The sequence below is a fragment of the Providencia sp. PROV073 genome, assembly GCF_033688125.1.
GTDB lineage: Bacteria > Pseudomonadota > Gammaproteobacteria > Enterobacterales > Enterobacteriaceae > Providencia > Providencia hangzhouensis.
The window spans coordinates 4210014-4325356 of record NZ_CP096353.1; the positions used below are offsets into that span (position 1 = coordinate 4210014).

Genomic DNA, 115343 nt, shown 5'->3' on the forward strand with positions numbered 1-115343 from the left:
GTATTATTTTCGCCAATACAAAACACCGTTGTGATGATATTTGGGCGCATTTAGCTGCCGATGGTCATCGTGTAGGTTTGTTGACCGGCGATGTCGCACAAAAAAAACGACTGCGTATATTAGAGCAATTCACACAAGGCCATTTAGATATTTTAGTAGCAACTGATGTTGCAGCTCGTGGTTTACATATTCCATCAGTTACTCATGTATTTAATTACGACTTACCTGATGACTGTGAAGATTACGTACACCGTATTGGTCGTACTGGTCGTGCTGGTGAAAGTGGAAACTCAATTAGCTTAGCCTGTGAAGAATATTCACTTAACCTCCCTGCTATTGAAGAATATATTCAACACTCAATCCCTGTTAGTAAGTATAACAGTGATGCATTATTGAGCAATTTACCGGCACCAAAACGCCGTCATCGCCCACGTCCTGGAGGCCAGCGCCGTAATTCAAATTCGCAGCGTCGCCACAATGGCCCACGTAACAACCATAAACGTCCAGGCTGAGTAAAAACGATATGCTGAAATCTTCTTCTCTTTATGCCGCCATCGATTTAGGCTCAAACAGTTTTCATATGCTAGTCGTACGTGAAACCGCTGGTAGCATTCAGGTGATCTCTAGGGTTAAACGCAAAGTTCGTCTTGCTGCAGGGTTAGATAACAATAACCTGCTTTCTAAGCAAGCAATGGAGCGAGGCTGGCAATGTTTACGCCTGTTTTCGGAACACTTACAAGATATTCCGAATACACAAATTCGTGTTGTCGCGACTGCGACTTTGCGTTTAGCTAAAAATGCCGATGTTTTCATCGAAAAAGCCAGTCAAATTTTAGGAAACCCTGTAAAAGTTATTCAAGGGGAAGAAGAAGCTCGCTTAATTTATCAAGGTGTTGCTCATACAACTGGTGGGCCAGATCAACGCTTAGTGGTTGATATTGGTGGGGGAAGTACTGAACTTGTTACAGGTACTGGCGCAAAAGCGGAGCAACTCTATAGTCTTGAAATGGGTTGTGTGACTTGGCTTGAACGCTACTTTGGCGATAGAAGTTTAACCGAAGAAAACTTCTCAGCGGCTCAAGCCGCTGCACATAATGTCATCGCCCCTATTGCAGAGTCACTCAAGACACATGGGTGGAAAATATGTGTTGGAGCATCCGGTACTGTACAAGCCATTCAGGAAATCATGATTGCCCAAGGCATGGATGAACTGATCACCCTTTCTAAGTTACAACAGCTTAAGCGCAAAGCCATTCAATGCCAAAAACTTGAAGAGCTTGAAATTGACGGCTTAACCTTCGAACGTGCCCTTGTTTTTCCAAGCGGCTTGTCTATTTTGATTGCTATCTTTGAAGCATTAGACATTGATAACATGACACTTGCTGGCGGAGCACTTCGTGAAGGGCTTGTCTATGGTATGTTACAGCTTCCTATTGAGCAGGATATTCGCGCTCGTACCGTTCGCAATATTCAACGGCGCTTCCAAGTCGATATCGAACAAGCTGGCCGAGTCCGTCAACTTGCAGAATATTTTTATTTACAAGTCGCGAAAGATTGGGGCTTAGATACACGCTGTCGTGATTTACTATCGAGTGCATGCGCCTTACATGAAATCGGCTTGAGTGTCGATTTCCGTAAAGGCCCCGAGCACGCGAGCTACCTCATAACACACCTTGATTTACCAGGCTTCACTCCAGCTCAAAAACGGTTACTTGCTGCATTATTGAAAAATCAGCAAGGCCCTGTCGATTTAACACCATTAAGCCAACAAAATGCGCTACCCATACAGCATGCATATGATTTATGTCGTTTACTCCGCCTCGCCATTATTTTTGCGAGCCGCAGACGGGATGATACCTTGCCTGCACTAAGACTTAATGTGAATGCACAGAGGTTAACCATTACACTGCCTTATCGTTGGTTATCTGATCACCCTCTACGAGCGGAAAATTTACAGCAAGAAGTTCAATGGCAGGGCTATGTGAATTGGGTTTTAGAGTTGGAAGAACGTAATAGTTCAAATTGATAATATATTCCACACTAGACCTACTCTAGTGTGGAAATTCAATTAGTTGTGGTTACTCACTTTTTTTATTTAGCCCTAAACGCGCTTTAATATCGGCTAAAGCTGATTGCCCTTTCTGCATACGCTCCTGCGCACTAACCACTTTACGCTGTTGCTCCCATTGTAAATCATCTTGTGGCAATTCAAGGAGAAAACGGCTTAATTCGGGACGGATCAATTCACCATATTGACGACGCTCACGACAATGAGAAAAGAATAACTCTCTTTGCGCTCTTGTGATCCCTACATAAGCTAAACGGCGTTCTTCATCAATATTATTTTCATCAATACTGCTTTGATGTGGCAGCAGCCCTTCTTCCATACCGACCAAAAAAACATAAGGAAATTCAAGGCCTTTAGACGCATGCAACGTCATGAGTTGAACTTGGTCTGATTCTTCATCATCCTCACCACGCTCCATCATATCGCGCAGCGTAAAGCGTGTAACCACTTGGCTCAATGTCATTGGGTCATTGAGATCATCACCTTCCACCATTTCACTCATCCATGTGAACAATTGGTTGACGTTTTTCATTCGCATTTCAGCAGCTTTAGTACTGGTCGACGTTTCATATAACCAGCTTTCATAATCCATTTCGCGCAGTAAATCACGCACCGCAATTAAAGGTTCACGTTCCGACGTTCGAACAATACTGTCCATCCAATGAGTGAAACGCTGTAATGCTTCTAATCCTTTGCCTTTTAAAATTTGTTCAAGCCCTAGATCAAAGCTGGCCTGATATAAGCTTTTCCCACGCTGGTTTGCCCATTCCCCAAGTTTTTGGATAGTTTTAGGACCAATTTCTCGACGTGGAGTATTTACTATGCGTAAAAAAGCACTGTCATCTTCAGGGTTAGTTAATACTCGCAAATAGGCTAATAAGTCTTTAATTTCAGGGCGGGAGAAAAACGAAGTCCCCCCCGAAATGCGATACGGAATACGATTTTGCATCAACATTTTTTCAAAAATACGCGATTGATGGTTACCGCGATACAAAATGGCGTAATCTTTATATTCCGTCTTATTAATAAAATGGTGTGCAATAAGCTCCCCAATCACTCTTTCGGCTTCATGGTCTTCATTGTTTGCCGTAAGAACCCGAAGTGGCGCTCCATATCCCAATTCAGAAAATAATTTTTTTTCAAATATATGAGGGTTATTGGCAATTAAAATATTTGCAGCCTTTAAAATTCGTTCAGATGAACGGTAATTTTGCTCAAGCTTAATGACATTTAACTTAGGGAAGTCCTGATTCAATAAAACCAAGTTTTGTGGCCTTGCGCCACGCCATGAATAGATTGACTGGTCGTCATCACCCACAACCGTAAACCTTGCTCGCTGCCCCACAAGCAATTTAACCAACTGATATTGGCTCGTATTGGTATCTTGATATTCATCCACCAGCAAGTAGCGAATTTTTTGCTGCCAGCGTTCACGAACTTCTTCATTTTGATATAACAACATGGTAGGTTTGCTGATTAAGTCATCAAAATCCAACACATTGCAACTTTTCAGATGAAGTTCATAGCGGCGATAACACTCGGCAAAATGATGCTCTTTCTCACTCCGTGCTTGGCCTATAACTTGTTGTGGCGAGATAAGATCATTTTTCCAATTAGAGATCGCTGAGATCAATTGTTTGAGTAAGTCTTTATCTTCTTCTAGCAAGTCAAAAGTGAGTTCTTTCAACAATGCCATCTGGTCTTGGTCGTCAAATAGCGAAAAGTTGGCTTTAATACCCAGCGCTTTATATTCACGCTTAATAATTTCCAAGCCTAATGTATGGAAGGTGGATATGATCAAACCACGCGCTTCTTTTTTACCCAAGGTTTGTGCCACGCGCTCTTTCATTTCCCGCGCCGCTTTATTGGTGAAAGTCACCGCTGCAATTTGCCGAGGCTGATAACCGCATTGGCGAATTAAATGCGCAATTTTATTGGTAATAACACGTGTTTTGCCTGACCCAGCCCCCGCCAATACAAGGCACGGGCCATCGACAAATTCAACTGCCTGCTGTTGGCTAGGATTCAATCGCATGGCTTCTCTACATCACTCAGTTATTCAAAAAGGAATTCGCTACAGATTGTAGCAGAAACCGACCCAACTCTTGAGCAACGATCTTCTCTATTTATAAAAAACAAAAAACCACATCATCCATCCGAATAATGTGGTTTTGTTCTTTTTCTTTTATAACATCAATGCATTTTTCTAAACTATTGCAAGAGAAAACATGGTGATTATCCAAAGCATTTCGCGTTCTAGGTAGGAAGCAAATAAGATTATCCCAAGGAGCATACTAAAGTATGTGACTTGGGTAATCTTAAGAAGCTGACACCCCTAGAGCGTGAAAGGGGAAGGATAATGAGTTAGCCGACCGCAATCTTCTTCATATCCGTCATATAACCACGTAACGTCTTACCGATTTTCTCGATAGGATGGTTACGGATAGCTTCGTTGATATCACGTAACTGTGCATTATCAGTGCCATTATCGGCAACTGGTTTCGCTAAATCCCCTGCTTGTAACTTCGTCATGAAATCCTTCAGCATTGGCACAACTGCGAATGAGAACAGATAGTTACCATATTCTGCAGTATCAGAGATAACCACGTTCATTTCATATAAACGTTTACGAGCAATGGTGTTCGCAATCAGTGGTAATTCATGCAGTGATTCATAGTAAGCCGATTCTTCTAAGATACCCGCTTCTAACATCGTATCGAACGCTAATTCAACACCCGCTTTAACCATAGCAACTAACAAAACACCGTGGTCGAAGTACTCTTGTTCTGCGATTTTCCCTTCATATTCAGGGTAATTTTCAAATGCTGTTTTGCCTGTCTCTTCACGCCATGTCAGCAAGTTTTTATCATCATTTGCCCAGTCTGCCATCATGGTTGCAGAAAATTCACCTGAAATGATGTCATCCATATGTTTTTGGAACAATGGCGCCATAATGGTTTTCAGTTGCTCAGATAACGCATAAGCACGTACTTTCGCAGGGTTAGACAAACGGTCCATCATCAGCGTGATACCGCCCTGTTTCAGCGCTTCAGTGATAGTTTCCCAACCAAACTGAATTAATTTTCCTGCGTAGCCTGGCTCAACACCGTCTGCAACCATTTTGTCGTAACTCAGTAATGCACCCGCTTGCAGCATTCCACACAGAATAGTTTGCTCGCCCATCAGGTCAGACTTAACTTCTGCAACAAATGAGGATTCCAGAACACCTGCACGGTGGCCACCAGTCGCTGCTGCCCACGCTTTGGCAATCGCCATACCCTCACCTTTCGGGTCATTTTCTGGGTGTACTGCAATCAGCGTTGGAACACCAAAACCACGCTTGTATTCTTCACGAACTTCAGTACCTGGGCATTTTGGCGCTACCATCACAACAGTAATATCTTTACGAATTTCTTCGCCAACTTCAACAATGTTGAAGCCATGTGAATAACCCAGTGCTGCACCTTGTTTCATCATAGGCTGAACAGCACGAACAACGGTTGAGTGCTGCTTGTCTGGCGTTAAGTTAATAACCAAATCAGCGGTAGGGATCAGTTCTTCATAAGTACCAACTTTGAAACCATTTTCTGTCGCTTTGCGCCATGAAGCACGTTTCTCTGCAATTGCTTCATCACGTAATGCATAAGCAATATCTAAACCTGAATCACGCATATTCAGGCCTTGGTTTAAACCTTGCGCTCCACAACCGACGATGACGATTTTTTTACCTTTCAGAAAACCTGCTTCATCTGCAAACTCTTCGCGCTGCATAAAGCGGCACTTGCCTAACTGAGCTAACTGCTCACGCAAATTCAATGTGTTAAAATAATTCGCCATTGTCATACTCCATTGTTCTGTTGTGTTCGTTATGTCAGGCAGTCTGCCTGTCGCTCATTTTTGAGCGTTTATGGATTTACTATATGCGATGTTTCGCATTGCTTAAATTGATATATTAACAATACAATGTTGCAATATCTGCAACGCCATTAATTATGTTAATTAGAGGGCAAAATGGACATTCGCGATCTCAAGCTTTTTTTGCATTTAGCACAAAGTTGCCACTTCGGGCGCACATCTAAAGCGATGCATGTCAGCCCTTCCACGTTGTCTCGACAAATACAACGTCTCGAAGAACAGCTTGGTCACCCACTATTTGTGCGAGATAACCGCTCAGTTAAATTGACCCAAGCAGGGGAACACCTTAAGCAATTTGCCCAACAAACATTATTGCAATATCAACAACTGCAACATGCTCTCAACCAGCAAAGTCCATCGCTCAGTGGGGAACTACATCTTTTTTGCTCAGTTACAGCAGCTTATAGTCATTTACCCGAAGTTTTAGATAAATTCCGTGCGCTACACCCATTAGTGGAAATTAAACTCACGACAGGGGACGCAGCGGATGCTGTCGAAAAAGTGGAAACTCATGAAGCTGATCTTGGCATCGCTGGGAAACCCGAGCGCTTACCTGATAACGTCCGTTTTGCAAAAATCGGCGAAATCCCTCTCGTTTTGATTGCGCCATCACTACCCTGTGCTGTACGAAGCATGGTAACAGAAGCGGAACCTGATTGGTCTACCGTCCCCTTTATCCTGCCTGAGCACGGCCCATCTCGTAAACGTATCGAACTCTGGTTCCGTCGCCATAATATCAATAACCCTGTCATTTATGCGACGGTATCAGGCCATGAGGCAATTGTGTCAATGGTGGCTTTGGGATGCGGTATTGCCTTGATTCCTAGTGTGGTCGTTGATAACAGCCCAGAACCCGTACGCAGCCGTATTTCACAGCTCGATAATATTTCAATGGTAGAACCTTTTGAACTCGGCGTTTGCCTATTAAGCAAACGCCTGAGTGAACCATTAATTAAAGCGTTTTGGGAATTACTCCCAGACAACTCAATCTAAGGTTCTTTGGCTATCTTGCGGCGCTAAGAAAAAACGGAAAGACGGGTTTCCTGTTTCATCATGATATTCATAACCTAACGCATCAAGATGCCTATCAAAACGTACTTCTGGCCCAGCCAGTTCAAACGCCGCCAGCACTCGCCCATAATCTGTACCATGGCTGCGATAATGAAATAACGTAATATTCCAATGAGTCCCAAGTGTCTCTAAGAATCTCAGTAATGCACCTGGAGACTCTGGAAATTCAAAGCTATACAATCTTTCATCTAATGGCTTTGATGGGCGACCACCAATCATATAACGCACATGAAGTTTTGCCATTTCATCATCTGATAAATCATCGACTTCATAGCCGTTACTTCTAAGTTCTTGGATAATCTCCGAGCGCTCGCCATCACGGCCACTTAAACGCACCCCAACAAAAATACAAGCACGGTCAGGATCGGCATCCGTATATCGATAGTTAAACTCCGTAATGGCTCGATGGCCTAGTAACTGGCAAAAACGTAAGAAACTCCCTTTTTGCTCAGGAATGGTCACTGCCAGCAAAGCTTCTCGTTGTTCACCAATTTCACAGCGCTCAGAAACATAACGCAGCCCGTGGAAATTCATATTCGCACCGGACAAAATATGTGCTAAACGTTCGCCTTTGATGTTGTGCTGCTGTACATATTTTTTCAATCCAGCCAATGCCAAAGCGCCTGAAGGCTCTGCTATCGCGCGAACATCTTCAAAAATATCTTTCAATGCTGCACAAATGGAATCACTATCAACAGTGATAACATCATCAACATATTGCTGGCACAATCTGAAGGTTTCATCGCCAATACGTTTGACTGCCACACCTTCTGCGAACAAGCCAACACGCGGTAAATCAACAGGGTGCCCAGCCTCCAATGCCGCTTTTAGACAGGCGGCATCTTCAGACTCCACACCAATAATTTTAATCTCTGGCATTAACTGCTTAATAATCACAGCGACGCCCGCAATTAACCCACCGCCACCTACTGGGATAAAAATTCGGTCTAAATGAACATCTTGTTGCAATAGTTCCAGTGCTATCGTAGCTTGGCCTGCAATGACTGAAGGGTGATCAAAAGGTGGAACGAAGGTGTAGCCATCCTCTTCTGCCATTGTAATGGCTTTCGCTTTCGCTTCATCAAAATTAGCGCCATGTAAAATAGCTTCGCCACCGAAGCTTCGTACTGCATCCACTTTGATATCTGCTGTTGCGACTGGCATGACGATTTTTGCTTTCACACCCACACGGTTTGCCGATAATGCAACGCCTTGAGCGTGGTTCCCTGCAGAAGCGGTCACCACACCTTTGCTTTTTTGCTCTTCGGTTAAACTCGCAATCATGGCGTAAGCACCACGGAGCTTAAAGCTATGTACAGGCTGCCTATCTTCGCGCTTTACTAAAATGGTATTGCCCAAGCGTGAAGATATTTTATCCATCTGTTGAAGAGGCGTTACTTGTGCAGCTTCATAAACCGGCGCACTTAGCGCCGCTTTTAAGTAATCGGCTCCGGTTGGGGCAGCCGGTAATGGTTTTGCTGCAGCCACAATTAGCCCCCTAATTTCGACTTGTCACGAACAGCACCTTTGTCTGCGCTCGTCGCCAAAGAAGCGTAAGCACGCAGAGCAAAAGAAACCTCACGCTGACGATTACGCGGGGTGTAAGCTTTATCGCCTCGAGCTAATTCAGCTTCACGGCGTTGATTCAATTCGCTTTCACTCACATCCAGCACCATCGTTCTTTTTGGAATATCAATATCAATAATATCGCCATCTTGAACTAATGCTAATAAGCCACCACTCGCTGCTTCTGGCGAAATATGACCGATAGAAAGGCCAGAACTACCACCCGAAAAACGGCCATCCGTTATTAATGCGCAGCTTTTCCCTAATCCCATTGATTTGAGGTATGAAGTTGGATAAAGCATTTCTTGCATGCCTGGACCACCTTTTGGCCCTTCATAGCGAATAACAACCACATCTCCTTCAACGACTTTGCCACCCAGAATGGCTTCTACTGCGTCATCTTGGCTTTCAAACACTTTGGCTGGGCCACGGAATGTTAAACTGCCTTCATCAACTCCAGCGGTTTTAACAATACAGCCATCTTCTGCAATATTTCCAGACAGAACAGCCAGCCCTCCATCCAAACTATACGCATGCTCAATACTACGGATACACCCATTCTCACGGTCAGTATCCAATGATGGCCAGCGGCAATTCTGTGAAAAGGCTTTTGTCGTACGGATCCCAGCAGGGCCTGCGGAAAACATTGATTTAACAGACTCGTCCTTCGTTAACATCACATCATATTGCGCTAATGTTTCTTGGAAGCTTAGCCCTAAAATATTAGTTACGTTTTCTTGCAACAAACCTGCACGGCTCAGTTCACCTAAAATACCAATAACACCACCAGCACGGTGAACATCTTCCATATGGTATTTTTGTGTACTCGGTGCAACCTTACACAAATGCGGAACTTTACGTGATAAACGGTCGATATCATCCATGGTGAAATCAATTTCGGCTTCCTGAGCCGCCGCAAGCAAATGCAGAACTGTGTTAGTTGAACCACCCATCGCAATATCCAACGTCATCGCATTTTCAAATGCAGATTTATTGGCGATATTGCGTGGTAACGCACTTTCATCATCTTGTTCGTAATAGCGTTTAGTTAATTCAACAATGCGCTTACCTGCATTGATAAATAAAGTTTCGCGGTCTGCATGAGTCGCTAATAATGAGCCATTTCCTGGTTGAGATAACCCCAGTGCCTCAGTTAAGCAGTTCATTGAGTTTGCAGTAAACATTCCTGAGCAAGAGCCACACGTTGGGCATGCTGAACGTTCTATTTGCTCGCTATCTGCATCGCTCACATTTGGGTTCGCCCCTTGGATCATGGCATCAACCAAATCGAGCTTGATAATTTGGTCTGAAAGCTTAGTTTTACCCGCTTCCATTGGGCCACCCGAAACAAAAATAACCGGAATGTTGAGGCGCAATGACGCCATTAACATGCCTGGCGTGATTTTATCGCAGTTTGAAATACACACCATGGCATCCGCACAGTGTGCGTTTACCATATATTCAACCGAGTCTGCAATTAATTCACGAGAAGGTAAGGAATACAGCATTCCGCCATGTCCCATGGCAATCCCATCGTCAACTGCGATTGTATTAAACTCTTTCGCAACACCACCTGCATTTTCAATTTGCTCTGCAACTAATTTGCCTAAATCACGTAAATGTACGTGGCCTGGAACAAACTGTGTGAATGAGTTAACAACAGCAATAATGGGCTTTCCAAAATCAGCATCGGTCATGCCTGTTGCACGCCATAATGCACGAGCCCCAGCCATATTACGACCATGAGTTGTTGTTGCTGAACGGTACTTAGGCATATCTTTAACTCCCGTGTTTAAAACAGGCGGGGAACGTCCGCCTGTAACATCTATTTCAATTTAATTATTAAGGGTTTACTGGATCTAACCAGCCCCATTTATCTTCTGTTGTGCCATCAAATAAGCCAAAGAATGCTTGCTGAATTTGCTTGGTTACTGGGCCACAACGACCAATGCCGACTTGGATACCATCAACGCTACGTACTGGCGTAATTTCGGCAGCTGTGCCTGTCATAAAGACTTCATCAGCAAGATAAAGAGATTCGCGTGATAGTGTTTGCTCACGAACTTCAATACCCAAATCTTTTGCTAACGTTAAAATTGCATCACGTGTAATACCTGGTAATGCAGAGGATGTGAACGGAGGTGTATGCAGGATGCCGTCTTTCACCTCAAAAATATTTTCCCCTGCACCTTCTGATAAATACCCATGAACATCTAATGCAATACCTTCTTGGTAACCATGACGACGAGCTTCGCTACCAACTAGCAAAGAAGATAAATAATTACCTCCTGCTTTCGCCCCTGTAGGGATAGTATTTGGCGCCACACGGTTCCAAGAAGACACCATCGCATCAATACCTTGGTCTAACGCTTCTTCACCTAAATACGCCCCCCATGGGAACGCCGCTAAAATAACATCGGTTTTGTAACCGTCTGGTGGGTTAACGCCCATACCAACATCACCAATAAACACTAATGGACGAATATACGCACTGACTAAGTTATTTTTACGCAAAGTTGCACGGCAAGCTTCCATTAACTCTTCAACGCTATAGCTGACAGGCATACGGTAAATTTTCGCTGAATCATGCAAACGTTGCATATGCTCACGGTGGCGGAAGACCACAGGACCTTTATGTGAGTCATAACAACGGACGCCTTCAAACACCGATGTACCATAGTGCAGAGCATGAGACATAACATGAACCTTTGCATCAGCCCATGGCGTCATTTCACCGTTAAACCAAATAAAGTCAGCTTTCTTAGTCATTTGTATATTCCTTACATTGCACTTTGTGTGCGTAATAGTCGTGATTCTTGTTGTAGTACTTCAACTTCTGTAATGTCTGAAAGCTTAGTTAACTGTGCACAAAGCTGAGTTAATGGCCTTTGACTACTTACAGTGAGTTCAATATTAACATTGTCGCCGTCTGTTGATTGCCCCATATTCATGGAATTAATACGAAATCCACGATGGCGAGTGACCCTTAATATACGCTCTAAAACCTCAGGACGGAAACGGGCCAATATCGAGATTTGATGTTGCATCATAATGGTTTCTCCATCATTTTTTCATTACTAGCCCCAGGTGGAACCAACGGCCAGACATTTTCTAGTTCATTAATTGATACCTGTAATAAATAGGCACCTTCGCTATTCAGCAATTCATCTAATGCAGCATTAACTTCTGACTTATCAGTAATTCGTTGGCCTTTGATACCAAACGCACTGGCTAATGCCACAAAATCAGGGTTATCCGTCAAAATCGTTTCACTATAACGCTGCTCAAAAAACAGTTCCTGCCATTGGCGAACCATGCCTAAGCGTTGGTTATCGATCAAAAGGATTTTTACAGGAAGTTGCTTACGTTTGATGGTTCCCAACTCTTGGACATTCATCATAAATGACCCATCCCCAGATACACAGACTACAGTATCCTCAGGCCTAGCAACCTGTGCACCAATTGCCGCAGGGATACCAAACCCCATGGTGCCAAGCCCACTAGAGGTTAAGAAATTTTCAGGGCCATCAACGGTGATATGCTGTGCTGACCACATTTGGTGTTGCCCTACATCGGTGGTCACAACCGTATTTGGTTTCATTTTATCCGACAGCTGTTTCAATAACAGTGGCGCATAAATAGGTTCACCAGGATGGTCATAACGCCAACCAAACTCTTTTTTAAGTTGCTGAACTTCCTGCTGCCAAGGTTCAATTGATTTTTTAAGCATTAATTCAGGGAGTAATACTTTTGCATCACCATGTAGCGCAACATGTGTTTGACGTAATTTGTCTAATTCTACGTGGTCTATATCGATATGAATCACTTTGGCGTTCGGTGCAAAAGTATTTAACTTACCTGTTACCCTATCATCAAAACGAGCACCAACAGCGATGAGCAAGTCACAGCGTTGCACTGAAATATTGGCTGCTTTAGTACCATGCATACCTAACATGCCTAAATAGTTTTCATCTAAAGGGCTCACGGCACCAAGCCCTTTTAACGTTGCAACTGAAGGAACACCTGTAAACTCAATAAATTCACGTAATTCTTTAACGGCACCAGACATTCCAACACCGCCACCAACGTACAACATAGGCTTTTCTGATTGTTCTAATAGCATTCTTGCCTGTTGTATTTCAGATAAAGGTGAAGTGACTTCTTGCTCTACCGGCATTAAAAATGGAGACAACTCAGCTCGTTGTAGCTGAATATCTTTCGGAATATCAATCAGTACAGGACCAGGACGCCCACTATTTGCGATTGCGAAAGCCTCAGCAAGAATGCGAGGTAAGTCCTCGATATCTTCAACCAAAAAACTGTGCTTAGTACAAGCTAAGGACAACCCTAAAACATCGATTTCTTGAAAGGCATCGGTTCCAATAAACTCAGAAGCAACCTGCCCAGTAATGGCGACAACAGGAACGGAATCTAACAATGCATCAGCCAATCCCGTGATAACATTTGTTGCGCCAGGACCCGATGTTGCGATACATACCCCTGTTTTCCCTGTTGAACGTGCATATCCAATCGCAGCAATTACAGCCCCTTGCTCATGTCGACACAACAAATGCTCAACTCCGCCATCATACAATGCGTCATAAACTGGCATAATTGCGCCACCAGGATACCCAAATACGGTATCAACTCCCTGTGTTCGCAATGCTTGAACTAACCATTGTGCTCCGTTCATGCTTTATCTCCTGTCCGTCTACTTTATCTATTTGTATTTGTTATGTTTTATTTAGTGTGTTTGCATTCATCAACATTTATGTCAAAAAAAACCCCGCGCCTTTCGGTGCGGGGTTCTCGTGAGATCTGGCTGTTATTTTAGCCTTCGTCGTCCAAGTGCAGCCCCGCACGGTGGGATAATAATCACCACCACGCTAATAATAATTAGGCTAACTGCTTGGATAAATGCGTTCATGAGTTTTACTTTTTCAATATTCTTAATTATCTATTATTTAGAGTTATCATTTTAAAATCGTTTTGACAACTTTTATTTAATTTATTTATTTTCAAAACATTAAATTATTTAAAAATCATATCGTTATCAACAAATTAGCATTATAAACTGCCTAAACTACCGTTTCTCAGTAAAATTCAATAGAATACATAGCATAATCAGCTACATCATCCGCACCAGCCATTCAATACCATTAAGATTCACGCCAAAAAACTAATTACTTTTTCTTATGAATATCCAAGTTCAGTATAGCTTCCACTCTTTATAAAATTAACGCAATCACTGTTATAACAAGTCCTCGAAGCTACTCGACGCAAATTGAAACAGCCTAGTAACTAAGCAATTAAATTATCGAGCAGCTTCGCAAATATGTTATCAACTCAAGATAAACAAACCTAATTTCAGCAGAATATTACTCTGTAAAAAATATTGGAGGGCTTATGACATTAGCAATTGTTTACACTAGAGCATCAATTGGGTTAGAAGCACCTCTTGTTACTGTTGAGGCACATATTAGTAATGGGCTTCCAGGTTTAACACTTGTTGGGCTACCAGAAACAGCAGTAAAAGAAGCAAGAGATAGAGTTCGAAGCGCTCTACTAAATAGCGGGTTTGAATATCCAGCTAAAAAAATGACGGTTAATTTAGCCCCAGCAGATTTACCAAAAGAAAGTGGTCGGTATGACCTTGCCATCGCTATTGCCATACTCGCATCATCAGGGCAAATCCCCCACGATCCATTAAAACAATATGAATTTTTAGGCGAACTTGCTTTGTCTGGCGATGTTCGCTATGTCAACAGTGCTATCCCAGCGGCCCAATCAGCATTAAAACAACAGCGCTCTTTAATACTATCAACGGAGAACCAACACCAACTAGGCCTACTTCCAGATAATAGCGTTTATTTCACGACATCCTTATTAGAGCTCTGCCATTTTTTACATAACAAACACACATTAGTTTGTAATCAACAAGTTCATCAAGCATCTATCCCAACCAAGCAAGAAGGTGATATCAACGATATTATTGGTCAAGAACATGGGAAACGGGCATTAGAAATCTGTGCTGCAGGTGGACACAATTTACTCTTGTTAGGTCCTCCGGGGACAGGAAAAACTATGCTAGCAAGCCGTCTAATGACTTTACTCCCCCCATTAACCTCTCAAGAAGCCTTAGAAGTTGCTTCACTACATAGTTTAAGTGAAAACACAAAAGAAGACATGAATTGGCCAATAAGGCCTTTTAGAGCACCCCACCATAGTGCATCAATTGCCGCTTTAATTGGCGGTGGCTCTCTTCCCAAACCTGGTGAGATCTCACTTGCACACCATGGTGTTTTATTTTTAGATGAATTACCCGAATTTAGCCGCTCGGTATTAGATTCTTTACGAGAACCTCTAGAATCTAGAAAAATTAGCATTTCTCGAGCAAAAGCAAAAGTTTGCTATCCTGCGAGTTTCCAGCTAATTGCGGCCCTAAATCCTAGCCCAACAGGCCATTACCAAGGAGAAATGAGCCGCTCAGCTCCTACTCGCATACTACGTTATCTTTCACGCATATCAGGGCCTTTTATTGACCGATTTGATCTTTCAATAGAGATTCCATTGTTACCTCTCGGTTCATTAAGTAATCAAACTAACCAAGGTGAAACAAGTGAACAGGTTAGACAAAGAGTCATCGAAGCCAGAAATAGGCAACTTAGGCGAGCTGGAAAAATTAATAGTTTACTAACACCAAGAGAAACCACACAATTTTGCCTGCTAACAACAAAAGATGCGTTATTCTTAGAACATGCATTAAATAAGCTAGGTCTTTCCATTCGAGCTTGGCACAGAATTTTAAGGGTTGCTAGAACAATCGCCGACCTTAATGCCGCAGAAACTATTGAACGTTCAGATTTATTAGAAGCTTTGGGGTATCGAGCAATGGATAAGTTATTGCTTCATTTGCAAAAACAAGTAAGCTGAGAAGAGTGGACAGATAAGTACTTATTATCCCGTAGAAATAAAGGGACCGAAGTCCCTCTTATCATACGATGATAATATTAATCATCTGTATCAGTGTAGTCTTCCGATGGGTCTATCTGCGGTTTACCGCCAGATAAAGTATGGAAGCGTTTTGGACGGTTAATACGGCTAGAATATTTTGTCCAAACTTTTTCTTCTGGGGTAGCTGGTTCACGTTCACCACGGCATACAGCGACGAAAAGTTTTTCTTCTTCTGTCTGAGGTGCACGCTTACCTGTATCAAGCTCATTAAAAGCTTGGCCGAGACGTTCTAGCAACTGAGCTTCTTTAATGGTGAAATCACCATGACGAGAAAAGCCACGTGGGTAATGTTTGTTATCAAAAAAACGATTAGTCGTGATGAAGCTATCTGCCATCTGACACACTCCTAACTTATTACAGTCAAACTCTATATGGCGCGGAGTATTAGACAGCATTGACAATCTGTAAAACAAAACATTTAAATCACCACGACAAAAATAATTGGAGATGCATGTGGACAGCGAGTTATTGAGAACTTTTTTAGAGGTCAGTAAAACTAGGCACTTTGGTCGAGCTGCAGAATCACTCTATTTAACGCAATCAGCGGTTAGCTTCCGTATTAGGCAACTAGAAACACAATTAGGTACAAGCCTATTTACGCGGCATAGAAACAATATCCGGTTAACAGCTGCAGGAGAAAGGCTTGTTCCATATGCTGAATCGTTAATGAATACCTGGCTGCAAGCTAAAAAAGAAATATCTCATGCCTCACAACACACAGAGCTTTCTATTGGTGCAACAGCTTCACTCTGGGAAGGTTATCTAACTGACTGGGTAGAAGAACTTTATAATCAACATGATGAACTGCGGCTCGAAGCTAGGGTTTCAACGCGCCAGTCTCTTGTTAAGCAACTACATTCTAGAGAATTAGACTTATTAATCGCAACTGAACCGCCTAAAATGGATGAGTTTGAAAGTACAATCATCGGTACGATTGACTTACAACTCATGGCTTCCCAAAAAAATATTGCACTCACAAAATATAATTTTATAAGGCTTGAATGGGGTGCTGACTTCCATCCCAAAAATGAACCTTCATTAACTCAAGATGACACACCTGTTATGATCACTACCTCAGCCCATATTACCCGCCAATTACTTCCTGTATCGCTTTCAGCGGCATTTTTACCTGCTCATTGGGTATATCAATATCCAGGCTTAAAAACGCTCTCAGAAACCTCAATAAACAAACCTTTGTATGCAGTTTGGCTCCAGAAAAATGATCAGCAAGCTCTTATCAATCAACTGATTAAAACTCCAATAAAAAATGCACAGTTAAGTGAATAAAAATAGGAAGGTGAGTAAAGATTTCACTCACCTTCCTATGATCCCATAAATAAACTATAGATCTCTGCAAAATAATCTTAATTGATACTTCATTTTATTTTTTAATCAGATATATCAATAACAGATAACTGACCAATATTCATACAGAAATACAATGACATTTTGCTTCTTCAGCAAGGTAATTTGTGATCTTAATAAAAATTAAACCACCAACTTTATATATATGCTCATTTTTCTAACTTAAATATTGAACACAACAAAATATCATTCAACCTGTGAATACTATTGAGAAGTATAAAGTCGTAAGTAACAACTCACTGATGATGCGAAAAATAAATATAAAATGATGAAAATAAAAAGTAGCTGGGAGAACGTAACGTCACAGTGTATTTAAATAGTGAATACGATTAAGAGATACAAAACAGTGGGATGGTTAATGGGATAAAATAAATTGAAAATTAGCAGAAGGGGAAAATAACTTTATATTTATAGTCACACGAATAAAGAAAAACCCGATTAAGCTAATCGGGTTATCAATAGATACTTCTTTTATTATTACTTAATTGGTAACTGGCAGGGGCGGAGAGACTCGAACTCCCAACACCCGGTTTTGGAGACCGGTGCTCTACCAATTGAACTACGCCCCTAAATTAAGTGGCGGAACGGACGGGACTCGAACCCGCGACCCCCTGCGTGACAGGCAGGTATTCTAACCAACTGAACTACCGCTCCACTTATTCTTTTGCCTTTCGGCTGTTTACTGCTTATTGAGCAATAAACCTTTAATTAATGTCTGGCAGTTCCCTACTCTCACATGGGGAGACCCCACACTACCATCGGCGCTACGGCGTTTCACTGCTGAGTTCGGCATGGGGTCAGGTGGGACCACCGCGCTATTGCCGCCAGACAAATTCTGTTTTGTTCCCGTTTGCGCTTATTACTCTTCGCAAACCAGAACCTCAATCTCAAACAAGCTGCGTGTCCTTCACCTTGCGGCTTCTCACGTTCTCTGAAAAACAACTCTATCTCTCTAAAACACCTTCGGTGTTGTCAGGTTAAGCCTCACGGTTCATTAGTATTGGTTAGCTCAACATATCGCTATGCTTACACACCCAACCTATCAACGTCTTAGTCTTAAACGTTCCTTTAGGACCCTTAAAGGGTCAGGGAAGACTCATCTCAAGGCAAGTTTCCCGCTTAGATGCTTTCAGCGGTTATCTCTTCCGCACTTAGCTACCGGGCAATGCCATTGGCATGACAACCCGAACACCAGTGGTGCGTCCACTCCGGTCCTCTCGTACTAGGAGCAGCCCCTTTCAATCTTCCAACGCCCACGGCAGATAGGGACCGAACTGTCTCACGACGTTCTAAACCCAGCTCGCGTACCACTTTAAACGGCGAACAGCCGTACCCTTGGGACCTACTTCAGCCCCAGGATGTGATGAGCCGACATCGAGGTGCCAAACACCGCCGTCGATATGAACTCTTGGGCGGTATCAGCCTGTTATCCCCGGAGTACCTTTTATCCGTTGAGCGATGGCCCTTCCATTCAGAACCACCGGATCACTAAGACCTACTTTCGTACCTGCTCGAGCCGTCACTCTCGCAGTCAAGCTGGCTTATGCCTTTGCACTAACCGCATGATGTCCGACCATGCTTAGCCAACCTTCGTGCTCCTCCGTTACTCTTTGGGAGGAGACCGCCCCAGTCAAACTACCCACCAGACACTGTCCGCACCCCAGATAATGGAGCAACGTTAGAACATCAAACATTAAAGGGTGGTATTTCAAGGTTGGCTCCACGCAGACTGGCGTCCACGCTTCGAAGCCTCCCACCTATCCTACACATCAAGGCTCAATGTTCAGTGTCAAGCTATAGTAAAGGTTCACGGGGTCTTTCCGTCTTGCCGCGGGTACACTGCATCTTCACAGCGAGTTCAATTTCACTGAGTCTCGGGTGGAGACAGCCTGGCCATCATTACGCCATTCGTGCAGGTCGGAACTTACCCGACAAGGAATTTCGCTACCTTAGGACCGTTATAGTTACGGCCGCCGTTTACTGGGGCTTCGATCAAGAGCTTCTCCTTACGGATAACCCCATCAATTAACCTTCCAGCACCGGGCAGGCGTCACACCGTATACGTCCACTTTCGTGTTTGCACAGTGCTGTGTTTTTAATAAACAGTTGCAGCCAGCTGGTATCTGCGACTGGCTTCAGCTCCATGAGTAAATCACTTCACCTAATGCCAGCGTGCCTTCTCCCGAAGTTACGGCACCATTTTGCCTAGTTCCTTCACCCGAGTTCTCTCAAGCGCCTGAGTATTCTCTACCTGACCACCTGTGTCGGTTTGGGGTACGATTAATGATAATCTAGAGCTTAGAGGCTTTTCCTGGAAGCGGGGCATGAGCTACTTCATCACCGTAGTGACTCGTCGTCGGACCTCAGCATGTAGTGAACCGGATTTGCCTAATTCACCTGCCTACATCCTTAAACCGGGACAACCGTCGCCCGGATAGCCTAGCCTTCTCCGTCCCCCCATCGCAATTATCACCAGTACGGGAATATTAACCCGTTTCCCATCGACTACGCATTTCTGCCTCGCCTTAGGGGTCGACTCACCCTGCCCCGATTAACGTTGGACAGGAACCCTTGGTCTTCCGGCGTGCGGGTTTTTCACCCGCATTATCGTTACTTATGTCAGCATTCGCACTTCTGATACCTCCAGCATGCCTCACAGCACACCTTCACAGGCTTACAGAACGCTCCCCTACCCAACAATATTTACATATCGCTGCCGCAGCTTCGGTGCATAGTTTAGCCCCGTTACATCTTCCGCGCAGGCCGACTCGACCAGTGAGCTATTACGCTTTCTTTAAATGATGGCTGCTTCTAAGCCAACATCCTGGCTGTCTGAGCCTTCCCACTTCGTTTCCCACTTAACTATGACTTTGGGACCTTAGCTGGCGGTCTGGGTTGTTTCCCTCTTCACGACGAACGTTAGCACCCGCCGTGTGTCTCCCGTGATAACATTCTTCGGTATTCGTAGTTTGCATCGAGTTGGTAAGTCGGGATGACCCCCTAGTCGAAACAGTGCTCTACCCCCGAAGATGAGTTCACGAGGCGCTACCTAAATAGCTTTCGGGGAGAACCAGCTATCTCCCGGTTTGATTGGCCTTTCACCCCCAGCCACAAGTCATCCGCTAATTTTTCAACATTAGTCGGTTCGGTCCTCCAGTTAGTGTTACCCAACCTTCAACCTGCCCATGGCTAGATCACCGGGTTTCGGGTCTATACCCTGCAACTTATTCGCCCAGTTAAGACTCGGTTTCCCTACGGCTCCCCTATACGGTTAACCTTGCTACAGAATATAAGTCGCTGACCCATTATACAAAAGGTACGCAGTCACCCCATCCTCAAATGTCCCGCTTGGCTTTGCGGCCAATCTTGCCCGATTTTTTAACTTCCGCTGCTCATGGACTTCGATGTCCACTGCGCTGCGGCTTGAAAAAATCGACCAACCTTGTTGGCAAATCCTGCGCTGTTATTGTGATGGTTTTACACCCTCACTCAATTGCCGAGGCACTTGAGTGATGGGGCTCCCACTGCTTGTACGTACACGGTTTCAGGTTCTATTTCACTCCCCTCGCCGGGGTTCTTTTCGCCTTTCCCTCACGGTACTGGTTCACTATCGGTCAATCAGGAGTATTTAGCCTTGGAGGATGGTCCCCCCATATTCAGACAGGATAACACGTGTCCCGCCCTACTCGTCGAGTTCACAACACTAACACCTTCGGATACGGGGCTATCACCCTTTACTGCCGGACTTTCCAGACCGTTCTCCTGATGCTAATGCTGATTAAGACTCTGGGCTGCTCCCCGTTCGCTCGCCGCTACTAGGGGAATCTCGGTTGATTTCTTTTCCTCGGGGTACTGAGATGTTTCAGTTCCCCCGGTTCGCTTCGTTTGACTATGTATTCATCAAACGATAGTGCAACGGATTGCACTGGGTTTCCCCATTCGGAAATCGTCGGTTGTAACGGTTCATATCACCTTACCGACGCTTATCGCAGATTAGCACGTCCTTCATCGCCTCTGATTGCCTAGGCATCCACCGTGTACGCTTAGTCGCTTAACCTCACAACCCGAAGGTGTCTTCTGACAACGAGTGACTGCACGTCATGATTTCTTCGTTGGGCAGTGCGCGCAATGCTCACGTACCTAAGTACGCTGCGCTTGCTGTGCGCTGGCCGCCTCGAACTCATTTCGTTCGTCGACTCGATGCTTCAGAGAAGCACATTCAAGTTGAGATTTTTGAGAGACTCTCACATTGTTTAAGCGATAAACAATGTGCGTTGTTTTCAATTTTCAGCTTGTTCCAGATTGTTAAAGAGCATAATTGTTAAACCAACTACAATATAATTGGCTTAATCATTATTGGGGACATCGTCTTTCACTCGATATCGGCGCAATTGGCGTCCCCTAGGGGATTCGAACCCCTGTTACCGCCGTGAAAGGGCGGTGTCCTAGGCCTCTAGACGAAGGGGACACGAAAATTCAATTGCAAAACACCGTTTTGCTATTTTCGTGTAAGTCTTATCCTCTCGAATAAGTCTCCCACGTAAAGCCATTGCTCTACTTTCTATCAGACAATCTGTGTGAGCACTTCACAAAAACACTTCAATGGTAAGGAGGTGATCCAACCGCAGGTTCCCCTACGGTTACCTTGTTACGACTTCACCCCAGTCATGAATCACAAAGTGGTAAGCGCCCTCCCGAAGGTTAAGCTACCTACTTCTTTTGCAACCCACTCCCATGGTGTGACGGGCGGTGTGTACAAGGCCCGGGAACGTATTCACCGTAGCATTCTGATCTACGATTACTAGCGATTCCGACTTCATGGAGTCGAGTTGCAGACTCCAATCCGGACTACGACGTACTTTATGAGTTCCGCTTGCTCTCGCGAGGTCGCTTCTCTTTGTATACGCCATTGTAGCACGTGTGTAGCCCTACTCGTAAGGGCCATGATGACTTGACGTCATCCCCACCTTCCTCCGGTTTATCACCGGCAGTCTCCTTTGAGTTCCCGACCGAATCGCTGGCAACAAAGGATAAGGGTTGCGCTCGTTGCGGGACTTAACCCAACATTTCACAACACGAGCTGACGACAGCCATGCAGCACCTGTCTCAGAGTTCCCGAAGGCACTAAAGCATCTCTGCTAAATTCTCTGGATGTCAAGAGTAGGTAAGGTTCTTCGCGTTGCATCGAATTAAACCACATGCTCCACCGCTTGTGCGGGCCCCCGTCAATTCATTTGAGTTTTAACCTTGCGGCCGTACTCCCCAGGCGGTCGATTTAACGCGTTAGCTCCGAAAGCCACTCCTCTAGGGAACAACCTTCAAATCGACATCGTTTACAGCGTGGACTACCAGGGTATCTAATCCTGTTTGCTCCCCACGCTTTCGCACCTGAGCGTCAGTCTTTGTCCAGGGGGCCGCCTTCGCCACCGGTATTCCTCCACATCTCTACGCATTTCACCGCTACACATGGAATTCTACCCCCCTCTACAAGACTCTAGCTGACCAGTCTTAGATGCCATTCCCAGGTTAAGCCCGGGGATTTCACATCTAACTTAATCAACCGCCTGCGTGCGCTTTACGCCCAGTAATTCCGATTAACGCTTGCACCCTCCGTATTACCGCGGCTGCTGGCACGGAGTTAGCCGGTGCTTCTTCTGTCGGTAACGTCAATCGTTGTTGATATTAGCAACAACGCCTTCCTCCCGACTGAAAGTACTTTACAACCCTAGGGCCTTCTTCATACACGCGGCATGGCTGCATCAGGCTTGCGCCCATTGTGCAATATTCCCCACTGCTGCCTCCCGTAGGAGTCTGGGCCGTGTCTCAGTCCCAGTGTGGCTGATCATCCTCTCAGACCAGCTAGGGATCGTCGCCTAGGTGAGCCATTACCTCACCTACTAGCTAATCCCATATGGGTTCATCCGATAGCGCAAGGACCGAAGTTCCCCTGCTTTGCTCCTGAGAGATTATGCGGTATTAGCTACCGTTTCCAGTAGTTATCCCCCTCTATCGGGCAGATCCCCATACATTACTCACCCGTCCGCCGCTCGTCAGCGAGAAGCAAGCTTCTCCTGTTACCGCTCGACTTGCATGTGTTAGGCCTGCCGCCAGCGTTCAATCTGAGCCATGATCAAACTCTTCAATTAAAAGTAGCTTGATGCTCAAAGAATGTCTTACTGACCGTAACGTTCTTTTGTTCGGCTAACTTTGTCGGCTTCGCATCGCTTCCCCTCGCCGTACCTAAGTACTGCCTCGGGTTATCTCTGCTTGCCTTCGCGTTACCCTTCCAAAATAAGCGTTACTACCTTATTTCATATATATGAATTAACGTGTTAGTCACTCTTCAAGACTTAAAATCAAATATTTTTTTGATAGTGTCCTGTGAGTGCCCACACAGATTGACTGATAAATTGTTAAAGAGCGTTGCGACTAAATCTTTCGATTTTCGGACTTGATTCCGTGAATCAGGTCGTTGTCGCGAGGTGTCGTATAATACGTTTTTTATTTAGAAAGTCAAGCGTTTATTTTCAACTTTTTTCTTTCTCACCTCTGTTATCACTGGGTTATGAAGTTTTCTTCTAACCGGTTTATCGTGACAACGGATGCGCATTATAGGGAGCCTTCAGAATTACACAACCTTTTTTTTTAAAAAAAAACTCTGTTTGCGGATAAAATAGCCACCTTGTGCTTTTTCACCGCATAACGGTTATAAAAGAAACGACTTCATGCCTATAATTCTAGCTTTAGCAACCTACTGGCTCATAAATTCATAATGAACTAATGGGTTATTTAACAGCTATCTTTTATTTCTTTTTATGGTTATCACTATGAACACACTTTTACGTCCTTATTTAGGTATTTACCCTTCTATTAATGCACGCGTTTTCATTGACCCATCTTCTGTTGTAATTGGAGATGTTCGCATAGCTGATGATGTCAGTATTTGGCCTCTTTCTGTTTTGCGTGGTGATGTTAACTATATTTCTATTGGTGCACGCACCAATATTCAAGATGGCTCAGTTCTACATGTCACACATAAATCCGCAAGTAACCCTGAGGGGAACCCGTTAATTATTGGAGAAGATGTCACCATTGGTCATAAAGTTATGTTACATGGTTGCACTATAGGAAATAGAGTGCTAGTTGGAATGGGTTCAATTGTTATTGATGGGGCTATAGTAGAAGATGACGTTATTCTTGGGGCTAACAGTTTAGTAACTCAAGGAAAAAGACTCGAATCCGGTTACTTATATACAGGGAGCCCAGCAAAAGCCATCCGAAAATTGACTGATGCTGAGTTAAGCCATTTACGTTATTCAGCGAATAACTATGTCGAATGGAAAAATAACTATTTAGCATCTGATAATATGTAAAGCCCATCGTCATCATCGAGGCCTTGTTCAATCAAGGCTTCAAACTCTTCTTCTATATCCCATCGATACTGCTGAAATAAACTCAAAGGTGTTTCTTTTTTACCATAACGTTGAAATAACAATGACTGAGGAATTGCACATTCCGCAAGCATTCCGCTGATCAACACAGGAAAGCGTACTTGCTTGGATAGCGCATCCCACTCTTCTCTATCAGGGAATTGAATTTGCTGATTCACCCTTTCAATTCCTTATATAAGGCAGATAGAACAGGTGTAATTTCAGGAAGAATGCCATGCCATAGTTTAAAAGAAAACGCGGCTTGCCCTACTAGCATACCTAGGCCATCGGCTATTTTAGTCACTTGATGTTGAGTCGCAAACTCAAGGAAGGGCGTTAATGATGATTGATAAAACATGTCATAGCATGCAACTTGATCGCTAAACACATTTGGATTGATTGCAGGAACCTCTCCACTTACACCAGATGAAGTCGCATTGATAATCAGATCAAAATCAGCAGATACGATCTGTGAGATCTCTTTCCCGCACATTTTACCTAGTGCTGAAAATTCATTAACTAATAATTCAACCTTAGAAAAGGTTCTATTTGTCAAAGTGATATCACAGCCATATTCTAAAAGTGGCAATAATGCTCCACGTGTCGCACCACCAGCACCAATCATTAATATTCGGCTATTTGGATGAACAAACTTTAAACGTTGTAAATCTAACAAAAGCCCCATTCCATCGGTGTTGTCGCCCAACAATCGATTATCATCAAGCTTCATCACCGTATTAACAGCGCCACAAACTTGAGCTCTTGCAGTTAATTCAGAAACAGCCTGAAAAGCACGCTCCTTAAATGGCAAAGTAATGTTTGCGCCCTTTCCACCCTGAGAAAAAAAACCTATTAGACTTTGTTCGAATCCCTCGATTGGTGCTAGGACTTTTTCATATTCAAGGCTAACCCCTGTTTGCTCTGCAAACATTTTATGTATAACAGGTGATTTACTGTGTTGAATTGGATTACCAAAAACCGCAAACATTTCCATCAATATTATCCTTTACGATATAATTGCCCTGTTTTTGCATCTCTTATTTCAGATGGGTTTTGACGACCACCGACCATTCCATCAAGAACAGGAATACTCCCGTTGAACTGTGCAATAACATCTTCAGTTGTCCTACAAGGCTCTAACCCACTTAAATTAGCACTTGTAGATACCAAAGGTTTGCCATAATGACGGCATAATTTTTTTACTAATTCATGGTCTGTAACTCTCACTGCGATAGTATCAAACCGACCTGTCAACCATTTTGGAGTCGTTACTTTTGCCGGGATCACCCATGTTACTGGCCCCGGCCATGTTGCAAACATCGCTTGCTTTTGTTCTTCTGTTAGTTGCTCATCATCTATATAGTCTTTTAATTGCTCGTAGCTATCAGCGATAAGGATTAATCCTTTTTCCCAAGGGCGTTGCTTTAACTCTAATAACTTATATACCGCTGTTTCACTATCAGGGTCACAACCTAAACCAAATACGGCTTCTGTTGGATAGGCAATAACCTCCTCATGTTGTAATGAACTAATAATACTTTCAATTGCAGGTGTAGATATATTTGACATAGTTTTAACTCATTATTCTTCTTGTTGTTTACCGCAGCGTTTGCTGGCACAAAATAATCTTACTCCCTGTCCCCCCCTTTTTTCCATAAGTAATGGATACTCACAATACTTACATTTACCATTAATAGGCTTATTATTTAATATAAACTGACAGTTAGGGTAATTGTCGCAAGCATAAAAAGTCTTACCATAACGCGATTTTCTCTGTAATAAATTCCCTTTTTGGCATTGCGGACAAGAAATTTTAGTTTCATCCGGTTTATCAATTAGCTCAATATGTTCACATTCAGGATAATTACTACAACCAATAAACATGCCAAATCGGCCTTGCTTAAGCACTAGGTCGTGACTACATTTAGGACAATGTTGACCTTCTAATACTTTAATTATATGACTTTCCACCGTAGGTCTTAGCGGTCTCATATAATGACATTGTGGATAACTTGAACAACCTAAAAAAGGCCCATGTGAACTATTGCGGATAACAAGCAAAGAATCGCATTCTGGACAATGTTCATTTTTTTCTGTATCGAAGGGCAGTTGTTTAGACATGTTTTTCTCTACTGTTGCTTTTAACTAAGTTACTCTGGTATACCCACCAGCCCCCGAGCTAACTACCCCATTAATTTCCATCTCAGTTAATATGGTAATAATTTGAGTAACTGGAATTTGGGTTTGTTCTGCAATGACATCTACTGGTGTCGCTTGGTACCCAACCATACCTAAAATTTTATTTTCTACCACATTAAACTCAAGTGGTGCCTGTTCTATAGGTAATTCGGTTTGTATCCAATTTAACCCATCACCTATATGCTGTAAAACATCCTCAGGTTCAGCTAATAGATAAGCTCCCTGCTGTAATAACCAATGGTTGCCATGAAATGCAGAGTTACCTAATGGAGCAGGCAATGTAAATAAGTCGCGGTTTTGCTCTAATGCATACCTAGCGGTTATCAGTGAGCCACTTTTCATCCCTGCTTCGATTACAATAACTGCTTTACTTAACCCACTAATAATACGGTTTCTCTTGGGAAATTGTTTAGGTAATGGTGGTGCATCAGGCCAATATTCTGAAATCAAAGCACCATAATTTTTGATTTTTTCAGCCAATTCAGTATGTTGACGTGGATAAATATTCGCTAACCCGCTACCTAAAACCGCAATTGTTTCACCTCGATTATCAAGGGCAGCCTTATGGCTTATACCGTCGATACCTAATGCAAGCCCACTGGTGATGGTTATACCATGATGGACAAAGCTCTTCACAAATAGGTTAGTCCATATTCTGCCGTATTCACTTGCTCTACGACTTCCAACTACAGCAATTTGTGGCGTTACCAATAATTCACTTTTTCCCACGACAAATAATAAAAGAGGAGGACGGTAAATTTGCTTTAATAAAAAAGGGTAATGGGAATCACAGAAAGTAATCATTTGATGATGTTTATTTGAAAGCCATGCCTGTACTTTCTCAAGCCGGTGCATAGAGACATTCATAAACTGTAATTGCTGTATTTCATTCAAACCATGATGGTGTAAAGTCTGATAGCTAATTTTATTTAGTTGTTTTAGCTCATTAATTATTCTTACTGCATTCAGAGGTAATAACCTTTTAACCTGTGACATTCTTAACCAAATTTCTTGGATATTCATTATTGTCATCCTGACTCATCAACAAATAGGTTCTTCAGTGAACAAATCATAACCAATACTGTCAATATGAATGAGAAATGTCTAGAATAGTCATTAATTCCCATTCACATTTTGGAAACTGCTCGAAAAATTTATGTCAGTCTTAAACGTATTACATTACCCAGACGAACGCTTACGCACAATTGCTAAGCCAGTAGACAAAGTTGATGCTTCTATACAGCGTATCGTTGATGATATGTTCGATACCATGTATGAAGAAGAAGGTATTGGCCTTGCAGCAACACAAGTTGATATCCACCAGAGAATCATCGTTATTGATGTGTCTGAAACTCGTGATGATCGCTTAGTTCTTATTAACCCTGAATTACTAGATAAATCAGGGGAAACGGGGATCGAAGAAGGTTGCTTGTCTATTCCAGAACAACATGGCTTCGTCCCTCGTGCTGAGCAGGTAAAAGTTCGCGCGCTAAACTATAACGGAGAGTCTTTTGAACTGGAGGTTGATGGTTTATTAGCTATCTGTATCCAACATGAGATGGACCACCTTGTTGGTAAACTATTCGTTGACTATTTATCGCCTTTAAAACGTCAGCGCATCCGCCAGAAAGTTGAAAAGTTAGACAGACTAAGAGCAAAAGAAGCCAAAAATAGCTAATTCGCTACATATAAATAGGGAAATTAACGTGTCAGAGCCATTAAAAATTATTTTTGCGGGTACCCCCGATTTTGCGGCCAAACATTTAGCTGCTCTCTTAGATACTAGACACCAAATCGTTGGCGTCCTCACTCGCCATGATAAACCTGCGGGAAGAGGTAAAAAGTTAACTCCGAGCCCTGTCAAGGTTCTCGCTGAAGAACACCAAATCCCTGTTTTTCAACCAGTATCTCTTAAAGATAGCGAAAACCAGCAGTGGATAAAAAACCAAAATGCAGACTTAATGATAGTTGTTGCCTATGGCCTGATTCTACCGCAAGCCGTTCTCGATATTCCTCGCTTAGGTTGCTTGAATGTTCACGGCTCTTTGTTACCTCGCTGGAGAGGAGCGGCACCAATTCAACGTTCTATTTGGGCTGGTGATACTGAAACGGGTGTGACTATTATGCAAATGGATGCAGGTTTAGATACTGGAGACATGCTTTACAAAGCAATTTGTCCAATTAACCCTAGTGATACAAGCGCCTCGTTATATGACAAGTTAGCAATAATCGGCCCAGAAGCATTAATTCATACTGTTGAAATGCTATCCTCAGGCCAATGCACAGCTGAAAAACAAGATGATTCATTAGCAAATTACGCTGAAAAATTATCAAAAGAAGAAGCTCGCATTAATTGGCAAGATGATGCTGTACATATTGAGCGCTGTATTCGTGCTTTCAATCCTTGGCCAATGAGTTATTTCATGGTTGAAGAACAACTCATTAAAGTTTGGCAAGCTGAAGCACTCGAAGAAGCACATGATAAGCAACCAGGAACAATTATTAGCGCTGACAAAAAAGGTATATGCATTGCCACAGGAAATGGCATACTAAATATTACTCAGCTACAACCGCCTGGCAAAAAAGCAATGAGTGCACAAGATATCCTAAACTCTCGTCGCGAATGGTTTACCCCAGAGCAAGTTCTAGCATAACGAACTTGTAAACTGCCTGATACCTTCAGGCAGTTTTATTTCAGTCACTAATGAATTCATCCTCACCATATGAAAAACACATATAATTTGCGTAGTATCGCGGCAACAGCAATTTTCCAAGTCCTTGATAACGGCCAATCATTAAGCACTGTACTGCCTGACTTACAACGCAATATCAATGATAAAGATAAAGCTTTATTACAAGAAATTTGCTTTGGCGTTTTACGTTATTTACCTAAACTTGAATGGTTTATTAGCCAGCTAATGGAAAAACCATTAACGGGTAAACAAAGAACCCTACATTACTTAATTATGGTAGGCATCTACCAGCTACTTTATACTCGTATACCGCCTCATGCTGCATTAGCAGAAACAGTAGATGGCGCAGTTGCACTGAAAAAGCCCCAATTAAAAGGGCTTATTAATGGCGTATTACGTTCATTTCAGCGCCAACAAGTACAATTAGAAGAAAGAATTGCTAACAACACTAGCCAATATTTACATCCAAGCTGGTTATTAAAACGCCTACAAACTGCCTATCCAGAGGATTGGCAATCTATTATTGAAGCAAATAACCAACGCCCACCTATGTGGTTAAGAGTAAACTCTCAACATCACACTGCTGCACAATATCTCAACTTACTAGAACAATCTGAGATAACCGCACATTTGCACCCCTCACATCCAAATGCTATTCGGTTAGATGAACCCACCGCAGTATCTCGTCTTCCGGGCTTTGAAGATGGCTGGTCAACAGTACAAGATGTCTCAGCTCAAGGCTGCGCTGAATTGCTAGAACCTCAAAATGGGGAAAGTATTTTAGATTTATGTGCAGCACCAGGTGGAAAAACAACCCATATTTTAGAATTAGCCCCTAGAGCGAATGTTATTGCTGTAGATATCGATGAATATCGCCTTAAAAGAGTGAAAGAAAATCTAATTCGTCTTAAGCAACATGCTGTTGTTATACAAGGAGACGGCACACAGCCTGAAAAATGGGCGAAAGATCAGCAATTTGACCGTATTTTACTTGATGCACCTTGCTCCGCTACAGGCGTTATTAGGCGTCATCCTGATATTAAATGGCTACGCCGTGATTCGGATATAAATGAATTGGCGCAACTACAAGCTCAAATTCTCGAAGCTATCTGGCCTTATTTAAAACCGGGCGGTACTCTACTTTATGCCACATGCTCAATTATGCCCGAAGAAAATGGAAAGCAAATACAAAATTTCCTATCTAAACATAATGACGCCAGTCTAAATGATGGAACCGATGCTGGGTTACAAGTATTACCAAGTACTAATGGTGGTGATGGTTTCTTTTATGCACGCTTAGTCAAAAAAGTGTAGTAAATTGTAGCCAGCTCTCTGATATAGGAAGATGTAATGAAGATCATTATTCTAGGTGCTGGGCAAGTTGGCGGAACGCTTGCTGAAAATTTAGTTGATGAGAACAATGATATTACCGTCGTTGATACCGATGCTGATCGGTTACGTCAATTACAGGATCAATTCGATCTTCGAGTGGTAAATGGTCATGGCTCTCACCCTAGAGTGCTTCGAGATGCAGGCGCAGAAGATGCGGATATGTTAGTAGCCGTTACCAATTCAGATGAAACTAACATGATTGCTTGCCAAATTGCATATAGCCTATTTAATACCCCAAATAAAATAGCGCGTATCAGGGCGACAGAATATATCCGTGAAGCTGACAAATTGTTTCTGCCTGAACAAATCCCGATTGACTACTTAATATCGCCAGAACAATTAGTTATCGACTATATCTATAAATTAATTCAATACCCTGGCGCCCTTCAGGTTGTAAACTTTGCAGAAGGCAAAGTTAGCATAGTTGCTGTAAAAGCTTATTATGGCGGCTCACTCGTTGGTAATGCACTATCGAGCTTACGCGAACACATGCCACATATTGATACTCGTGTTGTCGCTATTTTCCGTCAAGATAGACCTATTCGCCCTCAAGGCTCAACAATTATTGAAGCGGGTGATGAGGTTTTTTTTGTTGCTTCAACACAACATATCCGAGCCGTAATGAGCGAGCTGCAAAGACTAGAAAAGCCATACAAACGTTTGATGATAGTCGGTGGTGGTAACGTCGGAGCCGGTCTAGCAAGGCGACTAGAAAAAGATTACAGCGTGAAACTTATTGAGCGAAACCAGAAGCGTGCAACAGAACTTGCTGAGTTACTGCATGATACCATTGTATTTTATGGCGATGCATCCGACCAAGAACTACTCACAGAAGAACATATTGAGCAAATGGATGTTTTTATTGCCCTAACAAATGATGATGAAGCTAATATTATGTCTGCTATGTTAGCAAAAAAAATGGGGGCTAAAAAAGCAATGGTTCTTATACAACGCTCTGCATACGTTGAACTCGTTCAAGGTGGGGTGATTGATATTGCGATTTCACCTCAACAGGCAACTATTTCTGCTTTATTAAGCCATGTTAGAAAAGCGGATATAGTCAATGTTTCATCTTTAAGAAGAGGCGTTGCGGAAGCTATTGAGGCAATTGCACACGGTGATGAAAATACGTCAAAAGTTGTTGGCAAAAAAATATCTGAAATTAAACTTCCTCCTGGAACTATTATTGGTGCAATTGTTCGTGAAGAAGAAGTCATTATAGCTAGTGATTACCATATAATTGAACAAGGTGACCATGTCATTATGTTTATTACAGATAAAAAGTATGTACCCGAAGTTGAAAAATTATTTCAACCAAGTCCATTCTTTTTATAAAAATAAAAATAGTAAATATTTGTAGCTTAATAATTTTAGCGACTATAATTTGTTAACCTAATACATGTTTTGTTTCAATTGAGTTATTTATTAAGGGGTCGTCTAATGAGCTTTTTAAAAGATTTCCGCGAATTTGCTATGAAGGGCAATGTAGTGGATATGGCAGTTGGTATTATTATTGGTGCTGCATTTGGTAAAATTGTATCTTCATTAGTTGCTGATGTCATTATGCCTCCGCTAGGTTTACTAATCGGAGGTGTTGATTTCAAATCATTCAGCGTAGTATTAAAAGAAGCACAAGGTGATTTACCAGCAGTAGTACTAAATTATGGTATGTTTATACAAACCGTTTTTGACTTCGTTATTGTTGCGTTCGCTATCTTTATGGCAATTAAGGTCATGAATAAAGTTCGCCGTGAAAAAGAAGCCGCACCAGCAGAGCCAGCCCCACCATCTAAAGAAGAAGTTCTGTTATCAGAAATTCGTGATCTTTTAAAAGAACAAAATAAAAATTAACTAAAAGGCCAGTGGTAATAAGTAAATAAACCTATTACCGCTGGCCTCCCAGTTAACTGACTTCTTATTTTTTTCTTTTCTTGTGTAACTGCCTTTTCCTTTTTTATTTTTTTCAACTCTTTGGCGAAATAGTGGGTCATGTAGTAATGCTTCAATCGCATTATCTTTAATCTCACCACGTTTATGTTGATATTTACTCATGATATACCCTCATATAATTAGCAGATTGTATAATTAATAAACTTTAGATGCACCTTTTTCTAATATTTCCATAATGGAGCAATAGGTTGTCGCATGTTCTTCTCCACAACATGCTGAACTTAACATCTTAAGCGAATCGCGCATAATAATAAGCTCTTGTATCTTTTTTTCAACTTCAAGTAATCTGAGATCAACAATCTGTTTAGATTCTTGGCAGGTATGATGTTCAGGATCCACTCGTATTGAAAGTAGTTCAGTGATAGCTTCTAAAGTAAAACCTAACTGTTTTGCATAACGAATAAAACGCAGTCGCTGTAGGTCTTGTTCCGTAAATAACCGATACCCGCCTTCTGTTCTTTCTTTATGTCCCATCAAACCTTGTTTTTCATAAAAACGAATCGTATCAGGCGTCACATCTGCTAGCCTAGCAAGTTCACCTATCTTATACATGCTCATAATACTTACCTGTAAATATGGGTTAACCACGAAAAAATCAAGGGAATAAATTTATTTGAAGAAGTAAGAATAGCAGGTACAAAAAAACCGGGCAAATATACCCGGTTTTCTTGAAAGCGACAGCAGATTACTCTGCAGCTGCTTCTTGAGACTCAACAGCACGGTCAACAAGCTCGATGTAAGCCATCGGAGCGTTGTCACCTGTGCGGTAGCCACACTTAAGAATACGAGTGTAACCACCTGCACGAGCTGCGAAACGAGGTCCCAGTTCATTAAATAATTTTGCAACGATCTCGTTATCACGAGTACGTGCGAATGCCAGACGACGATTAGCTACGCTGTCGGTCTTGGCAAGAGTAATCAGCGGCTCAACGACGCGACGCAGTTCTTTCGCTTTAGGCAGAGTCGTCTTGATGATTTCATGACGAACTAAAGAACCTGCCATGTTACGGAACATAGCTTGGCGGTGGCTGCTGTTGCGGTTCAATTGACGACCACTCTTACGATGGCGCATGACCTTATCCTTCTCAGTAAAACCTTAACCTGTGATCTTAATCATCAGCAATACTTGCTGGTGGCCAATTTTCTAAGCGCATGCCCAGAGAAAGACCACGAGATGCCAAGACGTCCTTAATTTCAGTAAGAGATTTCTTACCAAGATTCGGAGTTTTAAGCAACTCAACTTCTGTACGCTGTACCAGATCACCGATGTAGTGGATAGCTTCTGCTTTGAGGCAGTTAGCAGAGCGGACAGTCAATTCCAGATCGTCAACTGGGCGCAATAAGATAGGATCGAATTCTGGTTTTTCTTCTTTAACTTCAGGCTGACGTACATCACGTAAGTCAACAAAAGCTTCAAGTTGTTCAGCCAGAATGGTTGCCGCACGGCGAATCGCCTCTTCAGGATCGATTGTACCGTTAGTTTCCATTTCAATAACTAACTTATCCAAGTCTGTACGTTGCTCAACACGAGCTGCTTCAACATTGTAGGCAATACGCTCTACTGGGCTGTAGCAAGCATCGACTAACAAACGACCGATTGGGCGCTCATCTTCTTCCGAATGAACTCGGGCAGAAGCCGGCACATAACCACGACCACGCTGTACTTTAATTCGCATATTAATAGATGCGCTTTCGTCAGTCAGGTGGCAGATGATGTGCTGTGGCTTGACGATTTCGACATCACCATCATGGATGATGTCGGCTGCAGTCACAGGGCCAATGCCAGATTTATTCAAGGTTAAAATAACTTCATCTTTCCCCTGAACTTTTACCGCCAGCCCTTTCAGGTTGAGGAGAATCTCCAGGATATCTTCCTGTACACCTTCTTTGGTGCTGTACTCATGCAGTACACCATCAATCTCAACCTCTGTCACCGCACAACCCGGCATAGACGAAAGCAGAATACGGCGCAGTGCGTTACCAAGAGTATGGCCAAAGCCACGCTCTAAAGGCTCAAGGGTCACCTTAGCGTGCGTCGAACTCACTTGCTCGATATCTACCAGGCGCGGTTTTAGAAACTCTGTCACAGAACCCTGCATTGTGTCCTCTCTTTGGTGCTAAGCTTTACTTGGAGTAAAGCTCGACGATCAGGTGTTCGTTAATGTCCGCAGACAAGTCAGTACGTTCAGGAATACGTTTGAACACACCTTCCATTTTAGCAGCATCAACTTCCAGCCAAGTTGGCTTCTCACGCTGTTCAGCCAGCTCTAAAGCAGCCTTAATACGAGACTGTTTTTTAGCTTTCTCACGAACGCTGATAACGTCATTCGGGGAAACCTGATAAGAAGCGATATTAACTACACGGCCATTTACCATGATAGCTTTATGGCTAACCATTTGACGTGCTTCTGCGCGAGTTGCGCCAAAGCCCATACGGTAAACGACGTTATCAAGACGACCTTCCAGCAAAGTCAGCAGGTTTTCACCTGTGTTGCCTTTCAGACGTGTTGCTTCTTTGTAATAGTTACGGAATTGACGTTCCAGAACACCGTAGATACGACGAACTTTTTGTTTTTCACGTAACTGGACGCCATAGTCAGACAGACGCGGTTTACGCGCACCGTGCTGGCCTGGAGCCTGTTCTAATTTACACTTGGTGTCAATCGCGCGAACACCAGACTTCAGGAAGAGGTCTGTTCCTTCGCGACGGCTCAGCTTGAGCTTAGGACCCAAATATCTAGCCATTTTCTTTCTCCAACAGTCCTAAAAAAAACGAAACGTATTAAACGCGACGTTTTTTCGGTGGGCGACAACCGTTATGAGGGATAGGAGTCACATCAGTAATATTAGTGATGCGGAAACCAGCGGCGTTCAGAGCACGAATTGTTGATTCGCGACCCGGACCCGGTCCCTTAACCATAACTTCCAGGTTCTTGATACCGTATTCTTTCACGGCTTCTGCGCAACGCTCTGCTGCAACCTGAGCTGCAAACGGAGTGGATTTGCGAGAACCACGGAAACCGGAACCACCGGCAGTTGCCCAACCCAATGCGTTACCTTGACGGTCTGTAATAGTAACGATTGTGTTGTTGAAAGAAGCATGGATATGAGCCACACCGTCTGAGACTTGTTTTCTTACACGCTTACGTGCACGAATTGGTGCTTTTGCCATTATTCAATACCCCGACTTATTTCTTGATCGGCTTACGCGGACCCTTACGGGTACGAGCGTTAGTCTTAGTACGCTGTCCGCGCACAGGAAGACCACGACGATGACGTAAACCACGGTAACATCCAAGGTCCATCAGACGCTTGATGCTCAGGGTAATTTCACGACGTAAGTCACCTTCTACAACGTATTTAGCAACTTCGTCACGCAGCTTGTCGATTTGTTCTTCAGACAGCTCACTGATCTTAACATTTTCAGCAATACCAGTTGCTTCACAGATAGCCTGTGAACGAGTTTTGCCGATACCGAAAATCGATGTTAAAGCGATTACAGTATGTTTATGATCAGGAATGTTAATGCCTGCTATACGGGCCACTATGCACTCCTAAGTTAAAATATACATTACTGTGCTGAAAAGCCCGTTTTCAGGATACTCAAACAATAATGTATCTTAGATAAAAAAGATTGGCTGGCTAATTTAGCCAGCTCAACCCAACTTTGCAAGAAAAAAATGCTTTTTCTTAACCTTGACGTTGTTTATGTCTTGGTTCAACACTACAAATTACACGAACGCTACCATTGCGACGAATAATTTTGCAGTTACGGCATAATTTCTTGACGGAAGCACGAACTTTCATTTTTACTCTCCGTAACTTCTAAGCAAACCATAATCACACTAAATGATTACTTACCTTTCAGGTTTGCTTTCTTCAATGCAGACTCATACTGACTTGACATCATCAGAGTTTGCACTTGAGCCATAAAGTCCATGATAACGACAACCACGATTAAGAGGGAAGTACCACCAAAATAGAAAGGTACTTTCATTGCGTCACGCATGAACTCCGGGATTAGGCAGATGAAGGTAATATATAATGCGCCAACTAATGTTAAGCGAGTCATTACCTTATCAATGTACTTGGCCGTTTGCTCTCCCGGACGAATTCCTGGTACAAATGCACCGGACTTCTTCAGGTTATCTGCTGTTTCTCTCGGGTTGAAAACCAACGCCGTATAGAAGAAACAGAAGAAGATGATCGCAGATGCATAAAGTAACACATATAACGGTTGACCAGGCTGTAAATACATAGAAATTGTAGTCAGCCAGTCCCAGCCAGTTCCATCACCAAACCAAGAAGCTATTGTACCCGGGAATAGTATGATACTGGAAGCAAAAATTGCAGGAATTACACCCGCCATATTCACTTTTAACGGTAAATGTGTACTTTGTGCTGCGTAAACACGGCGGCCTTGCTGACGTTTAGCGTAATTAACGACGATACGACGTTGACCACGTTCCATAAACACAACAAAGAATGTAACCGCGAATACTAACACCGCAACCAACAGCAACAGGAGGAAGTGCAGATCGCCTTGCCGAGCTTGCTCGATGGTATGGCCAATAGCCGGCGGTAATCCCGCAACAATACCAGCAAAGATAATGATAGAAATACCGTTACCGATACCTCTTTCAGTTATCTGCTCACCTAACCACATAAGGAACATAGTCCCCGTGACCAAGCTAACAACAGCCGTAAAGTAGAACGGGAGACCCGGATCAATAACTAACCCTTGCATCCCTGGCATATTCGGTAGACCCATTGCAATACCAATAGATTGGAATATTGCTAATACCAGAGTACCCCAACGAGTATATTGGCTTATCTTCCGACGACCTGCTTCTCCTTCCTTCTTAATCTCTGCTAACCGTGGATTAACCACTGATAATAATTGGATGATAATCGATGCCGAAATATACGGCATGATACCCAAAGCAAAGATAGAAGCACGGCTAAGAGCACCACCAGAGAACATGTTAAACATTTCAATGATGGTGCCTTGTTGCTGTTCGAGCAATTTGGCAAGCACAGTGGCATCAATACCAGGGATTGGAATAAAAGAACCAATTCGGAAAACAATTAGCGCACCAATTACAAACAAAAGTCTGCGTTTAAGTTCGCCAGCTCCACCCTTGGCACTTTGAAAATCTAATCCTGGTTGTTTAGCCATCTGTCACTTATTCCTCAATTTTACCGCCGGCAGCTTCGATTGCAGCGCGAGCACCTTTAGTAACACGAAGGCCACGTACAGTAACTGCACGGTTCACTTCGCCAGACAGAATAACTTTCGCATATTCAATCTGGATGCCAACAACGTTCGCGGCTTTCAGTGCGTTCAGATCAATAACATCGCCTTCAACAGCAGCAAAATCAGACAGACGAATCTCTGCAGTGATCATTGCTTTGCGTGAAGTGAAGCCGAATTTCGGCAGACGACGGTATAAAGGCATCTGGCCGCCTTCGAAACCACGACGTACGCCACCGCCAGAACGAGATTTCTGACCTTTGTGACCACGGCCGCCGGTTTTACCGAGACCAGAACCGATACCACGACCTACGCGTTTAGGCGCGTGCTTGGCACCTTCAGCCGGAGACAGAGTATTTAAACGCATCTCTTACTCCTCAACTTTAACCATGTAGGAAACCAAGTTGACCATACCACGTACAGCAGGAGTATCCTCGCGCTCTACTGTATGACCAATGCGACGCAGACCTAAACCGACCAGTGTTGCCTTATGCTTAGGCAGACGACCGATTGAACTGCGAACTTGTGTAATTTTAATAGTCTTAGCCATAGCCGATTACCCCAGAATTTCTTCGACGGATTTTCCACGCTTAGCTGCGACCATTTCTGGAGACTTCATGCTGTCTAAAGCATCCAGTGTTGCACGAACCACGTTGATTGGGTTAGTGGAACCATAGGTTTTAGCCAGTACGTTGCGAACTCCAGCTACTTCTAAAACAGCACGCATTGCACCGCCGGCAATGATACCGGTACCTTCGTGAGCAGGTTGCATAAACACACGAGAACCAGTGTGTGTACCTTTCACAGGGTGGAACAATGTGCCGTTGTTTAGAGCAACGGTTTTCATACTGCGACGGGCTTTTTCCATCGCTTTCTGGATTGCTGCCGGAACTTCGCGCGCTTTGCCGTAGCCAAAACCAACGCGACCGTTACCATCACCAACTACAGTCAGTGCGGTAAAGCTGAAAATACGGCCACCTTTAACGGTTTTTGCTACGCGGTTTACCGCGATCAGCTTTTCCTGCAGTTCGCCAGCTTGTTTTTCGATGTGAGCCATCTTACACCTCTACCTTAGAACTGAAGGCCAGCTTCACGGGCAGCATCTGCCAGTGCCTGGACTCTACCATGATATTGGAAACCAGAACGGTCAAAAGCAACAACAGTGATGCCTTTTTCCAGTGCGCGTTCAGCAATTAATTTACCAACTACTGCTGCTGCATCTTTGTTTCCAGTGAATTTCACTTGCTCATTGATAGCTTTTTCTGTAGTAGAAGCTGCAACCAATGTTTCAGAACCGTTCGGTGCGATAACCTGCGCATAAATATGGCGTGGAGTACGATGTACCACCAGGCGAGTCGCACCCAACTCTTGGATCTTACGGCGTGCGCGGGTCGCACGACGGATACGAGCTGCTTTCTTATCCATAGTGTTACCTTACTTCTTCTTAGCCTCTTTGGTACGCACGATTTCATCGGCGTAACGAACACCTTTACCTTTGTAAGGTTCAGGACGACGGTAAGCACGCAGTTCTGCTGCAACTTGACCAATCACTTGCTTATCCGCACCTTTCAGTACGATTTCAGTTTGTGTTGGACATTCAGCAGTAATGCCTGCTGGCAGTGCGTGTTCAACCGGATGCGAGAAACCTAAAGACAAGCTTACTGCATTGCCTTTGATTGCTGCACGGTAACCAACACCGACCAGTTGAAGCTTTTTAGTGAAGCCTTCGGTAACACCAACAACCATTGCATTACACAGTGAACGAGTAGTACCCGCTTGTGCCCATGCATCATCAAAACCTTCGCGTGGTGCGAAAGTCAGTTGATTGTCTTCGCTTTTAACTTCAACTGCATTATGGATAGTACGAGTAAGCTCGCCGTTTTTACCCTTAATCGAAATAACCTGACCGTTGAGTTTTACCTCTACGCCGGCAGGAATGACGACGGGTGCTTTTGCCACACGAGACATTCTTTCCTCCCGAATTAAGCTACGTAGCAGAGAATCTCGCCACCAAGACCAGCTTGGCGAGCTGCACGATCAGTCATGACACCTTTAGAGGTAGAAACAACAGCGATACCTAAACCAGCCATAACTTGTGGCAGCTCATCTTTTTTCTTATAGATGCGCAGACTTGGGCGGCTTACACGCTGAATGCTTTCTACAACAGCCTTACCTTGGAAATAACGTAAAGTCAGTTCCAGTTCTGGCTTGATGTCGCCTTCAATTTTAAAATCTTCAATATAACCTTCTTCCTTCAGCACTTTGGCAATTGCCACTTTCAGCTTGGAGGAAGGCATGGTGACCGCAACTTTGTTCGCGGCCTGACCGTTACGGATACGGGTCAGCATATCCGCGATGGGATCTTGCATGCTCATCTGTCTTTACTCCCGTGATTCAAATGGAATTACCAACTTGCCTTTTTAAGGCCCGGGATTTCACCGCGCATAGCGGCTTCACGGACTTTAATACGGCTCAGACCAAACTTCCGCAGGAAACCGTGCGGACGCCCTGTTTGACGGCAGCGGTTACGCTGACGAGAAGGACTTGAATCACGTGGCAGTGTTTGCAGCTTGAGAACAGCGTCCCAGCGATCTTCATCAGATGCTTTAACATCAGAGATGATAGCTTTCAGTTCTACGCGTTTTGCGAAGAATTTCTCAGCTAATTTAGCACGTTTAACATCACGCGCTTTCATAGATTTCTTAGCCATGAGTACCCTGCCTTACTTGCGGAACGGGAAGTTGAACGCTGCTAACAGTGCGCGACCTTCGTCATCTGATTTCGCAGTAGTGGTGATAGTAATATCTAAACCACGTACGCGATCCACTTTATCGTAATCGATTTCAGGGAAGATGATTTGTTCACGAACACCCATGCTGTAGTTACCGCGACCATCGAAAGACTTAGCGGACAAGCCACGGAAGTCACGAATACGTGGTACAGCAATAGAAATCAGACGCTCAAGGAACTCCCACATGCGTTCGCCACGCAGGGTTACTTTACAGCCGATTGGATAGCCCTGACGGATTTTGAAGCCTGCAACAGATTTGCGTGCTTTGGTGATCAAAGGTTTTTGACCTGAGATCGCTGTTAAATCAGCTGCTGCATTATCCAGCAGTTTTTTATCAGCAATCGCTTCACCAACACCCATATTCAGGGTGATCTTCTCGACCCGAGGGACTTGCATGACAGAAGTGTAGCTAAACTCGGTCATGAGTTTATTAACTACTTCGTCTTTATAGTAATCATGCAGTTTCGCCATCGTATACTCCAAAAATTACTTGATAGTTTCACTGTTAGATTTGAAGAAACGGACTTTTTTGCCGTCTTCGAATCTAAAGCCTACACGGTCAGCCTTACCAGTTGCCGCGTTAAAGATTGCAACGTTAGAAACTTGAATAGCCGCTTCTTTTTCAACGATGCCACCTGGTTGGTTCAGAGCCGGTACAGGCTTCTGATGTTTTTTAACCAGATTGATACCTTCAACGATAACTTTACTAGAAGAAATAACCTGCTTTACTTTACCGCGCTTACCTTTGTCTTTCCCAGTTAGCACGATAACTTCGTCATCACGACGGATTTTCGCTGCCATAGTTCGCTCCTTAGAGTACTTCAGGTGCCAGAGAGATAATTTTCATAAACTTCTCGTTACGAAGTTCACGAGTTACCGGCCCAAAAATACGCGTACCGATTACTTGCTCACTGTTATTATTTAATAACACACAAGCATTACCATCGAAGCGAATGACAGAACCGTCAGGGCGACGTACACCCTTCTTGGTGCGCACCACTACCGCTTTCAGGACATCACCCTTTTTAACTTTACCGCGTGGAATTGCTTCTTTAACAGTAATTTTAATGATGTCGCCTACATGTGCATAGCGACGGTGCGAGCCACCTAGAACCTTGATACACATTACGCGACGTGCACCGGAGTTGTCGGCCACGTTCAGCATAGTCTGTTCTTGGATCATTTTAGTGCTCCGCTAAATGTCAACTACTACTGAGCCACCTCATTATGAAGAGGCCGTTCAAATATACCCATACTACGAGGGCGCGGCATTATAACACCACATCATCGTGTTGGACAGAAAAAAATAAACGGCTCAATCAAAAAGAGCCGTTTATTCATCAAGAAAAGTTATTCTATTACAGAACAGCTTTTTCTACAACGCGAACTAAGGCCCAAGACTTAGTCTTAGACAGTGGACGAGTTTGGCGGATTTCTACCACGTCACCAATTCCACATTCATTGTTCTCGTCATGTACGTGCAATTTAGTCGTACGACGGATGAATTTACCATACAGAGGGTGTTTCACCATACGTTCGATAGCAACAACAATAGATTTCTCCATTTTATCGCTAACTACACGACCTTGCAGAGTACGGATTTTATCGCTCATTACGCACCTGCCTTCTCAGTCAGTAAAGTCTTCACACGTGCGATATCGCGACGCACTTGTTTCAACAGATGAGACTGTTGCAGCTGACCGCTTGCAGCCTGCATACGTAAATTAAATTGTTCACGTAACAGGTTCAAAAGTTCAGCATTCAGCTCTTCAACGCTTTTTTCGCGCAGCTCTTGTGCTTTCATTACATCACCGTCTTAGTTACAAAGGTGGTTTTGATAGGCAGTTTCGCTGCTGCCAGAGAGAATGCCTCACGAGCCAGCTCTTCAGGCACACCGTCCATTTCGTACAGTACTTTACCAGGCTGAATTAAGGCAACCCAATATTCTACGTTACCTTTACCTTTACCCATACGAACTTCGAGTGGTTTCTCAGTGATTGGTTTGTCTGGGAACACACGGATCCAGATTTTACCTTGACGCTTAATAGCACGGGTCATAGCACGACGTGCCGCTTCGATCTGACGTGCAGTCAGACGACCACGGCCAACAGCTTTAAGACCGAAAGTGCCGAAGCTAACATCCGTACCTTGCGCTAGACCACGGTTGCGGCCTTTGTGCACCTTACGGAATTTTGTACGCTTTGGTTGTAACATCAGCGACTCTCCTTACTTGCGGCCTTTACGCTGCTGCTTTTTAGGTTGAGCAGCTGGTTTCTCAGCTTGTTCAACAGCAGCCATACCACCCAGAATCTCACCTTTGAAGATCCATACCTTAACGCCGAGAACACCATAAGTGGTGTGCGCTTCTGAAGTGTTGTAATCGATATCAGCACGTAATGTGTGCAGTGGCACACGGCCTTCACGATACCACTCGGTACGAGCGATTTCAGCACCGCCTAAACGGCCACTGACTTCAACTTTAATACCTTTAGCGCCCAGACGCATTGCGTTCTGTACCGCACGCTTCATAGCACGACGGAACATAACACGACGTTCCAGCTGTGAAGAAATGCTGTCAGCAACTAATTTAGCGTCTAGTTCTGGTTTACGAACTTCGGCGATATTGATTTGCGCAGGAACACCAGCGATATCCGCTACTGTTTTACGCAGTTTTTCAACGTCTTCACCTTTCTTACCGATAACGATACCTGGGCGAGCAGTGTGAATAGTCACACGGATGCTTTTCGCAGGACGTTCGATAACGATGCGAGAGATTGACGCTTTTGCCAATTCTTTATTCAAGTACTGGCGTACTTTGTAATCGCTGTCTAGGTTGTCAGCGAATTCATTGGTGTTCGCATACCAAGTAGAGTTCCAAGGTTTGACAATACCCAGGCGAATACCATTAGGATGTACTTTCTGACCCATTGCTAGTCTCCAGAGTCTCAGCGATCGGACACAACCACAGTAATGTGGCTGGTGCGCTTAAGAATACGATCTGCACGGCCTTTCGCACGCGGCATGATGCGTTTCATGGTTGGACCTTCGTCTACGAAAATTTTCGCAACTTTCAGGTCATCAATGTCAGCGCCATCGTTTTGCTCTGCGTTAGCAATTGCAGATTCAAGTACTTTCTTCACTAAACCAGCAGCTTTCTTGTTGGTGTAGGTCAGAATTTCCAGAGCTTGCGACACTTTCTTACCGCGAATCAGGTCGGCAACTAAGCGAACCTTCTGGGCAGAAGAACGAGCGTGGCGATGCATAGCTAAAGTTTCCATCTCTTCCTCCTATCCTTAACGTTTCTTAGCTTTCTTATCTGCCGCGTGGCCGCGATAAGTGCGAGTCGGTGCGAATTCACCCAGTTTGTGACCAACCATTTCGTCGGTTACAAAAACTGGAACATGCTGACGACCATTATGGACAGCGATGGTCAATCCGATCATATTAGGAAAGATCGTTGAACGACGGGACCAAGTCTTAAGAGGCTTCTTGTCTCCGCTTTCCACCGCTTTCTCTACCTTCTTCAGCAAGTGCAGGTCAATAAAAGGACCTTTCTTGAGAGAACGTGGCATGGTTTATCCTCTAATTATTTTTTAGAACGATGACGTACGATGAATTGATCAGTACGCTTGTTACTACGAGTTTTCTTACCTTTGGTTTGAACGCCCCATGGTGTTACTGGGTGTTTACCAAAGTTACGGCCTTCACCACCACCATGTGGATGGTCTACTGGGTTCATCGCAGTACCGCGAACGGTAGGACGAACACCACGCCAGCGGCTAGCACCAGCTTTACCGAGAACACGTAACATATGTTCAGCGTTACCAACTTCACCAAGAGTTGCACGGCAATCAGCTAAAACTTTACGCATTTCACCAGAACGCAGACGTAATGTGACATAAGCACCATCACGAGCAACGATTTGAGCGTAAGTACCTGCTGAACGCGCTAACTGTCCACCTTTACCTGGTTTCAGTTCGATGTTATGAACTGTAGAACCAACAGGGATGTTGCGCATCGGCAGTGCGTTACCAGCTTTGATTGCTGAATCAACACCAGATTGAATCTGGTCGCCAGCTTTCAGGCCTTTTGGTGCAAGAATATAACGACGTTCACCGTCTTTATATAGAACCAGTGCAATGTTCGCAGAACGATTTGGATCATATTCCAAACGCTCAACAACTGCAGGAACACCGTCTTTGTTGCGTTTGAAGTCAACTAAACGATAATGCTGCTTATGGCCACCACCGATATGACGGGTAGTGATACGGCCATTGTTGTTACGACCACCGGATTTGCTGTTTTTTTCTAACAGCGGAGCATAAGGTTTACCCTTATGCAGCTCAGGGTTAACCACTTTAACTACGTGGCGACGGCCCGGAGACGTAGGTTTACATTTAACAACTGCCATTGTTCTTTACTCCTCCGACTTACTCAGCACCGCTAATGAAGTCCAAATTTTGGCCTTCTTTCAGCGTGACGTAAGCTTTTTTCCAGTCGCTACGACGACCGAAACGCTGACCGTGGCGTTTAGTTTTGCCTTTAACCAGCAAAGTGTTAACACCTTCAACTTCAACTTCAAACAGTTTCTGTACAGCAGCTTTGATTTCTGCTTTAGTCGCGTCTTTCGCAACTTTGAGAACGATGGTATTGCTTTTTTCCATCGCTGTAGAAGCTTTTTCAGATACATGCGGCGCGCGCAGTACTTTTAGCAGACGTTCTTCACGGATCATGCCAGCATCTCCTCAACTTGCTTCACAGCATCAGCAGTCATAACCACTTTGTCGAAGGCGATCAGGCTAACCGGGTCAATACCTGCTGCATCACGAACGTCAACCTTATACAGGTTACGCGCTGCTAAAAACAGATTTTCATCTAATTCAGCAGTGATGATCAGAACATCTTCCAGAGCCATATCTTTCAGTTTCTGTGCCAGCAACTTAGTTTTAGGTGCTTCAACAGAGAACTTCTCGACAACGATCAGACGATCTTGACGTACCAACTCAGAGAGGATGCTTTTTAAAGCACCACGGTACATCTTCTTATTAACTTTTTGACTGTGGTCCTGTGGTTTAGCTGCGAAGCTAACACCACCAGAGCGCCAAATTGGGCTCTTTACTGAACCAGAACGTGCACGGCCAGTACCTTTTTGACGCCATGGTTTTTTACCTGAACCAGAAACTTCAGCACGAGTTTTCTGAGCACGAGTACCTTGACGAGCACCAGCTGCATACGCAACAACTACTTGGTGAACAAGCGCTTCATTGAAATCACGCCCGAAGGTAGTTTCGGAAACAGTCAGCGCGCTTTGCGCGTCTTTCATTACCAATTCCATTCCTATCTCCTCGACGTTAAGCCTTGACAGCCGGTTTTACGATCAGGTTGCTACCAGTTGCTCCTGGAACAGCACCTTTGACCAGCAGCAGGTTGCGCTCAGCGTCAACACGTACTACATCTAGGCTTTGAACAGTTACACGCTCATTACCCAGTTGGCCTGCCATTTTCTTGCCTTTAAACACTTTGCCCGGAGTCTGGTTTTGACCGATAGAACCCGGAACACGGTGAGACAAGGAGTTACCGTGAGTAGCATCTTGAGTACGGAAATTCCAGCGCTTAACTGTGCCGGCAAAACCTTTACCTTTAGATGTACCAGTAACGTCGACTTTTTTAACGTCAGCGAAAATTTCAACGCTAATGCTTTGACCTACTGTGTATTCTGCACTGTCTTCAATGCGGAATTCACGCAGGATACGGCCAGCTTCGACGCCAGCTTTAGCGAAATGACCTGCTTCAGGCTTAGTTACACGATTAGCTTTTTTGCTACCGGTAGTAACCTGAATTGCATTATAACCGTCAGTTTCTGCAGTTTTAACCTGAGTAACACGGTTATTTTCAATTTCGATAACAGTTACAGGTATAGAAACGCCATCTTCAGTGAAGATACGAGTCATACCGACTTTCTTACCGACTAAACCTTTCATTGTTTCAACCTCTCAATCGTTCGACGACCTGATTAACCCAGGCTGATCTGCACGTCAACGCCGGCAGCCAGGTCCAGACGCATCAGAGCATCAACGGTCTTTTCGGTTGGCTCAACGATGTCAACCAGACGCTTGTGAGTGCGAATTTCGTACTGATCACGCGCATCTTTGTTAACGTGCGGAGAAATCAGAACGGTAAAACGCTCTTTACGTGTCGGCAGCGGGATAGGACCACGAACTTGCGCACCAGTGCGCTTAGCAGTCTCTACGATTTCCGCAGTTGATTGATCGATTAAACGATGATCAAAAGCTTTCAGGCGGATACGGATTCTTTGGTTCTGCATGAGACCAGAGCTCCAACTATTTTATAAACGTAAATGATTACTCCTCGTACCCATTTCGATTGATGGGAGAGTGTAATCGTTCTTGATGTAACTTCCAAATCGGAAGTATTGTCTAAATGAGCAACAAATTGTTAACTCAATACTGATATTTCAGTCCTAAAATATAGGGCTTACTCATCAGTAAGCCCGCGCATTATACGTAAATTATAGGGAAACGCAAGCAATCGAGGAAAATATGTGCGAATTTTCTAGGGGAGTAATGGAAAAAACCTCAACCATGGAATACACAGTGGTTGAGGTTAGTTATTAACTTAATAAAACAACAGTACGGAATAAGACTTTATTCTTCTTTAACTTGTGCTTGAAGATAGTTTTGAATTCCCAAACGATTAATCAGCTCTAGTTGAGTTTCTATCCAATCAATATGATTTTCTTCATCAGCTAAAATTTCAATCATCAGGTCTCGACTTACGTAGTCATGAACCGAATCTGCATACTTAATAGCTTCCTTTAGATTTTTTGCCCCATCGATTTCAAGCTGTAAATCTGACTTCAGCATTTCTTCAACATCTTCACCAATATTCAATTTGCCAAGATCTTGTAAGTTAGGAATACCTTCGAGGAAAAGAATTCGCTCTATATATTTATCTGCGTGCTTCATTTCATCAATTGATTCGTGATATTCCATCTCATTGAGACGTGTAAGCCCCCAATTTTTAAACATGCGTGCATGCAAAAAATATTGGTTAATTGCAACTAACTCATTGCCCAGTAGTTTATTTAGGTGGGCTATCATTTTTTTATCGCCTTTCATTTCTACCCTCCATCGCTTCCAGTCTTTTAAGTGTAGTACTGAAATTGATGTTAGTGTGATTTTTACACAATGTATTTAAACAAAAGGTGATAAATATGGTGGGAATAATTTGACTGGTATTAAATACTATGCGACTTCAGTTGCGCACGCATCCTCAAAAATCATTTGCTCTTCATATAAAATTGCCTTCGTCTGTCGAATACATTTTCCACATTCTAAGCCTACAGGCAGAATTTGTCGTAGACCCTTTAGTGAGGTCACTTGATACTTTCTTGCGGCATTTCTGATCTGTTTATCAGTAATGGCTTCACAAAGGCAGATGTACATGATGCTTACCTGTATAAATCACATACAGATAGTTTAAATAAAAATGATTTGCATTTCAATTATCATTACTAATGATTTACAAAGATCATTTACCACTGAGCGATTAATTACACAAGCAAGTGAAATCAAAAGAAAAAATAACTTTTAATATGAATGATTCGGCTAATATATAGCAACGTAATGCTGCAATTTTATGTAGTCAAAATTTTGCTTATAACAACAAAAGGGCACCTAAATAAGGTGCCCTTTTTTAAAACTAGATAAAGCTATGTATTATGCAATAATTTTTGCAACAACACCCGCACCTACAGTACGGCCACCTTCACGGATTGCGAAACGTAAACCGTCGTCCATCGCGATTGGGTGGATCAGGGTAACGATCATGTTGATGTTATCACCTGGCATTACCATCTCTACGCCTTCTGGCAGTTCGATAGTACCTGTTACGTCAGTTGTACGGAAGTAGAACTGTGGACGGTAACCTTTGAAGAATGGAGTATGACGACCACCTTCATCTTTGCTCAGAATATAAACTTCTGATTCAAATTTAGTGTGTGGCTTGATTGAACCTGGTTTCGCCAGTACTTGACCACGTTGAATTTCTTCACGCTTAGTACCACGCAGCAGAACACCAACGTTCTCACCTGCACGACCTTCGTCTAACAGTTTACGGAACATTTCAACGCCAGTACAAGTTGTTTTAACCGTGTCTTGAATACCAACGATTTCAACTTCTTCACCAACTTTGATGATACCACGCTCAACACGGCCTGTTACTACTGTACCACGACCTGAGATTGAGAATACGTCTTCGATTGGCAGCAGGAATGGCTTGTCAATTGCACGCTCTGGCTCTGGAATGTAAGTATCCAGGTGGCCTGCTAATTCAACAATTTTCGCTTCCCACTCTGGGTTGCCTTCCAGCGCTTTCAGTGCTGAACCACGAACAACTGGAGTGTCGTCGCCTGGGAAATCGTATTGAGACAGAAGTTCACGAACTTCCATTTCGACTAATTCTAACAGCTCTTCGTCGTCTACCATGTCACATTTGTTCAGGAAAACGATGATGTAAGGAACACCAACCTGACGACCTAACAGGATGTGCTCACGAGTTTGTGGCATTGGGCCATCAGTCGCAGCAACAACCAGAATTGCACCGTCCATCTGAGCAGCACCAGTGATCATGTTTTTAACATAGTCGGCGTGTCCTGGGCAGTCTACGTGCGCGTAGTGGCGAGTTGGAGTATCGTATTCTACGTGTGAAGTAGAGATGGTGATACCACGCGCTTTTTCTTCTGGTGCGTTATCGATTTGGTCGAATGCGCGAGCAGAACCGCCGTAAGTTTTAGCCAGAACAGTAGTGATAGCTGCTGTCAGAGTAGTTTTACCGTGGTCAACGTGGCCGATAGTACCAACGTTAACGTGCGGTTTTGAACGTTCAAATTTTTCTTTAGACATTAGATTGTCCCTCTAAGACACGGAATCGGTGGTTAAACCACATCAACCAAGCAAGAATTATTTCGCTTGTTTTTTTCAGGAGACAAATCAGGGAGATAAGTGAGAACATAAAGGAAGTGGTGCTGATAGGCAGATTCGAACTGCCGACCTCACCCTTACCAAGGGTGTGCTCTACCAACTGAGCCATATCAGCACATCTTGGAGCGGGCAGCGGGAATCGAACCCGCATCATCAGCTTGGAAGGCTGAGGTAATAGCCATTATACGATGCCCGCAATGAACTCGGCTACCTGAGTTATCAGCTGTTAAACTGTTCCTCAAAATTTTCTCTTAAGAAAATTTCTTGGAGATGGTGGTGGGAGAAGGATTCGAACCTTCGAAGTCTGTGACGGCAGATTTACAGTCTGCTCCCTTTGGCCGCTTGGGTATCCCACCTATCCAAATTTTTAATGGTGCCGGCACCAAGAGTCGAACTCGGGACCTACTGATTACAAGTCAGTTGCTCTACCAACTGAGCTATGCCGGCATCAAGTGCTGCGCATTCTAGGTAGAGTCGGCGCAGGTTGCAACAAAAAAATTAACTTTTTTGTTTGTTCGCTCACATTTTGTTCGCTTTTCGCATTTTTGTTGATTTTTTAACTGTTTTAAGCTTAAAACATCAACAGCAGCTGTTAACTATAGTCCATTATCATTTGGTCAGTAAAGGGAGAAAAAGGCTTAAAATTTTTAAAATCATTATTTTTTATTCGATATCACAGTTTTACCCTCTTATTCTTAGGTGTTTTTTTCATCACTCAGTATCATTTTTTCTGCCTGCATCAAAAAAAACTGATAAAAAATAGAAAAAAACCTACGCCTCCCCACTTTCCCTCGCTATGATGCTAGCAAATTTTATGGATACGGGTGTTTAGGCAACCTGTCCAACCTGCATAAAATAGGCAGATGTTGGTTTATGAAAAAGAAAGAAAATTTTATTACTACGCCATACTTAGAGTTTGATAGAGAACACTGGGCAACTTTACGTGATTCAGTACCGCTTACATTAACATCGAGTGAACTTCTAGAGTTAAAAGGGATTAACGAAGAACTCTCTATGGAAGATGTTATAGAAATTTATCTACCTTTATCGCGTTTACTGAATTTTTATATTAGTTCCAACTTACGTCGTCAGGCTGTTCTAGAACAATTCCTTGGAACTAATGGCGCAAAAGTGCCTTATATTATTGGTATAGCAGGTAGTGTGGCCGTTGGTAAAAGTACAACAGCACGTTTACTGCAAGCACTACTCACTCGTTGGCCTGAACACCGTAAAGTTGACCTGATCACAACTGATGGTTTTTTACATCCTAATCAAGTATTAAAAGATAGGAATATCATGAAGAAAAAAGGTTTTCCGCAATCTTATGATATGCGAAAACTAGTCAACTTCGTGTCACAAATAAAATCAGGTGCACGTAATGTTAAGGCTCCGGTTTATTCGCATTTAACGTATGACATTGTCCCTGATGAAGAACAGGTAATTGATCAACCTGATATTTTAATACTCGAAGGGCTGAATGTCTTACAAAGTGATATGGATTATCCACAAGACCCCCATCATGTATTTGTATCTGACTTTGTTGATTTCTCCATTTATGTTGATGCTGCACCTGAATTATTAAAGCAATGGTATATCGGTCGGTTCCTTAAATTTAGGCAAGGTGCATTCTCAGATCCTGATTCTTACTTCCATAGTTATTCTAAACTTAGGGAAGAAGAGGCAATTAATATTGCTAGCTCTATTTGGGATGAAATTAATGGGCTAAACCTTGAAGAAAATATATTACCAACAAAGGAAAGAGCCAGTTTAATTATGACTAAAGGTGAGAATCATTCTATTCAGAGTGTTAGATTAAGAAAGTGATTATTTATATTGGCCGGTTTCTCTCCGGCCAGTAATATATTATTCATTTGGTCTTAAGGATATTTCACCACCAATATAGGAAATTATTTCGCCATTATCCTTCTGTAGCAATAATGCACCTTGCTCATTAATCCCACGTTCAATTCCCGTTATTATTTCGTTGCCAATCAATAACTTAACATTTCTATTTAAAAAATTATCTAACTCAATCCATCTTTCTAAAAATGGTTTTAGCCCTTCTTTTTCAAATAAAACCAATGAATTCCTCAAAGCTTGAATTATATTTGCTGATAATTCATTTCTCTCTATATTTTCAAATTCGTCAGATAGAGAGGACCAGGCTTGAGTTATGTTTTCGCTACTGTCAGAATTTTCTTTATTCATGCCAATATTAATACCAATACCGATAATAATATGAGCTGCATCCCCTGTTTTACCCGTTAATTCAACCAAAATTCCTGCAAGCTTTTTATCATTCATATATAGGTCATTAGGCCATTTGACTTTGACTTTATTACCAATTAATTTATTTAACGTTTCAGCGACAACAATACCAACAACTAAGCTTAACCCTATTGCCGCCGCAGGACCTTGGTCTAATTTCCAGTACATGGATAAGTAAAGGTTACATCCAAATGGTGATATCCATTGCCTTCCTCTTCTGCCTCGCCCAGCACTTTGATACTCAGCAAGACACGTATCCCCTGACTGTAATTCAGTAATTCTCTCCAACATGTACTGATTAGTAGAATCAATAACAGGTTCAACTATAATATTTACGTCATCAACTCGCTGTTTTATTGTATCTTCGTTAAGTAGGTTAATAGGATAAGGTAGCTTATACCCTTTACCGGTTACCGTTTGTACATTCAGTCCCCACGAACGTAGCGTTTTTATATGCTTATTGATCGCTGCGCGGGTCATCCCTAGTTTATCTCCTAGCTGTTCTCCTGAATGCACTTGCGCATCGGCCAAGATATTTATGAGATCTAGTGGGGTGTTTCTTTCTTTCATTGAATACATTCCATTGCGTTGATTTCGCCATTTTTACCAATAAACCTGACCTCTGGTTCTAAATGTATACCAAAATGCTCTAAAACCTTTTGACTCACATATTTTGCTAGATTGACAATGTCTTGCCCTGTCGCTCGGTTTTTATTGATTAAAACCAATGCTTGCTGCTTATGTACCGCAGCACCACCGATTTCATGTCCTTTCAGACCACATTGGTCGATAAGCCACCCTGCTGCTAGCTTTACGCGTCCATCTTCTTGGTTATATTGAGGACAATTAGGATAAGCTATTTTTATGGCTTGTGCTTTTTCTGCTGAAATAATAGGATTTTTAAAGAAACTCCCTGCATTACCTGTTATTGCCGGATCAGGTAATTTACTTCTACGCGTTTGGCATACAGAGTTAAATACTTGTTCTGGTGTTACTGTATTGGGGTCAAGCTGAGCAAGGTCACCATATATAAGCTTAGGCGTCCATTCTTTAGCAAGTTTTAACCCAACACTGATAATGACATAGCCATATTGATATTCATGCTTAAAAATGCTATCACGGTAGCCAAACTGACACTCTGCAGCTGTTAGCCGTGTTACTTTACCTGTATCTAGAGAAAGTACATCAACATACTGACATATATCTTTTAGCTCTAAACCATAAGCACCAATATTTTGAATGGGCGCAGAACCTACACAACCTGGGATCAACGCTAAATTTTCCGCACCACAAACACCTTCACTCAATAACGTTTCAAGTAATTGATGCCAATTTTCACCTGCTTGAGCATGAACATACCAATAGCTGATATCTTCTGTTATTTGTACACCCTTTAGCTGATTGATGATTACTACACCTGCAAAGTCTTCAACAAATAGAACATTGCTTCCCCCTCCTAATAATAATACTGGGAGTTGCTGATTTTTAGCCTCGCTCCATTGCTGGAGTAGAGATTCTTGGTTATCCACAAAAACAATTGATAGTGCTTTTGCTTGAATGCCAAAGCTATTAAATGATTTAAGTTCAGACGTTAGGTTCATTACAGCCTTCAGTACAAATAAAACAAAGATAAGATAAGTCTATCAGGCTGGATTAAGAGTGAATAGCAGGATTAAGAAAATAAGATAATTAGTGAAAATTACTCTATTAGTAGAATGCAAAAAGCCACCCAATGGGTGGCCTCTTTATATTTAAAACCTAGCAGTTCCCTACTCTCACATGGGGAGACCCCACACTACCATCGGCGCTACGGCGTTTCACTACTGAGTTCGGCATGGGGTCAGGTGGGACCACCGCGCTATTGCCGCTAGGTAAATTCTTTTTAAATGCCGATTATATGGTGCTGATACCCAGATTCGAACTGGGGACCTCACCCTTACCAAGGGTGTGCTCTACCAACTGAGCCATATCAGCAATATGGTGCGGTCAGTTAGTACTGACACAACCTTAAAATTTAATGTCTGGCAGTTCCCTACTCTCACATGGGGAGACCCCACACTACCATCGGCGCTACGGCGTTTCACTGCTGAGTTCGGCATGGGGTCAGGTGGGACCACCGCGCTATTGCCGCCAGACAAATTCTGTTTTGTTCCCGTTTAGTTTTTTCTTCACTAAACCAGAACCTCAATCTCAAACAAGCTGCGTGTCCTTCACCCTTCGGCTTCTCACGTTCTCTGAAAAACAACTCTATCTCTCTAAAACACCTTCGGTGTTGTCAGGTTAAGCCTCACGGTTCATTAGTATTGGTTAGCTCAACGTATCGCTACGCTTACACACCCAACCTATCAACGTCTTAGTCTTAAACGTTCCTTTAGGACCCTTAAAGAGTCAGGGAAGACTCATCTCAAGGCAAGTTTCCCGCTTAGATGCTTTCAGCGGTTATCTCTTCCGCACTTAGCTACCGGGCAATGCCATTGGCATGACAACCCGAACACCAGTGGTGCGTCCACTCCGGTCCTCTCGTACTAGGAGCAGCCCCTTTCAATCTTCCAACGCCCACGGCAGATAGGGACCGAACTGTCTCACGACGTTCTAAACCCAGCTCGCGTACCACTTTAAACGGCGAACAGCCGTACCCTTGGGACCTACTTCAGCCCCAGGATGTGATGAGCCGACATCGAGGTGCCAAACACCGCCGTCGATATGAACTCTTGGGCGGTATCAGCCTGTTATCCCCGGAGTACCTTTTATCCGTTGAGCGATGGCCCTTCCATTCAGAACCACCGGATCACTAAGACCTACTTTCGTACCTGCTCGAGCCGTCACTCTCGCAGTCAAGCTGGCTTATGCCTTTGCACTAACCGCATGATGTCCGACCATGCTTAGCCAACCTTCGTGCTCCTCCGTTACTCTTTGGGAGGAGACCGCCCCAGTCAAACTACCCACCAGACACTGTCCGCACCCCAGATAATGGGGCAACGTTAGAACATCAAACATTAAAGGGTGGTATTTCAAGGTTGGCTCCACGCAGACTGGCGTCCACGCTTCAAAGCCTCCCACCTATCCTACACATCAAGGCTCAATGTTCAGTGTCAAGCTATAGTAAAGGTTCACGGGGTCTTTCCGTCTTGCCGCGGGTACACTGCATCTTCACAGCGAGTTCAATTTCACTGAGTCTCGGGTGGAGACAGCCTGGCCATCATTACGCCATTCGTGCAGGTCGGAACTTACCCGACAAGGAATTTCGCTACCTTAGGACCGTTATAGTTACGGCCGCCGTTTACTGGGGCTTCGATCAAGAGCTTCTCCTTACGGATAACCCCATCAATTAACCTTCCAGCACCGGGCAGGCGTCACACCGTATACGTCCACTTTCGTGTTTGCACAGTGCTGTGTTTTTAATAAACAGTTGCAGCCAGCTGGTATCTGCGACTGGCTTCAGCTCCATGAGTAAATCACTTCACCTAATGCCAGCGTGCCTTCTCCCGAAGTTACGGCACCATTTTGCCTAGTTCCTTCACCCGAGTTCTCTCAAGCGCCTGAGTATTCTCTACCTGACCACCTGTGTCGGTTTGGGGTACGATTAATGATAATCTAGAGCTTAGAGGCTTTTCCTGGAAGCGGGGCATGAGCTACTTCATCACCGTAGTGACTCGTCGTCGGACCTCAGCATATAGTGAACCGGATTTGCCTAATTCACCTGCCTACATCCTTAAACCGGGACAACCGTCGCCCGGATAGCCTAGCCTTCTCCGTCCCCCCATCGCAATTATCACCAGTACGGGAATATTAACCCGTTTCCCATCGACTACGCATTTCTGCCTCGCCTTAGGGGTCGACTCACCCTGCCCCGATTAACGTTGGACAGGAACCCTTGGTCTTCCGGCGTGCGGGTTTTTCACCCGCATTATCGTTACTTATGTCAGCATTCGCACTTCTGATACCTCCAGCATGCCTCACAGCACACCTTCACAGGCTTACAGAACGCTCCCCTACCCAACAATATTTACATATCGCTGCCGCAGCTTCGGTGCATAGTTTAGCCCCGTTACATCTTCCGCGCAGGCCGACTCGACCAGTGAGCTATTACGCTTTCTTTAAATGATGGCTGCTTCTAAGCCAACATCCTGGCTGTCTGAGCCTTCCCACTTCGTTTCCCACTTAACTATGACTTTGGGACCTTAGCTGGCGGTCTGGGTTGTTTCCCTCTTCACGACGAACGTTAGCACCCGCCGTGTGTCTCCCGTGATAACATTCTTCGGTATTCGTAGTTTGCATCGAGTTGGTAAGTCGGGATGACCCCCTAGTCGAAACAGTGCTCTACCCCCGAAGATGAGTTCACGAGGCGCTACCTAAATAGCTTTCGGGGAGAACCAGCTATCTCCCGGTTTGATTGGCCTTTCACCCCCAGCCACAAGTCATCCGCTAATTTTTCAACATTAGTCGGTTCGGTCCTCCAGTTAGTGTTACCCAACCTTCAACCTGCCCATGGCTAGATCACCGGGTTTCGGGTCTATACCCTGCAACTTATTCGCCCAGTTAAGACTCGGTTTCCCTACGGCTCCCCTATACGGTTAACCTTGCTACAGAATATAAGTCGCTGACCCATTATACAAAAGGTACGCAGTCACCCCATCCTCAAATGTCCCGCTTGGCTTTGCGGCCAATCTTGCCCGATTTTTTAACTTCCGCTGCTCATGGACTTCGATGTCCACTGCGCTGCGGCTTGAAAAAATCGACCAACCTTGTTGGCAAATCCTGCGCTGTTATTGTGATGGTTTTACACCCTCACTCAATTGCCGAGGCACTTGAGTGATGGGGCTCCCACTGCTTGTACGTACACGGTTTCAGGTTCTATTTCACTCCCCTCGCCGGGGTTCTTTTCGCCTTTCCCTCACGGTACTGGTTCACTATCGGTCAATCAGGAGTATTTAGCCTTGGAGGATGGTCCCCCCATATTCAGACAGGATAACACGTGTCCCGCCCTACTCGTCGAGTTCACAACACTAACACCTTCGGATACGGGGCTATCACCCTTTACTGCCGGACTTTCCAGACCGTTCTCCTGATGCTAATGCTGATTAAGACTCTGGGCTGCTCCCCGTTCGCTCGCCGCTACTAGGGGAATCTCGGTTGATTTCTTTTCCTCGGGGTACTGAGATGTTTCAGTTCCCCCGGTTCGCTTCGTTTGACTATGTATTCATCAAACGATAGTGCAACGGATTGCACTGGGTTTCCCCATTCGGAAATCGTCGGTTGTAACGGTTCATATCACCTTACCGACGCTTATCGCAGATTAGCACGTCCTTCATCGCCTCTGATTGCCTAGGCATCCACCGTGTACGCTTAGTCGCTTAACCTCACAACCCGAAGGTGTCTTCTGACAACGAGTGACTGCACGTCATGATTTCTTCGTTGGGCAGTGCGCGCAATGCTCACGTACCTAAGTACGCTGCGCTTGCTGTGCGCTGGCCGCCTCGAACTCATTTCGTTCGTCGACTCGATGCTTCAGAGAAGCACATTCAAGTTGAGATTTTTGAGAGACTCTCACATTGTTTAAGCGATAAACAATGTGCGTTGTTTTCAATTTTCAGCTTGTTCCAGATTGTTAAAGAGCATAATTGTTAAACCAACTACAATATAATTGGCTTAATCATTATTGGGGACATCGTCTTTCACTCGATATCGGCGCAATTGGCGTCCCCTAGGGGATTCGAACCCCTGTTACCGCCGTGAAAGGGCGGTGTCCTAGGCCTCTAGACGAAGGGGACACGAAAATTCAATTGCAAAACACCGTTTTGCTATTTTCGTGTAAGTCTTATCCTCTCGAATAAGTCTCCCACGTAAAGCCATTGCTCTACTTTCTATCAGACAATCTGTGTGAGCACTTCACAAAAACACTTCAATGGTAAGGAGGTGATCCAACCGCAGGTTCCCCTACGGTTACCTTGTTACGACTTCACCCCAGTCATGAATCACAAAGTGGTAAGCGCCCTCCCGAAGGTTAAGCTACCTACTTCTTTTGCAACCCACTCCCATGGTGTGACGGGCGGTGTGTACAAGGCCCGGGAACGTATTCACCGTAGCATTCTGATCTACGATTACTAGCGATTCCGACTTCATGGAGTCGAGTTGCAGACTCCAATCCGGACTACGACGTACTTTATGAGTTCCGCTTGCTCTCGCGAGGTCGCTTCTCTTTGTATACGCCATTGTAGCACGTGTGTAGCCCTACTCGTAAGGGCCATGATGACTTGACGTCATCCCCACCTTCCTCCGGTTTATCACCGGCAGTCTCCTTTGAGTTCCCGACCGAATCGCTGGCAACAAAGGATAAGGGTTGCGCTCGTTGCGGGACTTAACCCAACATTTCACAACACGAGCTGACGACAGCCATGCAGCACCTGTCTCAGAGTTCCCGAAGGCACCAAAGCATCTCTGCTAAGTTCTCTGGATGTCAAGAGTAGGTAAGGTTCTTCGCGTTGCATCGAATTAAACCACATGCTCCACCGCTTGTGCGGGCCCCCGTCAATTCATTTGAGTTTTAACCTTGCGGCCGTACTCCCCAGGCGGTCGATTTAACGCGTTAGCTCCGAAAGCCACTCCTCTAGGGAACAACCTTCAAATCGACATCGTTTACAGCGTGGACTACCAGGGTATCTAATCCTGTTTGCTCCCCACGCTTTCGCACCTGAGCGTCAGTCTTTGTCCAGGGGGCCGCCTTCGCCACCGGTATTCCTCCACATCTCTACGCATTTCACCGCTACACATGGAATTCTACCCCCCTCTACAAGACTCTAGCTGACCAGTCTTAGATGCCATTCCCAGGTTAAGCCCGGGGATTTCACATCTAACTTAATCAACCGCCTGCGTGCGCTTTACGCCCAGTAATTCCGATTAACGCTTGCACCCTCCGTATTACCGCGGCTGCTGGCACGGAGTTAGCCGGTGCTTCTTCTGTCGGTAACGTCAATCGCTGATGATATTAGCATCAACGCCTTCCTCCCGACTGAAAGTACTTTACAACCCTAGGGCCTTCTTCATACACGCGGCATGGCTGCATCAGGCTTGCGCCCATTGTGCAATATTCCCCACTGCTGCCTCCCGTAGGAGTCTGGGCCGTGTCTCAGTCCCAGTGTGGCTGATCATCCTCTCAGACCAGCTAGGGATCGTCGCCTTGGTGAGCCATTACCTCACCAACTAGCTAATCCCATATGGGTTCATCCGATAGCGCAAGGACCGAAGTTCCCCTGCTTTGCTCCTGAGAGATTATGCGGTATTAGCTACCGTTTCCAGTAGTTATCCCCCTCTATCGGGCAGATCCCCATACATTACTCACCCGTCCGCCGCTCGTCAGCGAGAAGCAAGCTTCTCCTGTTACCGCTCGACTTGCATGTGTTAGGCCTGCCGCCAGCGTTCAATCTGAGCCATGATCAAACTCTTCAATTAAAAGTAGCTTGATGCTCAAAGAATGTCTTACTGACCGTAACGTTCTTTTGTTCGGCTAACTTTGTCGGCTTCGCATCGCTTCCCCTCGCCGTACCTAAGTACTGCCTCGGGTTATCTCTGCTTGCCTTCGCGTTATCCTTCCAAAATAAGCGTTACTACCTTATTTCATATATATGAATTAACGTGTTAGTCACTCTTCAAGACTTAAAATCAAATATTTTTTTGATAGTGTCCTGTGAGTGCCCACACAGATTGTCTGATAAATTGTTAAAGAGCGCTGCAGCTTTTCTTTATGAAAACCAACCTTTCGGTCGTTGCTGCGAGGAGGCGTATATTACGTTTTCCTCCGTGAGAGTCAAGCAATTTTTTGCTTTTTCTTTTTCAGAATCTCTCGCTGCCGTTTCAGTGTTCATCGCGCTTTGCGTTGTCTTGTTCCCGGTCAGTGGATGCGCATTATAGGGAGTCAGAAAAATCTGGCAACCCCTTTTTTCATATTTTTTTCTGTTCGCTCAGCTTTCCACCAAATTTGACTTAGATAGCTAGTTTTTCCAGCGTTTTGAGCCCTTCAGCTTCGAGAACTGGCTGTAATCCTTTTGCGTTGTCATCCATTAATAAGCAATATGCGAAGTTTTCTTCCTCTGAATTGGCGATTTCTTCTTGATTATTAATGAGCCAAACGGTTCTTCTGGCGATTGCAGAACCTGAATCAATGAATCGAGTTCCATTTGGTAGCACTTTTTCGAGTTCTTCCATTAATAGAGGAAAATGCGTGCAACCCAAAATAACAGTATCGGGCGGCTCTGGCATTCGAATCCATGGCCTGACAGTTTGAGCAACTTCATCTAATGGTAAAGTTTCCCCATGTAACTTTCTTTCTGCAAGTTGAACTAATTCCGCAGAACCGAGAGAAATCACTTTGCAGTCTGTTGCAAACCGTTCGATCAGCTCTTTGGTGTATTCGCGGTTTACAGTGCCTTTCGTCGCCAATAAACCAACTACGCCATTACGCGTTAACTTGGTTGCGGGTTTAATGGCTGGAACAACCCCAACAACTGGGAACGTAAAATGTGCTCTCAAATTAGGAAGGCTGACCGTACTTGCGGTATTGCACGCAATAATCGCAATGGTTAAAGGATGTTTTGCAGCTATTGCATTTACGATTTGATAGACCCTATCAATAATGAACTCTTCGCTTTTTTCACCATAAGGGAAGGCTTCATTGTCGAATGCATAGATATAGTGAGCATTCGGGATCATTTTTTTGACTTCACGATAAACAGATAACCCGCCCACTCCAGAGTCAAACACTAGAATGGTCGGGCGAACAGATAGGTTGTTATCAGAAGTTGTAGCTTCCTGTAAGGAAATATTCTCTTCCAGCGGTGCGATAACCATACGCGGTCTCATAGTCTTTATCGAACATATTAGCTATTTTACCACGAATTGTGAGATGTGAAGTGATTGGATATGCAGCGGTGAGATCCCAGATGCTAACGCCGCCGACTTTAGTGCGTTGATAAGTTTCATTGGTATCATAACGACTGCCTATATATTGGTAAGTCAACCCCATATCTACAGCAGCAATGTTCCAATCTAGCTGGTATTTGACTTGTTGTTTTGCTCTACGATTAAGCACTTTATTTGTTTTTTCATTTCTTGGGTCTAGATACTGTAACGTGAGTTGATGGCTAAATAGGCCTGTTTGTAATTCTCCATTCCACTCGACTCCTTTAATCTTTGCCTTGCCAATATTGTTATAAGAACTAGTTTGCGTCACTGGATCCGAAGTGAAATCAATCAGATTAGTTATCTCGTTTTCATACCCAGTTAATTGCCAAAACAATAACCCTGTTTCGCCTTCTAAACCAATTTCCCACTGCTTACTTTCTTCTGGTTTTAAATTTGGATTTCCTTTGATGTTCCAAGCAACATTATCCGTATAAAGCTGACCTAAGTTAGGGGCTTTATACGCTGTAGCATAAGAGCCGATTAACTTATATCCATCATAAAATTCCCAGCTTAAACCTGATTGCCATGTCGTGTGCCAGTTAAATTCAGAATGGTGATCTGAACGTACTGCCCCTTCCGCATTGACAGAGTCGATGAGTGCATATTGTCCTGTAAGATAAATACCTGTGTTATTGACGGTTTCTTTTTTACTTGTCATCGTATAACCACCGGGCTCAATGCTTTGACGTTGATAATCAACCCCAGCACTGATATTTCCTTTTTCTAATCTATAGCTATTACCCCATTGAAAGTTGTATTGGTCTGATTCATCAATTACAGAACCGCTACCATACCGCCCATTGTGATAGTTGTAGTTGTAATCTTTCATATGGCTATAGCTCCCAAGCAAACTTGTAGAGTACTTACCATTCGCATATTTCAACCCAGACTCATATGTTCTGCTGTATAGCTTACGAGTGTCTGCTGGCGTACCGTCATAACTCGTACGATTGTCGTAACCATAAGCGCGTGCATAAGCAGAAAGAGCGGAAGAGAATTGATGCTCAACACCTAACCATAATGTTTTATTCAAAAAACCATCTTTATCGGGTTGAGGGCCCCCGCCTGTATTTCCTCTGGCTTCAACATCAAACCCTTTTGTATGAGTATAAGCACCCGCTGCCGTTACCGTTGTATTCTCACCAATTTTTTGCTGAGTCGAACCGTTATAGTTTTGATAACTGTGTGAGCCAATGCCTGCATTTAAAGTAGTGCCATCGTTATCACGACGAGTAATAATATTCACCACACCACCAACAGCATCAGAACCATAAACCGCTGAGCGTGCTCCGCGAATATACTCAATGCGCTGTACCAGAGAAATTGGGATTTGGCTCATATCAGATGAACCTGAAATGCCCGCCTGATTCAAACGAACGCCATCAATTAGAACTAAAACATGACGAGATTCTGTTCCTCTAATAAAAAGAGAGCTTTGTTGCCCCATTCCGCCACTTTGAGAAATATCCACACCCGGCAAACGCCTTAATACATCTATTACGGTATTGGATTGCCAATGGTCGATATCTTCACGAGTGACCACCGTCACTGGCGCTAATATAGAAGAAATAGGTTGTTCAAAGCGGTTAGCAGACACAACCACTTGGTCCGTTTGATTATTTGCACTTGCCAAAGAAGAAGTAGCGCACAGTACTGCCAGCGCAGCGGCCGATAGCGGCAGCAACTTTTTATTATTCATTATGGTTACACTCGGAAAATCAATTTAATTAACATTCCGCGAGGTTGAATATAAGATTCGCGCGAATATTCAACGAAGCGATTAGAAGTGTGGCAGGTATCGGACTTTTACCGTTGCGCGTCAGTCTTGGATTCACACCAAATTCCCTAAACCACAGCCTATTATCGTAAGTTGAATAGTAGTGAGTGTCTATGGATGGATAATGAAAACTGGACATCTTCGCCGCATTCCCTACAATTTCGCTCCTGATACGAATTTATTACTGCTTTATGGAGCCAAACATGCCAAACACCTTGCATACTGAAGACTACGAACAACAGCTCGTAGAAAAAACGGATCGTTTAAAGGCGATGATGGCTCCTTTTAACGCCCCTGAACCTGAAATATTTTCATCTCCAACATCCCATTATCGGATGCGCGCTGAATTTCGTATTTGGCATGAAGGTGATGATCTGTTTCATATTATGTTCAATAAAGAAACGAAAGAGCGTATTCGTATTGACCAATTTCCTGTTGCCAGCCAATTGATCAATGACATGATGGCGGCGTTATTACCGTTAATTAAGCAAAATGAATTACTGCGCCATAAATTATTTCAAATTGACTATTTATCAACACTAAGTAATAAGCTGATTGTTTCGCTGCTTTACCATAAAAAATTAGGTGAAGAATGGATTGATGAAGCAAAAGCGTTAAAAGCCGCTTTAGTTGAACAAGGCTTTGATGTGCAATTGATTGGCCGAGCGTCAAAAACAAAAATTATGTTAGATAATGATTATGTTGATGAAGTCTTACCTGTAATGGGTAAAAATATGGTTTATCGCCAAGTCGAAAATAGCTTCACGCAACCTAATGCACAGGTCAATATCAAAATGTTGGAGTGGGCAATTGAGTCAACGCAGAATTCGACGGGTGATTTATTGGAACTGTACTGCGGAAATGGAAATTTCTCTTTAGCATTAGCGCAAAACTTCGAACGCGTATTAGCGACTGAAATTGCAAAGCCCTCAGTGGCCGCTGCTCAATATAATATTGAAGCCAATAATATTGAAAATGTACAAATTATTCGTATGTCCGCAGAGGATTTTACCCAAGCCATGCAAGGTGCCCGTGAATTTAGGCGCTTGGAAGGTATTTCTTTAGCCGATTACCAATGCAATACTATATTCGTTGACCCGCCTCGCAGTGGTTTAGATGCAGAAACAGTGAAACTAGTTCAGGGTTATGAGCATATCCTATATATTTCATGTAACCCAGAAACGCTATGCGATAACTTAGCTGAGCTGACTAAAACCCATAAAATAGAGAAATTAGCCTTATTCGACCAGTTCCCTTATACCCACCATATGGAAAGTGGGGTATTACTGAGCCGCTATTAATTTACTAAAAAACAAAAACGCCGCAGTGATGTGAACTGCGGCGCCTTACTATTAGAAAAATCGTATAAACTTAATTTTCAACTTCTTGTTCAAGTGCTAGCTCCGCTTTTTCTTTCTTACGTGCTTTCCAGCTTGAGTACATCCACAATGCGATAATGACAATAAATGTTGCGGGAATAAAATTAGAGCCTATTTCAGGATTTTGCACACGTAAAATCGCGGCATAGCCAAAAAGCCCAATAAAAAAACTACCTGCAACAAATTTTGGCAGCCCCATAGGCATCGCTTGATGCAAATAGCGCTGATGTAAACAATACACTGCCAATATCAGGGTTAAAATTGGGAAAAATGAAAAATCGACCAGCGAGTTAAACAACGTTGAAAAGGTTCCATGGGTTGCAAGGCCAATCACAAAGGCTAGCAATAATGTGCTTCTTTCATAACTTTTTTGATCCGTCATTGATTCTCCTTATTATTTAGTCAGGTCTGGGTCAGTTTGATTTTGTTTTTCCTGTTCCCGGCGGTACCAGTAATAGGCGCCTTTCGCTATCATTCTTAACTGTAATACCAGCCGTTCTTCGAGATTTCTGCGTTTTTCTTCATCGATATCTAGCGCCTCTGCACCTGCGCTAAAGACAATCGTTACCATGGCCTCTGCTTGCATTTCAGTAAAATGGCGAGGCATACGGCTTTCAAGTTCAAGATAATCGGCCAATTCCGCAATAAAATGCTGAATTTCCCGAGCGACTGCCGCACGAAACTCAGCAGATGTTCCTGAACGCTCCCGCAATAATAACCTAAAGGCGTTAGGGTTATTACCAATAAACTCCATAAAAGTTGAGACTGATGTACGGATCACACTCCCGCCTTTTGCAATACGCTGCCTTGCTTGGCGCATTAGCTGGCGTAACATCAAGCCGCTTTCGTCGACCATCGTCAGCCCGAGTTCATCAACATCCTTGAAATGACGGTAAAATGAAGTCGGTGCAATCCCAGCTTCACGCGCAACTTCTCGCAAACTAAGGCTAGTAAAACTCCGTTCAGCGCTTAATTGGCTAAATGCGGCTTCGACGAGTGAACGCCGAGTTTTTTCTTTTTGTTTTGCTCTAACGCCAATTGTGTTACTCACGGTGATCCTAGTTTCTTATCATGAAAGGTAAATGTAATAAGCCTTACTCTTCGCCTAGCATACCTGAAAATAGTTAAACTGTTTTGGAGAAAAAGCGACTATCACTACAATTTACTCATTTTCAGAATTTAACTTAGCCTTTTTCAATTAGTTTTTTAACACTGATATACTACCAACCTTTTATTAAACAATACGTCAGCAAATCCTTGGGAGCATGCATAAATATGTGACTAGGGTAAGCGAGTGTAGCCAACGCTGTATCAATTTGAAAAACGACGAGGAAATTAGGTGAAATAACCAACTAATGATAACATCTTGTTGTCATTTTGTTTTAGAGCAGGTCTTACCTCATGCAACTTACCCATTTTGATGCAATAGTCATTGGTTCCGGTCCTGGTGGTGAAGGCGCCGCCATGGGGCTAGTGAAACAAGGAAAAAACGTTGCTGTTATAGAACGTTATAATAATGTCGGCGGAGGCTGTACCCACTGGGGAACCATTCCCTCAAAAGCCCTCCGTCATGCTGTTAGCCGTATTATCGAATTCAACCAAAACCCTCTTTATAGTGATAACTCCCGTAGCTTAAGCTCCTCTTTCTCTGAAATTCTTCGTCATGCTGAAACGGTAATTAGCCAACAAACACGCATGCGCCAAGGTTTTTATGAGCGTAATGGTTGCCAAATGTTTTCGGGTGAAGCCACCTTTATCGATGAGCAACATATCAGTGTCCGTTACGCAGATGGTAGTTGTGACGTTTTAAGTGCGGATAAAATCGTGATTGCCACAGGTTCTCGTCCATACTGTCCGTCCGATGTTGATTTCAATCATTCTCGAATTTATAACAGTGATACGATCCTCAACCTAACTCACGAACCTCGCCATGTCATTATTTATGGTGCTGGTGTTATCGGCTGTGAATATGCATCTATTTTCCGTGGATTAGGGGTTAAAGTTGATTTAATCAACACGCGCGATCATCTATTGGCCTTTCTTGACCAAGAAATGTCAGATGCCTTGTCGTATCATTTTTGGAATAGTGGCGTTGTTATTCGCCATAATGAAGAATATGAAAAAATCGAAGGGGTCGAAGACGGTGTTATTGTTCACCTGAAGTCGGGTAAAAAAGTCAAAGCAGACTGTTTACTGTATGCGAATGGTAGAACGGGTAACACGGATAGCTTAGGTCTCGCTAATGTCGGGATTGAGGCTGATGGCCGCGGTTTAGTTAAAGTCAATAAAGCATATCGCACCACTAATGAACATATCTATGCTGTTGGTGATGTCATCGGCTACCCAAGCTTAGCCTCTGCGGCCTACGACCAAGGACGAATTGCGGCCCGAGCCATTGGTGGTAGTTTAGGTGATGCTCATTTAGTAGAAGATATTCCAACAGGGATTTATACCATTCCTGAAATTAGTTCAGTTGGTAAAACAGAGCAAGAATTGACCGCAATGAAAGTGCCTTATGAAGTCGGTCGGGCACAATTTAAACATTTAGCACGTGCACAAATCGCAGGTATGAATGTCGGTAGTTTGAAAATATTATTCCATAGAGAAACATTACAGATACTAGGTATTCACTGTTTTGGTGAAAGAGCGGCTGAAATTATCCATATCGGCCAAGCTATCATGGAACAAAAAGGTGAAGGTAATACTATAGAATATTTCGTGAATACAACCTTCAATTACCCAACAATGGCGGAAGCTTTCCGTGTTGCGGCTTTAAATGGTTTAAATCGACTATTTTAATTATTTTGTGATTTATGGTTGCCAATAACCTGGCAACCATCATCAATTAAAAAATAATATTGGCGGCTTAACCTTAAACTCTATTTTTATAATAGTTATCCATTGAGTTATAGATGGTCTCAGCTAATTGTTCATAGCGCCCACGTAACGGTGAACCCGGGCGATAAACTAATACAATTGTACGTTTCGGCTCAGGCTCAATACAATTTAAATAACATACCCCATCACGACAAACTTCATTTGGTACCGATAAATCAGGTAAAAGTGTAATTCCACTCCCTGCGGCCACCATATTTCTTAACGTTTCTAAGCTCGTTGCCCTGAAGTGTGTGTCTTCCTTCGCGCCCGCTTGGAAGCAGAAGCCCATCGCTTGGTCACGTAAACAGTGGCCATCTTCTAACATTAATAGCTTTTCACCTGACAACTCACTCATTTCAATCGTATCACGATCATGCCATGGGTGACTCTCATAAATAGCCAGTTTCATCGGTTCTTCGAATAACGGAACAACAATAAAAGGTTCCGTTTCTTTAACTTCCGCTAAAATAGCGCAATCTAATTTACCGCTGTCTAACTGAGCTAATAATTGCTGAGTTTGCGCTTCATGCAAATAGATTTCTAATTTCGGATGAGCTTGGTGCAATTGCGGAATAATATGAGGTAATAGATATGGCGCAACCGTTGGGATTAAACCAATATGTAATGGGCCCGACATGCTTTCCCCTTGGAGGGCGGCCATTTCTTGTAATACTTTAATTTCACGCAAAATAGTACGGGCTTGTTCAACCAATAATAAACCTTGTTGAGTGAAAAGAACTTTGCGGCTGGTTCTTTCTAACAACATAACGCCAAGTTCTTCTTCTAATTTACGAATTTGGCCACTAAGAGTAGGTTGGCTAACATGACAAGAATCCGCGGCACGTCTAAAATGTTTATGTTCGGCGAGTGCGACAAGGTACTCTAAATCTCGAATATTCATATTTCTTTTCCTTTCGTGAATTCTCTGTCAAACCAAAGATAGATAATACCAATCACTATATCGATATTGTTTTGTTTTATCTATTGATAAATTGAAAAATAGGGAGAAAACCTCATTTTCTGTACAAAACCCGCAATAAAATGAAATAAAATGTAATATTTAGAAACAAAATGTGTCATTATTTACCCTCCTGTTATTTACAAAGAAAGCACAACACCAGAAAAACATTAAGTTTTACTTATCATACTTAAAACAGTATTAAATATAAGTGTAAACTCTACTTAAGATCGATATTAAAGTAAAAATCCAATTGACCAACCTCAAAAACATTTCAAGCTAGTACATGGATGCGATCTTAAAAAAAGAAGAAGTAATTTTTTTAAATTTGCATTAATTTATTATTTTAGTTTTATAATTTCATGAGTGAAAATAACGTCATGTATAAAGTCCTTTAAAATCTTACACATAATTACACACACTTTTATTGTGGATAAACTCAAAATAACACCCTATATTTATTATAAGAAAAAAAAGCATAGAACAGCATCAATTCAAATTAATAGTTTTATATAGTCACCTAACTTCTGCAATATCCTCATCAATGATGATAATACGGAGGGCTAAATACTATGAACACTATTATCAGCTTTACCTTCCCCATAAATGATCTAAATAGCAAACAAAGTTATTACAGAAAACCACAAGCATGCCGATATAAGATATGCATGTATATGATGAGCAGTGATACAAGCATAAGTTTGAAAACTGCACATACCAATAAAAATCCTCTAGGGGGTATAACAACATAAATAGGTAATTCAAAATACTGATGAATACCAATATGAATGAGGTAATAAAAATGAAGAGTAAAAGCATCAAATACCAATTCAAGTATCGAAAACATAATTTAGAGCAATACTGAAACGTTTTCATTAATAATAAGGTGGTATTAACCAATATTATTTTGGAAACAAAGAACATCACTCTCCAAAGGTTTAAAAAAGAAATCACAATGCCTTATTTCTGAAACATTTTGTCATATTCATTTTCACTTTCAATTAAACTTTGTAAATTTGTATTTAAAAACAAATTAAAAATCTCAATATAACAGCCATTTTTTATATCTAAAAATGAATATATTCAAGGCGGCTTTAAAAAACGCCACAATAGATTAAACCACCCAAAAGGGGGGTTTTGATGCAAACACAGAACATTAAACACTAACAAGCCAAATTTAACGGAATATTGTAAATATAAATCATTAAAAAATGACCCTAGAGATATATTAAAGCAGGTCATTTAGAATTATATTTTAATACATTTTTAGCTTTTAGATTTACACCTTTTTAGAGTTTTTCATTTTATAATTCTTCCCATAGCAAGATATATGAAAACTTAAACAAACCGAATTACAGAAATTTGAAATTAGGAGCAAACATTATGACTATTAAAAAGATCACTTCAGTATTAACTTTAACTTTCGCTTTAGCTGCAACATCATTCTTTACTACGAATGTACAAGCTGAAGGAAATCAAACAACCATTACTTTTAAAGCCATGATTGTCTCTCCACCATGTACCTATGACATTAATCAAAACAACACAACTTTGAATTGTTTTAATAATGAAAAAAACAAAATGGAATCTAGCCCAATTAATTTTTCCAAAGAGAAAAAATCACCAGAATGGAAAGAATTAAATGGAAGCACGAGTATTTACCAATTCAATTGGACTAATAAAGAAAAAGGATATGCATTATTATCCGTGCAACACGCTTAATTAGAAAATAACCCGATTTTAAAAACACATTACATAAACAACTGATTTAAAACGAATTAAGTTGTAGGGCTCTATTATGCAAAAATCAATAACAGAAAGAGTATTTAATCGTTCATTAACAGCTTTAATATTAGTTTTAGCATTCAGTACATTCAATACCTATGCGAACCAAAGCCCAGAATCAGGCACTATTAGCTTCAATGGCGCAGTGGTTCACCCAACTTGTACGAATGCTGTCTCTGATACACATATTAAATTGAGTTGCTTGAATAATACTGAGTCTACAATGACAAATATTGGGCTAAATAATATTACTCAAGGAAAAGATTGGAACGTTATTAATGATGGTCGAAATGAATACTCATACAATTGGATCAATGAGGAGAAGCAATTAAGAATGTTAACCATTAAATATATTTAAAAACAAACGCGTTATGGGAATTGGGGTAGTCATGCTACCCCCCATTTTTATCTTCTATAACCGATCACAGTTCTAATCGTTTTTTTGCTTCTACAATAGCATTTGCCACTTGTTTCTGAGATACCCCGCCTTTTGCTAACCGCTTATCTAAACAAGATTGTAGTGATAAAACTTCATAGACATCCAACTGAATAGTGCTACTGAATTTTTGCAAATCACTTAAAGCCATTTCCTCTAAAGCTTTACCTTGCCCAATTGCGGCAACAACGGCCTCACCCACAATATGATGCGCTTCACGGAATGGAACACCTTTAGCAACCAGATAATCAGCGAGTTCGGTTGCATTCGCATAACCTTGCTTTGCGGCATCTTCACAACGACCACGACGAATTTGAATACCATCAAGAACCAACGCAGCCATGTGCATGCAATCTAACCAAGTATCTAATGCATCAAATAGCCCTTCTTTGTCTTCTTGCATATCTTTGTTGTAAGCAAGAGGGAGCCCTTTTAGGGTCATCATCATACCTGTCAATGCACCTTGGACACGCCCACATTTTCCACGGATCAATTCCAATGCATCAGGGTTTTTCTTTTGCGGCATGAGTGATGAACCCGATGTCACTTTGTCTGATAGCTCAACAAAGCCAGCTTCTCCGCTATTAAAGAAAATTAAATCTTCAGCAAAGCGGGATAAATGAACCATACCGATACTTGCGTTCGATAATAGTTCAAGAACGTGGTCTCTATCTGATACTGTATCCAAGCTATTACGCGTTGCAGAAGCAAAACCTAACCAAGAGGCAAGCTGCTCACGGTCGATATCATAAGCCGTTCCTGCTAATGCCCCACACCCTAATGGGCTGACATCTAAACGTTTTAAGGTATCTTTTAAACGGCTTTCGTCACGCGCTAGCATTTCGCTATAGGCTAAACACCAGTGGGCAAATGTCACCGGTTGGGCACGTTGTAAATGGGTATAACCTGGCATTACTGCATCTTGGTTATTTTCTGCGGTGATGACCAACGCTTTTTGTAATTCGGTTACCGCTTCAAGTAGCAACGCAACTTGGTCTTTACACCACAATTTTAAATCTGTTGCCACTTGGTCATTACGGCTACGACCGGTATGTAATTTTTTCCCTAAATCACCAACTTTATCAATCAGCTTACCTTCAACCCAGCTATGAATATCTTCTGCGTCACTTTGCAGGATAATTTCAGGGTTATCTTGCACTTCTTTCAGTAAGGAGTTTAGCGCTTGTTCTAAAGTTTGTTGTTCGCTATCAGACAATACACCAACTGTTACTAGTGATTTTGACCATGCGACTGAGCCGATAATATCTTGTTGCGCCAGGCGATAATCGAAACGCAATGAATCATTAAACTGTTTGAACCGTTGATCCGCTTGCTGACTAAAACGTCCACCCCAAAGTGCCATAACTAATCCCTACCTGATTGATAAAATAAGTTTTTAACCCCGACAGCAGTCTTGGCTGCCGGGAGACTACTATTTGATTTATTTCGCTTTGTTTTGTTCTTTCAGCGCACGGATACGTGAAGACAGCGAGTAAAGACGAATAAACCCACCTGCATGACTGTGGTCATAAACTTCATCTTCACCAAATGTGGCAAATTCTTCAGAATACAGGCTCTTATCCGCTTTTTTCTGAATCGCAGTCACTTGCCCTTTATATAATTTCAGAACAACTTCCCCTGTCACATCTTGTGCTAATGATTCAGCAGCCGCTTGCAGCGAGTGACGTAGTGGTGCGAACCAACGGCCATCATAAACCACATATGACATTTCTAAGCCGAGTTGCTCACGCCATTTGTAGCTGTCACGGTCAAGAACCAGTTGTTCAATACCACGTAATGCCGCCATCATAATGGTGCCTCCCGGGGTTTCATAGCAACCACGAGATTTCATACCCACTAAACGGTTTTCAACGATATCAATACGGCCCACTCCATGTTTTGCACCTAAAGTATTTAATGCTTCTAAACAGCCAAGTGGAGACAATGCTTGACCATTTACCGAAACGACTTCACCGTGTTTGACACCAACGGTAACTAATTCAGCTTCATCTGGTGCATCTTGCGGATCGACAGTCCATACCCAACAATCTTGGTTTGCAGCATTCCATGTGCTTTCTAAAACACCACCTTCCGTAGAAATGTGCCATGCGTTTTCATCACGGCTGTAGATTTTTTCAAGGCTAGCTGTTGTTGGAATATTACGCTCTTTCAGATAATCGAGCAGCGCTTCACGGGAACGTAAGTCCCACTCACGCCATGGTGCAACCACTTGTAACTGTGGTGCTAATGCCGTATAGGTGCTTTCGAAACGCACTTGGTCATTACCTTTACCTGTTGCGCCATGGGCAACAGCATCTGCACCCACTTTTAAGGCAATTTCAACTTGCGCTTTAGCAATGATTGGACGAGCCATTGACGTACCTAATAAATAGCTACCTTCATATAGCGCCCCCGTTTTCAATACAGGGTAAATATATTCTTTGATGAACTCTTCACGTAAATCGACGACATAGCACTCGGATGCACCTGATTGTAGAGCTTTTTTCTCTACGCCTACTAAATCTTCACGGTCTTGCCCCACATCCGCAACGAAGGCCACGACTTCGCAATCGTCATAGTTTTCTTTTAGCCATGGAATAATTGCTGATGTATCCAGGCCACCTGAATATGCTAATACAATCTTTTTAATGCCCTTTTTCATAACGTACCTATCCGCTCAATTAATATAGTTATTCCATGGCTCATTTATGATGCCAAGATCCGTGTTCCGATTGCTGTTCCATTAAACAGCTCGGGAAGTTGTTCTGCATGACGCCAACTTGCGATATCAACAGAGCGTTGTAAGGCTGCCGCAGCGTCTAACGCCGCATTGACCTTCACAATCATTCCATCGGTAATAATTCCCTGCTCAATGAGCTTTTGCGCTTTTTGCGTCGTCATTTCGTCAATTTTTTGGCCTTTACCATCCAAAATACCGCTCACATCAGACAGTAAAACCAAATCTGCGTTTAAGGCTTGGGCGATAGCGGTTGCAGCTTGGTCCGCATTTACATTCATCAACTCACCTTCTGGTGTGATACCTATAGAGCTGATAATGGGTAAATAGCCCGCACCCAGCAATAATTTCAATAAGTTCGCATCGCCAGGTTTGGCATCACCGACGTGACCTAATTCTTCGTTTAATTGAGTCACTGTGGCACTTTGCCCATCACCGAGAGAAAGCCCTATGGCTGGAAGTTGATACTTCGTTGCCCATGCCAGTAATGTTTTATTCGCCGTACCCGCTAATGCCCCTGTAATGATATCGATTTGGTCTGCTGGCGTGACTCGTAACCCTTGCTTTTTAACAACAGGTAATTGCAGTTTTTGCATCAATTCATCAACTAAACAGCCACCGCCATGTACAATCACCAACTCACGTTGATGTGCTTGCCGATAGGTTTGAATCGCTGTAAATAATTTTTCAAGTGCCTCGACGCTATCAAGTAACACTCCGCCCAATTTAATCACTAAGGGTTGCATGGGGTTAATCCTTCTTAAAATAAAGACTGAGTTTCAGCAAAACCAAAACGAATATTCATGCACTGAACGGCTTGTGCTGCCGCACCTTTGAGTAGGTTATCTTCTGTACCTACTAAAATCAGGTGTTCACCATTCAATACATAGCCAATATCACAAAACGGTGTCCCCACTACCGATTTCAATGCAGGAACGCCTTTTTCATATAACCGCACTAACGGTTTATTTTGATAAGCATCTTTAAACGTTTGTGTGATTTTTTCTGCCGAAACACCCGCTTTTACTTTGCACGTAATCGTTGCAAGGATGCCTCGAGAGAAATTGCCTAAATGTGGTGTGAAAATAACCTCTCTTCCCAAGTGAGTCGCAATTTCTGGCTGATGGCGATGAGTAAAGATGCCATAAGGTTGCAAACTCACTTCACAAAAGCTGTTAGTCATCGAGGCTTTACGGCCTGCTCCAGAGACTCCGCTGGTGGCATTAATCACTGGCCACATAGCTTCATCTAGCAAATTGCCTTCAATCAATGGTTTAAGTGCTAATTGGGAAACCGTTGGGTAACACCCTGGTACTGCGATCAGTTGCGCTTGACGAATTTTATCGGCCTGCCATTCTGCTAAACCGTAAACTGCTTGCATTAGCCATTCAGTATTTGTATGTTCAAAGCCATAGTATTGCGTATAGAACGCAGGATCTTGAACACGATAAGCACCCGATAAGTCGAACACAACGCAGCCCGCTTCAAGAAACTGAGGGGCTATGTCGTGGCTTACTTCATGTGCAGTGGCAAGAAAAACAACATCAATACCTTCCGCTGCTTCTGCGACATCGGTTAATGGCAGAACGGGAAGGTCTATGATGCCTTTATACTGAGGATGTAAATCAGAAAAACGTTTATTTGCATCCGCACTTTGCTTCGATACCATCAATCCTTGAAGATTAACTTCAGGATGGCGTTGCAAATAACCGGCTAATTCTGCTCCAGTATAGCCACTGGCCCCGATAATGAGTGTGTTCAACATATGCTTTCTACCTTGTACTCGTGACCCAAACAGTTTAATGTGTATTTTTATTCAAATAAAGTGCATGAATATTGATACTATTATGGATAAAGGCTGTCAACAGTGAATATTAAATTACCTGCATTTATTGAGATTTATCGTCAATTAATTGCGACTCCATCGATTAGTGCGACTGATTCTCATTTGGACCAGAGCAATAAAGCCCTAGTGGAACTTCTCGGTGGGTGGCTGGAGACGTTAGGTTTTTCGGTCAACATTCAACCTGTGCCGGAAACGCGAGATAAATATAATTTGCTTGCATCTATTGGTGAAGGAAATGGTGGGATGATGCTATGCGGCCATACCGATACCGTGCCCTTTGATGATGGACGTTGGAGTAAAAACCCGTTTGAGCTAACAGAGCATGACGGCAAGTTATATGGGCTCGGAACCGCAGATATGAAAGGCTTTTTTGCTTTTATTGTTGATGCGTTACGCGATATGGATTTAACTCAGCTCAAACGCCCACTGCATATATTGGCCACTGCGGATGAAGAAACATCGATGGCTGGCGCACGTTATTTTGCAGCCAGTACCGCGCTAAGACCGGATTTTGCGATTATTGGTGAGCCGACGTCGTTACAACCGATTCGTGCGCACAAAGGACATTTATCAAATGCTATCCGCATTACTGGGCAATCGGGGCATTCTAGTGACCCAGAACGTGGGGTCAATGCCATTGAATTAATGCATGAGTCTATTTCCCATTTGATGGACTTACGAAATACGTTAAAAGAACGATTTAACAACCCTGCATTTGTCATTCCCTACCCGACGATGAACTTTGGTCATATTCATGGCGGTGATGCAGCCAACCGAATTTGTGGTTGTTGTGAATTACACATGGACATTCGCCCACTCCCCGGCCTGACTTTGCAGGACTTAGATGAACTACTCAATGAAGCTCTTGAGCCTGTTAGTGCCCGTTGGCCAGGTCGCTTGGCGATCGAGCCCATGCATCCGCCGATCCCTGGCTATGAATGCCCAACGGACCACAAGATGGTGGCAGTAATTGAACAGTTGTTGGGGCAAAAAGCGGATACCGTGAATTACTGTACTGAAGCGCCGTTTATCCAAGAGCTCTGCCCGACGTTGGTTCTTGGCCCTGGTTCTATTGAGCAAGCACATCAGCCTGATGAATTTATCGATATGCGCTTTATTGAACCTACTCGCCAATTAATTAGCCAAATGGTTGAGCACTTCTGTTTCACTGAGTAAATCTGACTAGCCATCGATTTAAGCGCGACACTGAACAGGGTCGCGTTTTTTATCATGAATTATTTTCCTGTTGCCTTTGAAAAAACCTCAGCGTCATAATTTAATTTAAGTATTGACTATTGGTACCGATCTGGTAATTTCTATTTGGACGTCTAAACGTATAGACGCACAAATGGATATAATAACGTACAAAAAATAGTTAGTTTGCAAATTGCGAGGTTACAGGGTATGAGTTTTTTTCACGCAAATCAGCGCGAAGCGCTAAATCAAAACTTAGCTGAGTTAGATGGCCAAATTAATGTTTCATTTGAGTTTTTCCCACCTCGCAGTGAAGAGATGGAGCAGACACTATGGAAATCTATTGATAGGCTCAAAAACCTGAAACCTCAATTTGTCTCTGTGACTTATGGTGCGAATTCCGGCGAACGCGACAGAACGCACAGTATCATCAAAGATATTAAGGATAAAACCGGTTTAATTGCAGCCCCTCACCTAACGTGTATTGATGCAAGCCCTGATGAACTGAAAGCCATTGCTCGTGACTATTGGAATAATGGTATTCGCCATATTGTTGCATTGCGTGGTGATTTACCTGACAACAGCCGTAAACCAGATATGTATGCTGTTGATCTAGTCGAGCTGTTAAAAAGTGAAGCGGATTTTGATATTTCTGTTGCGGCCTACCCTGAAGTTCACCCTGAAGCCAAAAGCGCTCAAGCCGATTTAATTAGTTTAAAAAAGAAGATTGATGCGGGAGCTAACCGTGCAATCACTCAGTTTTTCTTTGATGTTGAGAGCTATTTACGTTTTCGTGACCGCTGCGTCGCGACAGGTATTGATGTGGAAATCGTGCCGGGGATTTTACCCGTCTCTAACTTTCGTCAACTCGAGCGCTTTGCCAAACTGACTAACGTACGCATTCCTGCATGGATGAGTAAAATGTACGAAGGGTTAGATGACGACCCTGAGAGCCGTAACCTTGTCGGCGCATCAATCGCCATGGATATGGTCAAAATTCTTAGCCGTGAAGGCGTGAAAGATTTTCATTTTTACACGCTGAACCGCTCTGAGCTCACCTATGCTATCTGCCATACTTTGGGAGTTAGGCCTTAATTTAGTCGGATGAGGCGAATATTTTGCCTCATCCCTTTGCTATTTTCTTCTATACTTATAAATATCTTCTATTTCTCCAGAAAAAAATATCAAATAGCTAGAACTAGTTATTTCTTGTTTAAAAAAGAACCAGTGTCTTTAAGGTAAATATATTAACGTGATATCTAAACTAGTTAGATTCGCGAACTACTTTTCCACAATATAACTCATGCTATTATTTTCTTTATATTCAAATTCATTTTGCCACAATAATTATATTTAACGGTTAACGGTATAAATTAACTTTAAACATTATGAAAATCAGGGTTTAAATAAAAGTTACATAACTTAACATTATTGAAATATTAGTTTTTTATGAACATTTATTTATTTCCACTACATTTTTCGCCCATATAAAATCAAATAAAAACAACTAAAAAGCTAAATACATAGAAATAAAAACCATAAAAATGTAACAATTTAGTTAAATTGAGTGGTTTTTAGCATCATTTTATGAACACAATCAGCTATTGAGAAAAATTATCTATAACCAAAATAACCATAAACCATCATTCACTCTACTGTTACTTTCTAATTATGACGGTTTTCATTAAATTATCTTTTTTATTTGAACACTTTTGAATTTTTAAAAAGACGGCGTATATTTAATATTGAGCTCAAGATTAATAGTATTTAATTACCACATGGTCATTGAGGAATTAAAACATGAGTAATAATGCATTAAATTCAAAACACAGTGGAATGGATGATGTCTACGCATCATTAGAATTATCCAAATCATTACCAAAAACCAAGTTTCCATTGAAAGAACAAGCACCACGTAATGTATTTAGTGCAGTACGCGATGAATTAATGCTAGATGGGAATTCACGCCAAAACTTAGCAACATTTTGCCAGACATGGGTGGATGATGAAATTCGTGATTTGATGGATTTGTCTATCGACAAAAACATGATAGATAAAGACGAATATCCACAAACAGCAGAAATTGAAAACCGCTGCGTACATATGTTAGCGGACTTATGGAATTCACCGGATGCAGAAAATACCCTTGGTTGCTCAACCATCGGGTCCTCAGAGGCTGCAATGCTTGGTGGGCTAGCGCTAAAATGGCAATGGCGCAAAAAACAAGCCGCTAAAGGAAAACCGACCGATAAACCTAATTTAATTTGTGGCCCAGTTCAAATCTGTTGGCACAAATTTGCTCGTTATTTCGATGTTGAACTCCGAGAGATCCCTCTTGAAGGTGACCGCCTCATCATGACACCGGAAGAGGTGCTCAAACGTGTCGATGAAAATACTATTGGTGTCGTACCGACCCTTGGAGTGACATTTACCTGCCAATATGAGCCCGTAAAAGCTGTACACGATGCGCTCGATAAACTACAAAAAGAAACTGGACTGGATATTCCTATCCATGTGGATGGTGCTAGTGGCGGCTTCTTAGCTCCATTTTGTGCACCAGATTTAGAATGGGATTTCCGCTTACCACGTGTAAAATCCATTAATGCATCAGGCCATAAATTTGGTTTGGCGCCATTAGGCGCTGGCTGGGTTATTTGGCGTGAAGCCAAAGACCTTCCAGAAGAATTGATTTTTAATGTGAATTATTTAGGCGGTAATATGCCAACATTCGCACTGAATTTCTCTCGCCCTGGCGGTCAAATCATTGCTCAATATTATAATTTCTTGAGACTGGGTCGCGAAGGCTATGCAAAAATCCACAACGCTTGCTATGCAACTGCACAATACCTCAGCCGCGAAATTGAAAAATTAGGGCCATTTGAAATGATTTTTGATGGTGATAGCCAAACTGGTATCCCTGCATTAGCATGGAAACTGAAAGAAGGCACCGCCACCAGCAAATATTCCCTCTATGACATCGCAGACAAACTGCGTAGCCGTGGCTGGCAAGTTCCTGCTTACTCCATGCCAGCAAACCGTGAAGACCTTGTTATTCAACGTATTCTAGTGCGTCATGGGGTTAGTTTAGATTTAGCCGCATTACTCATTGATGACTTCAAACGCACCTTAGAGTATTTCGATAAGCACCCCGTCAATAAACCGCTAACAGAAGAAGAAGGCGGCGGCTTTAATCACAGTTAATTCTTTTATTCATGATTGTGTTGTTAACGAGCCAAAGAGCCTTAGGTTCTTTGGCTCCTACTGAGATCCGCCCTGAAAAGGCAGATTGTTTATCGATTTGAGGAGAACTCGTATGGCAACAACGACAGCTCCAGCCGCAAAGCAACTGACACTACTTGGCTTTTTTGCCATCACTGCATCAATGGTGATGGCCGTTTATGAATATCCAACATTTGCAACATCTGGCTTTAGCCTCGTATTTTTCCTGCTATTAGGAGGATTATTGTGGTTTATTCCTGTCGCATTGTGTGCCGCAGAAATGGCAACCGTAGAAGGTTGGGAGGAAGGTGGTGTATTTGCATGGGTTTCTAATACATTAGGCGAACGTTGGGGATTTGCCGCCATTTCATTTGGTTATTTACAAATTGCGATTGGCTTTATTCCTATGCTGTATTTCGTATTAGGGGCACTGTCTTATATTTTGAATTGGCCAGAACTTAATACAGACCCAATCACCAAAACGATAGGGGCACTTGTTATTCTCTGGGTATTGGCTTTCACACAATTTGGCGGAACTAAATATACTGCCACGATTGCGAAAGTCGGTTTTTTCGCAGGCATCTTGCTTCCAGCGCTAATTTTGGTCTTTCTAGCGATCAGCTATTTAGCCAGCGGCTCTCCATTGGCCATTGAAATTAGTACTGAAACCTTTATTCCTGATTTCACCAAAATTGGCACACTCGTGGTATTTGTCGCCTTTATTTTGAGCTATATGGGTGTTGAAGCTTCAGCAACTCACGTTAATGAAATGAAAAACCCCGGTCGAGATTACCCCGCAGCGATGTTTTTACTCATGATAGCGGCAATTTGTTTAAGCTCAATTGGTGGGTTATCGGTAGCAGCGGTGATCCCAAACAGTGAAATTAATTTATCTGCTGGTGTGGTACAAACATTCAATGTGCTTGTCACACACTTTAATTCATCCCTTGAATGGGCAGTGAGAATTATTGCGGCACTATTATTGCTTGGCGTGCTGGCTGAGATTGCTTCTTGGATTGTGGGGCCATCCCGCGGGATGTATGTCGCGGCACAGAAAGGTATTCTGCCGCAAGGCTTTGCCAAGGTGAATAAAAATGGCGTACCGGTAACACTGGTGATTTCGCAGTTGTTGATCACAACAGTAGCGATTATCGTCCTCACCAATACTGGGGGCGGTGGTAATATGTCATTCCTTATTGCTCTAGCCTTAACGGTAGTTATCTATTTATGTAGCTATTTCATGCTATTTTTAGGTTATATGCAGTTAGTTTGCAAACAACCAGAGAAAAAACGTGTCTTCAATATACCGGGAGGTAAAGGCATTAAACTTCTCATTGCGTTAGTCGGCCTAATTGTTTCTATCTTAGCCTTTGTGATTTCATTCTTCCCACCGAGTTCTTTACCGAATGGTGCGAGCAATACCACCTATGTGACGTTACTTGCGGTTAGCTTTGTGATTATTTTCTTACTGCCTTTTGTAATTTATGCTTTCCATAACAAACAAGGTAAGAAAACTAATGTCTCTATGGTGCATATCAAAACGCATAATGCGCCAGCTAACCATTTCTTTATTCACCCTCGAGCTCGTTCTGCGTATCACTTGATTCATCATGATAAACCAGACGATGGTTCATCCAACTCGTAATAACTCGTAAAAATAATGAGGGCTACCATTTGGTAGCCCTCATATTATTCAAGTACTTTAAAAATCAACAAACTAACCCGTATTACGCATGCCTGCTGCCACACCAGCAATCGTCACCATCAAGGCTTGCTCGACACGTGGGTCGGGCTGCTCTTGTTGGCGGGAGCGGTGTAAAAGCTCTGCTTGTAAGACATTTAATGGGTCAGTATAAACATTACGTAATGCGATGGATTCCGCTATCCAAGGTAAATCCGCCATTAGCGCTTCATCTTTTGAAACCGCCAACACGCTTTTAATATCTTCAGATAACTGGTCACGCAGTTTTTGCCCTAATGGCCATAAGCGCTCTTCCACCAAGCGGTGGTCGTAATATTCCGCCAGCCATAAATCTGCTTTTGCATAAACCATTTCTAACATCGCAATACGCGTATTAAAGAATGGCCACTGCTGCCACATTTCATCAAGAATGGCTTGTTTGCCTTCTTTCTCAATGACATGTTTTAGCGCCGCTCCTGCCCCTAACCATGCGGGTAACATTAAGCGGTTTTGCGTCCATGCAAAAATCCATGGGATCGCACGCAAAGTTTCCACACCACCAGTTGGGCGGCGTTTTGCAGGACGCGACCCAAGCGGTAATTTACCTAGCTCTAGCTCCGGTGTTGCGGCACGGAAATAAGGCACAAAATCCGGTTGTTCACGTACATAATCACGGTACATCGCACAAGACACATCAGATAGCGAATCCATCACGGACTTCCACTCATCTTTTGGCTCTGGTGGCGGTAAAAGGTTCGCTTCTAATATCGCACTGGCGTATAACGCAAGGCTACTAATGGTAACTTGCGGCAAACCGAATTTAAAACGGATCATCTCGCCTTGCTCGGTTACCCGCAACCCTCCTTTTAAACTACCCGGCGGTTGAGAAAGTAATGCAGAATGTGCAGGCGCACCACCGCGTCCAATTGTGCCGCCACGCCCATGGAATAATGTCAGTGTGACACCTTCTTTCTCACACAATTTAATCAGTGCATCTTGCGCGCGATACTGTGCCCATGAAGCCGCCATTACCCCTGCATCTTTAGCAGAATCCGAGTAACCAATCATCACCATTTGGCGATCATCGATAAGGTTGCGATACCACTCAATGCTTAACAGCTTGGTCATCACACTTTCTGCGTTATTTAAATCTTCCAGTGTTTCGAATAGTGGCGCGACCGGTAAGCGAACCGACGCCCCATTCTCTTTTAGCAGCAATTTAACCGCTAACACGTCTGACGGGACTTTCGCCATTGAAATAACATAAGCCGCAACAGAATCATTTTTGGCTTTCGCAATCACTCGACAAGTTTCAAACACTTCCTGTGTTTCTGCACTCGGCTGCCAATCTTGCGGGATAAGTGGGCGTAAAGATTGTAGCTCTGCCAACAAAAACTGTTGTTTTTCCTCTTCTGACCACTGCGAGTAATCACCCAACCCTAAATACTGAGTCAGCTCTGCAATGGCTTCAGTGTGACGAGTACTTTCTTGGCGCACATCAATACGTACCAGTTGCAAACCAAAGCTACGAATACGGCGCAGAGTATCCAACAACTGACCATTGGCAATAATTTTCATATTGCAGGCAATTAATGATTGGTAGCATGCGTATAGCGGGTCCCATAATTGGGCGTTATCCACCAATAAGTCTGCCGGTGGTAAAACTTGCTCGCCTTTTACACGGCGCTCTAAGTACTCTAGCGTCGAAAATAGTTGGCTACGTAAATTTTTCGCGATTTGGCGATAAGGCTCGTCAACGTCATCCCCCCCAGCTAGCGCACGCAGCTCTGGGGTCGCTTCCGTCATCGAAAGTTCTGAAACCAATACTTGAATATCTTTGAGGAATAAGTCTGCCGCTTTCCAGCGACTCAGCAATAGAACTTGGCGAGTCACATCCGCAGTTACGTTCGGGTTACCATCACGGTCTCCACCCATCCATGAGGTAAAACGAATAGGATTGGCTTCAACCGGTAATACTGCCCCAATAGAGTCCTCAAGTTGTTCGTTAAATTCACGTAAGAAAGCAGGAACCCCTTCCCACAATGAATTTTCCACAACAGCAAAACCCCATTTAGCTTCATCAATGGGTGTTGGACGAATTTTACGAATTTCATCGGTATGCCATGATTGAGCCACCAATTGACGCAAGCGGCGCATGATATTATTGCGTTCATAATCCGCAATGTCATCATGGTCGAGTTGTGACAAACAGTTGTTTACCTCAACTAATTTATGGATCAACGTACGGCGAGCAATTTCCGTTGGGTGAGCCGTTAAAACCAGCTCAATTGAAAGCTGTTCAACTGCTTTTTGGATATCACCATCAGTGAAGTTTTTGCCTTTTAATCGGCTAAACAGATTTTTCAATGCTACTGGGTTACTTGCCGCTTCGCCGTGAGGCGAAATACTGTGGTATTGCTCAGCGACGTTTGTCAGGTTTAAGAATTGGTTAAATGCCCTTGCAACGGGTAGCAATTCATCATTAGAAAGATTTTGTAATGTCATCAGCAGTTTTTGCCGCTGAACTTCATTACCTGCACGAGAAGATTTGGAAAGCTTACGAATGGACTCAACTTTGTCGAGTATGTCCTCACCTAAGGCTTCCTTGATGGTATCGCCGAGTAGCTTACCCAGCATACTGACATTACTGCGCATTGCGGAATATTGCTGATTCATGAGACTCCTGACCTTGTGCTTCTGGCAGAATGCATTCCCGCACGGTTCACGGTTAACAGACTGCTACCTGTTTCCTGTAACAAAATTTCAGTCGGCTGCGTTAGAGTTGTCGTTTTGTGATGCAGGCCGCTAAATTTACCCTTCAGTGTATATTCATATCAGAAAAAAATGACTTTGGGGGATTTTTCTGAAATTTAATTACAGCCTTATTTTTATTAATTTTTCTTATTTAAGTATTGTTTCAGCGCAATATATCGTCGATTCAGCACTTTTAAGACATGAATAATGTTTAAGAATTAAATCATCAGAATAAAAAACAGAAAATGAAGGGATAAATTAAAAATCTTCATGATGCATTAGTGCCCTCAATACCGAAGAGAACACCAATGCACTGAATAAATGATTATAAAAGTTGAGAGAGTCGGTTCAGATCCGATTGAATAGCACCCGCAGTCACATCGCGCCCCGCTCCAGGCCCACGGATCACTAATGGGTTATCTCGATACCAACGGCTTTCAATAGCAAACACATTGTCACCCGGTAATAATGAGGCCAGTGGATGTTCCGGCTTCACCGCTTCCACTCCCACTTTTGCTTTGCCTTTTACCGCATCAAACCGTGCGACATAACGTAGCACTAACCCAAGTTCTTGCGCTGCTTCTAAGCGCTGCTGCATTTGCTCGTTAATAACCGCACTGTTTTCAAAAAACGCGTCCAAAGAACCTGCCTGTGCTTGTTTTGGCACTAAAGACTCAACTCTTACATCATCCGGCTCGATGTCATAACCCGCTTCACGGGCTAAAATAATTAATTTGCGCATAACATCTTGCCCCGACAGGTCAATACGTGGGTCTGGTTCAGTTAACCCTTGCTGCCAAGCTTGCTCTACTAGCTCACTAAATGGGATGGAGCCGTCAAACTGTAAAAATAGCCATGATAGCGTTCCAGAAAAAATACCACTGATAGTCAGGATAGAGTCACCGCTTTCTTTTAAATCACGTACTGTATAGTTAATCGGTAGCCCTGCCCCTACCGTCGCGTTATATAACCAGTGACGACCTGTTTTTGCGAACGCATCGCGAATTTGACGATATTGTGCCGTTTGCGCCGCCCCCGCAATTTTATTTGCACTAATCACATGAAAACCATAACTGGCAAAATCTACATAGTCATCTGCCAACGTTTCACTGGCTGTGACGTCTAACACCACTAAATCATCATAAGGGTGGGAACGCATCCATAAAAATAGGTTATCGTCCTCATGCTCTACGGCTTCATCATCAAAGAAAGCTAGTGCACGACTTGGGTCAATCCCTTGGTAATTCAGTAAGCTACGGCGGCTGTCTACTACGCCAGCTAGGACGAAATCAAAGTCACTACGTGCAGAAATTTTGTGTTGCTCCGCGGCAAAAAGTTCTAACCAACGCGCGCCAATATTCCCTTTACCAAATAACACTAAACCGATGCGTTTTTCTGCGCGGAATAAGCTTTGGTGCATCCCTTTAATTAGATGTTCCGTTTGGTTAGAACGCAAAACAGCAACTAAACTGATATCGTCCTCTGAATGCCAAATAAATTCAACAGGTTGCCCTTTTAATTCCTCATAAAAGCGGTGGCTATGTAACGGTTTTTTACACACTCCCGCACCGACTAATGCAACCAGAGAAAAACCTTCACGTAATGATAATGACCCCGGTAAACCGGCTTCTTCAAGGGTATTTAAGGCACTTTCGACAATCTCGGAGGTATAGCACAATTGCAGTAAAGAACGGTCATGATGAATACCGCGAGCCAAAGGGCGCAATTGAGCACGTTTAAGTAATAAATCCACATCTTTGCAGATTTGTTTAAAATCACGCCCCGCGGCGATACGCAATTCAATCAGACACACATCATCATGACTAGTCACGATTTTCGCACCAGCCCCTGATGCAAGCACCCGTTCAATTTTTGTTGAACCCTGTTCGGGTTGATAGCTACACCTTAATTGCAAATCAATGTTGCTCACAGAAACAGGCTGTAAAGTCCGTGTATGTAAAACGGGAGCCGCTAAACGCGCTAATTCACTCGCTTCATCAAGACGTAACAAAGGCAGCAAACACGCATCTTTCACTTTGCGAGGATCCGCGCTATATACCCCAGCGACATCACTCCAAATCGTCACTTTAGCAGCATCCGCCAACGCACCAACTTGTGTTGCAGAATAATCACTGCCATTGCGCCCGAGTAATACGGTTTCACCTTGCTGATTCCGTGAAATAAACCCTGTTACCACAATACGACGGTTAGGTAATTGCGTTAGCTGTTGCTGTAACAAATACCGTGACTGTATTTCATCAACTTGTGGCTGTGCCGCACGTTCCGCACGTAGAAATAAACGTGCATCGAGCCATGCACTTGCCATATCGGCTTGGACAAGCACTTCTGCCATCAAGCGAGCTGACCAAATTTCACCGTGCCCGACCACTTCTGCATAAATCGCATCATTTATGGGTTGATCCAGCAATGCACTTAAACGCTCTAAATCGTGAATAAATAACTGGCTTAGCTCTGCAGCCTTTTGTTCAGGTAAAAGAGATTCAATTAAATCAAGTTGATAGCGGCGTAATGATTGCTGAGCTTGATGAGCCGAAATACGATCACTTTGGCTTAACTTTAACCAGTTAATCAACTGATTTGTTGTACTACCCGCGGCAGAAACCACCATTAAATCACCGGGTTGGCTATAGTTGGCCATAATTGTTGCAACGCGTTGATAGCACTTCGCATCGGCTAAACTACTGCCCCCAAACTTATGTAACTGGCGGTGGCAAGGAGCCACCTCAACCGCTGTTAGTACACTCATCAAAAAACTCCGCTAACGTTGTGCCGCAACCTGAAATGCGTGATCTAAGTCTGTGATTAAGTCCTGAGGATCTTCAATCCCCACTGAAATTCTTAGCAAGCTATCTGTGATCCCCGCTTGCGCACGGGCTTCTGCTGACATACCTGCATGTGTCATTGTAGCCGTATGGGAAATCAATGTTTCCACACCACCTAATGACTCCGCTAGTGTAAACAGGCTGAGTGAACGAAGAAAATGGCGAAGTTGTGGCTCATCACCTGCAAATTCAAAACTCAGCATCGCGCCAAAGCCTTTTTGCTGTTTCACTGCTATTTCGTGCCCGGGGTGATCTTCTAATGCAGGATAATACAATTTTTTTACTAAAGGCTGTGATTTAAGATATTTTACGATCTCTTGTGCATTTTGCTGTTGCTGTAATACACGTGGAGATAATGTCCGAATACCTCTCAATAGTAGATAGCTATCAAAAGCGCCCCCAGTAACACCAATATTATTTGCCCACCAAGCAAGCTCTGTTACCCACTTTTCTTCTTTCGCAACCACCACTCCTGCAACAATATCAGAATGGCCATTCAAGTATTTAGTGCATGAATGCACCACAAAATCTGCACCTAGCGAAAGAGGCTGCTGCAAAATTGGGCTTAAAAAAGTATTATCTACAACGACTAATGCACCTACATCATGAGCCAACTGTGCAATATGCTGTATATCAAAAATTCTTAATAGTGGGTTGCTGGGTGTTTCGATTAACACTAATTTGGGCTTTTTCGCTAATGCAGCCTGCAATGCAGATTCATCACTTTGGTCGACAAATTGCACCTGATAAGCCCCACGCTGGCTTTGGCTATTAAATAACCGATAGCTTCCGCCGTAACAGTCATGTGGCGCAACGAGTAAATCCCCCGGTTGCAAAAAAACTGTACATAACAGGTGAAGCGCAGACATCCCACTGTTAGTCATTACCGAACCACTACCACCCTCAAGTTGTGCCAATGTTTTTTGCACAATATCACGCCCTGGATTTCCACGACGTGAATAATCATGAGCTCTCGGTTCATTAAAGTCAGTAAAATTATAGGTACTGGATAAATAAATGGGAGGCACGACGCAACCAAATTGTTGGTCTTCATTTAATCCATTATGAATTGCGATGGTTGACGGCTTGTAAGTCATAAACGCTTCTCCTGAACAGTGATAGGCTAAATCATACCCACCGGATGTTTAGACGTCAACATATCTAGACGTCTAAACCTCTTTACGTTTATATCTAGTAATGGAATAATCAGCCCTAATAATTATGTGTAAATTGATAGTCAATCGCATAAGTGAACTTAACTCGTTAATTTTATATAATATCTTGTGATAAAATAAGTTAAGTCACGTCTAACATATATGCAGACGTTCTCGATTTAGGGCTTAGATTAAGTTTCTATTAAAAAGAATATGCATATTATTTTTTATTATTATTGAAAATATCCAAGGTAACCCATGGCTGAATGGAATGGTGAGTATGTCAGTCCGTATGCTGAACATGGCAAAAAGAGTGAGCAAGTAAAAAAAATTACAGTATCTATCCCTTTGAAGGTACTAAAAATTTTAACTGACGAACGTACTCGTCGTCAGATTAATAACTTGCGACACGCGACAAATAGTGAGCTCCTGTGTGAAGCTTTTTTACATGCATTCACAGGCCAACCACTGCCAAATGATGAAGATTTACGTAAAGAGCGTAATGACGAGATCCCTGAAGCCGCAAAAGAAATTATGCGCGAATTAGGTATCGACCCTGAAACGTGGGAATACTAGCCCCAATTAGTCACCATTACGTATCTCAAAACTTTAACTACGTCGCACGCCTTGCGACGTAGTGCCTTTCCTTATGTTTTATTCAAGATAGCTATAACGATGATGGCGACGCGCTCAAGTCTAAAGTGAAAGTACGAATAATGATATTATGTTCGCCGTGCTTTACCGCTTCTAATTTCTTCATTTAGACATAAAAACACTTATTTTAGGCATTAAAAAAGGGAAACTCAGTTTCCCTTTTTTTTCGCATTCACAAGTTCGATTATTTTTTAGAACCTGGGATGCTGAAACGTTGGTTGAAGCGATCAACACGACCACCAGTCGCAACATCACGCTGTTTACCAGTATAGAACGGGTGGCAGTTACCACAAACGTCCAGGTTCAGCGAGTGACCAGCAGTTGAATTAATTTTCATTACATTACCGCAAGAACAAGTTGCAGTAACTTCTTCGTATTTAGGGTGAATACCTTTTTTCATGGGAGAACCTCTATTAAGGCCGTGTCGCCATTCCAGCCCTAACGCCGGACACCACACGTCGTGTTGATTGAATTTAATATATTGGTAAAAATAGATACCAAAGGCGGCGGATCATACAGAAATTCTGTTTATCACGCAATGAAAACCGAGTAAATTTTGTGGTACTCTAGTCAACAATCGCTCGCATTATCGCATAAAAAATAGACGGAAACCCAGATATGATCGTCGTTCAGGTGGCTTTACCTGTCCCTTTAAACCGCACATTTGATTATCGCCTTCCTGATAACATGCCACTACCAGTGATTGGCAGCCGTGTTATGGTGCCATTTGGCAAGCGCCAAGCCTTGGGTATTGTGGTAAAGCACAGCGATAAAAGCGAATTTGCTGAAGATAAATTAAAAGCCATCGAACTGGTTCTCGACCACCAAACGCTTTTCCCTGACGATATTTGGCAGCTCTTACTGTGGTCTTCCCAATACTATCATTACCCAATAGGTGAAGTGCTCTTCCACGCATTACCCACACTATTGCGCCAAGGTAAACCTGCGGAATTTACCCCTATTTGGCAATGGCAAGTGACGGATGAAGGCTTAGCCGTTGATCTTAATGAGCTAAAACGCTCCCCAAAGCAGCAGCAGGCCCTCGCGCTTTTACGCCGTAGACCCGTTTATCGCCATCAAGTAAGTGAGCTTGAAATCAGTGAAAGTGCTCTGCAAGCACTGAAAAAGAAAGCTTATATTGAGTTACATCCCGTTCAACCGACTAGCGAAAAGTGGCAACCAAGCTTTACAGTTTGTGGGGAAAGGTTGCGGCTTAATAGTGAGCAAGCGACCGCTGTCGGTGCTATACGTGCTGAAGATGACCAATTTTCGCCATGGCTGCTCGCAGGGATCACAGGATCCGGTAAGACGGAAGTGTACCTGAGTGTATTGGAAAATGTCCTTGCCCAAGGTAAACAAGCTTTAGTTTTGGTGCCTGAAATTGGCTTAACCCCACAAACGATTAGCCGTTTTCGCGAGCGCTTCAATGCGCCTGTTGATGTGTTGCACTCAGGCTTGAACGATAGCGAACGCTTAGCGGTTTGGTTACGCACTAAGCAAGGACAAAACGCCATTATTATTGGCACTCGCTCAGCGCTGTTCACCCCTTTTGCCCGCCTTGGCATTATTATTATTGATGAAGAACATGACAGCTCATATAAACAGCAAGATGGCTGGCGTTATCATGCACGTGACTTAGCTGTTTTCCGCGCTAAAAAGAACAATATTCCCATTGTGATGGGTACTGCGACGCCATCACTAGAAACCTTATTCAATGTACAGCAGCATAAGTATCGGCAATTAAATCTCACTATTCGTGCAGGTAATGCACGCCCTGCGGCTCAGCACCTTATTGATTTAAAAGGCCAGCCGTTAAAATTTGGCCTTTCTCACTTATTAATTCAACACATTAAAGAACACCTTGCACAAAACAACCAAGTCATTCTATTTTTAAATCGTCGTGGTTATTCCCCTGCATTAATTTGCCATGAATGTGGCTGGATTGCAGAGTGCCAGCGCTGTGACCACTATTACACCTTGCACCAAAATTTCCATCAATTACGCTGCCACCATTGTGATAGCCAGCGCCCGGTTCCTCGTCAGTGCCCACAATGTGGTTCAACTCATTTAGTGCCTGTTGGAATGGGAACGGAGCAACTTGAGGAAGGGATTTGTGAACTGTTCCCTGATACCCCCGTTACCCGTATTGACCGTGATACCACGAGCCGTAAAGGGGAACTGGAACAGCATTTAAACCAAGTACATGAAGGGGGAGCTAGAATTCTTATTGGCACACAGATGTTAGCCAAGGGCCACCATTTCCCTGATGTCACCTTAGTCGCCTTATTAGATGTCGACGGGGCTTTATTCTCGAGTGATTTTCGTGCAGCCGAACGGTTTGCTCAATTATACGTGCAAGTTTCTGGTCGAGCAGGACGAGCTGGTAAACAAGGTGAAGTGTTCTTGCAAACCCACCATCCCGAACACCCATTGTTGCTCACGCTTCTTGAAAAGGGTTATCACGCATTTACCCAAGAAGCAATGGAAGAACGGCAAATCGCAATGTTACCACCTTACACCAGTCATATATTGATCCGTTCAGAAGACCACAATAACCAAGATTCGCGCCAATTTTTGCAAAATGTACGGCAATATATTAGTGAACATCCACAAAGTGATGCCAAAATGTGGATTTTAGGCCCCTCGCCGTCGATTCAAGCCAAACGTGGCGGGCGATTCCGCTGGCAATTGCTATTGCAACACCCTTCGCGGCTTTATTTACAACAATTTATGGCGAAACTGTTGCCAGAAATTATTCAACAGCCAGAAAGTCGCAAAGTAAAATGGAACATCGATGTGGACCCGACCGATTGTTAACTCATTATCAATGCTAAAGGATTCATTTTATCTAACCATTTAACTTTATAGGCCATACCAGTATTGTCTTTGCAGCATGTTGATAAATTTGAATTATTTGCCATATAATTCTAAACGACCAAATTGAGTATTTTTCATACACATTGAGTTTCATTTATCTTTTTGCCCTTAGAATTATTTTCAAAATTTGCGAAGTAGCTCTAAAAAATGACGCAAGTCACATTTTTTATGCAAACTAGGTAACAGATATTCTTGAGAAACCAATTAGAATAACCACTAATAATGACGTACTTGCGCCATTCAAAAAAAGCAAACGATTAAATCAATCTAAGGAAGGCGTTGTGGAAAGTAAAAAACACAATAACACGGCAACGATGAAAGATGTTGCTAGTGCCGCGGGCGTTTCGACAGCGACGGTGTCTAGAACACTTATGAACCCGGAAAAAGTTTCTTTGCAAACACGCCAAAAAGTCGAACAAGCGGTGATGGATGTTGGCTATTATCCTCATAACCTTGCTAGAAGCTATAAGCGCAATGAATCAAAGACTATTCTTGTACTCGTTCCTAATATTCGCGACCCTTTCTTTAGTGATGTCGTGTGCGGCATTGAAGAAATTGCCGCTCAAGAAGGCTATTTTGTTTTGATTGGGGACTGTAAACACCAAGAAAAACAAGAAAATGCTTTTATTAATCTCATTATTACCAAACAAATTGATGGCATGGTCTTACTGGGTTCCAATATTCCATTCGATATCTCAACCGAAGAGCAAAAAAACCTCCCTCCAATTGTGATGGCCAATGAGTTCGCACCTGAGCTAAAACTGCCTACCGTACATATCGATAACCTCACCGCCGCATTTAACGCAACACATTACCTACAAAAACAAGGCCATAAACTGATCGCTTGTATTGCAGGCCCTGACCATATGCCTTTAAGCCAATATCGTTTAGAAGGTTATAAAAAAGCCATGTTACGCACAGGTGAAAAACTGCGTGAAAATTATATTATTCGTGGTGATTTTACCCATGAGGGTGGCGCTGAAGCAGTGAAAACATTGATGTCACTTCCTGAACCACCGACAGCTATCTTTTGCCATAGTGATATCATGGCAATTGGTGCGATGTGGCAAGCGAAAAAAATGGGCTTAAAGCTCCCTGATGACCTTTCTTTTGTTGGTTTCGATAACTTAGAGCAAGCAAAATACACCTTGCCAGCCCTAACGACTATCAACCAACCTCGAGCTGAAATTGGCCATCATGCGATGCAATTACTGCTCGAGCAGATTCATGGGCACAATGTTAATCCAGGCTCACGTCTCCTAGATTCTGATTTAATCATTAGAGAGAGCACAAAAGCGCCTAAAAGCTAGTCAAAGTTGCTCAGGTTAAGTAACATGTTAACCCAAATGATGACTAACAATTGATAACTAGTGAATTAATAGCGTGGCACAAAAAGATTATGTAGCTCGAGGGCGCTCATCCGCCCGTAAAAAAAGCAAAGGTAAATCAAAGAAAGCACAAGGACTACCAATGACAACATTGGTTGTTGCTGTCACGATTGTCGTGCTATTTGTTGGCGGCCTGTTTTATATCACTCAAAATAAAAAGGACACACCACAACCTCAGGTAGCCACTCCCACAACACCGGGTAGTACGCTTCCACCAAAGCCTGAAGAACGTTGGCGTTATATTAAGGAACTCGAACGTCGTGGTGTGGATATGCCAAATATTCAACAGCCGAGCACGGGGAATAATATTGTGCGCCCATCAGATTTAACACCTGAACAGCGCCAGCTATTAGAGCAAATTGATTCTGACAGACGCCAGCCTGTCACTAACTTGCAAGAAATACCTGCAAACGGTAAACCAGTACCGCGTTCACAAGTGCTCATCAATGAGCCTGCTCAACCTATCGAGCCAGTACAACGTAAACCGGCGGCCAATATCCCTCCAAAACTTGAGGCTCAACCAACCGCGCCTGCAACTCAACCACAAACGGCACCAAGCACTAAACCGACAAACAGCTTGCAAAATATGGTTGTTCAATGTGGTTCATTCCGTACAGCAGAACAAGCCGAGTCTGTACAAGCTACTTTGGCATTCTCAGGTATTGAAAGCCGTGTAAGCGCAGGTGGAGGTTGGCACCGTATCGTTTTAGGACCTTATTCCAAGTCCACTGCCGAAAAAATGCGTGACCGTGCAGCAGGTGCAGGTGTTTCCGGTTGTATTCTTCGTGCTTCTGGGGGTTGAAAAATTCCTCCTTCCCCCCCATGTACTGTTTTAATGTACTCATGAGCGGTACTTTGTGTCTTCAACCTAGTTCAAGTGATAGTTAATTAGACAACTATCACTTGAATTTAATCTTTTGAAAATCACATTCAACCGCATTCTTTTTTGTAATAAAACCAGGGGCTAACTCATGACAACAATCGTAAGTGTTCGCCGTAATGGCCAGGTCGTAATTGGTGGTGATGGACAGGCGACGATGGGTAATACCGTCATGAAAGGCAATGTCCGCAAAGTTCGCCGTTTATACAACGACAAAGTCATTGCCGGATTTGCCGGTGGCACCGCAGACGCATTCACATTATTTGAACTGTTTGAGCGCAAACTCGAACTGCATCAAGGCCATTTAACGAAAGCGGCCGTTGAACTTGCTAAAGATTGGCGTACCGACCGCATGCTTCGTAAATTAGAAGCCTTGTTAGCTGTCGCTGATGAACACACTTCACTGATCATTACGGGTAATGGTGATGTGGTTCAACCGGAAAACGACTTAATTGCGATTGGCTCCGGTGGCCCATATGCACAATCAGCCGCACGTGCTTTGTTAGAAAATACAGACTTAAGTGCTAAAGAAATCGCTGAAAAAGCGCTCGCTATTGCAGGTGATATCTGTATTTACACCAACCATAATGTCAACTTTGAAGAAATTTCTTCAAAATCATAAGGATTGCTAGTATGTCCGAAATGACTCCACGCGAGATTGTCAGCGAACTCGACAATCATATTATTGGCCAAAATAAAGCCAAACGTTCTGTTGCGATTGCTCTGCGTAACCGCTGGCGCCGTATGCAGTTAAACGAAGTATTACGACACGAAGTCACCCCAAAAAATATTTTGATGATTGGGCCAACAGGGGTAGGTAAAACTGAAATTGCCCGTCGCCTTGCAAAATTAGCCAATGCGCCATTTATCAAAGTTGAAGCGACCAAATTTACTGAAGTCGGCTATGTTGGTAAAGAAGTTGACTCGATTATTCGCGATTTAACTGACTCTGCCGTTAAAATGGTGCGTTTACAGTCTATCGAAAAAAATCGCTATCGCGCCGAAGAAATGGCTGAAGAACGTATTTTAGACGTTCTTATCCCACCAGCAAAAAATAACTGGGGGCAATCTGAACCAACGGATGAGCATTCTCCAGCCCGCCAAGCATTCCGTAAAAAATTACGTGAAGGCCAATTAGACGATAAAGAAATTGAAATCGAAGTCGCTGCATCCCCTATGGGTGTTGAAATTATGGCACCTCCAGGCATGGAAGAGATGACTAACCAGTTACAATCCATGTTCCAAAACCTAGCAGGCCAAAAACAGAAACCTCGTAAGATGAAAATCAAAGAGGCATTCAAACTGCTAGTTGAAGAAGAAGCGGCTAAATTAGTCAACCCTGAAGAGCTAAAAGAACAAGCGATTGAAGCGGTTGAACAGAATGGTATCGTCTTCATCGATGAGTTCGACAAAATTTGTAAACGCGGTGGCCAAAGTTCGGGGCCAGATGTATCCCGTGAAGGGGTTCAACGTGATTTACTGCCATTAATCGAAGGCTGTACCATTTCCACTAAGCACGGCATGGTCAAAACTGACCATATTCTGTTTATTGCTTCAGGTGCATTCCAAGTTTCGAGCCCATCAGACTTAATCCCTGAACTCCAAGGCCGCTTGCCAATTCGCGTTGAGCTACAAGCTCTGACAACTGAAGATTTTGTGCGTATTTTGACTGAGCCAAATGCCTCATTAACTGAACAGTATAAAGCGCTGATGGCAACAGAAGGCGTGAATATTGAATTCACGACTGACGGTATTCGTAAAATTGCAGAATCAGCATGGCAAGTGAATGAGTCAACCGAAAATATTGGTGCTCGTCGCTTACACACAGTGCTTGAACGCTTAATGGAAGATATTTCTTTCGATGCCAGTGACCGTAACGGGCAAACTATCCAAATCGATGCAGACTATGTCAGACAGCACTTAGATGAGCTGGTGGCAGATGAAGACTTGAGTAGATTTATTTTATAATCTTATTAATTATCTGGTTTTCATGTATCCTTAATATACATCGACTAAAGTGCAGCTTTTATCGCTGCACTTTTTTCTATGAAATATTCTGCCCATTGCATTGAAAATACTCAGGTATCTCTCTATATGATGGGTTATTAAATTATTAAGATCACATCTCTAAAGAGTTTGAATTATAGGTAACTGCATGCAGTCGACATCCTCAACAATAAGTCGTAAACAAGCTTGGATTGAAAGTCTCCGCCCTAAAACCCTACCATTAGGGGTGATTGCGATTGTGACAGGCTCTGCACTCGCTTATTTAACTAATAATTTTAAATGGCCTGTCGCTTTATTAGCACTTATCACAGCGGGTTTATTACAGATTTTATCTAACCTTGCGAATGACTATGGTGATGCGGTCAAAGGCTCTGATACGGCTGAACGCATTGGTCCATTACGTGGCATGCAAAAAGGCGTTATCACGCAAGCGGATATGAAAAAGGCGCTCAAGCTAAATATTACAGCGGCCTGCCTTTCCGGATTACTGTTAATTATTGTCGCATGTGAAAAACCCGAGGATGCCATTGGTTTTGTCGCATTAGGGCTTATTGCTATCGTCGCTGCTATTACCTATACCGTGGGCAAAAAACCGTATGGCTACCTGGGGTTAGGGGATATTTCTGTTTTAATCTTCTTTGGCTGGCTAAGTGTTATTGGGACTTATTATTTACAAGCAAATAGTTTTAATATCATCACTGTCCTACCCGCAACGGCTTGTGGGTTGCTCTCTGTCGCAGTATTGAATATCAATAATATGCGTGATATCGAAAATGATATTAAAGCAGGTAAAAATACCTTAGCGGTACGCTTAGGTCCCCAAGGGGCTCGAATTTATCACACCATTATTATTGTTGCGGCTATTTTATGTTTGGCCTTTTTTAATCTAATTTATTTACACGGCTGGAGCGGTTGGCTATTTTTACTCGCCGTACCAATGCTAATGAACCATTTACGCCGTGTTCTCAGCGACCCAACCCCCGAAGGTATGCGCCCTCTATTGGAAAATATGGTGAAAGCTGCACTCGTGACCAACGTTTTATTTTCCATCGGCGTCGTAATGAGCAAATAATATTCACTATTTGTCGTTTTTTTGACTTTTTCCGCCTATTTTTAGGCGGGTAACTTTGCCAAGTACGGTTCAAAAGGGATATACTGGTTGCCTCTTGCAGCAAAAAAGACCTAACTCCTATGAAATATGATACTTCCGAACTCTGCGATATTTACCAAGAAAGCGTCAACGTGGTAGAACCCCTTTTCTCCAATTTTGGTGGACGTACTTCATTTGGCGGTCAAATCATTACAGTTAAGTGTTTTGAAGATAACGGCCTAGTGTATGATTTGCTGGAAGAGGATGGTACAGGGCGTATCCTACTCGTTGATGGGGGCGGTTCTGTCCGTAAGGCACTTATTGATGCTGAAATTGCAAGGTTAGCTGTTGATAACCACTGGGAAGGAATTGTGGTTTACGGTGCGGTTCGTCAGGTAGATACCCTGATGGAACTCGACCTCGGTATTCAAGCTATTGCTGCGATGCCGGCAGGTTGCCCAGATGAAGGCATCGGTGAAAGTGATATTCGTGTTAATTTCGGCGGTGTGACTTTCTTTTCAGGTGATTACCTTTATGCCGATAACACCGGTATTATCCTTTCTGAAGAGCCATTAACACCTTATGAGAACAACGGTTTTGTCGAAGATGACAATATCGACGCATAATCCGTTAAAAATTCTATAAATAAGGGCTGCAATAATTTGCAGCCCTTATTTTTATACTCTACTACGCGAGGTATGACGAAAGTTTCTCTAAACCCTACAATGCGAGATATAACAAAGATTTCTCTAAATAATTCGTGTTGTAGGTAGGCGGCAAAGTCGATAAGACCCTAGGAGCATACATGAGTATGTGACTAGGGCGAAGAGACGAAGCCAACACCCCTACAACGCGAAGTATGACGAGAAATTACACTTCTTCCATCTTACCGAGTAAAGTCCGTAAACGCTCCTGCCAAGCTTGCTGCTCTTGTTTTAACTGTTCATTTTCACGCACCAGTGAATCCGTGCCTGATTTTGCTGTTTCAAGCTCTTGGCTTAACGCACCATTTTTATCTTTTAATTCATCGATTTCCATTTGTAACAGTGTGATTGTATCAATCGCTTGTTGCACTTTGGATTCTAGTTTCTCAAATACTTCAAATGACATAATTCTGGTCTCCCTTATCAGCTTTTACACGATTGTAAGTAGCATGATCCTCTGTGTCCAGTTCCTTCCTTCTGAATCGTAATAACCTTCATTAAAAAACACTGGTCAGATCACATCACAAAGGTCGAATCCATCACTATTTTTGATTGTTTTGTTTCGCTTTAGTGATGTAACACACACTTTTCAATTTCGATATTTCTCGTTTATGTTCTTTAACGATAAATTTACAGTTAATGATTTTCGATTAGAAAATCTTAACTTAAAAAAACATTACAATATTTTTCATTTTCGTAGGATAGAAACATATGAGCCAAATGACGACTACATCACTCACGGGTCAGTGCATCTCAGAGTTTTTAGGGACTGCGCTACTGGTCTTTTTTGGTCTAGGTTGTGTTGCTGCCGTTAGAATAGCGGGCGCACAACTAGGCTTGTGGGAAATTAGTATTATATGGGGCTTTGGCGTTGCTTTAGCCGTTTACCTAACCGCTGGCACCTCGGGTGCCCATCTAAACCCAGCCGTTACTCTCGCACTATGGCTATTCGCGTGTTTTGATAAGCGCAAAGTTGTTCCTTATATCATCGCACAGATGCTAGGTGGCTTCTTTGCTGCCGCATTAGTTTACTCAATGTATTCCCCTGTATTTTTCGATTACGATCAAGTTCATCACATCATTAGAGGCTCACAAGAAAGCTTATTTACTGCGGGTGTTTTCTCAACCTACCCAGCACCACAAATTAGTGTTCCTCATGCATTCTTTATTGAGGTCATTATTGCGGCCATTCTTGTTTGCTTAATACTCGCGCTAACCGATGATGGCAATGGTGTCCCACGTGGCCCACTTGCACCATTGTTAATCGGTATTTTGATTGCTGTTATCGGTGGGTCATTTGGCGCGCTCACTGGGTTCGCACTCAACCCTGCTCGTGACTTTGGTCCAAAGGTTGTCGCTTATCTCGCTGGTTGGGGTGATATCGCTCTGACTGGTGGCCGCGATATTCCTTATTTCCTTGTCCCATTGACAGCACCTATTGTTGGTGGCCTGCTAGGCGCATTCGCCTATCGCAAGCTGATTGGTCGCCACTTACCTTGCATGGTATGTGAAGAAGAGACCAAAACAGAAAAATTATCCGTTAAAAACACCAAATCCTCGGAACAGGCTTAAATTATGACTACTGAAACCACTATTGCGAAAAAGTATATTGTTGCACTCGACCAAGGCACAACCAGCTCACGTGCTGTTGTACTCGACCATGATGCGAATATTGTCAGTATTTCACAACGTGAATTCACCCAAATTTATCCTAAGCCAGGTTGGGTGGAACATGACCCAATGGAAATTTGGGCATCACAAAGCTCAACACTAGTGGAAGTACTCGCTAAAGCGGATATCCGTACCGATGAAGTCGCTGGGATTGGGATCACTAACCAACGTGAAACCACTATTGTTTGGGAAAAAGCCACAGGTAAGCCTGTTTATAATGCAATTGTATGGCAATGTCGCCGTACTGCTGACTTTTGTACCCATCTAAAACAAAATGACCGCGATTTAGAAGAGTATATTCGCCAAAATACCGGTCTGGTTGTTGACCCATATTTCTCCGGTACAAAAGTCAAATGGATTTTAGATCATGTTGAAGGCGCACGTGAGCGAGCTGAAAAAGGGGAGTTATTGTTTGGTACTGTCGATACTTGGCTCGTTTGGAAAATGACACAAGGGCGTGTTCATGTCACCGACTATACCAATGCCTCTCGAACCATGTTGTTCAATATCCGTAACCTCGAGTGGGATGACAAAATTCTCAAAGCGCTCAATATTCCACGAGCAATGCTTCCTGAAGTGCGCCCTTCTTCCGAAGTCTACGGGCAAACCAATATTGGGGGGAAAGGTGGGACTCGTATTCCAATTTCAGGAATGGCGGGAGACCAACAAGCCGCTCTGTATGGCCAACTGTGTGTCAAATCAGGAATGGCCAAAAATACCTATGGAACAGGCTGTTTCCTACTTCTGAACACGGGAGAGACTGCTGTACGTTCAAATCATGGCCTACTGACGACTATCGCGTGTGGCCCAAAAGGTGAAGTCAATTATGCACTTGAAGGCGCTGTATTTGTCGGAGGTGCCTCTATCCAATGGCTGCGTGATGAATTGAAATTAATTGATGAATCAACAGACTCAGAGTACTTTGCCACTAAAGTGAAAGACAGCAATGGCGTGTATGTTGTTCCTGCCTTTACTGGTTTGGGAGCTCCATATTGGGACCCATATGCGCGCGGTGCTATTTTTGGCCTGACACGTGGTGCAAACCGCAACCATATTATCCGTGCAACATTAGAATCTATCGCTTATCAAACCCGTGATGTACTTGATGCAATGCAAGCAGATTCAGGTGAGCGCTTAAAAGCACTACGTGTTGATGGTGGCGCTGTCGCCAATAACTTCTTAATGCAATTCCAGTCAGATATTTTAGGTACTCCTGTTGAACGCCCTGAAGTGCGAGAAAGCACTGCATTGGGAGCCGCTTACCTTGCAGGCTTAGCCGTTGGTTTCTGGAGTAATCTTGATGAGTTACAGAGCAAGGCGACCATTGAGCGTGTATTCAAACCAGGTATTGAAACGACGGAACGTAATTTCAAATACGAGGGATGGAAAAAAGCCGTAGCTCGTGCCCAAGAGTGGGAAGATCGTGGCTAATCCATCTTTTAATCTGTTTTATTTCTAATATCCCAAAGGCCATATGAATCATATGGCCTTTTTTATTTTATCCCTACAAGTATGACTTTCTTCTAATAACTAATTAGTTAATCAATGAAAATGCAGTTATTAAAACAATAATAAATTAGACCGTTTTTTGCAGTTTATTTAGAATAATATTTCAATAAAATTCAAAATTAACCCTCAAAAAATGGATTATGGTAATGGATAACCTTAAAATATTTGCTGATGAGATACAGCAAGGCAACTTACAACTAGGATGGTATAAAAAAGGGAGAGTGGCAATTATTCAACAAGATACCGCCTTGATAAATGCATTAAAGGATAACCCTGAACTATCCGCTGACGGCGAAAAAGCATTTAAGTTATTCAATTGGTTAAGTGATAGACCCCGGTTAGCAGGTGAAAATAAAAAAACTTATTTATTGAGTGCCCTCGGTACTGAACATTTTTCTGGATTTAGTTTCCACCCCAAGCAAAATTTATTTGTCGAAAGCTTTAATTCACCCCATGAATGGATTAATGGAGAAACTCGAGCACAAGCTCAGCTCGCTGATTTATTACTACCAAGCGGGCAATGGCATCGCCATTATAATATCGTCGTCTTGCCCGAAAATGCCAATGACAAACAAGTCGATCTAGTTCGCCATTGGTTGGAACTCACTGGCGGCAGTTTATTGATAGTCAAAGATAAAGACAAAAAACCATCAGTATCGACCCAGCAACTCATTGATGAACTTAATCCAGTAGAGCCTATTGAGCAAGCCAGCCGCACCTTAGAAAATCACAGTTTCCAGCAAATTATCACCCTACCAACCCAAGCAATAAACTCATTGAAGCTAACCGATGAGTTACGAAAAAACAGCCAATATTTCTCAATATCTATAGAAAATATGAAGTATAACAAGGTGTTGTCTTTACATGACGTTCCAATTACAAAAACATCATCTTGGCAACAGATTGCCCATTCAGTCGAAACCGATGTAAATAAAATAATGGCAGTAAATCAGCTTCCTGCGGTTAAAATCCGCTATGAAAAGAATACCTTAAAACTTGTTGGTGAAAATATCATTTTTCGCCAGTTCCAATTGAAACAAACAAAACCGGCGATCTCTCGACATGATGCGCAAGAAAGCGTTCCTCAAATTCTACCTATTTTAGTAGCAGAAAACCCAGATGAGCTCCCAAATCAGTTAGTTGTGGGTGCCATAACAGGAAAACTACCAAATAGCCCCCATATTAAGGGTTACAAAATCCTTGAGCAGCCCAAATTTGGTCAATTAACGCTAAATAACACCACCAACGAATGGCAATACATTGCCAATAATGCAAAATTTAAAACCCACTCAGATCAATTTGATTTTATTGCTATTCTACCTAACGGGCAGCAATCCCAACCCCTTTCCATTCAGTTACAAACCGCAAATACACCACAACTGCGCATTCCTGGTAAACGCACATATTCCATTCCAGACCCTGTTTATCATGAACCCCAACGGCGCCACAACACAACACCAAGTGATATGCAAATCCATCATATTCAACTTGCGCAGACTCACCTGCAGAGTATGACCGATAAGCACATGAGCTTAACAGCTAACCGCTGGGCGTTATTGAATGTGGAAATTACCAGCGAAACGGCGGCAAAATCCCCTGATATTGAAGCCATCGTCAGCAATAAAGAAAGAAAAATATTAGGTCGAGTGAGATTAACTGGCCCGGATCATTTGCCCCAAAAATTAACAGCGCTCCCCCAACAGATGAATGTTTCAGCGCAAAATTGGCATCAGCAACGCTTTACAGCTCCGCTAAAAGGTGAGTGGATACAACCGGATATCAACCTCGTTATCACTGTTAATGGCAAACCCATTATCACCGAAGAAACCAACCAATATGGCCTATTCTCCCCCAATGTCACCCTTGATAACCACTTAATTATTCATGTTGATAGCCACAGTTTATATCAACAAGGACATGGCGTTTATTCATCTTCCCCGCTAAGTTGGGGAAAAGAAGCGGTAACAGTTTTACCGATTGGGCAGCTCACAGTGCATAGCCTTCCTGCTACGGTGAGTCACCCAAGCTTAACGCCACTTAGAACTGACACCAATAGCAACACCATTCCGTTTATTCATCCTCATTATGATAACCCTGAAGAGATTGACTATCACCCCAGTGCACAAATTTTTTGGGCTTATAATAATAGTCATAAATACCAAACTGCTAACAATGCTGATTCTGATTATCAATATACTGCGATTGAAACCCTACCTTCAAATGTTGGCACTGCGCTATTAGGGCTTGGGTCGCCCAACAACGGTGGCGGAGTTCATGAACCTAACGTGATGTTTCATGAGATTTTTGGTCACGGTCTTGGCTTGCCTCATACCAATAAACTAGGTGATGATGATAAGTTAGTATACCCTTACGACCCTCACAGCCATGGTAAAAACCCAGCTTATAACCAATCTAGGCAATATTATGTCACTTATCACGATCTCCACAGTCACTTACAACAAGCCATGCCAACCATGCTTTCCAGCTTTGTTCCTTTTCGAAGTGGTGCTTATGATGCCTTCTTGCCTCACGCAGATGCCTATAACCAAAAAATTCACCAATTTTTAAGTGGAAGAGTACGCTGGCAACATAATAAAACGAAAGGGGAAGATACCGAAGATGGCGGGTTTGCAGGTGACGGTTTTTATCAGCACTGGGATCAAACCAATAAACAATGGGTCACACTAACCCAACAAAATTACGCTGAATATTGTAAACTAACGCAAATTGAGCAATTCCCTCATCAACGTGATGTAGCGATTTATTGGATACAGCATCAGTTTACTAAAATGGCAGATAATACCCCACACCCTTATAGCACCATCACGGTTGACCGTACCATAGGGAGCTTGCCGGCCGATTACCATAACCTAAAAACAGGGGTTGGCCGTCCATTTGATACTAATGGTGACTATGCATTCACCGTCACTTATGCAACTCCGAATGGGTTATCGACCGAAGTATTACAAATCCGACGTACAGAGAGCTTCAATATTGCAGATAAAGGCGAATTGGTTCAGTTTACTGTACATGAATTGAACTACAAAAAAGAGCTTGGGCAGTTGATCTCCCACTATAACAACCCGGATTCATTAGCTTGCCGTGTATTAACAAACAGTGATGGCTATTTATTACCCAACCAGCTGATTCTCGATAATTATTGGCAAGGTGCCCCTATTTACTGGGCAGCAACAGAAGAAGGCTTAATTGATTTTTCGACAGGTAAAGTCAATCTCGACAAAATCACCTCAAAAAGTGCACTTTGCGCCAAGTGGGTTGAAAAAGGCCGGTTACATCAACAATATTTTTCATTATCTGACCCATTTGGCCAAGATTCGCAGGTTGATACCTCTTTGAACTTTATTGCGCTCAATCACCTTGATACTCACGCAAGGCATTACTCAGCAATACCCGATGTGATCTACTACACAGTCGAGCAACCTTTAGTTGCGGATGTAAACTTCGAACAAACGGTGGATATTACTCACCTAAACTTGCCTGATGGCCAGTACTCTTTTTGGGTCACACTAAGGACAAGTGATGACCAAAAACAAATTCAAGAAAGCATACCAATAGAGGAATGGTATTTTTCAGTACAACAAAATCAATTAACAATAAAAGGCACGATAGACAGTACCCCTGAGTTAAAACTGGATGGAATAATCATTCATATAGACCAACACTTGCAGGACCATACTGTACCAAAGTTGATTTGGCTCCAACAAAACACTCAAAATCCAACCGGACAATTAGCAGAAAATACAAAATTTCTAGATTATAACCAACCAGTGATATTTAATTCAGGAGTCATGTTGCCGGAACTTATATCATCAATGCCAGAAGAGGAACCTAGCTCCTTGTATTCATCGGTGCTATCAATTCCGCCACAAAAGCAAGCTGATATACTGCTAAGCGCGTAATTTGATGGTCAGGCTGTCTTTTGCAGCCTGACCATATCCCATTAAACCATGCGTTCTGAGTGATTCATACGTTTTGCTAAAGGTAACCAGCACAACAATACAAGCGTCGACATTAAAAACATCAACAATCCTAAACTAAACTGCCCGTTCTGTGGTAACAAGGCGGAAACCCAAGTCGCAACACCTGAACCGACATTTTGTAAGCCGCCAACGAGTGCTCCTGCAGCACCTGCCAAATAAGGGAAAGGCTCCATAGCCCCTGTCGTTGCTAAGGGAAATAACATACCAGCGCCAAAGAAAAATACCGCTGCTGGGACTAACAATGTCCATGTATTCATAATCCCAAACCAGCCTGGCACCCACATCATAAAGCCAGCCAATAAACAAATAAACACTGAGTGCCACATCAAATTATAAAACGTTTTTCCCTCTCGCCCTGCATACCAAGCGCCAAAGAAAGCGGCAGGAATCGGCAATATAAATAAAATACTCACGGTGATACTGCTTAGCCCTAATACACCACCCATCAATACACCACTGCTGGCTTCAAATACCGCTATCCCAGCTAACGCACCAACTAGCATGGCAAGGTAAGAGAGAAATGAACCACTTGAAAGTAATTCACGATATGAGGCCAACATTCTGTGCTTTTCTGGGGAAACCGGCCGCGTTTCTGGTAGCCAACGATACATACTCAATAATACTGAGGCACCTAAGATAAATAGGAAAATATAGCAAGCATGCCAGCCCCAAAAGTGCGCTAATATTCCACCAAACATGGGAGCCAATAATGGGCTGACTAACACCCCCATATTTAATAGGCTATTTGCATAACGCAGCGCTGTGCCTTTATATAAGTCTCGAGGCATTGTTCTTGCCATTACACCGGCAACACCAGTTCCTAGCCCTTGTAACCCACTTGCCACTGTAAGTATATTTAGCGTTGGCGCGAAAATTGCCACAACCGTTGAAAATAAGAAAATCGTTAAACCGGTTAAAATAACAGGTCGGCGACCAATTCGGTCAGATAGCGGCCCATAAACTAACTGCGAAAAACCATAAGAAAATAAATAAGCCGCCATCACTTGTTGAACAGCACCAGAGGGCTCATTAAAATAAGCGGCAATTTCAGCAATGACAGGAACATAAATAGTTTGTGTCATTTGGCCGACTGCTGCCAATGCAATTAGCATCAATAGCAAATTAAAATGTTCCAGTTTTCTCATTTTTCTCTCAAATACATCCAATAATTCAAATGCACGCTATTTCGGACACAAAATAACGCCGCATTATTTCATTGTAATAACGCAAAATTATTTAGGTACTTAATTATCAATATAAAAATACTGCTCTACGCTTTTATGCCATTTTTAATAAATAGCAAATAATGCGTTTTGCTTGAGTGTGACTAAGATAACAAAAGCAGCTATCTTTTCGTAGTAGTGCGACATTTTATATTTTTCGACAATGGCAGTAATATTCGCCAGAATTGTCAACATAACTGTACATTGAACTTTAAAATAGACCAATATTAAGAATAAAACACTGGAACACATTATCGATAAGCATAAATAATGAACTGTTTTAGTATTAAATCCTAGTGAACCATGCTTTGGCTCATTCACATCAAAAATGAGTTATTTTTCAGATGGTCGATTTTACAATATGAAGAGGTGGGATCTATGGCAAATTGGGTAACAGGAACAGTGATTGAAGCCAAATTTTGGACTGATTCATTATTCAGCTTAGTCATTGAGGCGCCAATTAAACCCTTTACCGCCGGACAATACGCCAAACTGGCACTCGAAATCGAAGGCGAACGTATTCAGCGAGCTTATTCTTACGTCAACGCACCTAGTGATAACCGACTTGAATTTTATTTTGTCATCGTCCCCGAAGGGAAACTTAGCCCAAAATTAGCACAATTAAAACCCAATGATACGTTACAGATCACGGATGAAGCTGCGGGTTTCTTCGTTTTAGACGAAATACCCGAATGTAAAAACTTATGGATGTTATCAACAGGTACCGCCATTGGGCCTTTTTTGTCCATCTTACAGGAAGGCAAAGACCTTGAGCGCTTCGAGAACATTGTTTTACTCCACGCGGTCCGTTATGAGAAAGATTTAAGTTATTTGTCCTTAATGAAAAAGTTGGAACAACAATATCAAGGGAAATTAAAAATTGTCACCGTGGTGAGCCGCGAACAATGTACAGGTTCATTATATGGCCGTGTTCCAGCCTTAATTGAAAATCATGCACTCGAAGACGCTGTTGGCCTAGCCCTTTCGCCTGACACCTGCCACGTTATGCTATGCGGTAACCCTGAAATGGTCAGGGACACTCGCGATACACTAAAAAATAACCGTAACATGGTTAAACATTTACGCCGCAAACCTGGTCATATTTCGAGTGAGCAATACTGGTAATTTAGCATGCTACCCTGAAATATTTTCAGGGTAGCATTCATGTTATATGGTAGTCGGACTACATGGCATTGACGCTATAAATAATCCACCGTTTCTGTTTCTTCACCGTAGTGATTAACACCATCCATCCCCACAAAAGCTCCACAATCAAGTACCATTATCATAGTAATTAATAATGGTAAAAAGCGCCCTATCCCCCATTGCCATACAGGTTCAAATTGGCTGACGTCGATTGAAAAAAGAGCAAATGCCAATAAAATCAGCGCAAACCACCCACCCGATTTTCCACGGTCATGTAAACGCTTCACAAAGATAGCGGCCAAAGGGTAAAGTAGTAAAATAAATAACGATATAGCAAGTGTTTCAGAGAATAGCAGTGCATTTTGTAACAGGGCAATTACCGTCATTAAAATAAAAATGACTGCAATACCTACCCAAAATGGCCGGCGACCGATACGGCCTTTGAAGGAAAAAGCCCATTGTTGTAATGTCATTACCTATAATCCTGATACAATGTGGAAAACTAAAAATGAGTGGCTCAAAAATGACCCAAACTTTATTTCGTTCTGTATACGCCATCATAACCATTTTTGTACTTAGTGTGCCACAACTGGCTTTTGCTCAAAAAGTCCCAACGCTGCCAGATACTGACTTTGAGGTCTCCTATTTAGCCCCTGATGCGCCTTCTTTTAACCTCACTATTCCTGAATTACGTAACCAATTCAATCAAGCATACAAAGACTTATATCTTCATGAATATAAAGTAATTGCTAGCCAAGATATCGCAGCTCCCTATATTCGAGCAGCTTCTCGAATTAACCAACAAATTTATTCCTCTGCGGTGTTAGAACGCGGAAGTGAAAAAATTAAAAGTTTACAGATCACATTACTACCGTCTGATAACCCACAAGAAAACCAAAAAAATCGACAATTAATGGAAAGTTATACCATGGCAATGGTCCGTATATTTGCCCCTGAAGTTTCACTGGATAAAGCCCCTGAGCTTACGGAAGCCTTAAATAAATTTATTGCCAATAATAGTGCAACTCACGCGGAAGAAGCTCGATTAGGCGCTTTAAGATATATTTTAGTAAAAAGTGACAATAATGTGCTTACTTTTGCTGTTGAACCGATTAAGCTAGAACAACAAACACCCTAAACTGACTGTGATCACGCTCTAAGAACAAGCATGATGAAAAGCAAAGCTATTATTATCCATTGTTCTTATAATGCAGAAGGTGAATGGCGACAACATTGTCACGTTACGCGTGTAACATAAGCGTGTGATGAATAACTTATTGATTAATCATTCAAACTCTCTGGTTGGAGGAAATAACATGCGACATCCATTGGTAATGGGTAACTGGAAACTAAACGGCAGCACACAGATGGTCAATGACCTCGTCGCTGGCTTGCGTAATGAACTCAGCAGCGTTGATGGCTGTGATGTGGCTATTGCACCACCTGCGATTTATTTGACTCAAGCTAAACATGCGTTAGCAGGCAGTCGCATTGCATTAGGTGCACAAAACGTTGACGTTAACCTATCAGGTGCATTTACAGGTGAAACCTCTGCTGAAATGTTAAAAGATGTTGGCGCCAAATACATCATTATCGGCCACTCAGAGCGCCGTACTTATCACAACGAAAGTGATGAATTTGTCGCTAAGAAATTTGCTGTCTTAAAAGAACAAGGCCTGATCCCAGTACTGTGTATTGGTGAAACTGAAGCTGAAAATGAAGCGGGTAAAACCGAAGAAGTCTGCGCTCGTCAAATCGATGCCGTATTGAATTCTTTAGGTGCAGAAGCTTTCCAAGGTGCCGTTATCGCTTATGAGCCAATCTGGGCTATCGGTACAGGTAAATCAGCAACACCAGCACAAGCACAAGCAATCCATAAATTTATTCGTACTCATATTGCGAAAAAAGATGCAGCCATTGCTGAACAAGTTATCATCCAATACGGCGGCTCTGTTAATGCCAGCAACGCAGCTGAGCTATTTACCCAGCCAGATATCGATGGTGCCTTAGTGGGTGGCGCTTCTCTGAAAGCTGACGCTTTTGCTGTTATTGTTAAAGCGGCTGCTGAAGCGAAAAAATCTAAATAAGGTTATTTTAATACCTTGAGATTAACCGCCAAATATTGGCGGTTTTTTATTTTAATTAATTCCAACATGAATAAAAGCATCACATCAATATTTTTATTATTCTCATAATTACCAACCATATAATACAATTACCACTTAGTTTTAAATTTAATTAATATTTATTAATTAAATTTAAAACTAACAAATAAACATATGATTAAAAATCTTAAATAAAGTTATAAATAAAAATACACCTTTATACCGACAATAATAAAACTCCCAAAAATAACAACAAGATGCAACTTATTAGATTTTTAATTTATATATACCATTCATCATCTATTAAATAATAACGGTAGACAATCTATAAAAGTTAATACACATTTATCTCTCTAATCGCTCAACTAGATAATTAACACTAATAAAACTCACCCTGAAGGATAAATATGAAATATATAGTTGGTTTAATCTATAGCATCATAATTATATTCCCTACAATTTGTTTCTCTGAATTAAATAATGACTCTTGGCGAGTTAATACCAATATCTATTTGGAAATAGAAGAATATCAAGGACAACGGGATTCATTTAATAATAAAGTCTACGATAAAATCAGCACCGTTGGGCAACTAAAGCTTTTCAACCCGCAATCTGCCTGGCGCTTTGCTCTTGAACACCGCGAATCTTTAAGGAATCATGGCCGTAACTTCACGACTTCACGGGATTCTTACATTAGAAATCGCACGCAAATTGATGCTATCAAGAAAATGATTAACACCCCAACATCAGACTTAGAGCTTGGTTTTCGTTACAGAAAAGAGTCAAACGATGTCGAACCCAACACCAAAGCACGTTCTTCGAATCGTTTATATGGCTTAACTCCTGCCGGCGAGTACCGTTTCAATGATGATTGGTCTTTTAACTTTTGGCTCTCTTATTTTTATTACAGTAATTATTTCAATGACAGCAGTCATGAAGCAGAAACCGAATTTGGTGTGACCTATAAATATTCAGATGCATTAAAAGCAAAATTCACTGTTTATATTGATAACCAATGGGATAAACATTTCAGTACCCGCTTTTTACAATCACAAGTTCGTGCGTACCTACCCATTACCATTAAACCCAACTGGAAAATCACCCCCTATGCACGTTATTTCTTACAAGAAAATACCTATGATAAAAATAATTATTTAACACAGGAAATTAAAAATGGCTTCCGCATTGGCTCTCTCGTGGAATACCAAGTCACCCCATCACTGACTTTATGGAGTGAGTTTGCCTATGAGCCTTCAACATGGAAATCACCTAAAAAGAATGGAATTACGTCAGGATATGATAATAAACAAACGCTATACCTAAGTGAAATTGGCGTAAAATACCAATGGTAACCTTTGGTTTGTAACTAACTTATTTCTCTTAAAAAAATAAGCCATGTGAAATATCATATGGCTTATATATTTTAAATTAGAAAACCACTTAAATATAAGAATAAAACATATTAAAAAGCAAATAATTAGTGAAAACATTAATTTTTTACGCTCTATCGTCGATTTAAATACCATTTAATTATAATTTATACTTACATCACATAACAAAATAATATCAAGTTGAAATTATTCTAGGTTAAAATCAATTATTCTTGATAATTTACCGTTTAATATCAATGAAATAAATAAAGACTCCTTCTCTATCTATTTGTACTCTATTCCTCTTACTCTGAAAGAGAGAATACTATCAACTGTGAGCACTCTCACATCATAAATATATCCAGCCACTTATTATTTTTTGAAAAATAACTTAGGGAAAATGAAAAATGAAGAAATTCACTTTACTTAGTGCTTGTATTTTCAGTGCATTTTCAATGGCTAACCCAATAACACAAGCCCAATTGAATGAATTATGGCAAGACAAACAAAAGTCTGCACAAGAAATAGTAAATAATATGTCCGAGGCTGAGAAAATTGGTCAGCTCTTCATGTTAGATTTCAGATATTGGAATAAAGACAGCCATGGAGAACCCGCTCCTTTTCTCGTTATGAATGATGAAGTTTCTAAGGTTATCAATCAGTACCACCTCGGTTCGGTGATCCTATTTAGAGAAAATCTGATTGATACACCACAAACTGTGGAGTTAATTAATAAACTTCAATCTTCCCGCAGTAATCTTCCACTATTTATTGGTACCGACCAAGAAGGGGGTTATGTCACCCGCTTACGCGTAGGCACCGAAATGCCCGGAAATATGGCATTAGGCGCAGCACGTAACCCAGCCCTTGCAGAGCTAACAGGGATGATCCACGGATATGAGCTATCCAGTCTTGGTTTTAATATCAATTTTGGCCCAGTTGTTGATGTTAATAACAACCAAAATAACCCAGTTATTGGGGTACGCTCATACTCAGATGATAAAAATTTAGTTGGCTCTCTGGCCACCAGCTATATTCAAGGCATTCATAAATATAATTTATTGACGTCACTTAAACATTTCCCGGGTCATGGAAATGTCTCTGCTGACTCCCATGTTGATTTACCCGTTGTTAATTCCGACGCGAAAACATGGCGAGACACTGAACTCGTCCCATTCAAATACGCGTTATCTCATGGTGCTGATGCCGTCATGACCGCACATATCATTGTACCAGCACTGGATGACGATAAGATCACCACACTTGCAGGTAAACAAGTTGGCACCCCAGCGACGCTTTCCAAACCTATTTTGCATGGTATTTTACGCGATGAGCTCAACTATGACGGCTTGATAGTGACAGATGCCATGGACATGGGGGCTATTGCTGACAACTTCGATATTAATTGGGCGGTAGAAACCTCGTTACTCGCTGGCTCAGATATTATTCTTATGCCAATTAAAATGTGGGACTCCCAAGCGGTTTCTCGTTTAGATAACATGTACCGCTATTTAGAAACACAAGCAGAGAAAAACCCAGAACTGAAAAAACGTATTGATGAATCCGCAAAACGTGTAGTGCTGAAAAAGCTTCAGCAAGAAATTACAGCACAACCAATAGACTTAGTGAAAGCAGAACAAGTCGTCGCATCAAAAGGCCATAAAGATATTGAAAATATGGTTTCTGAACAGGCTATCACATTAATTAAAAATGAGAATGTGCTGCCCTATCAATTAAAACCGCTGAATCGAATTTTCATTATTTCTGATGAAAAGCCACGCAATACCTTAATTCAAAAACAGTTAAATGATATCGCACAGGAAACGGGGGTTGCTATTATTACAGGCGAAAGTGTCGTTAAATTGAATGAAAATACGCTAACTCAAGATGAAGCAAAAAAACTGGTTCAAAACCAAGATTTGGTATTACTGACGACCTACAATTTAAAGGATACGCCAACGAATGCTCAGCTTATCATTGATGCTGCAAACCAACTTAAAACCCCTATTGTTGTTATCTCTTCACGTAACCCCTATGACATCGCATACCTAAACAATGTAAACGCAAATATTGCCATCTACGGTATTACCGGATTTGATATCACCAATAATAACCGCAATTCGTTAGAAACCAATATTCGCAGCGGTTTACGGACATTATTTGCTAACACTCACGGCCAGCCGCTAAACCCACCTCAAGGGTTGCTACCCGTTAATATTAAAAACCCACAAGGTAACAAAGTGCTGTTCCCTTATGGTCATGGTGAAACCTACTCCACAATCAATTAATTACACAACCTATTAATTATTAACAATGATTTAGCCTTTATACCCCACGGTATAAAGGCCAGACACTAACGCCTTGAACTAAGGCATAAAAAACAAAATATACATAAAAATTAAAGGGTTAAAATGAAAACTTCACTGAATGGTTTACTTTTTGTTACTCTCACAGGATTGACAACATCCGTTTTCGCAGCTGATCAGGTCAATAATGATTACTGGCGCGTTTCTTCCAACGTCTATATGGAACTCGAAAAATTTGAAGGACACCATAATACCAGCGGTCGTAAGGTCTACGACAAAACCACGATGGTTGGCCAACTATTTTTAGCGAATCCTGAATCAAAATGGAGCTTTTTTCTAGAACATAAGGAATCATTAAGAAGCTACAACCACAATTTCTCAACATCCAAAGATTCTTTTATTCGTAATCGTACGCAAATTGGCGCTACTCGGAAAATGTATGCGAGCGATATTGGTCAGTTCAATTTGAATGTCACCTATCGTAAGGAATCAAATGACTCCGCACCGGGCACACAGGCACGGCCATCGAATACTATGTTTTGGTTAATGCCTAGCGGGACATACAATTTCAATGATAAGTGGGCATTTAACTTTTGGGATGCGGTTTACCATTACGATAATTTCCATGCCCCCAATAGTTATGAGTGGGAATCCGAACACGGACTTGTTTATAAGGTCAACGACTCTGCAACCGCCAAAGTCTATCTATACACCGATTGGACATGGGATAAAGACTTTAATAAGACATGGGAACAAAACCAAATTCGCGGTTATTTTCCTATCACGTTAAACCAGGACTGGAGCGTAATGCCTTATTTTCGTTATTATTTAAATGAACATAACTATGATAGTAACAAACGCACTACCCAGAAAGTTAAAGACGGCTACCGTGTCGGGACACAAGTTTTTTATAACTTAACACCAAAACTAACACTATGGGGCGGCTTCGCGGTTGAACCTAGTACTTGGGAAAACCCAAAAAATGCAGGTATCACCTCAGGTGGCAACAACCGTCAAACATTTTATCTTGGCCAGTTAGGTGTCAAATACCAGTGGCAATAATTAGCCCTAGTTTACATCTCAGATAATACTCAAAATAGTTCGTGCTGTAGCTAGGCGGCAAGAAAAGCTAATCCCTAGAAGCATACACCAGTATGTGACTAGGGTTAGCGAACGTAGCCAACAACGCTACAGTGCGAAATATGAAGAGTATTAGCGTTGGATGATTTCGTCGAACACCCCCCCATTCGCAAAATGAGTTGCTTGTGCCGCTTGCCACCCCCCGAAACTTTCATCTACCGTCAGTAACTTAAGCTCAGGAAACTGCTGCTGATATTTTTGAGCCACTTCCACATTTCGTGGACGATAGTAGTTTTTCGCTGCAATTTCCTGCCCTTCAACTGAATAGAGGTGCTCTAGGTAAGCTTCGGCAACTGCCCTGCGGTCACGTTTATCGACAGTTTTATCAACAACAGCGACAGTTGGCTCAGCAAGAATCGAAATACTTGGCGTCACTATCTCAAACTGCCCACTTTCCCCTAACTCATTGATAGCGAGTAAAGCCTCATTCTCCCAAGCAATTAATACATCACCTATACCGCGTTCAACAAAACTATTGGTTGCGCCGCGAGCCCCCGAATCGAGTACTTCCACATTTTTATAGAGCTGTTTAACGAATTGTTTCGCTTTTTCAGGGTCTTGCTGATTTTTATCTAACGCATAGCCCCATGCTGCTAAGTAATTCCAACGTGCTCCGCCGGAGGTTTTCGGGTTGGGTGTCACCACGGAAACGTCTTTGCGGACTAAGTCGTCCCAATCTTTGATATTTTTCGGGTTATCTTTACGAACGAGAAAGACGATAGTCGATGTATAAGGAGCTGAATTATCGGGTAGCTTTTTTATCCAATTTTTATCTATACGGCCACTTTGTGCTATAGCATCAACATCATAGGCTAAAGCTAAGGTAACAACATCGGCTTCTAATCCATTCACCACTGATATGGCTTGCTTACCTGAGCCACCATGAGATTGCCGAACGGTAACGGTATCGCCCGTTTTCTTTTTCCAATAATTACTGAACTCCTGATTATATTGCTGATAAAACTCACGAGTCGGATCATAAGACACATTCAGCAATTGAATATTTTTCGCCCAAGCCCCTGTTGCTAACAGCAATAGCAATGCCGTCGTAAATTGTGATTTTGTTACCTGCCATGAACGTGTCATCCACATTTCCTCATTAAATTTATGATAAGAAGAGGCTGACAGATAGCATCAATTACGGGAAATAATTAAAAAGAAAAACTTATAAGAATGAGGAATATGTGAACAAAGAATAAAAGATAAAGACTTACAAATAACCCTCTTTTAAAACGTATCGTTTATTCCACATTAGGAAAAAGCCATGTAACACTCAAAAGGGTTTAAGCGATATTAGCGTTCGCAAAAGTCAGCTGGCCATTTTTATTATGGCCAGCCTTCTGAAAAAGTATATCTGGTAAATAGAGTATTTGATCTGCAACCTAGAATAGGATAAAAACGTTTAAATCTATTTCCTTATTTACAAGAGTACCCTATTATCAATGTTTCCTTCGGTAACAAATAGAAGGAAACACAACCTTGACGTTATCATGTCATTTTATTTTCCTGCGGCAATGCTGATTTTGGTAAACCAAAGATTTTATCAAAAGCCAAATTAAAAAAGAAAGTATAAATTGGGATAAAAATAATTAAGGCAAAATCGAATATTAATGCTTGTAAAAGACTAATTGACAGCCACCATGCAATTAAAGGAATTAAGAAAGCAACTAGTGTTATTTGAAAAAGTATAGCGTGA

105 protein-coding genes, 9 tRNA genes, 7 rRNA genes and 1 riboswitch (2 of these 122 cut by a window edge) are annotated in these 115343 nt (G+C 42.6%); of the genes, 37 read left to right on the forward strand and 84 right to left on the reverse strand.

The window, feature by feature from the left end; genetic code table 11:
* Together rhlB and gppA are read left to right on the forward strand one after the other, a co-directional pair.
* Positions 1-512, forward strand: the 3' end of a protein-coding gene (rhlB, locus tag M1F17_RS19315; protein ID WP_318837116.1) for an ATP-dependent RNA helicase RhlB. The gene continues 775 nt to the left of window position 1, outside the view; the window shows 512 of its 1287 coding nt (coding positions 776-1287); its start codon lies beyond the left edge, outside the window; it ends in the stop codon at positions 510-512.
* 11 nt (positions 513-523) lie between these two features.
* Entirely contained in the window at positions 524-2026 is a 1503-nt protein-coding gene (gppA, locus tag M1F17_RS19320; protein ID WP_094962449.1) for a guanosine-5'-triphosphate,3'-diphosphate diphosphatase, read from the forward strand.
* A 52-nt stretch (positions 2027-2078) separates the two neighbouring features.
* Here gppA and rep read toward each other — a convergent pair whose 3' ends face one another.
* Both rep and ilvC read right to left on the reverse strand, forming a co-directional pair.
* Positions 2079-4103 (reverse strand): DNA helicase Rep, encoded by a 2025-nt coding sequence (gene rep, locus M1F17_RS19325; RefSeq protein ID WP_318837117.1) that lies wholly within the window; start codon positions 4101-4103, stop codon positions 2079-2081.
* A 329-nt stretch (positions 4104-4432) separates the two neighbouring features.
* The gene (gene ilvC, locus M1F17_RS19330; RefSeq protein WP_181488803.1) at positions 4433-5905 is read right to left on the reverse strand and encodes a ketol-acid reductoisomerase; all 1473 of its coding nucleotides are present in this window, start codon (positions 5903-5905) and stop codon (positions 4433-4435) included.
* Between the two features lie 174 nt (positions 5906-6079).
* Here ilvC and ilvY point away from each other — a divergent pair, with 174 nt between their 5' ends.
* The gene (gene ilvY / locus M1F17_RS19335; RefSeq protein ID WP_004906122.1) at positions 6080-6976 is read left to right on the forward strand and encodes an HTH-type transcriptional activator IlvY; all 897 of its coding nucleotides are present in this window, start codon (positions 6080-6082) and stop codon (positions 6974-6976) included.
* Here the strand turns inward: ilvY and ilvA are convergent.
* From ilvA to ilvL, 6 genes are all read right to left on the reverse strand, one after another.
* Positions 6968-8542 carry a threonine ammonia-lyase, biosynthetic gene (ilvA, locus tag M1F17_RS19340; protein ID WP_144140410.1) on the reverse strand — a complete coding sequence of 525 codons (1575 nt, stop codon included), beginning with the start codon at positions 8540-8542 and terminating at the stop codon, positions 6968-6970. The two genes, ilvY and ilvA, sit on opposite strands and share 9 nt — an antisense overlap.
* A 2-nt stretch (positions 8543-8544) precedes the next feature.
* Positions 8545-10395 (reverse strand): dihydroxy-acid dehydratase, encoded by a 1851-nt coding sequence (gene ilvD, locus M1F17_RS19345; RefSeq protein ID WP_094962446.1) that lies wholly within the window; start codon positions 10393-10395, stop codon positions 8545-8547.
* Positions 10396-10462: 67 nt separating this feature from the next.
* A complete protein-coding gene (locus M1F17_RS19350) occupies positions 10463-11389 on the reverse strand; it encodes a branched-chain amino acid transaminase (protein ID WP_318837118.1) in 927 nt (308 codons plus the stop codon).
* A gap of 11 nt (positions 11390-11400) precedes the next feature.
* The gene (gene ilvM / locus M1F17_RS19355) at positions 11401-11670 is read right to left on the reverse strand and encodes an acetolactate synthase 2 small subunit (RefSeq protein WP_004906129.1); all 270 of its coding nucleotides are present in this window, start codon (positions 11668-11670) and stop codon (positions 11401-11403) included.
* Entirely contained in the window at positions 11667-13313 is a 1647-nt protein-coding gene (ilvG, locus tag M1F17_RS19360) for an acetolactate synthase 2 catalytic subunit (protein ID WP_206277687.1), read from the reverse strand. The genes ilvM and ilvG overlap by 4 nt, the downstream gene beginning before the upstream one ends.
* Before the next feature lie 132 nt (positions 13314-13445).
* The gene (ilvL, locus tag M1F17_RS19365) at positions 13446-13547 is read right to left on the reverse strand and encodes an ilv operon leader peptide (protein WP_071524553.1); all 102 of its coding nucleotides are present in this window, start codon (positions 13545-13547) and stop codon (positions 13446-13448) included.
* Positions 13548-14026: 479 nt separating this feature from the next.
* On the opposite strand from ilvL, the gene M1F17_RS19370 reads away from it, so the two are divergent.
* Positions 14027-15553 carry a YifB family Mg chelatase-like AAA ATPase gene (locus tag M1F17_RS19370; RefSeq protein ID WP_180312202.1) on the forward strand — a complete coding sequence of 509 codons (1527 nt, stop codon included), beginning with the start codon at positions 14027-14029 and terminating at the stop codon, positions 15551-15553.
* Between the two features lie 77 nt (positions 15554-15630).
* Here M1F17_RS19370 and M1F17_RS19375 read toward each other — a convergent pair whose 3' ends face one another.
* Complete coding sequence (locus tag M1F17_RS19375) at positions 15631-15969, reverse strand: DUF413 domain-containing protein (protein WP_036958821.1); 339 nt, start codon at positions 15967-15969, stop codon at positions 15631-15633.
* A 112-nt stretch (positions 15970-16081) separates the two neighbouring features.
* On the opposite strand from M1F17_RS19375, the gene hdfR reads away from it, so the two are divergent.
* Positions 16082-16921 (forward strand): HTH-type transcriptional regulator HdfR, encoded by an 840-nt coding sequence (gene hdfR, locus M1F17_RS19380; RefSeq protein WP_004906133.1) that lies wholly within the window; start codon positions 16082-16084, stop codon positions 16919-16921.
* 571 nt (positions 16922-17492) lie between these two features.
* Here hdfR and M1F17_RS19385 read toward each other — a convergent pair.
* From M1F17_RS19385 to M1F17_RS19410, 6 genes are all read right to left on the reverse strand, one after another.
* Positions 17493-17568: transfer RNA gene (locus M1F17_RS19385), tRNA-Trp, on the reverse strand.
* Positions 17569-17576: 8 nt separating this feature from the next.
* Positions 17577-17653 (reverse strand) — tRNA-Asp (locus M1F17_RS19390).
* 59 nt (positions 17654-17712) lie between these two features.
* Positions 17713-17828 (reverse strand): 5S ribosomal RNA (gene rrf, locus M1F17_RS19395).
* Between the two features lie 144 nt (positions 17829-17972).
* Positions 17973-21056: ribosomal RNA gene (locus tag M1F17_RS19400) — 23S ribosomal RNA — on the reverse strand.
* A gap of 335 nt (positions 21057-21391) precedes the next feature.
* Positions 21392-21467, reverse strand: a tRNA-Glu gene (locus tag M1F17_RS19405).
* A gap of 138 nt (positions 21468-21605) precedes the next feature.
* Positions 21606-23145 (reverse strand): 16S ribosomal RNA (locus tag M1F17_RS19410).
* The 16S, 23S and 5S rRNA genes sit together here with 3 tRNA genes alongside, the layout of an rRNA operon.
* A 681-nt stretch (positions 23146-23826) precedes the next feature.
* Here M1F17_RS19410 and M1F17_RS19415 point away from each other — a divergent pair.
* A complete protein-coding gene (locus M1F17_RS19415) occupies positions 23827-24372 on the forward strand; it encodes a gamma carbonic anhydrase family protein (protein ID WP_096865182.1) in 546 nt (181 codons plus the stop codon).
* On the opposite strand, the gene M1F17_RS19420 is transcribed toward M1F17_RS19415, so the two are convergent.
* The 5 genes from M1F17_RS19420 to dprA are packed head-to-tail and all read right to left on the reverse strand — an operon-like array spanning position 24348 to position 27651.
* Positions 24348-24608 carry a DUF1488 domain-containing protein gene (locus M1F17_RS19420; protein WP_096865181.1) on the reverse strand — a complete coding sequence of 87 codons (261 nt, stop codon included), beginning with the start codon at positions 24606-24608 and terminating at the stop codon, positions 24348-24350. The two genes, M1F17_RS19415 and M1F17_RS19420, sit on opposite strands and share 25 nt — an antisense overlap.
* Positions 24605-25423, reverse strand: a complete 819-nt coding sequence (aroE, locus tag M1F17_RS19425) for a shikimate dehydrogenase (protein WP_096865180.1) — start codon at positions 25421-25423, stop codon at positions 24605-24607. Before aroE ends, M1F17_RS19420 begins: the two co-directional genes overlap by 4 nt.
* 5 nt (positions 25424-25428) lie before the next feature.
* Positions 25429-25998 carry an L-threonylcarbamoyladenylate synthase type 1 TsaC gene (gene tsaC, locus M1F17_RS19430; RefSeq protein WP_096865179.1) on the reverse strand — a complete coding sequence of 190 codons (570 nt, stop codon included), beginning with the start codon at positions 25996-25998 and terminating at the stop codon, positions 25429-25431.
* A 12-nt stretch (positions 25999-26010) separates the two neighbouring features.
* A complete protein-coding gene (locus M1F17_RS19435) occupies positions 26011-26550 on the reverse strand; it encodes a type I DNA topoisomerase (protein ID WP_036959223.1) in 540 nt (179 codons plus the stop codon).
* A 24-nt stretch (positions 26551-26574) separates the two neighbouring features.
* Entirely contained in the window at positions 26575-27651 is a 1077-nt protein-coding gene (gene dprA / locus M1F17_RS19440; RefSeq protein WP_036959221.1) for a DNA-processing protein DprA, read from the reverse strand.
* A gap of 133 nt (positions 27652-27784) precedes the next feature.
* Between dprA and def the strand changes: the two genes are divergently transcribed.
* The 5 genes from def (at position 27785) to mscL (ending at position 32564) form a co-directional block, all read left to right on the forward strand.
* On the forward strand, positions 27785-28306 hold the full coding sequence (def, locus tag M1F17_RS19445; RefSeq protein ID WP_318837119.1) for a peptide deformylase: 522 nt from the start codon (positions 27785-27787) through the stop codon (positions 28304-28306).
* A 28-nt stretch (positions 28307-28334) separates the two neighbouring features.
* On the forward strand, positions 28335-29282 hold the full coding sequence (fmt, locus tag M1F17_RS19450) for a methionyl-tRNA formyltransferase (RefSeq protein ID WP_004265508.1): 948 nt from the start codon (positions 28335-28337) through the stop codon (positions 29280-29282).
* A gap of 69 nt (positions 29283-29351) precedes the next feature.
* On the forward strand, positions 29352-30635 hold the full coding sequence (rsmB, locus tag M1F17_RS19455; protein WP_004265505.1) for a 16S rRNA (cytosine(967)-C(5))-methyltransferase RsmB: 1284 nt from the start codon (positions 29352-29354) through the stop codon (positions 30633-30635).
* 36 nt (positions 30636-30671) lie between these two features.
* Positions 30672-32048: a Trk system potassium transporter TrkA gene (gene trkA, locus M1F17_RS19460; RefSeq protein ID WP_004265502.1), complete on the forward strand. Its 1377-nt coding sequence runs from the start codon at positions 30672-30674 to the stop codon at positions 32046-32048.
* A gap of 105 nt (positions 32049-32153) precedes the next feature.
* Positions 32154-32564, forward strand: coding sequence for a large-conductance mechanosensitive channel protein MscL (gene mscL, locus M1F17_RS19465; RefSeq protein WP_004265501.1), 411 nt, complete (start codon positions 32154-32156; stop codon positions 32562-32564).
* Here mscL and M1F17_RS19470 read toward each other — a convergent pair whose 3' ends face one another.
* From M1F17_RS19470 to M1F17_RS19650, 37 genes are all read right to left on the reverse strand, one after another.
* A complete protein-coding gene (locus M1F17_RS19470) occupies positions 32565-32765 on the reverse strand; it encodes an alternative ribosome-rescue factor A (protein WP_004265498.1) in 201 nt (66 codons plus the stop codon). It abuts the gene before it with no gap.
* 33 nt (positions 32766-32798) lie between these two features.
* Positions 32799-33215, reverse strand: coding sequence for a Zn(2+)-responsive transcriptional regulator (gene zntR / locus M1F17_RS19475; protein ID WP_036959225.1), 417 nt, complete (start codon positions 33213-33215; stop codon positions 32799-32801).
* Positions 33216-33348: 133 nt separating this feature from the next.
* On the reverse strand, positions 33349-33735 hold the full coding sequence (rplQ, locus tag M1F17_RS19480; RefSeq protein ID WP_004907152.1) for a 50S ribosomal protein L17: 387 nt from the start codon (positions 33733-33735) through the stop codon (positions 33349-33351).
* A gap of 37 nt (positions 33736-33772) precedes the next feature.
* Positions 33773-34762: a DNA-directed RNA polymerase subunit alpha gene (locus M1F17_RS19485; RefSeq protein ID WP_004265491.1), complete on the reverse strand. Its 990-nt coding sequence runs from the start codon at positions 34760-34762 to the stop codon at positions 33773-33775.
* A gap of 25 nt (positions 34763-34787) precedes the next feature.
* Positions 34788-35408: a 30S ribosomal protein S4 gene (gene rpsD, locus M1F17_RS19490; protein ID WP_004265487.1), complete on the reverse strand. Its 621-nt coding sequence runs from the start codon at positions 35406-35408 to the stop codon at positions 34788-34790.
* Positions 35409-35445: 37 nt separating this feature from the next.
* Positions 35446-35835 (reverse strand): 30S ribosomal protein S11, encoded by a 390-nt coding sequence (gene rpsK / locus M1F17_RS19495; RefSeq protein ID WP_002919257.1) that lies wholly within the window; start codon positions 35833-35835, stop codon positions 35446-35448.
* 16 nt (positions 35836-35851) lie between these two features.
* Positions 35852-36208 carry a 30S ribosomal protein S13 gene (rpsM, locus tag M1F17_RS19500; protein WP_004907144.1) on the reverse strand — a complete coding sequence of 119 codons (357 nt, stop codon included), beginning with the start codon at positions 36206-36208 and terminating at the stop codon, positions 35852-35854.
* 145 nt (positions 36209-36353) lie between these two features.
* Positions 36354-36470: a 50S ribosomal protein L36 gene (gene rpmJ / locus M1F17_RS19505; RefSeq protein ID WP_004265484.1), complete on the reverse strand. Its 117-nt coding sequence runs from the start codon at positions 36468-36470 to the stop codon at positions 36354-36356.
* Positions 36471-36516: 46 nt separating this feature from the next.
* Positions 36517-37842 carry a preprotein translocase subunit SecY gene (gene secY, locus M1F17_RS19510; RefSeq protein ID WP_004265481.1) on the reverse strand — a complete coding sequence of 442 codons (1326 nt, stop codon included), beginning with the start codon at positions 37840-37842 and terminating at the stop codon, positions 36517-36519.
* A gap of 7 nt (positions 37843-37849) precedes the next feature.
* Positions 37850-38284 (reverse strand): 50S ribosomal protein L15, encoded by a 435-nt coding sequence (rplO, locus tag M1F17_RS19515; protein WP_004265478.1) that lies wholly within the window; start codon positions 38282-38284, stop codon positions 37850-37852.
* A gap of 3 nt (positions 38285-38287) precedes the next feature.
* Complete coding sequence (rpmD, locus tag M1F17_RS19520) at positions 38288-38467, reverse strand: 50S ribosomal protein L30 (protein WP_004265475.1); 180 nt, start codon at positions 38465-38467, stop codon at positions 38288-38290.
* A gap of 6 nt (positions 38468-38473) precedes the next feature.
* Entirely contained in the window at positions 38474-38974 is a 501-nt protein-coding gene (gene rpsE, locus M1F17_RS19525) for a 30S ribosomal protein S5 (protein WP_004265471.1), read from the reverse strand.
* Positions 38975-38988: 14 nt separating this feature from the next.
* Complete coding sequence (rplR, locus tag M1F17_RS19530) at positions 38989-39342, reverse strand: 50S ribosomal protein L18 (protein ID WP_004265467.1); 354 nt, start codon at positions 39340-39342, stop codon at positions 38989-38991.
* A gap of 9 nt (positions 39343-39351) precedes the next feature.
* Positions 39352-39885 (reverse strand): 50S ribosomal protein L6, encoded by a 534-nt coding sequence (rplF, locus tag M1F17_RS19535; protein ID WP_004265464.1) that lies wholly within the window; start codon positions 39883-39885, stop codon positions 39352-39354.
* A gap of 14 nt (positions 39886-39899) precedes the next feature.
* Positions 39900-40292 (reverse strand): 30S ribosomal protein S8, encoded by a 393-nt coding sequence (rpsH, locus tag M1F17_RS19540; RefSeq protein WP_004907134.1) that lies wholly within the window; start codon positions 40290-40292, stop codon positions 39900-39902.
* Positions 40293-40321: 29 nt separating this feature from the next.
* Complete coding sequence (gene rpsN, locus M1F17_RS19545; protein ID WP_004265458.1) at positions 40322-40627, reverse strand: 30S ribosomal protein S14; 306 nt, start codon at positions 40625-40627, stop codon at positions 40322-40324.
* A gap of 12 nt (positions 40628-40639) precedes the next feature.
* Complete coding sequence (gene rplE / locus M1F17_RS19550; RefSeq protein ID WP_004265455.1) at positions 40640-41179, reverse strand: 50S ribosomal protein L5; 540 nt, start codon at positions 41177-41179, stop codon at positions 40640-40642.
* Between the two features lie 15 nt (positions 41180-41194).
* Positions 41195-41509: a 50S ribosomal protein L24 gene (gene rplX / locus M1F17_RS19555; protein ID WP_004265452.1), complete on the reverse strand. Its 315-nt coding sequence runs from the start codon at positions 41507-41509 to the stop codon at positions 41195-41197.
* A 10-nt stretch (positions 41510-41519) separates the two neighbouring features.
* Positions 41520-41891 carry a 50S ribosomal protein L14 gene (gene rplN, locus M1F17_RS19560; protein ID WP_004265449.1) on the reverse strand — a complete coding sequence of 124 codons (372 nt, stop codon included), beginning with the start codon at positions 41889-41891 and terminating at the stop codon, positions 41520-41522.
* 175 nt (positions 41892-42066) lie between these two features.
* Complete coding sequence (gene rpsQ / locus M1F17_RS19565) at positions 42067-42321, reverse strand: 30S ribosomal protein S17 (protein WP_004265446.1); 255 nt, start codon at positions 42319-42321, stop codon at positions 42067-42069.
* Positions 42321-42512, reverse strand: a complete 192-nt coding sequence (rpmC, locus tag M1F17_RS19570) for a 50S ribosomal protein L29 (protein ID WP_004265442.1) — start codon at positions 42510-42512, stop codon at positions 42321-42323. Before rpmC ends, rpsQ begins: the two co-directional genes overlap by 1 nt.
* Positions 42512-42922: a 50S ribosomal protein L16 gene (gene rplP, locus M1F17_RS19575; RefSeq protein ID WP_004265436.1), complete on the reverse strand. Its 411-nt coding sequence runs from the start codon at positions 42920-42922 to the stop codon at positions 42512-42514. The genes rpmC and rplP overlap by 1 nt, the downstream gene beginning before the upstream one ends.
* A gap of 12 nt (positions 42923-42934) precedes the next feature.
* On the reverse strand, positions 42935-43636 hold the full coding sequence (gene rpsC / locus M1F17_RS19580) for a 30S ribosomal protein S3 (protein ID WP_004265433.1): 702 nt from the start codon (positions 43634-43636) through the stop codon (positions 42935-42937).
* Between the two features lie 17 nt (positions 43637-43653).
* Positions 43654-43986, reverse strand: coding sequence for a 50S ribosomal protein L22 (gene rplV, locus M1F17_RS19585; RefSeq protein WP_004265430.1), 333 nt, complete (start codon positions 43984-43986; stop codon positions 43654-43656).
* Between the two features lie 15 nt (positions 43987-44001).
* Positions 44002-44280, reverse strand: a complete 279-nt coding sequence (gene rpsS / locus M1F17_RS19590) for a 30S ribosomal protein S19 (RefSeq protein ID WP_004265426.1) — start codon at positions 44278-44280, stop codon at positions 44002-44004.
* Positions 44281-44294: 14 nt separating this feature from the next.
* Positions 44295-45119, reverse strand: a complete 825-nt coding sequence (gene rplB / locus M1F17_RS19595) for a 50S ribosomal protein L2 (protein WP_004265422.1) — start codon at positions 45117-45119, stop codon at positions 44295-44297.
* Between the two features lie 19 nt (positions 45120-45138).
* A complete protein-coding gene (gene rplW, locus M1F17_RS19600) occupies positions 45139-45441 on the reverse strand; it encodes a 50S ribosomal protein L23 (protein ID WP_004265420.1) in 303 nt (100 codons plus the stop codon).
* Positions 45438-46043, reverse strand: coding sequence for a 50S ribosomal protein L4 (gene rplD / locus M1F17_RS19605; protein WP_004265418.1), 606 nt, complete (start codon positions 46041-46043; stop codon positions 45438-45440). Before rplD ends, rplW begins: the two co-directional genes overlap by 4 nt.
* Before the next feature lie 16 nt (positions 46044-46059).
* Entirely contained in the window at positions 46060-46689 is a 630-nt protein-coding gene (gene rplC, locus M1F17_RS19610) for a 50S ribosomal protein L3 (RefSeq protein ID WP_004265414.1), read from the reverse strand.
* A 32-nt stretch (positions 46690-46721) separates the two neighbouring features.
* Positions 46722-47033 carry a 30S ribosomal protein S10 gene (gene rpsJ / locus M1F17_RS19615; protein ID WP_001181005.1) on the reverse strand — a complete coding sequence of 104 codons (312 nt, stop codon included), beginning with the start codon at positions 47031-47033 and terminating at the stop codon, positions 46722-46724.
* Between the two features lie 340 nt (positions 47034-47373).
* Positions 47374-47847, reverse strand: coding sequence for a bacterioferritin (gene bfr, locus M1F17_RS19620; RefSeq protein WP_094963184.1), 474 nt, complete (start codon positions 47845-47847; stop codon positions 47374-47376).
* A gap of 126 nt (positions 47848-47973) precedes the next feature.
* Positions 47974-48174: a bacterioferritin-associated ferredoxin gene (bfd, locus tag M1F17_RS19625; protein ID WP_004265412.1), complete on the reverse strand. Its 201-nt coding sequence runs from the start codon at positions 48172-48174 to the stop codon at positions 47974-47976.
* 273 nt (positions 48175-48447) lie between these two features.
* On the reverse strand, positions 48448-49632 hold the full coding sequence (gene tuf, locus M1F17_RS19630; protein ID WP_004264373.1) for an elongation factor Tu: 1185 nt from the start codon (positions 49630-49632) through the stop codon (positions 48448-48450).
* Between the two features lie 117 nt (positions 49633-49749).
* A tRNA-Thr gene (locus tag M1F17_RS19635) sits at positions 49750-49825 on the reverse strand.
* 6 nt (positions 49826-49831) lie between these two features.
* A tRNA-Gly gene (locus M1F17_RS19640) sits at positions 49832-49906 on the reverse strand.
* Between the two features lie 75 nt (positions 49907-49981).
* Positions 49982-50066: transfer RNA gene (locus M1F17_RS19645), tRNA-Tyr, on the reverse strand.
* Positions 50067-50081: 15 nt separating this feature from the next.
* A tRNA-Thr gene (locus M1F17_RS19650) sits at positions 50082-50157 on the reverse strand.
* A gap of 426 nt (positions 50158-50583) precedes the next feature.
* Here M1F17_RS19650 and coaA point away from each other — a divergent pair.
* Complete coding sequence (coaA, locus tag M1F17_RS19655; RefSeq protein ID WP_004264367.1) at positions 50584-51534, forward strand: type I pantothenate kinase; 951 nt, start codon at positions 50584-50586, stop codon at positions 51532-51534.
* Positions 51535-51573: 39 nt separating this feature from the next.
* On the opposite strand, the gene birA is transcribed toward coaA, so the two are convergent.
* The 10 genes from birA to btuB all read right to left on the reverse strand — a co-directional run bounded on the left by birA (position 51574) and on the right by btuB (position 62635).
* Positions 51574-52548: a bifunctional biotin--[acetyl-CoA-carboxylase] ligase/biotin operon repressor BirA gene (gene birA / locus M1F17_RS19660; protein ID WP_094963241.1), complete on the reverse strand. Its 975-nt coding sequence runs from the start codon at positions 52546-52548 to the stop codon at positions 51574-51576.
* Positions 52545-53579 (reverse strand): UDP-N-acetylmuramate dehydrogenase, encoded by a 1035-nt coding sequence (gene murB, locus M1F17_RS19665; protein WP_094963242.1) that lies wholly within the window; start codon positions 53577-53579, stop codon positions 52545-52547. The genes birA and murB overlap by 4 nt, the downstream gene beginning before the upstream one ends.
* Before the next feature lie 155 nt (positions 53580-53734).
* A 5S ribosomal RNA gene (rrf, locus tag M1F17_RS19670) occupies positions 53735-53850 on the reverse strand.
* 26 nt (positions 53851-53876) lie between these two features.
* A tRNA-Thr gene (locus M1F17_RS19675) sits at positions 53877-53952 on the reverse strand.
* A 45-nt stretch (positions 53953-53997) separates the two neighbouring features.
* Positions 53998-54113: ribosomal RNA gene (gene rrf / locus M1F17_RS19680) — 5S ribosomal RNA — on the reverse strand.
* Positions 54114-54254: 141 nt separating this feature from the next.
* Positions 54255-57338, reverse strand: a 23S ribosomal RNA gene (locus M1F17_RS19685).
* A 335-nt stretch (positions 57339-57673) separates the two neighbouring features.
* Positions 57674-57749, reverse strand: a tRNA-Glu gene (locus M1F17_RS19690).
* A gap of 138 nt (positions 57750-57887) precedes the next feature.
* Positions 57888-59427: ribosomal RNA gene (locus M1F17_RS19695) — 16S ribosomal RNA — on the reverse strand.
* 531 nt (positions 59428-59958) lie between these two features.
* Positions 59959-60822 (reverse strand): glutamate racemase, encoded by an 864-nt coding sequence (gene murI, locus M1F17_RS19700; RefSeq protein WP_318837120.1) that lies wholly within the window; start codon positions 60820-60822, stop codon positions 59959-59961.
* Positions 60767-62635, reverse strand: a complete 1869-nt coding sequence (btuB, locus tag M1F17_RS19705; RefSeq protein ID WP_094961912.1) for a TonB-dependent vitamin B12 receptor BtuB — start codon at positions 62633-62635, stop codon at positions 60767-60769. Before btuB ends, murI begins: the two co-directional genes overlap by 56 nt.
* A 73-nt stretch (positions 62636-62708) precedes the next feature.
* A riboswitch (cobalamin riboswitch) is annotated at positions 62709-62806 on the reverse strand.
* 110 nt (positions 62807-62916) lie between these two features.
* Here btuB and trmA point away from each other — a divergent pair.
* Positions 62917-64014: a tRNA (uridine(54)-C5)-methyltransferase TrmA gene (gene trmA, locus M1F17_RS19710; protein WP_094961911.1), complete on the forward strand. Its 1098-nt coding sequence runs from the start codon at positions 62917-62919 to the stop codon at positions 64012-64014.
* Positions 64015-64084: 70 nt separating this feature from the next.
* Here the strand turns inward: trmA and M1F17_RS19715 are convergent, their stop codons facing one another.
* On the reverse strand, positions 64085-64474 hold the full coding sequence (locus M1F17_RS19715; RefSeq protein WP_004265352.1) for a YijD family membrane protein: 390 nt from the start codon (positions 64472-64474) through the stop codon (positions 64085-64087).
* Between the two features lie 12 nt (positions 64475-64486).
* A complete protein-coding gene (gene fabR, locus M1F17_RS19720) occupies positions 64487-65143 on the reverse strand; it encodes an HTH-type transcriptional repressor FabR (protein ID WP_004265350.1) in 657 nt (218 codons plus the stop codon).
* A gap of 350 nt (positions 65144-65493) precedes the next feature.
* Here fabR and sthA point away from each other — a divergent pair, with 350 nt between their 5' ends.
* Entirely contained in the window at positions 65494-66891 is a 1398-nt protein-coding gene (gene sthA / locus M1F17_RS19725) for a Si-specific NAD(P)(+) transhydrogenase (protein ID WP_004265342.1), read from the forward strand.
* 73 nt (positions 66892-66964) lie between these two features.
* On the opposite strand, the gene oxyR is transcribed toward sthA, so the two are convergent.
* Positions 66965-67870 carry a DNA-binding transcriptional regulator OxyR gene (gene oxyR / locus M1F17_RS19730; RefSeq protein WP_004265340.1) on the reverse strand — a complete coding sequence of 302 codons (906 nt, stop codon included), beginning with the start codon at positions 67868-67870 and terminating at the stop codon, positions 66965-66967.
* Positions 67871-69310: 1440 nt separating this feature from the next.
* Here oxyR and M1F17_RS19735 point away from each other — a divergent pair.
* Both M1F17_RS19735 and M1F17_RS19740 read left to right on the forward strand, forming a co-directional pair.
* Positions 69311-69649 carry a pilus assembly protein gene (locus M1F17_RS19735; RefSeq protein ID WP_094961910.1) on the forward strand — a complete coding sequence of 113 codons (339 nt, stop codon included), beginning with the start codon at positions 69311-69313 and terminating at the stop codon, positions 69647-69649.
* A 76-nt stretch (positions 69650-69725) separates the two neighbouring features.
* Positions 69726-70070 carry a hypothetical protein gene (locus tag M1F17_RS19740; RefSeq protein WP_094961909.1) on the forward strand — a complete coding sequence of 115 codons (345 nt, stop codon included), beginning with the start codon at positions 69726-69728 and terminating at the stop codon, positions 70068-70070.
* Positions 70071-70134: 64 nt separating this feature from the next.
* Here the strand turns inward: M1F17_RS19740 and argH are convergent, their stop codons facing one another.
* The 4 genes from argH to argC all read right to left on the reverse strand — a co-directional run bounded on the left by argH (position 70135) and on the right by argC (position 74650).
* Positions 70135-71511: an argininosuccinate lyase gene (gene argH / locus M1F17_RS19745; protein ID WP_206277471.1), complete on the reverse strand. Its 1377-nt coding sequence runs from the start codon at positions 71509-71511 to the stop codon at positions 70135-70137.
* A 78-nt stretch (positions 71512-71589) separates the two neighbouring features.
* Positions 71590-72810, reverse strand: a complete 1221-nt coding sequence (locus M1F17_RS19750) for an argininosuccinate synthase (RefSeq protein ID WP_004265334.1) — start codon at positions 72808-72810, stop codon at positions 71590-71592.
* 44 nt (positions 72811-72854) lie between these two features.
* On the reverse strand, positions 72855-73631 hold the full coding sequence (gene argB, locus M1F17_RS19755) for an acetylglutamate kinase (protein ID WP_094961907.1): 777 nt from the start codon (positions 73629-73631) through the stop codon (positions 72855-72857).
* Positions 73632-73645: 14 nt separating this feature from the next.
* Positions 73646-74650, reverse strand: coding sequence for an N-acetyl-gamma-glutamyl-phosphate reductase (gene argC / locus M1F17_RS19760; protein ID WP_206277472.1), 1005 nt, complete (start codon positions 74648-74650; stop codon positions 73646-73648).
* A 102-nt stretch (positions 74651-74752) separates the two neighbouring features.
* Here argC and argE point away from each other — a divergent pair, with 102 nt between their 5' ends.
* The 4 genes from argE to gadC all read left to right on the forward strand — a co-directional run bounded on the left by argE (position 74753) and on the right by gadC (position 80789).
* Positions 74753-75907 (forward strand): acetylornithine deacetylase, encoded by a 1155-nt coding sequence (gene argE / locus M1F17_RS19765; protein WP_318837121.1) that lies wholly within the window; start codon positions 74753-74755, stop codon positions 75905-75907.
* A gap of 228 nt (positions 75908-76135) precedes the next feature.
* A complete protein-coding gene (metF, locus tag M1F17_RS19770; RefSeq protein WP_094961904.1) occupies positions 76136-77020 on the forward strand; it encodes a methylenetetrahydrofolate reductase in 885 nt (294 codons plus the stop codon).
* Positions 77021-77725: 705 nt separating this feature from the next.
* Positions 77726-79126 (forward strand): glutamate decarboxylase, encoded by a 1401-nt coding sequence (locus tag M1F17_RS19775; protein ID WP_004265325.1) that lies wholly within the window; start codon positions 77726-77728, stop codon positions 79124-79126.
* 112 nt (positions 79127-79238) lie between these two features.
* Positions 79239-80789 (forward strand): glutamate:gamma-aminobutyrate antiporter, encoded by a 1551-nt coding sequence (gene gadC, locus M1F17_RS19780; RefSeq protein WP_180312205.1) that lies wholly within the window; start codon positions 79239-79241, stop codon positions 80787-80789.
* A 72-nt stretch (positions 80790-80861) separates the two neighbouring features.
* Here gadC and ppc read toward each other — a convergent pair whose 3' ends face one another.
* From ppc to metB, 3 genes are all read right to left on the reverse strand, one after another.
* Positions 80862-83501 carry a phosphoenolpyruvate carboxylase gene (gene ppc / locus M1F17_RS19785; protein ID WP_004265321.1) on the reverse strand — a complete coding sequence of 880 codons (2640 nt, stop codon included), beginning with the start codon at positions 83499-83501 and terminating at the stop codon, positions 80862-80864.
* Positions 83502-83904: 403 nt separating this feature from the next.
* Positions 83905-86346: a bifunctional aspartate kinase/homoserine dehydrogenase II gene (locus tag M1F17_RS19790; RefSeq protein ID WP_004265319.1), complete on the reverse strand. Its 2442-nt coding sequence runs from the start codon at positions 86344-86346 to the stop codon at positions 83905-83907.
* 12 nt (positions 86347-86358) lie between these two features.
* Complete coding sequence (gene metB, locus M1F17_RS19795; protein ID WP_004265317.1) at positions 86359-87519, reverse strand: cystathionine gamma-synthase; 1161 nt, start codon at positions 87517-87519, stop codon at positions 86359-86361.
* A 315-nt stretch (positions 87520-87834) separates the two neighbouring features.
* Between metB and metJ the strand changes: the two genes are divergently transcribed.
* Positions 87835-88152, forward strand: coding sequence for a met regulon transcriptional regulator MetJ (gene metJ / locus M1F17_RS19800; RefSeq protein WP_004265315.1), 318 nt, complete (start codon positions 87835-87837; stop codon positions 88150-88152).
* 262 nt (positions 88153-88414) lie between these two features.
* On the opposite strand, the gene rpmE is transcribed toward metJ, so the two are convergent.
* Positions 88415-88630: a 50S ribosomal protein L31 gene (gene rpmE, locus M1F17_RS19805; protein WP_004265313.1), complete on the reverse strand. Its 216-nt coding sequence runs from the start codon at positions 88628-88630 to the stop codon at positions 88415-88417.
* Between the two features lie 218 nt (positions 88631-88848).
* On the opposite strand from rpmE, the gene priA reads away from it, so the two are divergent.
* From priA to rraA, 7 genes are all read left to right on the forward strand, one after another.
* Positions 88849-91047, forward strand: a complete 2199-nt coding sequence (gene priA, locus M1F17_RS19810) for a primosomal protein N' (RefSeq protein WP_272536675.1) — start codon at positions 88849-88851, stop codon at positions 91045-91047.
* 341 nt (positions 91048-91388) lie between these two features.
* The gene (cytR, locus tag M1F17_RS19815; RefSeq protein WP_004265308.1) at positions 91389-92417 is read left to right on the forward strand and encodes a DNA-binding transcriptional regulator CytR; all 1029 of its coding nucleotides are present in this window, start codon (positions 91389-91391) and stop codon (positions 92415-92417) included.
* 73 nt (positions 92418-92490) lie between these two features.
* The gene (gene ftsN / locus M1F17_RS19820; protein ID WP_094961900.1) at positions 92491-93297 is read left to right on the forward strand and encodes a cell division protein FtsN; all 807 of its coding nucleotides are present in this window, start codon (positions 92491-92493) and stop codon (positions 93295-93297) included.
* Positions 93298-93466: 169 nt separating this feature from the next.
* Positions 93467-93997 carry an ATP-dependent protease subunit HslV gene (hslV, locus tag M1F17_RS19825; RefSeq protein WP_004265304.1) on the forward strand — a complete coding sequence of 177 codons (531 nt, stop codon included), beginning with the start codon at positions 93467-93469 and terminating at the stop codon, positions 93995-93997.
* A gap of 11 nt (positions 93998-94008) precedes the next feature.
* On the forward strand, positions 94009-95343 hold the full coding sequence (gene hslU, locus M1F17_RS19830; protein WP_004265302.1) for an HslU--HslV peptidase ATPase subunit: 1335 nt from the start codon (positions 94009-94011) through the stop codon (positions 95341-95343).
* 187 nt (positions 95344-95530) lie between these two features.
* Positions 95531-96454 (forward strand): 1,4-dihydroxy-2-naphthoate polyprenyltransferase, encoded by a 924-nt coding sequence (locus M1F17_RS19835; RefSeq protein WP_004265301.1) that lies wholly within the window; start codon positions 95531-95533, stop codon positions 96452-96454.
* A 119-nt stretch (positions 96455-96573) separates the two neighbouring features.
* On the forward strand, positions 96574-97098 hold the full coding sequence (gene rraA, locus M1F17_RS19840; protein ID WP_004265300.1) for a ribonuclease E activity regulator RraA: 525 nt from the start codon (positions 96574-96576) through the stop codon (positions 97096-97098).
* Between the two features lie 244 nt (positions 97099-97342).
* Here rraA and zapB read toward each other — a convergent pair whose 3' ends face one another.
* Positions 97343-97582: a cell division protein ZapB gene (gene zapB, locus M1F17_RS19845; protein ID WP_004265299.1), complete on the reverse strand. Its 240-nt coding sequence runs from the start codon at positions 97580-97582 to the stop codon at positions 97343-97345.
* A 305-nt stretch (positions 97583-97887) separates the two neighbouring features.
* Here zapB and M1F17_RS19850 point away from each other — a divergent pair, with 305 nt between their 5' ends.
* The 3 genes from M1F17_RS19850 (at position 97888) to M1F17_RS19860 (ending at position 104276) form a co-directional block, all read left to right on the forward strand.
* The gene (locus M1F17_RS19850) at positions 97888-98748 is read left to right on the forward strand and encodes an MIP/aquaporin family protein (RefSeq protein ID WP_004265297.1); all 861 of its coding nucleotides are present in this window, start codon (positions 97888-97890) and stop codon (positions 98746-98748) included.
* Between the two features lie 3 nt (positions 98749-98751).
* Positions 98752-100278 carry a glycerol kinase GlpK gene (gene glpK, locus M1F17_RS19855; RefSeq protein ID WP_004265295.1) on the forward strand — a complete coding sequence of 509 codons (1527 nt, stop codon included), beginning with the start codon at positions 98752-98754 and terminating at the stop codon, positions 100276-100278.
* Between the two features lie 224 nt (positions 100279-100502).
* Positions 100503-104276 (forward strand): hypothetical protein, encoded by a 3774-nt coding sequence (locus M1F17_RS19860; RefSeq protein ID WP_279837866.1) that lies wholly within the window; start codon positions 100503-100505, stop codon positions 104274-104276.
* 41 nt (positions 104277-104317) lie between these two features.
* Here the strand turns inward: M1F17_RS19860 and emrD are convergent, their stop codons facing one another.
* Together emrD and M1F17_RS19870 are read right to left on the reverse strand one after the other, a co-directional pair.
* On the reverse strand, positions 104318-105502 hold the full coding sequence (gene emrD, locus M1F17_RS19865; RefSeq protein ID WP_144140837.1) for a multidrug efflux MFS transporter EmrD: 1185 nt from the start codon (positions 105500-105502) through the stop codon (positions 104318-104320).
* Between the two features lie 144 nt (positions 105503-105646).
* Entirely contained in the window at positions 105647-105775 is a 129-nt protein-coding gene (locus tag M1F17_RS19870; protein ID WP_255468617.1) for a hypothetical protein, read from the reverse strand.
* 183 nt (positions 105776-105958) lie between these two features.
* On the opposite strand from M1F17_RS19870, the gene fpr reads away from it, so the two are divergent.
* Positions 105959-106705: a ferredoxin--NADP(+) reductase gene (fpr, locus tag M1F17_RS19875; RefSeq protein WP_136135347.1), complete on the forward strand. Its 747-nt coding sequence runs from the start codon at positions 105959-105961 to the stop codon at positions 106703-106705.
* A 74-nt stretch (positions 106706-106779) separates the two neighbouring features.
* Here the strand turns inward: fpr and M1F17_RS19880 are convergent, their stop codons facing one another.
* Positions 106780-107199 (reverse strand): DUF805 domain-containing protein, encoded by a 420-nt coding sequence (locus M1F17_RS19880; protein ID WP_094961896.1) that lies wholly within the window; start codon positions 107197-107199, stop codon positions 106780-106782.
* Between the two features lie 35 nt (positions 107200-107234).
* On the opposite strand from M1F17_RS19880, the gene M1F17_RS19885 reads away from it, so the two are divergent.
* The 5 genes from M1F17_RS19885 to M1F17_RS19905 all read left to right on the forward strand — a co-directional run bounded on the left by M1F17_RS19885 (position 107235) and on the right by M1F17_RS19905 (position 113569).
* Positions 107235-107864 (forward strand): DUF1454 family protein, encoded by a 630-nt coding sequence (locus M1F17_RS19885; protein WP_172412255.1) that lies wholly within the window; start codon positions 107235-107237, stop codon positions 107862-107864.
* A 178-nt stretch (positions 107865-108042) separates the two neighbouring features.
* A complete protein-coding gene (tpiA, locus tag M1F17_RS19890) occupies positions 108043-108813 on the forward strand; it encodes a triose-phosphate isomerase (protein ID WP_036959102.1) in 771 nt (256 codons plus the stop codon).
* A 425-nt stretch (positions 108814-109238) separates the two neighbouring features.
* On the forward strand, positions 109239-110183 hold the full coding sequence (locus M1F17_RS19895; RefSeq protein ID WP_318837122.1) for an OmpG family monomeric porin: 945 nt from the start codon (positions 109239-109241) through the stop codon (positions 110181-110183).
* Between the two features lie 425 nt (positions 110184-110608).
* Positions 110609-112489 (forward strand): glycoside hydrolase family 3 protein, encoded by a 1881-nt coding sequence (locus M1F17_RS19900; RefSeq protein ID WP_096863596.1) that lies wholly within the window; start codon positions 110609-110611, stop codon positions 112487-112489.
* Positions 112490-112612: 123 nt separating this feature from the next.
* Complete coding sequence (locus tag M1F17_RS19905) at positions 112613-113569, forward strand: OmpG family monomeric porin (RefSeq protein WP_004265276.1); 957 nt, start codon at positions 112613-112615, stop codon at positions 113567-113569.
* A 150-nt stretch (positions 113570-113719) separates the two neighbouring features.
* Here M1F17_RS19905 and M1F17_RS19910 read toward each other — a convergent pair whose 3' ends face one another.
* Positions 113720-114733 carry a sulfate ABC transporter substrate-binding protein gene (locus tag M1F17_RS19910; protein ID WP_180312207.1) on the reverse strand — a complete coding sequence of 338 codons (1014 nt, stop codon included), beginning with the start codon at positions 114731-114733 and terminating at the stop codon, positions 113720-113722.
* A gap of 402 nt (positions 114734-115135) precedes the next feature.
* Positions 115136-115343, reverse strand: partial view of a PACE efflux transporter gene (locus M1F17_RS19915; RefSeq protein ID WP_004265273.1) — the 3' portion only. It continues 233 nt past the right edge of the window; the window shows 208 of its 441 coding nt (coding positions 234-441); its start codon lies off the right edge, out of view — the gene reads right to left on this strand; it ends in the stop codon at positions 115136-115138.

Excerpts from the sequence above, each read along its gene's own strand:
- gppA (WP_094962449.1), top strand. The coding sequence starts at position 524 with ATGCTGAAATCTTCTTCTCTTTATGCCGCCATCGATTTAGGCTCAAAC.
- rep (WP_318837117.1), bottom strand. The coding sequence starts at position 4,103 with ATGCGATTGAATCCTAGCCAACAGCAGGCAGTTGAATTTGTCGATGGC.
- ilvC (WP_181488803.1), bottom strand. The coding sequence starts at position 5,905 with ATGGCGAATTATTTTAACACATTGAATTTGCGTGAGCAGTTAGCTCAG.
- ilvY (WP_004906122.1), top strand. The coding sequence starts at position 6,080 with ATGGACATTCGCGATCTCAAGCTTTTTTTGCATTTAGCACAAAGTTGC.
- ilvD (WP_094962446.1), bottom strand. The coding sequence starts at position 10,395 with ATGCCTAAGTACCGTTCAGCAACAACAACTCATGGTCGTAATATGGCT.
- M1F17_RS19350 (WP_318837118.1), bottom strand. The coding sequence starts at position 11,389 with ATGACTAAGAAAGCTGACTTTATTTGGTTTAACGGTGAAATGACGCCA.
- ilvM (WP_004906129.1), bottom strand. The coding sequence starts at position 11,670 with ATGATGCAACATCAAATCTCGATATTGGCCCGTTTCCGTCCTGAGGTT.
- ilvG (WP_206277687.1), bottom strand. The coding sequence starts at position 13,313 with ATGAACGGAGCACAATGGTTAGTTCAAGCATTGCGAACACAGGGAGTT.
- ilvL (WP_071524553.1), bottom strand. The coding sequence starts at position 13,547 with ATGAACGCATTTATCCAAGCAGTTAGCCTAATTATTATTAGCGTGGTG.
- M1F17_RS19370 (WP_180312202.1), top strand. The coding sequence starts at position 14,027 with ATGACATTAGCAATTGTTTACACTAGAGCATCAATTGGGTTAGAAGCA.
- M1F17_RS19375 (WP_036958821.1), bottom strand. The coding sequence starts at position 15,969 with ATGGCAGATAGCTTCATCACGACTAATCGTTTTTTTGATAACAAACAT.
- hdfR (WP_004906133.1), top strand. The coding sequence starts at position 16,082 with ATGCATGTGGACAGCGAGTTATTGAGAACTTTTTTAGAGGTCAGTAAA.
- M1F17_RS19415 (WP_096865182.1), top strand. The coding sequence starts at position 23,827 with ATGAACACACTTTTACGTCCTTATTTAGGTATTTACCCTTCTATTAAT.
- aroE (WP_096865180.1), bottom strand. The coding sequence starts at position 25,423 with ATGGAAATGTTTGCGGTTTTTGGTAATCCAATTCAACACAGTAAATCA.
- tsaC (WP_096865179.1), bottom strand. The coding sequence starts at position 25,998 with ATGTCAAATATATCTACACCTGCAATTGAAAGTATTATTAGTTCATTA.
- M1F17_RS19435 (WP_036959223.1), bottom strand. The coding sequence starts at position 26,550 with ATGTCTAAACAACTGCCCTTCGATACAGAAAAAAATGAACATTGTCCA.
- dprA (WP_036959221.1), bottom strand. The coding sequence starts at position 27,651 with ATGAATATCCAAGAAATTTGGTTAAGAATGTCACAGGTTAAAAGGTTA.
- def (WP_318837119.1), top strand. The coding sequence starts at position 27,785 with ATGTCAGTCTTAAACGTATTACATTACCCAGACGAACGCTTACGCACA.
- rsmB (WP_004265505.1), top strand. The coding sequence starts at position 29,352 with ATGAAAAACACATATAATTTGCGTAGTATCGCGGCAACAGCAATTTTC.
- trkA (WP_004265502.1), top strand. The coding sequence starts at position 30,672 with ATGAAGATCATTATTCTAGGTGCTGGGCAAGTTGGCGGAACGCTTGCT.
- mscL (WP_004265501.1), top strand. The coding sequence starts at position 32,154 with ATGAGCTTTTTAAAAGATTTCCGCGAATTTGCTATGAAGGGCAATGTA.
- M1F17_RS19470 (WP_004265498.1), bottom strand. The coding sequence starts at position 32,765 with ATGAGTAAATATCAACATAAACGTGGTGAGATTAAAGATAATGCGATT.
- zntR (WP_036959225.1), bottom strand. The coding sequence starts at position 33,215 with ATGTATAAGATAGGTGAACTTGCTAGGCTAGCAGATGTGACGCCTGAT.
- rplQ (WP_004907152.1), bottom strand. The coding sequence starts at position 33,735 with ATGCGCCATCGTAAGAGTGGTCGTCAATTGAACCGCAACAGCAGCCAC.
- M1F17_RS19485 (WP_004265491.1), bottom strand. The coding sequence starts at position 34,762 with ATGCAGGGTTCTGTGACAGAGTTTCTAAAACCGCGCCTGGTAGATATC.
- rpsD (WP_004265487.1), bottom strand. The coding sequence starts at position 35,408 with ATGGCTAGATATTTGGGTCCTAAGCTCAAGCTGAGCCGTCGCGAAGGA.
- rpsK (WP_002919257.1), bottom strand. The coding sequence starts at position 35,835 with ATGGCAAAAGCACCAATTCGTGCACGTAAGCGTGTAAGAAAACAAGTC.
- rpmJ (WP_004265484.1), bottom strand. The coding sequence starts at position 36,470 with ATGAAAGTTCGTGCTTCCGTCAAGAAATTATGCCGTAACTGCAAAATT.
- secY (WP_004265481.1), bottom strand. The coding sequence starts at position 37,842 with ATGGCTAAACAACCAGGATTAGATTTTCAAAGTGCCAAGGGTGGAGCT.
- rplO (WP_004265478.1), bottom strand. The coding sequence starts at position 38,284 with ATGCGTTTAAATACTCTGTCTCCGGCTGAAGGTGCCAAGCACGCGCCT.
- rpmD (WP_004265475.1), bottom strand. The coding sequence starts at position 38,467 with ATGGCTAAGACTATTAAAATTACACAAGTTCGCAGTTCAATCGGTCGT.
- rpsE (WP_004265471.1), bottom strand. The coding sequence starts at position 38,974 with ATGGCTCACATCGAAAAACAAGCTGGCGAACTGCAGGAAAAGCTGATC.
- rplR (WP_004265467.1), bottom strand. The coding sequence starts at position 39,342 with ATGGATAAGAAAGCAGCTCGTATCCGTCGTGCGACCCGCGCACGCCGT.
- rplF (WP_004265464.1), bottom strand. The coding sequence starts at position 39,885 with ATGTCTCGTGTGGCAAAAGCACCCGTCGTCATTCCTGCCGGCGTAGAG.
- rpsH (WP_004907134.1), bottom strand. The coding sequence starts at position 40,292 with ATGAGCATGCAAGATCCCATCGCGGATATGCTGACCCGTATCCGTAAC.
- rpsN (WP_004265458.1), bottom strand. The coding sequence starts at position 40,627 with ATGGCTAAGAAATCTATGAAAGCGCGTGATGTTAAACGTGCTAAATTA.
- rplE (WP_004265455.1), bottom strand. The coding sequence starts at position 41,179 with ATGGCGAAACTGCATGATTACTATAAAGACGAAGTAGTTAATAAACTC.
- rplX (WP_004265452.1), bottom strand. The coding sequence starts at position 41,509 with ATGGCAGCGAAAATCCGTCGTGATGACGAAGTTATCGTGCTAACTGGG.
- rplN (WP_004265449.1), bottom strand. The coding sequence starts at position 41,891 with ATGATCCAAGAACAGACTATGCTGAACGTGGCCGACAACTCCGGTGCA.
- rpsQ (WP_004265446.1), bottom strand. The coding sequence starts at position 42,321 with ATGAGCGATAAAATCCGTACTCTGCAAGGTCGTGTAGTTAGCGATAAA.
- rpmC (WP_004265442.1), bottom strand. The coding sequence starts at position 42,512 with ATGAAAGCACAAGAGCTGCGCGAAAAAAGCGTTGAAGAGCTGAATGCT.
- rplP (WP_004265436.1), bottom strand. The coding sequence starts at position 42,922 with ATGTTACAACCAAAGCGTACAAAATTCCGTAAGGTGCACAAAGGCCGC.
- rpsC (WP_004265433.1), bottom strand. The coding sequence starts at position 43,636 with ATGGGTCAGAAAGTACATCCTAATGGTATTCGCCTGGGTATTGTCAAA.
- rplV (WP_004265430.1), bottom strand. The coding sequence starts at position 43,986 with ATGGAAACTTTAGCTATGCATCGCCACGCTCGTTCTTCTGCCCAGAAG.
- rpsS (WP_004265426.1), bottom strand. The coding sequence starts at position 44,280 with ATGCCACGTTCTCTCAAGAAAGGTCCTTTTATTGACCTGCACTTGCTG.
- rplB (WP_004265422.1), bottom strand. The coding sequence starts at position 45,119 with ATGGCAGTTGTTAAATGTAAACCTACGTCTCCGGGCCGTCGCCACGTA.
- rplW (WP_004265420.1), bottom strand. The coding sequence starts at position 45,441 with ATGATCCGTGAAGAACGTCTGCTAAAAGTACTGCGCGCGCCGCATGTA.
- rplD (WP_004265418.1), bottom strand. The coding sequence starts at position 46,043 with ATGGAATTGGTAATGAAAGACGCGCAAAGCGCGCTGACTGTTTCCGAA.
- rplC (WP_004265414.1), bottom strand. The coding sequence starts at position 46,689 with ATGAAAGGTTTAGTCGGTAAGAAAGTCGGTATGACTCGTATCTTCACT.
- rpsJ (WP_001181005.1), bottom strand. The coding sequence starts at position 47,033 with ATGCAGAACCAAAGAATCCGTATCCGCCTGAAAGCTTTTGATCATCGT.
- bfr (WP_094963184.1), bottom strand. The coding sequence starts at position 47,847 with ATGAAAGGCGATAAAAAAATGATAGCCCACCTAAATAAACTACTGGGC.
- bfd (WP_004265412.1), bottom strand. The coding sequence starts at position 48,174 with ATGTACATCTGCCTTTGTGAAGCCATTACTGATAAACAGATCAGAAAT.
- tuf (WP_004264373.1), bottom strand. The coding sequence starts at position 49,632 with ATGTCTAAAGAAAAATTTGAACGTTCAAAACCGCACGTTAACGTTGGT.
- coaA (WP_004264367.1), top strand. The coding sequence starts at position 50,584 with ATGAAAAAGAAAGAAAATTTTATTACTACGCCATACTTAGAGTTTGAT.
- birA (WP_094963241.1), bottom strand. The coding sequence starts at position 52,548 with ATGAAAGAAAGAAACACCCCACTAGATCTCATAAATATCTTGGCCGAT.
- murB (WP_094963242.1), bottom strand. The coding sequence starts at position 53,579 with ATGAACCTAACGTCTGAACTTAAATCATTTAATAGCTTTGGCATTCAA.
- murI (WP_318837120.1), bottom strand. The coding sequence starts at position 60,822 with ATGGTTATCGCACCGCTGGAAGAGAATATTTCCTTACAGGAAGCTACA.
- btuB (WP_094961912.1), bottom strand. The coding sequence starts at position 62,635 with ATGAATAATAAAAAGTTGCTGCCGCTATCGGCCGCTGCGCTGGCAGTA.
- trmA (WP_094961911.1), top strand. The coding sequence starts at position 62,917 with ATGCCAAACACCTTGCATACTGAAGACTACGAACAACAGCTCGTAGAA.
- M1F17_RS19715 (WP_004265352.1), bottom strand. The coding sequence starts at position 64,474 with ATGACGGATCAAAAAAGTTATGAAAGAAGCACATTATTGCTAGCCTTT.
- sthA (WP_004265342.1), top strand. The coding sequence starts at position 65,494 with ATGCAACTTACCCATTTTGATGCAATAGTCATTGGTTCCGGTCCTGGT.
- oxyR (WP_004265340.1), bottom strand. The coding sequence starts at position 67,870 with ATGAATATTCGAGATTTAGAGTACCTTGTCGCACTCGCCGAACATAAA.
- M1F17_RS19735 (WP_094961910.1), top strand. The coding sequence starts at position 69,311 with ATGACTATTAAAAAGATCACTTCAGTATTAACTTTAACTTTCGCTTTA.
- M1F17_RS19740 (WP_094961909.1), top strand. The coding sequence starts at position 69,726 with ATGCAAAAATCAATAACAGAAAGAGTATTTAATCGTTCATTAACAGCT.
- argH (WP_206277471.1), bottom strand. The coding sequence starts at position 71,511 with ATGGCACTTTGGGGTGGACGTTTTAGTCAGCAAGCGGATCAACGGTTC.
- M1F17_RS19750 (WP_004265334.1), bottom strand. The coding sequence starts at position 72,810 with ATGAAAAAGGGCATTAAAAAGATTGTATTAGCATATTCAGGTGGCCTG.
- argB (WP_094961907.1), bottom strand. The coding sequence starts at position 73,631 with ATGCAACCCTTAGTGATTAAATTGGGCGGAGTGTTACTTGATAGCGTC.
- argC (WP_206277472.1), bottom strand. The coding sequence starts at position 74,650 with ATGTTGAACACACTCATTATCGGGGCCAGTGGCTATACTGGAGCAGAA.
- metF (WP_094961904.1), top strand. The coding sequence starts at position 76,136 with ATGAGTTTTTTTCACGCAAATCAGCGCGAAGCGCTAAATCAAAACTTA.
- M1F17_RS19775 (WP_004265325.1), top strand. The coding sequence starts at position 77,726 with ATGAGTAATAATGCATTAAATTCAAAACACAGTGGAATGGATGATGTC.
- gadC (WP_180312205.1), top strand. The coding sequence starts at position 79,239 with ATGGCAACAACGACAGCTCCAGCCGCAAAGCAACTGACACTACTTGGC.
- ppc (WP_004265321.1), bottom strand. The coding sequence starts at position 83,501 with ATGAATCAGCAATATTCCGCAATGCGCAGTAATGTCAGTATGCTGGGT.
- M1F17_RS19790 (WP_004265319.1), bottom strand. The coding sequence starts at position 86,346 with ATGAGTGTACTAACAGCGGTTGAGGTGGCTCCTTGCCACCGCCAGTTA.
- metB (WP_004265317.1), bottom strand. The coding sequence starts at position 87,519 with ATGACTTACAAGCCGTCAACCATCGCAATTCATAATGGATTAAATGAA.
- metJ (WP_004265315.1), top strand. The coding sequence starts at position 87,835 with ATGGCTGAATGGAATGGTGAGTATGTCAGTCCGTATGCTGAACATGGC.
- rpmE (WP_004265313.1), bottom strand. The coding sequence starts at position 88,630 with ATGAAAAAAGGTATTCACCCTAAATACGAAGAAGTTACTGCAACTTGT.
- priA (WP_272536675.1), top strand. The coding sequence starts at position 88,849 with ATGATCGTCGTTCAGGTGGCTTTACCTGTCCCTTTAAACCGCACATTT.
- hslV (WP_004265304.1), top strand. The coding sequence starts at position 93,467 with ATGACAACAATCGTAAGTGTTCGCCGTAATGGCCAGGTCGTAATTGGT.
- hslU (WP_004265302.1), top strand. The coding sequence starts at position 94,009 with ATGTCCGAAATGACTCCACGCGAGATTGTCAGCGAACTCGACAATCAT.
- M1F17_RS19835 (WP_004265301.1), top strand. The coding sequence starts at position 95,531 with ATGCAGTCGACATCCTCAACAATAAGTCGTAAACAAGCTTGGATTGAA.
- rraA (WP_004265300.1), top strand. The coding sequence starts at position 96,574 with ATGAAATATGATACTTCCGAACTCTGCGATATTTACCAAGAAAGCGTC.
- zapB (WP_004265299.1), bottom strand. The coding sequence starts at position 97,582 with ATGTCATTTGAAGTATTTGAGAAACTAGAATCCAAAGTGCAACAAGCG.
- M1F17_RS19850 (WP_004265297.1), top strand. The coding sequence starts at position 97,888 with ATGAGCCAAATGACGACTACATCACTCACGGGTCAGTGCATCTCAGAG.
- glpK (WP_004265295.1), top strand. The coding sequence starts at position 98,752 with ATGACTACTGAAACCACTATTGCGAAAAAGTATATTGTTGCACTCGAC.
- M1F17_RS19860 (WP_279837866.1), top strand. The coding sequence starts at position 100,503 with ATGGATAACCTTAAAATATTTGCTGATGAGATACAGCAAGGCAACTTA.
- emrD (WP_144140837.1), bottom strand. The coding sequence starts at position 105,502 with ATGAGAAAACTGGAACATTTTAATTTGCTATTGATGCTAATTGCATTG.
- M1F17_RS19870 (WP_255468617.1), bottom strand. The coding sequence starts at position 105,775 with ATGTTGACAATTCTGGCGAATATTACTGCCATTGTCGAAAAATATAAA.
- fpr (WP_136135347.1), top strand. The coding sequence starts at position 105,959 with ATGGCAAATTGGGTAACAGGAACAGTGATTGAAGCCAAATTTTGGACT.
- M1F17_RS19880 (WP_094961896.1), bottom strand. The coding sequence starts at position 107,199 with ATGACATTACAACAATGGGCTTTTTCCTTCAAAGGCCGTATCGGTCGC.
- M1F17_RS19885 (WP_172412255.1), top strand. The coding sequence starts at position 107,235 with ATGAGTGGCTCAAAAATGACCCAAACTTTATTTCGTTCTGTATACGCC.
- tpiA (WP_036959102.1), top strand. The coding sequence starts at position 108,043 with ATGCGACATCCATTGGTAATGGGTAACTGGAAACTAAACGGCAGCACA.
- M1F17_RS19895 (WP_318837122.1), top strand. The coding sequence starts at position 109,239 with ATGAAATATATAGTTGGTTTAATCTATAGCATCATAATTATATTCCCT.
- M1F17_RS19900 (WP_096863596.1), top strand. The coding sequence starts at position 110,609 with ATGAAGAAATTCACTTTACTTAGTGCTTGTATTTTCAGTGCATTTTCA.
- M1F17_RS19905 (WP_004265276.1), top strand. The coding sequence starts at position 112,613 with ATGAAAACTTCACTGAATGGTTTACTTTTTGTTACTCTCACAGGATTG.
- M1F17_RS19910 (WP_180312207.1), bottom strand. The coding sequence starts at position 114,733 with ATGACACGTTCATGGCAGGTAACAAAATCACAATTTACGACGGCATTG.